General features: G+C 56.4%; 107 protein-coding genes, 2 tRNA genes and 4 pseudogenes (1 of these 113 running past the window's edge). 69 read left to right on the top strand and 44 right to left on the bottom strand.

Annotation, left to right across the window (positions count from 1 at the left end):
* The 3 genes in view from RA28_RS18405 to phnG are tightly spaced (at most 3 nt apart) and all read right to left on the bottom strand, a layout consistent with a single transcriptional unit that may run on beyond the window.
* Nucleotides 1-478: the 5' portion of a carbon-phosphorus lyase complex subunit PhnI gene (locus RA28_RS18405; RefSeq protein ID WP_039532035.1), read on the bottom strand. Its footprint begins 614 nt before the window's first position; the window shows 478 of its 1,092 coding nt (coding positions 1-478); it begins with the start codon at nt 476-478; its stop codon lies off the left edge, out of view.
* Between the two features lie 3 nt (nt 479-481).
* Entirely contained in the window at nt 482-1,057 is a 576-nt protein-coding gene (phnH, locus tag RA28_RS18400) for a phosphonate C-P lyase system protein PhnH (RefSeq protein ID WP_039532032.1), read from the bottom strand.
* Complete coding sequence (gene phnG / locus RA28_RS18395) at nt 1,054-1,515, bottom strand: phosphonate C-P lyase system protein PhnG (RefSeq protein WP_039532030.1); 462 nt, start codon at nt 1,513-1,515, stop codon at nt 1,054-1,056. Before phnG ends, phnH begins: the two co-directional genes overlap by 4 nt.
* 103 nt (nt 1,516-1,618) lie before the next feature.
* On the opposite strand from phnG, the gene phnF reads away from it, so the two are divergent.
* A complete protein-coding gene (gene phnF, locus RA28_RS18390; protein WP_039532028.1) occupies nt 1,619-2,329 on the top strand; it encodes a phosphonate metabolism transcriptional regulator PhnF in 711 nt (236 codons plus the stop codon).
* Between the two features lie 114 nt (nt 2,330-2,443).
* Here the strand turns inward: phnF and RA28_RS18385 are convergent, their stop codons facing one another.
* From RA28_RS18385 to phnC, 5 genes are all read right to left on the bottom strand, one after another.
* Complete coding sequence (locus tag RA28_RS18385) at nt 2,444-3,058, bottom strand: chloramphenicol acetyltransferase (RefSeq protein ID WP_039532026.1); 615 nt, start codon at nt 3,056-3,058, stop codon at nt 2,444-2,446.
* A gap of 28 nt (nt 3,059-3,086) precedes the next feature.
* Nucleotides 3,087-4,430 carry a phosphonate ABC transporter, permease protein PhnE gene (gene phnE, locus RA28_RS18380; protein ID WP_039532024.1) on the bottom strand — a complete coding sequence of 448 codons (1,344 nt, stop codon included), beginning with the start codon at nt 4,428-4,430 and terminating at the stop codon, nt 3,087-3,089.
* On the bottom strand, nt 4,427-5,308 hold the full coding sequence (phnE, locus tag RA28_RS18375) for a phosphonate ABC transporter, permease protein PhnE (protein WP_039532563.1): 882 nt from the start codon (nt 5,306-5,308) through the stop codon (nt 4,427-4,429). The genes phnE (RA28_RS18380) and phnE (RA28_RS18375) overlap by 4 nt, the downstream gene beginning before the upstream one ends.
* A 67-nt stretch (nt 5,309-5,375) precedes the next feature.
* Nucleotides 5,376-6,278 carry a phosphonate ABC transporter substrate-binding protein gene (gene phnD, locus RA28_RS18370; protein WP_039532022.1) on the bottom strand — a complete coding sequence of 301 codons (903 nt, stop codon included), beginning with the start codon at nt 6,276-6,278 and terminating at the stop codon, nt 5,376-5,378.
* A gap of 63 nt (nt 6,279-6,341) precedes the next feature.
* Nucleotides 6,342-7,163: a phosphonate ABC transporter ATP-binding protein gene (gene phnC, locus RA28_RS18365; RefSeq protein ID WP_039532021.1), complete on the bottom strand. Its 822-nt coding sequence runs from the start codon at nt 7,161-7,163 to the stop codon at nt 6,342-6,344.
* A gap of 168 nt (nt 7,164-7,331) precedes the next feature.
* Here phnC and rpe point away from each other — a divergent pair, with 168 nt between their 5' ends.
* Complete coding sequence (rpe, locus tag RA28_RS18360) at nt 7,332-8,015, top strand: ribulose-phosphate 3-epimerase (protein ID WP_039532019.1); 684 nt, start codon at nt 7,332-7,334, stop codon at nt 8,013-8,015.
* A gap of 442 nt (nt 8,016-8,457) precedes the next feature.
* Here rpe and RA28_RS23165 read toward each other — a convergent pair.
* Together RA28_RS23165 and RA28_RS23160 are read right to left on the bottom strand one after the other, a co-directional pair.
* Nucleotides 8,458-9,171, bottom strand: a pseudogene (locus RA28_RS23165) (zinc ABC transporter substrate-binding protein); the annotation flags it as partial.
* 393 nt (nt 9,172-9,564) lie between these two features.
* Nucleotides 9,565-9,996, bottom strand: a pseudogene (locus RA28_RS23160) (metal ABC transporter solute-binding protein, Zn/Mn family); the annotation flags it as partial.
* 56 nt (nt 9,997-10,052) lie between these two features.
* Between RA28_RS23160 and RA28_RS18345 the strand changes: the two are divergent.
* The 3 genes from RA28_RS18345 to RA28_RS18335 are packed head-to-tail and all read left to right on the top strand — an operon-like array spanning nt 10,053 to nt 12,103.
* Complete coding sequence (locus tag RA28_RS18345) at nt 10,053-10,565, top strand: Fur family transcriptional regulator (protein WP_039532017.1); 513 nt, start codon at nt 10,053-10,055, stop codon at nt 10,563-10,565.
* 3 nt (nt 10,566-10,568) lie between these two features.
* Complete coding sequence (locus RA28_RS18340; protein WP_039532016.1) at nt 10,569-11,303, top strand: metal ABC transporter ATP-binding protein; 735 nt, start codon at nt 10,569-10,571, stop codon at nt 11,301-11,303.
* Nucleotides 11,303-12,103: an iron chelate uptake ABC transporter family permease subunit gene (locus RA28_RS18335; RefSeq protein ID WP_039532014.1), complete on the top strand. Its 801-nt coding sequence runs from the start codon at nt 11,303-11,305 to the stop codon at nt 12,101-12,103. Before RA28_RS18340 ends, RA28_RS18335 begins: the two co-directional genes overlap by 1 nt.
* Before the next feature lie 105 nt (nt 12,104-12,208).
* On the opposite strand, the gene RA28_RS18330 is transcribed toward RA28_RS18335, so the two are convergent.
* A complete protein-coding gene (locus tag RA28_RS18330; protein ID WP_039532012.1) occupies nt 12,209-12,721 on the bottom strand; it encodes a hypothetical protein in 513 nt (170 codons plus the stop codon).
* A gap of 584 nt (nt 12,722-13,305) precedes the next feature.
* Here RA28_RS18330 and RA28_RS18320 point away from each other — a divergent pair.
* The 4 genes from RA28_RS18320 to RA28_RS18305 all read left to right on the top strand — a co-directional run bounded on the left by RA28_RS18320 (nt 13,306) and on the right by RA28_RS18305 (nt 16,214).
* Nucleotides 13,306-13,587, top strand: coding sequence for a hypothetical protein (locus tag RA28_RS18320; RefSeq protein ID WP_152612107.1), 282 nt, complete (start codon nt 13,306-13,308; stop codon nt 13,585-13,587).
* A 17-nt stretch (nt 13,588-13,604) separates the two neighbouring features.
* Complete coding sequence (locus tag RA28_RS18315; RefSeq protein WP_039532007.1) at nt 13,605-14,309, top strand: class I SAM-dependent methyltransferase; 705 nt, start codon at nt 13,605-13,607, stop codon at nt 14,307-14,309.
* Between the two features lie 121 nt (nt 14,310-14,430).
* Complete coding sequence (locus RA28_RS18310) at nt 14,431-15,432, top strand: asparaginase (protein WP_241481165.1); 1,002 nt, start codon at nt 14,431-14,433, stop codon at nt 15,430-15,432.
* A 362-nt stretch (nt 15,433-15,794) separates the two neighbouring features.
* The gene (locus RA28_RS18305) at nt 15,795-16,214 is read left to right on the top strand and encodes an Arm DNA-binding domain-containing protein (protein ID WP_193747428.1); all 420 of its coding nucleotides are present in this window, start codon (nt 15,795-15,797) and stop codon (nt 16,212-16,214) included.
* A gap of 126 nt (nt 16,215-16,340) precedes the next feature.
* On the opposite strand, the pseudogene RA28_RS23155 reads toward RA28_RS18305, so the two are convergent.
* Nucleotides 16,341-16,490: pseudogene (locus RA28_RS23155) on the bottom strand (HNH endonuclease); the annotation flags it as partial.
* Between the two features lie 219 nt (nt 16,491-16,709).
* Nucleotides 16,710-16,786: transfer RNA gene (locus tag RA28_RS18300), tRNA-Met, on the bottom strand.
* A 268-nt stretch (nt 16,787-17,054) separates the two neighbouring features.
* On the opposite strand from RA28_RS18300, the gene RA28_RS18295 reads away from it, so the two are divergent.
* From RA28_RS18295 to RA28_RS18260, 8 genes are all read left to right on the top strand, one after another.
* The gene (locus RA28_RS18295) at nt 17,055-17,678 is read left to right on the top strand and encodes a LysE family transporter (protein ID WP_039532004.1); all 624 of its coding nucleotides are present in this window, start codon (nt 17,055-17,057) and stop codon (nt 17,676-17,678) included.
* A 335-nt stretch (nt 17,679-18,013) separates the two neighbouring features.
* A complete protein-coding gene (locus RA28_RS18290) occupies nt 18,014-18,643 on the top strand; it encodes an isochorismatase family protein (protein ID WP_039532003.1) in 630 nt (209 codons plus the stop codon).
* Between the two features lie 101 nt (nt 18,644-18,744).
* Nucleotides 18,745-19,548, top strand: coding sequence for a PfkB family carbohydrate kinase (locus RA28_RS18285; protein ID WP_193747427.1), 804 nt, complete (start codon nt 18,745-18,747; stop codon nt 19,546-19,548).
* Nucleotides 19,549-19,551: 3 nt separating this feature from the next.
* The gene (locus RA28_RS18280; RefSeq protein ID WP_039532001.1) at nt 19,552-20,619 is read left to right on the top strand and encodes a methylglyoxal synthase; all 1,068 of its coding nucleotides are present in this window, start codon (nt 19,552-19,554) and stop codon (nt 20,617-20,619) included.
* Between the two features lie 203 nt (nt 20,620-20,822).
* The gene (locus RA28_RS18275) at nt 20,823-21,161 is read left to right on the top strand and encodes an ArsR/SmtB family transcription factor (RefSeq protein ID WP_039531999.1); all 339 of its coding nucleotides are present in this window, start codon (nt 20,823-20,825) and stop codon (nt 21,159-21,161) included.
* Entirely contained in the window at nt 21,154-21,645 is a 492-nt protein-coding gene (locus RA28_RS18270) for an SRPBCC family protein (RefSeq protein WP_039531997.1), read from the top strand. The genes RA28_RS18275 and RA28_RS18270 overlap by 8 nt, the downstream gene beginning before the upstream one ends.
* Nucleotides 21,646-21,657: 12 nt before the next feature.
* Entirely contained in the window at nt 21,658-22,239 is a 582-nt protein-coding gene (locus RA28_RS18265) for a dihydrofolate reductase family protein (protein ID WP_039531996.1), read from the top strand.
* Nucleotides 22,240-22,795: 556 nt separating this feature from the next.
* On the top strand, nt 22,796-23,560 hold the full coding sequence (locus RA28_RS18260; RefSeq protein ID WP_052261516.1) for a caspase family protein: 765 nt from the start codon (nt 22,796-22,798) through the stop codon (nt 23,558-23,560).
* 170 nt (nt 23,561-23,730) lie between these two features.
* Here the strand turns inward: RA28_RS18260 and RA28_RS22295 are convergent, their stop codons facing one another.
* Nucleotides 23,731-24,498: a helix-turn-helix transcriptional regulator gene (locus tag RA28_RS22295; RefSeq protein ID WP_052261515.1), complete on the bottom strand. Its 768-nt coding sequence runs from the start codon at nt 24,496-24,498 to the stop codon at nt 23,731-23,733.
* A gap of 434 nt (nt 24,499-24,932) precedes the next feature.
* On the bottom strand, nt 24,933-25,337 hold the full coding sequence (locus RA28_RS18250) for a hypothetical protein (protein ID WP_039531994.1): 405 nt from the start codon (nt 25,335-25,337) through the stop codon (nt 24,933-24,935).
* A gap of 244 nt (nt 25,338-25,581) precedes the next feature.
* On the opposite strand from RA28_RS18250, the gene RA28_RS18245 reads away from it, so the two are divergent.
* On the top strand, nt 25,582-25,995 hold the full coding sequence (locus RA28_RS18245; protein WP_206539640.1) for a hypothetical protein: 414 nt from the start codon (nt 25,582-25,584) through the stop codon (nt 25,993-25,995).
* 421 nt (nt 25,996-26,416) lie between these two features.
* Here the strand turns inward: RA28_RS18245 and RA28_RS18235 are convergent, their stop codons facing one another.
* Complete coding sequence (locus RA28_RS18235) at nt 26,417-26,806, bottom strand: DUF983 domain-containing protein (RefSeq protein ID WP_039531988.1); 390 nt, start codon at nt 26,804-26,806, stop codon at nt 26,417-26,419.
* A gap of 120 nt (nt 26,807-26,926) precedes the next feature.
* Here RA28_RS18235 and RA28_RS18230 point away from each other — a divergent pair, with 120 nt between their 5' ends.
* Nucleotides 26,927-28,336, top strand: coding sequence for an aminotransferase-like domain-containing protein (locus RA28_RS18230; protein WP_241481163.1), 1,410 nt, complete (start codon nt 26,927-26,929; stop codon nt 28,334-28,336).
* A 178-nt stretch (nt 28,337-28,514) separates the two neighbouring features.
* Here RA28_RS18230 and RA28_RS18225 read toward each other — a convergent pair whose 3' ends face one another.
* Nucleotides 28,515-29,411 carry a LysR family transcriptional regulator gene (locus RA28_RS18225; RefSeq protein ID WP_039531986.1) on the bottom strand — a complete coding sequence of 299 codons (897 nt, stop codon included), beginning with the start codon at nt 29,409-29,411 and terminating at the stop codon, nt 28,515-28,517.
* 160 nt (nt 29,412-29,571) lie between these two features.
* Between RA28_RS18225 and RA28_RS18220 the strand changes: the two genes are divergently transcribed.
* From RA28_RS18220 to RA28_RS18200, 5 genes are all read left to right on the top strand, one after another.
* Complete coding sequence (locus tag RA28_RS18220) at nt 29,572-30,465, top strand: MBL fold metallo-hydrolase (protein WP_039531985.1); 894 nt, start codon at nt 29,572-29,574, stop codon at nt 30,463-30,465.
* 24 nt (nt 30,466-30,489) lie between these two features.
* The gene (locus RA28_RS18215) at nt 30,490-31,059 is read left to right on the top strand and encodes a carboxymuconolactone decarboxylase family protein (protein WP_039531982.1); all 570 of its coding nucleotides are present in this window, start codon (nt 30,490-30,492) and stop codon (nt 31,057-31,059) included.
* Between the two features lie 262 nt (nt 31,060-31,321).
* Nucleotides 31,322-31,984 carry a peroxiredoxin-like family protein gene (locus RA28_RS18210; RefSeq protein ID WP_039531980.1) on the top strand — a complete coding sequence of 221 codons (663 nt, stop codon included), beginning with the start codon at nt 31,322-31,324 and terminating at the stop codon, nt 31,982-31,984.
* A gap of 114 nt (nt 31,985-32,098) precedes the next feature.
* Nucleotides 32,099-32,977 carry a peroxiredoxin family protein gene (locus RA28_RS22290; protein WP_052261514.1) on the top strand — a complete coding sequence of 293 codons (879 nt, stop codon included), beginning with the start codon at nt 32,099-32,101 and terminating at the stop codon, nt 32,975-32,977.
* Nucleotides 32,978-33,153: 176 nt separating this feature from the next.
* Nucleotides 33,154-33,768 (top strand): LysE family translocator, encoded by a 615-nt coding sequence (locus tag RA28_RS18200; RefSeq protein WP_039531978.1) that lies wholly within the window; start codon nt 33,154-33,156, stop codon nt 33,766-33,768.
* 259 nt (nt 33,769-34,027) lie between these two features.
* Here the strand turns inward: RA28_RS18200 and RA28_RS18195 are convergent, their stop codons facing one another.
* A complete protein-coding gene (locus tag RA28_RS18195; protein ID WP_039531977.1) occupies nt 34,028-36,310 on the bottom strand; it encodes an adenosylcobalamin-dependent ribonucleoside-diphosphate reductase in 2,283 nt (760 codons plus the stop codon).
* A gap of 129 nt (nt 36,311-36,439) precedes the next feature.
* Here RA28_RS18195 and RA28_RS18190 point away from each other — a divergent pair, with 129 nt between their 5' ends.
* Nucleotides 36,440-36,871: a DUF1489 family protein gene (locus tag RA28_RS18190; protein WP_039531975.1), complete on the top strand. Its 432-nt coding sequence runs from the start codon at nt 36,440-36,442 to the stop codon at nt 36,869-36,871.
* On the opposite strand, the gene hisG is transcribed toward RA28_RS18190, so the two are convergent.
* Genes hisG through hisS form a run of 3 tightly spaced genes read right to left on the bottom strand, consistent with a single transcriptional unit; the run spans nt 36,868 to nt 40,133 of the window.
* Nucleotides 36,868-37,557 carry an ATP phosphoribosyltransferase gene (hisG, locus tag RA28_RS18185; RefSeq protein ID WP_039531973.1) on the bottom strand — a complete coding sequence of 230 codons (690 nt, stop codon included), beginning with the start codon at nt 37,555-37,557 and terminating at the stop codon, nt 36,868-36,870. The two genes, RA28_RS18190 and hisG, sit on opposite strands and share 4 nt — an antisense overlap.
* Entirely contained in the window at nt 37,554-38,642 is a 1,089-nt protein-coding gene (locus RA28_RS18180) for an ATP phosphoribosyltransferase regulatory subunit (RefSeq protein WP_039531971.1), read from the bottom strand. The genes hisG and RA28_RS18180 overlap by 4 nt, the downstream gene beginning before the upstream one ends.
* Nucleotides 38,643-38,645: 3 nt before the next feature.
* Entirely contained in the window at nt 38,646-40,133 is a 1,488-nt protein-coding gene (gene hisS, locus RA28_RS18175) for a histidine--tRNA ligase (RefSeq protein WP_039531970.1), read from the bottom strand.
* A 125-nt stretch (nt 40,134-40,258) separates the two neighbouring features.
* On the opposite strand from hisS, the gene RA28_RS18170 reads away from it, so the two are divergent.
* Entirely contained in the window at nt 40,259-40,453 is a 195-nt protein-coding gene (locus RA28_RS18170; RefSeq protein ID WP_039531968.1) for a SlyX family protein, read from the top strand.
* A 4-nt stretch (nt 40,454-40,457) separates the two neighbouring features.
* Here the strand turns inward: RA28_RS18170 and RA28_RS18165 are convergent, their stop codons facing one another.
* The 3 genes from RA28_RS18165 to dnaE all read right to left on the bottom strand — a co-directional run bounded on the left by RA28_RS18165 (nt 40,458) and on the right by dnaE (nt 44,629).
* Nucleotides 40,458-40,820 carry a YmgD family protein gene (locus tag RA28_RS18165; protein ID WP_241481162.1) on the bottom strand — a complete coding sequence of 121 codons (363 nt, stop codon included), beginning with the start codon at nt 40,818-40,820 and terminating at the stop codon, nt 40,458-40,460.
* An 11-nt stretch (nt 40,821-40,831) separates the two neighbouring features.
* Nucleotides 40,832-41,041 (bottom strand): YMGG-like glycine zipper-containing protein, encoded by a 210-nt coding sequence (locus tag RA28_RS18160; protein ID WP_039532546.1) that lies wholly within the window; start codon nt 41,039-41,041, stop codon nt 40,832-40,834.
* A gap of 87 nt (nt 41,042-41,128) precedes the next feature.
* Complete coding sequence (gene dnaE, locus RA28_RS18155; protein ID WP_039531965.1) at nt 41,129-44,629, bottom strand: DNA polymerase III subunit alpha; 3,501 nt, start codon at nt 44,627-44,629, stop codon at nt 41,129-41,131.
* Nucleotides 44,630-44,973: 344 nt separating this feature from the next.
* Between dnaE and xdhA the strand changes: the two genes are divergently transcribed.
* The 8 genes from xdhA (at nt 44,974) to RA28_RS18110 (ending at nt 55,886) form a co-directional block, all read left to right on the top strand.
* Entirely contained in the window at nt 44,974-46,371 is a 1,398-nt protein-coding gene (gene xdhA, locus RA28_RS18150; RefSeq protein ID WP_039531963.1) for a xanthine dehydrogenase small subunit, read from the top strand.
* Nucleotides 46,368-48,770, top strand: a complete 2,403-nt coding sequence (gene xdhB, locus RA28_RS18145; RefSeq protein ID WP_039531961.1) for a xanthine dehydrogenase molybdopterin binding subunit — start codon at nt 46,368-46,370, stop codon at nt 48,768-48,770. Before xdhA ends, xdhB begins: the two co-directional genes overlap by 4 nt.
* Complete coding sequence (xdhC, locus tag RA28_RS18140) at nt 48,770-49,705, top strand: xanthine dehydrogenase accessory protein XdhC (protein ID WP_039531960.1); 936 nt, start codon at nt 48,770-48,772, stop codon at nt 49,703-49,705. The genes xdhB and xdhC overlap by 1 nt, the downstream gene beginning before the upstream one ends.
* Nucleotides 49,702-51,219 (top strand): ABC transporter ATP-binding protein, encoded by a 1,518-nt coding sequence (locus RA28_RS18135; RefSeq protein ID WP_039531958.1) that lies wholly within the window; start codon nt 49,702-49,704, stop codon nt 51,217-51,219. Before xdhC ends, RA28_RS18135 begins: the two co-directional genes overlap by 4 nt.
* 63 nt (nt 51,220-51,282) lie before the next feature.
* The gene (locus RA28_RS18130; protein WP_039531956.1) at nt 51,283-52,365 is read left to right on the top strand and encodes an ABC transporter permease; all 1,083 of its coding nucleotides are present in this window, start codon (nt 51,283-51,285) and stop codon (nt 52,363-52,365) included.
* A 3-nt stretch (nt 52,366-52,368) separates the two neighbouring features.
* Nucleotides 52,369-53,289 carry an ABC transporter permease gene (locus RA28_RS18125; RefSeq protein WP_039531954.1) on the top strand — a complete coding sequence of 307 codons (921 nt, stop codon included), beginning with the start codon at nt 52,369-52,371 and terminating at the stop codon, nt 53,287-53,289.
* A 31-nt stretch (nt 53,290-53,320) separates the two neighbouring features.
* Nucleotides 53,321-54,394 carry a BMP family ABC transporter substrate-binding protein gene (locus RA28_RS18120; protein ID WP_039531952.1) on the top strand — a complete coding sequence of 358 codons (1,074 nt, stop codon included), beginning with the start codon at nt 53,321-53,323 and terminating at the stop codon, nt 54,392-54,394.
* Between the two features lie 187 nt (nt 54,395-54,581).
* Nucleotides 54,582-55,886, top strand: a complete 1,305-nt coding sequence (locus RA28_RS18110) for an MFS transporter (RefSeq protein WP_052261513.1) — start codon at nt 54,582-54,584, stop codon at nt 55,884-55,886.
* Nucleotides 55,887-55,919: 33 nt separating this feature from the next.
* Here the strand turns inward: RA28_RS18110 and RA28_RS18105 are convergent, their stop codons facing one another.
* Both RA28_RS18105 and RA28_RS18100 read right to left on the bottom strand, forming a co-directional pair.
* Nucleotides 55,920-57,152, bottom strand: coding sequence for an HlyD family secretion protein (locus RA28_RS18105; RefSeq protein ID WP_039531949.1), 1,233 nt, complete (start codon nt 57,150-57,152; stop codon nt 55,920-55,922).
* Nucleotides 57,153-57,155: 3 nt separating this feature from the next.
* Nucleotides 57,156-57,578, bottom strand: coding sequence for a hypothetical protein (locus RA28_RS18100; RefSeq protein ID WP_152612104.1), 423 nt, complete (start codon nt 57,576-57,578; stop codon nt 57,156-57,158).
* A 160-nt stretch (nt 57,579-57,738) separates the two neighbouring features.
* Here RA28_RS18100 and RA28_RS18095 point away from each other — a divergent pair, with 160 nt between their 5' ends.
* Both RA28_RS18095 and RA28_RS18090 read left to right on the top strand, forming a co-directional pair.
* The gene (locus tag RA28_RS18095; RefSeq protein ID WP_039531947.1) at nt 57,739-58,812 is read left to right on the top strand and encodes an NAD(P)/FAD-dependent oxidoreductase; all 1,074 of its coding nucleotides are present in this window, start codon (nt 57,739-57,741) and stop codon (nt 58,810-58,812) included.
* Entirely contained in the window at nt 58,809-59,459 is a 651-nt protein-coding gene (locus RA28_RS18090; protein ID WP_039531946.1) for a DUF938 domain-containing protein, read from the top strand. Before RA28_RS18095 ends, RA28_RS18090 begins: the two co-directional genes overlap by 4 nt.
* A 23-nt stretch (nt 59,460-59,482) precedes the next feature.
* On the opposite strand, the gene RA28_RS18085 is transcribed toward RA28_RS18090, so the two are convergent.
* The 3 genes from RA28_RS18085 to RA28_RS18075 form a co-directional block, all read right to left on the bottom strand.
* A complete protein-coding gene (locus tag RA28_RS18085; protein WP_039531944.1) occupies nt 59,483-61,990 on the bottom strand; it encodes a GcvT family protein in 2,508 nt (835 codons plus the stop codon).
* 177 nt (nt 61,991-62,167) lie between these two features.
* Nucleotides 62,168-63,565 carry an FAD-binding oxidoreductase gene (locus tag RA28_RS18080; RefSeq protein ID WP_039531942.1) on the bottom strand — a complete coding sequence of 466 codons (1,398 nt, stop codon included), beginning with the start codon at nt 63,563-63,565 and terminating at the stop codon, nt 62,168-62,170.
* 30 nt (nt 63,566-63,595) lie between these two features.
* Nucleotides 63,596-64,582 carry a 2-hydroxyacid dehydrogenase gene (locus RA28_RS18075; RefSeq protein ID WP_039531941.1) on the bottom strand — a complete coding sequence of 329 codons (987 nt, stop codon included), beginning with the start codon at nt 64,580-64,582 and terminating at the stop codon, nt 63,596-63,598.
* Nucleotides 64,583-64,660: 78 nt separating this feature from the next.
* Between RA28_RS18075 and RA28_RS18070 the strand changes: the two genes are divergently transcribed.
* A complete protein-coding gene (locus tag RA28_RS18070) occupies nt 64,661-65,242 on the top strand; it encodes an SH3 domain-containing protein (protein ID WP_052261528.1) in 582 nt (193 codons plus the stop codon).
* 16 nt (nt 65,243-65,258) lie between these two features.
* Here RA28_RS18070 and RA28_RS18065 read toward each other — a convergent pair whose 3' ends face one another.
* The gene (locus RA28_RS18065; RefSeq protein WP_082029856.1) at nt 65,259-65,756 is read right to left on the bottom strand and encodes a ferritin; all 498 of its coding nucleotides are present in this window, start codon (nt 65,754-65,756) and stop codon (nt 65,259-65,261) included.
* 364 nt (nt 65,757-66,120) lie between these two features.
* Here RA28_RS18065 and RA28_RS18060 point away from each other — a divergent pair.
* Nucleotides 66,121-66,195: transfer RNA gene (locus RA28_RS18060), tRNA-Gln, on the top strand.
* A 172-nt stretch (nt 66,196-66,367) separates the two neighbouring features.
* Here RA28_RS18060 and RA28_RS18055 read toward each other — a convergent pair.
* The 4 genes from RA28_RS18055 to RA28_RS18040 form a co-directional block, all read right to left on the bottom strand.
* Nucleotides 66,368-68,008 carry a recombinase family protein gene (locus RA28_RS18055; protein ID WP_039531938.1) on the bottom strand — a complete coding sequence of 547 codons (1,641 nt, stop codon included), beginning with the start codon at nt 68,006-68,008 and terminating at the stop codon, nt 66,368-66,370.
* Nucleotides 68,005-68,415, bottom strand: a complete 411-nt coding sequence (locus RA28_RS18050) for a DUF2924 domain-containing protein (protein WP_039531936.1) — start codon at nt 68,413-68,415, stop codon at nt 68,005-68,007. The genes RA28_RS18055 and RA28_RS18050 overlap by 4 nt, the downstream gene beginning before the upstream one ends.
* Nucleotides 68,405-68,671: a DUF3489 domain-containing protein gene (locus RA28_RS18045; protein WP_039531934.1), complete on the bottom strand. Its 267-nt coding sequence runs from the start codon at nt 68,669-68,671 to the stop codon at nt 68,405-68,407. Before RA28_RS18045 ends, RA28_RS18050 begins: the two co-directional genes overlap by 11 nt.
* Before the next feature lie 246 nt (nt 68,672-68,917).
* Nucleotides 68,918-70,258 carry an adenylate/guanylate cyclase domain-containing protein gene (locus tag RA28_RS18040; RefSeq protein WP_039531933.1) on the bottom strand — a complete coding sequence of 447 codons (1,341 nt, stop codon included), beginning with the start codon at nt 70,256-70,258 and terminating at the stop codon, nt 68,918-68,920.
* Between the two features lie 201 nt (nt 70,259-70,459).
* Here RA28_RS18040 and RA28_RS18035 point away from each other — a divergent pair.
* From RA28_RS18035 to RA28_RS18005, 6 genes and pseudogenes are all read left to right on the top strand, one after another.
* Nucleotides 70,460-71,116 (top strand): annotated as a pseudogene (locus tag RA28_RS18035) (DUF924 family protein).
* Nucleotides 71,117-71,406: 290 nt separating this feature from the next.
* Nucleotides 71,407-72,060: a pyridoxamine 5'-phosphate oxidase family protein gene (locus RA28_RS18030; RefSeq protein ID WP_039531931.1), complete on the top strand. Its 654-nt coding sequence runs from the start codon at nt 71,407-71,409 to the stop codon at nt 72,058-72,060.
* Nucleotides 72,061-73,125: 1,065 nt separating this feature from the next.
* Nucleotides 73,126-74,151 carry an ABC transporter substrate-binding protein gene (locus RA28_RS18020; RefSeq protein WP_039532540.1) on the top strand — a complete coding sequence of 342 codons (1,026 nt, stop codon included), beginning with the start codon at nt 73,126-73,128 and terminating at the stop codon, nt 74,149-74,151.
* Complete coding sequence (locus RA28_RS18015; RefSeq protein WP_039531928.1) at nt 74,152-76,368, top strand: ABC transporter permease; 2,217 nt, start codon at nt 74,152-74,154, stop codon at nt 76,366-76,368. It abuts the gene before it with no gap.
* A complete protein-coding gene (locus tag RA28_RS18010; protein WP_039531926.1) occupies nt 76,365-77,438 on the top strand; it encodes an ABC transporter ATP-binding protein in 1,074 nt (357 codons plus the stop codon). Before RA28_RS18015 ends, RA28_RS18010 begins: the two co-directional genes overlap by 4 nt.
* A gap of 2 nt (nt 77,439-77,440) precedes the next feature.
* Nucleotides 77,441-78,007: a histidine phosphatase family protein gene (locus RA28_RS18005; RefSeq protein WP_039531924.1), complete on the top strand. Its 567-nt coding sequence runs from the start codon at nt 77,441-77,443 to the stop codon at nt 78,005-78,007.
* Between the two features lie 6 nt (nt 78,008-78,013).
* Here the strand turns inward: RA28_RS18005 and RA28_RS18000 are convergent, their stop codons facing one another.
* From RA28_RS18000 to RA28_RS17975, 6 genes are all read right to left on the bottom strand, one after another.
* A complete protein-coding gene (locus RA28_RS18000; protein ID WP_241481161.1) occupies nt 78,014-78,805 on the bottom strand; it encodes an inositol monophosphatase family protein in 792 nt (263 codons plus the stop codon).
* 649 nt (nt 78,806-79,454) lie between these two features.
* Nucleotides 79,455-83,069, bottom strand: a complete 3,615-nt coding sequence (locus RA28_RS17995; RefSeq protein WP_039531920.1) for an autotransporter domain-containing protein — start codon at nt 83,067-83,069, stop codon at nt 79,455-79,457.
* 518 nt (nt 83,070-83,587) lie between these two features.
* On the bottom strand, nt 83,588-84,721 hold the full coding sequence (nagA, locus tag RA28_RS17990) for an N-acetylglucosamine-6-phosphate deacetylase (protein ID WP_039531919.1): 1,134 nt from the start codon (nt 84,719-84,721) through the stop codon (nt 83,588-83,590).
* Entirely contained in the window at nt 84,718-85,746 is a 1,029-nt protein-coding gene (locus RA28_RS17985) for an SIS domain-containing protein (protein ID WP_039531917.1), read from the bottom strand. Before RA28_RS17985 ends, nagA begins: the two co-directional genes overlap by 4 nt.
* 12 nt (nt 85,747-85,758) lie before the next feature.
* The gene (locus RA28_RS17980; RefSeq protein ID WP_039531916.1) at nt 85,759-86,514 is read right to left on the bottom strand and encodes a GntR family transcriptional regulator; all 756 of its coding nucleotides are present in this window, start codon (nt 86,512-86,514) and stop codon (nt 85,759-85,761) included.
* Nucleotides 86,501-87,388: a BadF/BadG/BcrA/BcrD ATPase family protein gene (locus RA28_RS17975; protein WP_039531914.1), complete on the bottom strand. Its 888-nt coding sequence runs from the start codon at nt 87,386-87,388 to the stop codon at nt 86,501-86,503. The genes RA28_RS17980 and RA28_RS17975 overlap by 14 nt, the downstream gene beginning before the upstream one ends.
* A 160-nt stretch (nt 87,389-87,548) precedes the next feature.
* Here RA28_RS17975 and RA28_RS17970 point away from each other — a divergent pair, with 160 nt between their 5' ends.
* The 9 genes from RA28_RS17970 to RA28_RS17930 all read left to right on the top strand — a co-directional run bounded on the left by RA28_RS17970 (nt 87,549) and on the right by RA28_RS17930 (nt 96,620).
* The gene (locus RA28_RS17970; protein ID WP_039531913.1) at nt 87,549-88,472 is read left to right on the top strand and encodes an N-acetylmuramic acid 6-phosphate etherase; all 924 of its coding nucleotides are present in this window, start codon (nt 87,549-87,551) and stop codon (nt 88,470-88,472) included.
* Complete coding sequence (locus RA28_RS17965; RefSeq protein ID WP_039531911.1) at nt 88,469-89,722, top strand: ABC transporter substrate-binding protein; 1,254 nt, start codon at nt 88,469-88,471, stop codon at nt 89,720-89,722. The genes RA28_RS17970 and RA28_RS17965 overlap by 4 nt, the downstream gene beginning before the upstream one ends.
* A gap of 67 nt (nt 89,723-89,789) precedes the next feature.
* A complete protein-coding gene (locus tag RA28_RS17960) occupies nt 89,790-90,704 on the top strand; it encodes a carbohydrate ABC transporter permease (protein ID WP_039531909.1) in 915 nt (304 codons plus the stop codon).
* Between the two features lie 10 nt (nt 90,705-90,714).
* Nucleotides 90,715-91,554, top strand: a complete 840-nt coding sequence (locus tag RA28_RS17955; RefSeq protein WP_010439354.1) for a carbohydrate ABC transporter permease — start codon at nt 90,715-90,717, stop codon at nt 91,552-91,554.
* Nucleotides 91,551-92,585, top strand: coding sequence for a Gfo/Idh/MocA family protein (locus RA28_RS17950; RefSeq protein ID WP_039531907.1), 1,035 nt, complete (start codon nt 91,551-91,553; stop codon nt 92,583-92,585). The genes RA28_RS17955 and RA28_RS17950 overlap by 4 nt, the downstream gene beginning before the upstream one ends.
* Nucleotides 92,582-93,574, top strand: coding sequence for an ABC transporter ATP-binding protein (locus RA28_RS17945; RefSeq protein ID WP_039531906.1), 993 nt, complete (start codon nt 92,582-92,584; stop codon nt 93,572-93,574). The genes RA28_RS17950 and RA28_RS17945 overlap by 4 nt, the downstream gene beginning before the upstream one ends.
* 744 nt (nt 93,575-94,318) lie before the next feature.
* Nucleotides 94,319-95,125: an amidohydrolase family protein gene (locus RA28_RS17940; RefSeq protein WP_039531904.1), complete on the top strand. Its 807-nt coding sequence runs from the start codon at nt 94,319-94,321 to the stop codon at nt 95,123-95,125.
* Nucleotides 95,122-95,499: a hypothetical protein gene (locus RA28_RS17935; RefSeq protein WP_039531902.1), complete on the top strand. Its 378-nt coding sequence runs from the start codon at nt 95,122-95,124 to the stop codon at nt 95,497-95,499. The genes RA28_RS17940 and RA28_RS17935 overlap by 4 nt, the downstream gene beginning before the upstream one ends.
* 8 nt (nt 95,500-95,507) lie before the next feature.
* Nucleotides 95,508-96,620: a cytochrome-c peroxidase gene (locus RA28_RS17930; protein ID WP_193747425.1), complete on the top strand. Its 1,113-nt coding sequence runs from the start codon at nt 95,508-95,510 to the stop codon at nt 96,618-96,620.
* A gap of 152 nt (nt 96,621-96,772) precedes the next feature.
* Here the strand turns inward: RA28_RS17930 and RA28_RS17925 are convergent, their stop codons facing one another.
* Complete coding sequence (locus RA28_RS17925) at nt 96,773-97,843, bottom strand: agmatine deiminase family protein (protein ID WP_039531900.1); 1,071 nt, start codon at nt 97,841-97,843, stop codon at nt 96,773-96,775.
* Nucleotides 97,844-98,156: 313 nt separating this feature from the next.
* Between RA28_RS17925 and RA28_RS17920 the strand changes: the two genes are divergently transcribed.
* On the top strand, nt 98,157-98,390 hold the full coding sequence (locus tag RA28_RS17920) for a hypothetical protein (protein ID WP_052261512.1): 234 nt from the start codon (nt 98,157-98,159) through the stop codon (nt 98,388-98,390).
* Nucleotides 98,391-98,753: 363 nt separating this feature from the next.
* On the top strand, nt 98,754-99,512 hold the full coding sequence (locus tag RA28_RS17915; RefSeq protein ID WP_241481160.1) for an HpcH/HpaI aldolase family protein: 759 nt from the start codon (nt 98,754-98,756) through the stop codon (nt 99,510-99,512).
* A 355-nt stretch (nt 99,513-99,867) separates the two neighbouring features.
* On the opposite strand, the gene RA28_RS17910 is transcribed toward RA28_RS17915, so the two are convergent.
* Nucleotides 99,868-100,779 (bottom strand): LysR family transcriptional regulator, encoded by a 912-nt coding sequence (locus tag RA28_RS17910; RefSeq protein ID WP_039531897.1) that lies wholly within the window; start codon nt 100,777-100,779, stop codon nt 99,868-99,870.
* A 113-nt stretch (nt 100,780-100,892) separates the two neighbouring features.
* Between RA28_RS17910 and RA28_RS17905 the strand changes: the two genes are divergently transcribed.
* Both RA28_RS17905 and RA28_RS17900 read left to right on the top strand, forming a co-directional pair.
* Nucleotides 100,893-101,828 (top strand): VOC family protein, encoded by a 936-nt coding sequence (locus RA28_RS17905; protein ID WP_039531895.1) that lies wholly within the window; start codon nt 100,893-100,895, stop codon nt 101,826-101,828.
* A gap of 14 nt (nt 101,829-101,842) precedes the next feature.
* Nucleotides 101,843-102,463: an alpha/beta hydrolase gene (locus tag RA28_RS17900; RefSeq protein WP_039532535.1), complete on the top strand. Its 621-nt coding sequence runs from the start codon at nt 101,843-101,845 to the stop codon at nt 102,461-102,463.
* Here RA28_RS17900 and RA28_RS17895 read toward each other — a convergent pair.
* Entirely contained in the window at nt 102,431-103,366 is a 936-nt protein-coding gene (locus RA28_RS17895; protein WP_206539639.1) for a LysR family transcriptional regulator, read from the bottom strand. The two genes, RA28_RS17900 and RA28_RS17895, sit on opposite strands and share 33 nt — an antisense overlap.
* A 146-nt stretch (nt 103,367-103,512) precedes the next feature.
* On the opposite strand from RA28_RS17895, the gene RA28_RS17890 reads away from it, so the two are divergent.
* From RA28_RS17890 to RA28_RS17835, 12 genes are all read left to right on the top strand, one after another.
* Entirely contained in the window at nt 103,513-104,274 is a 762-nt protein-coding gene (locus RA28_RS17890; protein WP_052261511.1) for a pirin family protein, read from the top strand.
* Complete coding sequence (locus RA28_RS17885; RefSeq protein WP_039531891.1) at nt 104,271-104,525, top strand: DUF1427 family protein; 255 nt, start codon at nt 104,271-104,273, stop codon at nt 104,523-104,525. Before RA28_RS17890 ends, RA28_RS17885 begins: the two co-directional genes overlap by 4 nt.
* Before the next feature lie 31 nt (nt 104,526-104,556).
* Nucleotides 104,557-105,207, top strand: a complete 651-nt coding sequence (locus RA28_RS17880) for a hydrolase (protein ID WP_039531889.1) — start codon at nt 104,557-104,559, stop codon at nt 105,205-105,207.
* A gap of 132 nt (nt 105,208-105,339) precedes the next feature.
* Complete coding sequence (locus RA28_RS17875) at nt 105,340-107,073, top strand: amidohydrolase (protein ID WP_052261510.1); 1,734 nt, start codon at nt 105,340-105,342, stop codon at nt 107,071-107,073.
* Between the two features lie 27 nt (nt 107,074-107,100).
* Nucleotides 107,101-107,406 (top strand): GNAT family N-acetyltransferase, encoded by a 306-nt coding sequence (locus RA28_RS17870; protein WP_039531887.1) that lies wholly within the window; start codon nt 107,101-107,103, stop codon nt 107,404-107,406.
* Nucleotides 107,390-109,000 carry an MFS transporter gene (locus tag RA28_RS17865; protein ID WP_039531886.1) on the top strand — a complete coding sequence of 537 codons (1,611 nt, stop codon included), beginning with the start codon at nt 107,390-107,392 and terminating at the stop codon, nt 108,998-109,000. The genes RA28_RS17870 and RA28_RS17865 overlap by 17 nt, the downstream gene beginning before the upstream one ends.
* Nucleotides 108,997-109,899 carry an efflux RND transporter periplasmic adaptor subunit gene (locus RA28_RS17860; RefSeq protein WP_082029855.1) on the top strand — a complete coding sequence of 301 codons (903 nt, stop codon included), beginning with the start codon at nt 108,997-108,999 and terminating at the stop codon, nt 109,897-109,899. Before RA28_RS17865 ends, RA28_RS17860 begins: the two co-directional genes overlap by 4 nt.
* Before the next feature lie 58 nt (nt 109,900-109,957).
* Nucleotides 109,958-110,410, top strand: coding sequence for a (2Fe-2S)-binding protein (locus tag RA28_RS17855; protein ID WP_039531882.1), 453 nt, complete (start codon nt 109,958-109,960; stop codon nt 110,408-110,410).
* Between the two features lies 1 nt (nt 110,411).
* Nucleotides 110,412-112,592 (top strand): xanthine dehydrogenase family protein molybdopterin-binding subunit, encoded by a 2,181-nt coding sequence (locus RA28_RS17850; RefSeq protein WP_039531880.1) that lies wholly within the window; start codon nt 110,412-110,414, stop codon nt 112,590-112,592.
* A gap of 81 nt (nt 112,593-112,673) precedes the next feature.
* On the top strand, nt 112,674-113,651 hold the full coding sequence (locus RA28_RS17845; protein ID WP_039531878.1) for a pirin family protein: 978 nt from the start codon (nt 112,674-112,676) through the stop codon (nt 113,649-113,651).
* Nucleotides 113,652-113,929: 278 nt separating this feature from the next.
* On the top strand, nt 113,930-114,235 hold the full coding sequence (locus RA28_RS17840; protein ID WP_039531876.1) for an ArsR/SmtB family transcription factor: 306 nt from the start codon (nt 113,930-113,932) through the stop codon (nt 114,233-114,235).
* Between the two features lie 57 nt (nt 114,236-114,292).
* Nucleotides 114,293-114,727, top strand: a complete 435-nt coding sequence (locus RA28_RS17835) for a hypothetical protein (protein WP_039531874.1) — start codon at nt 114,293-114,295, stop codon at nt 114,725-114,727.
* Nucleotides 114,728-114,907: 180 nt separating this feature from the next.
* On the opposite strand, the gene RA28_RS17830 is transcribed toward RA28_RS17835, so the two are convergent.
* Nucleotides 114,908-115,150 carry a hypothetical protein gene (locus tag RA28_RS17830; protein WP_052261527.1) on the bottom strand — a complete coding sequence of 81 codons (243 nt, stop codon included), beginning with the start codon at nt 115,148-115,150 and terminating at the stop codon, nt 114,908-114,910.
* Nucleotides 115,151-115,343 lie beyond the last annotated feature (193 nt).

Below are 115,343 nucleotides of genomic sequence, written 5' to 3'. Positions count from 1 at the left end.
TCAGGAATTCGGTGATATGCGGTGTCGGTTCACGGCGCGCGGCCCCTTCGGGTGCTGCGGGAACCTCGCCATCGGCGGCCAGTTTAAAGTCCAGCAAGCGGTGCGTGTAGTCGAAGGTCGGCCCCAAAACCTGCCCCCCCGGGGCATCCTTGAACGTGGCCGAAATCCGCCTGTCACAAGCCATCTCTGCCGTCTCGACCGGGTTGGTGTAGCCGAAGCGCGGCAAGGTTGTGCGGTAAGCGCGGATCAGAAAGATCGCCTCGATCAGATCTCCACGCGCCTGCTTGATTGCCAGCGCTGCGAGATCGGGATCGAACAACGACCCCTCGGCCATGACCCTGTTGACCGCAAGGCTCAGCTGTTCCCGGATCTGAGCGATGCTCAGTTCGGCCACGTCGGGCGATCCGCGGCGTTCCTCTGCAAGCCAGGCGTGGGCGTTTTCGATGGCCTTTTCGCCACCCTTTACTGCAACGTACATCGCTTAAGTTCCTGCCGTGATTTGTGTGCTTCGCGGCAGGGCCGCGACTTGTTCGCCGCACGTAAAAAAGAAATCACAGCCCAGCGGGTACAAAAGAGCGTTGCCCTGCAACGCGGCGATGTCCGGCAGCGAAAGGTGACTGGTGTCCTGGATACCCGGCCCGCGCAGCGCAGCGCCGTTCCCATGCAACACGTCACATTCCACGATAAGCGTTGCCGATCGGTCGGGATATTCAGGCGTGCCGATGCGATAGGCGCCAAGCGGCATAAGATCGTCCCATGCACCCACGGCAAAATCCGCCTGCTCTGCGGTGACGAAAGGTGCGCCGGTATGGAATGACAACCATCGTTGCACTTCGGCGTTGTTAGCGCGTCCTGCCAGGTACACCCCGGTATCCGGATCGCAGAGCGTCAGCAGTAAAGTCCCTGCCGCAACGGACAATGGCTCCGGTGGCCGCGCTCCGCGCAGAGTACGAATTTGGCCTGGTTTTGCCATCACCGTCATCGCGGCGCGAAAGGCATGGGCGGCGTCAATCGGCGCGTTTCCGAACCCGCCCGAGTATTGGACTTGTGTACTCATTTGTCTTCTCCACGTACCATTGTGAAGAATTCAACCTTGGTGGCTGCAGCCTTCGCTGCGCGAGAAAGTTTCGCGTCTTTCATCAACCGCTCCAGCGGTTCAATGACTTGGGAGCGCACGTGATCCGCACCCGACGTCTGCATCAGCGCATCGACCAGCGCCGCGACCTCGGCACCAGATTTGGAACGCCCCTGAACATAACCGTGCCCGATCGTGCCGTCCTGCAATGCCAACGTGCAGCGCGTGACCGTCATTTCGCCCAGGTTGAACGGAGCCCCTGTTCCACCGGCACGGCCACGAACCATCACGCCGCCGATCTCGGGCGCGCGCACCCAATCGAACGCGGGGGCAAGTCCTGCCTTGTCCCATACATCCGCGAGCGCCTCTTTCGGGGCCCGGGCAAGCAACCCCATCCATGCGCGCCGCGCTTTGGTTGAAAATTCTGTCTGTTCCACCATCAAAGCCTCTTGGCTAGGTTGTCTGCAAATACTATACAACTAGACAAATAATACCGACGCGCTGTTCGTGACGCAATCCGTAGCTGTGTGAAATTTTGGTAACATGAGCAAAACTCCGATTTGGAAAAGTATCGCCCTCGGCTTGACCTCGGACATCGCGGAGGGTCGGTATGGAACCGGTGATCGCCTGCCCACCGAAGCGCAGCTTGCCGCCAAGCATGGCGTCAACCGACACACTGTCCGGCGCGCTCTTGCTGACATGGCAGAGCTCGGTCTTGTTCACTCTCGTCGTGGTGCCGGGGTCTTTGTCGCTGCGCGACCGACAGACTATCCAATTGGCAAAAGAGTACGGTATCATAAGAGTATTTCCGCAAGCGGTAAGATTCCGGGGAAAACGATCCTCGCCCTGACGACACGCGCGGCAGACGATACTGAAGCCGAAGCTCTGGACCTTTGTGTCGGCGCGGACGTTCATGTGTATGACGGGCTGTCTTTGGCCGATGGGCAACCTATTGCCATGTTTCAAAGCGTGTTCCCGGCGAACCGTCTGCCCGGCATTCTGGATGCCCTGACCGAAACCGGGTCCGTGACCCGAGCGTTGCAGCATTGCGGTGTGGAGGATTATACGCGAATTTCGACCCGTTTGACGGCGCGTGCCGCGACTGCAACGCAGGCTTTGCATCTGAAGCTGACAGAAGGCGCGCCTGTTTTGCATTCGCTCGGCATCAATGCCGATCCTCAGGGAAGACCCGTCGAGTACGGGAAGACCGTTTTTGCCGGTGAACGTGTGACCCTGACGATCAGCGATGCGTAGCGGCGCAACGGCATTCCCAACCGGCACGAACCTCGATCTTAAGCTTTCATTGAATTGGGTGCATCGTTGCAAACGTGTGCCCATTAGTGTTGGACTTTCCAACACAACCCCACGCTATTCGTATTTTTCCAAAAACGCTTCGGCAGGCATGGATCGGAAATCGGGCAAGGCTGCACGCAGGCGGGCATGATCCCAATCCCACCAAGCCAGCGCAATCATGCGATCTGCGAGGGTTTCGGAAAATCTGCGTCGAAGCGGTTTGGCCGTGACACCTGCGACCACTGTGTACGGGGGCACGTCTTTGGTGACAATTGCACCGGCGGCGACAACCGCTCCATGTCCAATTGTAACCTCGGGCTTGATGATCGCAGCATGACCGATCCAGGTGTCATGCCCGATTTCAGCCAAACGGCTCGCACGGTGCGCAAACCAATCCGCGTCATCCTTGGCGTCGTCCCAATAGCTGGCAGAGCGATAGTGGAAATGATGCAACGATGCCTTGTCCATCGGGTGATCGGTTGCGCCGATTCTGGTGAAACTTGCAATGTTGGCGAATTTTCCAATTCGCGCGTTGGCAATATCGCAGGTTCGGTCGCAATAGGAATAGTCGCCAAACACCGAATTGGCGACGCGCGTTCCGGCACCAATCTCTACATAAGTCCCAAAGGTACTGTTCGAAATCTCGCAGTTGGGGTGAAAAAACGGCTTTTCTGCGCTTAGTCGGGGCATGGCTGTCCTTGGTCCTTTGGGTCGCGCTTCACGCCGATTTCGGCTCGCGCTTTTTTTCGGGCTCACCCTGGATCAAGCGCCGACGCAACCAGCCCGAAAACCAATCCATCAGCATCACCATCAGGATGATCAAGACGATGTAGTAAGCAACCTCTTCCCAATCCTTCTGGGTGATAATCGCCTGCGTCAAAAGCAAGCCGATGCCGCCTCCGGTGATCGCACCAATCACCGTTGCACTGCGTGTGTTTGATTCAAGGAAATAGAGCAGCTGACTCAGCAACACAGGTGTGACCTGCGGGATCACGCCAAAGCGGTAACGCTGCGGTGCATTGGCCCCGGTGGACTGCACGCCTTCGATCTGTTTCCGATCAACGTTCTCCAAAGCCTCCGAGAAGATTTTTCCGAACGTTCCTGTGTCGGTCACAAGGATGGCCAGTGCGCCGGTCAGTGGACCCGGCCCAAAGGCGCGGGCCAGTATGACGGTCCAGATCAGCGCGTCGACGCCGCGGACAAAGTCAAAGACCCTGCGGGTCAGGAACCGCACCGACTTCAGCGGAGTGAAATTTCGTGTCGCCAAAAAGGCCAGCGGCAGCGCGACCATGCCAGCACCAAACGTGCCAAGAAACGCCATCAGGATCGTCTCGAAGATGGCCCATGCCACGTCCTCATGGCGCCACATCTTGTTGGTCCAGAAGTCGTTCAAGATTGCGCCTGCTTCGCCGGATGCTGCAAGGCCCACAAGCTGCGGAAGGGACTTGCCATGATAGGGGCTGTCGAGCGTGAACCAGAACAGTTCCCAGCCCATGAAATACCGAAAGACCTCGGACCGGTTTCGCGTGACGGTCAGGCGGCCGGCGTCCGTCGTGATCGCAAGACGGTTTTTCGATAGGTTGATCCAATCCGGAACCTCACCTTCGGGCAATTCGGCCTGCACACCTGCCGAGCGCGTAGGCGTCGCCCGCACCGTCCCATAATCCGGAATGTCGTATTCAACCGTTTCGGGGCCAAAGCGCACGACGTGCCCCCCCTCAAGGTCAATCACCGTCGTTTCGCCCAAAGCCACCCATTCCGGTGCTTCACCTTCGGGGTAAGCGCCTTTGCGCTCGCCCTCAATCGCGACCGAAACCTTGCCGTTTCTGTTGTCCCGTTCGACATGCGTTTTATAGCTGTAACTGTCCGCAACCAGAGTTTTTCCGTTTTCCCAGTTCGCCCGCCCAGCCAAACCCGGTACGTCGAATGCAAAGAAAACATAGATCAGATAAACGATCACAACCGCAGGAAGGCCAAAATTCATTAGACGCTTCCGACTGAACAGGCGATCCGCCTCAGACTTCAGTTCGTCGACTGTCAGGTTTGTTGCGAAGGTGCTCATGCCTGCGCTCCTTTTTCGGACCCATGGGTCAGACGTTCTCGCAGCAGACCCGAAATCTGATCGACAACAACAATGGTGACGAAGAGTAAAAGGAAAATGGCCGCCGCTTCATCATAGCGCCCCTGCCCCCAGGACATGGAATTCCTCAGCTCATATCCAAGGCCACCCGCGCCTACGAAGCCCAGAATGGCCGAGGCTCGGATATTGATCTCGAACCGCAGCAGCGCATAGCTGACATAGTTTGGCCCAACCTGCGGGATTACGCCCAGATACATCCGCTGCGACCAGTTCGCCCCGACCGAGTGCAGCCCCTCGACAGGTTTTAACGAAGCGTTTTCGTTCACTTCGGAAAACAGCTTGCCCAGCGCTCCGGCGGTGTGGATGGCGATGGCGATCATTGCCGGAACCGGGCCGCCGCCCAGAACAAAGATCAAAACCAGGGCAATGACGATTTCAGGGATAGCGCGACAGATATCTGCAATCCGTCGGAACAAGGGGATGAGCGACGGCCAGAGGGCCATACCCCGAGTCGACATCAGGGCCAGAAAGGTACCTGCAATTGTGCCGATCAGTGTCGACGCGGCGGCAATATTGATTGTTTCTATCAGCGCCGGAAAGAACGTCACAAGGTTCTCGGGCATTGACCCGATCTTTTCCGACGCTTCCGATAGCACCTCGGTGGGGTAGTCAAAGATGCGGTGCCAGCCGTCAACAAAGCTGCCCGCGTTGCGGCTGTCCGCCGTTCGAAAACCGGCAACCATCAAGGCCACAAAAACGATCAGGAGGATACCACCATAGACCCGCTTGCGCTGTGTCATCGCAGTGTATTCGTCCCGGATCCGATCAGCGCTGCGGGACCCTGCCGTTAGGTCTGTCATAAATTGCTCCTGGGTGGAAAAACGGGGTCCGGCAAGCAACCGGACCCCGATCATTGGGTTCGCAGGCTTAGTTGGATTTCAGCTTGCGGGCTTCGATGATCGAAAGATAGGCGTCATGCGTGATCGGCTCGAACGCTTTGGCCTCGCCATGGGCCACACCGTAAAAGCACTCACGGTCCTTCTCGTGCAGACCAGACCACAGGGCGGTCATTTTGTCTTTGACGTCCGCTGGCAGATCAGCGCGAAGCACAACCGGACCTTCCGGGATCGGCGCAGATTTCCAGATCATGACCAGATCGTTCATGTCGATCAGGCCCGCATCAACCGCTTTGCGCAAAGCACCGGATTTGAAACCGTCTTCCCAGTCACCCAGACCGTCTGCCCAGGTTACGCCGCCGTCCACGTCGCCATTGTTGACAGCAACGATTGTCTGTTCGTGACCCCCGGTGAATTTCACCTCGCCAAAATAGTCACCCGAGTCCATGGTGGCACCGATGGCTTCGGGAATTTCGATCGAAGGGATCAGATAACCCGAGGTCGAATTCGGGTCGCCGAACCCAAAGGTTTTCCCCTTCATATCCTCAAGCGTGGCGATGCCGCTGTCTTTGCGGGCAAAACCGATGGAATGGTACCCATAGCCACCGTCCAGGTTCACCTTTACGAGAACCGGCTCAACTGCCTCGGGGTTGCTGAGATAAGTTTTTGCATAACCCGACGCGCCCAGCCACGCGATGTCTATGGTTCCACCCAGCAGGCCTTGGATCACGCCGTCATAGTCGGCAGGCGCGAACAACTTGGTTTCAACGCCAAGAACCTCTTCGGTGTATTCGCGCAAGCACTCGTTTTTGCTCATGCGGTCCTGCGCGTTTTCACCGCCCAGAATGCCAATTCGGAATTCGCTGATTTCCTGTGCCATAACAGGGGCGGCCATGGCAGTGGTCGCAACAAGGGCAGCAATCAGTTTTTTCATCTGTCTCTCTCCAGTTTAAGTGCCGGCCTTTCATCGGCCGGTCGATGAAAGGGGTAATCAGGCTCAGATGGTCGCTTCGGCTTCCATCACGGCCTTCCGGGCGGCGTCGAGCGTATCGATTTCAGTCGACGTCGCCTCTTCCGAGAAGCTGGCATCGGCGCCATAGATTTCGCGGGCGACACCCGTGGTCAGCTGTTCGGGCAGCCCGTCGAACACGATGCGCCCATCGCGCATGCCGACAACTCGGTCGCAATAGCGTCGGGCAGTGTCCAGCGTGTGTAGGTTGGCGATGACGGTGCGCCCATCCTCTTCATGGATGCGGCGCAGCGCCTGCATGACCACCTGAGCGTTCATCGGGTCCAGCGAGGCGATTGGTTCATCCGCTAAAATGATCCGCGGATCCTGCATCAAAGCGCGCGCAATGGCGACCCGCTGCTGTTGGCCCCCGGAAAGCGCTTCGGCACGCTTTGGTGCATGTTCGGCAATGCCGAGCCGATCCAGAATGTCGATGGCGCTGTGAATCTGCTCCATCGGGAACAGGTTGAACATGGTGGCCAGGGTCGAGTGGCGGTTCAATGTGCCGTGAAGAACGTTCGATACCACATCCATGCGAGGCACCAGATTGAACTGCTGAAAGATCATGGCACAGTCAGCTTGCCATGCGCGTTTGTCGCGGCCTTTCAGCTTGGTCACGTCGCGGCCTTCAAAAATGATCTGACCGTCGCTTGCGTCAGTGAGGCGATTGATCATGCGCAACAGGGTCGACTTGCCCGCGCCCGAGCGACCTATGATCCCGATCATGCAAGGTTTGTCCACGTCCAGCGTCGCTGTATCCACAGCGGTGTTTTCGCCAAAACGTTTGGTTAGTTTTTCAATGCGCAGCACGTGCAACCCCCACCAGACTTTGGCGGTCAGCTACAATCGACGATCAACGAACATGTGTCGGTTTGGTGAAAGTTTTGTAAACGCCCCAATCAGAAGCTCAGACCCTACCCTTCGGTGCGGATCGCGGATATATGCCCTTTGAACTCTACCTACTTTACGAGACTGATCATGCCCTTCGACCGCTCCATCAAGATTGCACCGTCAATCCTGTCTGCCGATTTCGCCAATTTCGGCCAGGAAATACAAGCGATCGAAGCGCAAGGCGCGGACTGGGTTCATGTTGACGTGATGGACGGGCACTTTGTGCCGAACCTCACCTTTGGCCCGCCTGCGGTCAAAGCGTTTCGTCCGCATGTTAAGACGGTCATGGATGTTCATTTGATGATCGCGCCCGTCGATCCCTACATACAGGCTTACGCGGATGCCGGGGCAGACATACTTACAGCCCATGTCGAGGCTGGGCCTCATACCCATAGAACCCTGCAAGCGATCCGGGCCGCGGGCATGAAGGCTGGCGTTGCGTTGAATCCCGGGACACCCGCCGAGTCGGTCGAGCATCTTTTGGACCTCGCCGATCTGGTTTGTGTCATGACCGTGAACCCCGGATTTGGCGGCCAGAAGTTCATCGACATGACGGACAAAGTGCGCCGACTGCGCCAAATGATCGGGGATCGCCCCGTGCACATCGAAATCGACGGCGGCGTGGACCCGCAGACCGCGCCATTGGTTGCCGCCGCCGGGGCTGACGTTTTGGTTGCGGGCTCTGCTGTGTTCAAAGGCGGTTCTGTTACCAACCCAGACATCTACGGCGAAAACATCCGCGCGGTACGTGCAGCGGCAGAAGCGGCGTAAGTCCGGGCAAAGGAACCCTAATTGATGTCTGGTTCCAAAGTATGCGGCCGCGGCTAACGAGACCGGCGGTCGTCTACGGCGCTTTGGGTCCTGAATGACAGGGAAATTTAGTATCGACTCGAAACTCGAAACCGCCGATAACGAAGATGTGAGAATTTAGCATAGCCCGACCATGGGCGCTTGCCGAATGCAGCCGGAGCCTTCGGGATCGCGGCGCACTAGACCGGGGTGTTTCAGGAGGAGGCCACCCCGGTCACCTTAAGAAAACATTCCAGCCCGATGCGCCGTGCAGCTGCAAAAGCCCAGTCCCGGGCTTGACTGACCCACGCCTTGTCGTTTCCATTGGCGGTACTAAGGTGTTCAAAGCGCGGTTTCTTGGTGATCAATGGACGGCGCACCGCCTGACCCCAAAGAAGTCAGGCGGCGAACAGTTACATCTGTCTCAGAGGCAGTCTTTCAAGGTTGCCGCGATGTTCCGAATGATCTGAGGATACAGGTTGGCACCTGGCTCAAGCTCGGCACCCAGCGGGTCGATCACGCCGGTATTCGCCTCGGTCCCATCCAAGACAGTCTTGACAATACCGGGGTTGAATTGCGGTTCAGTCAGAACGCAATCGACCCCCTCGCCACGAATGCGGTCTTGAATATCAGCTATCCGAGCCGGGCTGGGGTCTGAGGCATCACCAATCGAAATAGCACCCGATGCTGGGAATTCAAAGGCGTCCTCAAAGTACTGGTAGGCGTCGTGGAATACGATGAAGCTGCCGCCCCGGACGGGTTCCAGCGTCTCGGCGATTTCAGCCGAAAGCGCGGCCATTTCTTCACGCGCGGCAGAGGCATTGGCAAAATAGGCCCCCGCATTGTCAGGGTCGACCGATGACAGCTGTGCGGCAATCACGTTCAGCCAGATTTCAGCGTTTGCCGGTGACAACCAGGCATGGGGGTCGTGTTCGCCATGCGCGTGTCCTTCATGATCGTCATGCCCCGCGTGGTCGTCATGATCGTCATGCCCCGCGTGGTCGTCATGACCTGCATGGTCGTCATCATGGGCGTGGTCATCGTGCCCGTGATCGTCATGCGCATGGTCATCGTCTTTGGCATGATCGTGGTCATCATGCCCTGCATGTTCTTCACTTCCGTGATCGTGATCATGGTGATCGACATCGGGCTCTTGGGCGACAGGCTCGACATCCGCGCCATCGGCATCTTTGAAGAAGTGCTCATCCGCTTCGAATTCAAATGGCATGTGTTCGGTGAAGAACGCGTACTTTCCGTCTTCGGCAATGCTGACCGTGAACAGGGTTCTGTCTTGTTCCGGGCTGAAGTTTAACGCGTAGGCCACGTTGTTCGCACCTAGAACCTCACCATCGGCTTTCGCTTCAGAAGCCTCACTTTCCAACAGCTCTTCGGCGGTCTCTTCAACCGCTTCGATATCATCGGCCGAAAGAACGACCATTTTCATCGCGGGATCAGCATAATCGCCATCTACCTTTGCAAACGACCAAACGTAGTCGCCCGCTTTCAGGTCAAACAGCCCCGCCCATTCGAAGGCATGTTCGCCATGCCCATGGCCGTGGTCGTCATGTCCATGATCATCGTGATCCCCGTGGTCATGCGCCTCGAACAGGGCATTTTCACGGAAATCGAGCAGCACCGTGCCGTCCGACTCTAGCAATGTGGTGACCGTTGCGCCGTCAGAGAGCGTTTCGACGGCTCCCTCCAGCCAGGGCGTCAGGTCTTCACCGATCCAGAACAACACATCCGCCTCTTGCAGCGCCGACGCTTCGGAGGGGCGCAGGTTGTATTCATGCGGTGAAGCACCGGCCGGAATGATCAGATCCGGCGTGCCGACACCTTCCATGACACGGGCCACAAGCGAGTGCACGGGGGCGATGTCAACGGCGACATTCGGCGCGTCCGCCATGGCGGTTCCGCCCAGCAATGCAGCAGTGATCGATAGTGGGACAAGCTTTCTGGACATCAGACCCTCTGTGTGATTTTATAACAGTGCGAGCGACATACATGATATGAAATAACATGACAAGCGACACTCATCCTGCGGCCACCAGCGAGCCTGCTCCTGTGGGGTTCCGGAATCATGACCACAAAAACTGCGTTGAAACGGGGCTGGCGACAGCCGAAGCGCGGTGTAAGCAGCAGAGTTTGCGCCTGACGCCGGTTCGGCGCAAGGTGCTTGAGATCTTGCTTCAAGAACACCGTGCGCTTGGGGCTTATGCGATCCTGGACCGATTGCGGGCGGAAGGTTTCGGTTCGCAACCACCTGTGGCGTACCGCGCACTCGATTTCCTGGTCGAAAACGGGTTTGTACACAAAATTGAGCGTTTGAACGCGTTTGTCGCCTGCGCTCATCCGGGTGCCAGCCATTCCCCCGCGTTCATGATATGCCGCGTCTGCGACGCAGTCGCCGAAGCGCAATCCACGCCAGCCAAGGGTGCGCTTGGGGCCGCCGCGCGCGCCGTGGGGTTTGAGATTGAGCGAACTGTGGTCGAAGCCGAAGGTGTTTGCCCCGATTGCACCGCAAAGGCGTAAAGCATGGCGCTCGTAACCGTTGAAGACCTCGGCGTGCGATACGGTGCCAATACTGTCCTGCGCCATATCGATATGACTGTCGAACCGGGTGAGATCCTGACGATTGTCGGTCCCAACGGATCCGGCAAAACCAGTCTGCTGCGCGCCATCATAGGTGCGGTTCAACCCGCAAGCGGTCGGGTTACCTTAAAGCCGGGATTGCGGATCGGGTATGTTCCGCAAAAACTGCACATCGATCCGACACTGCCTATCTCTGTCGAACGTTTCTTGCGATTGACCCACCGCGCAACCCGGCAGAGCTGTGCGGAGGCGCTGGAGGCAGCCGGAGTGCCGGATCTGTCAAAGCGCCAGATGTCACAATTATCCGGTGGTCAGTTTCAGCGCGTTCTTTTGGCGCGGGCCTTGATCAACAAGCCCGAAATTCTGCTTCTGGACGAGGCGACGCAGGGCTTGGACCAGCCCGGCTCGGCGGCGTTTTATCGCCAAATCGAAACCGTAAGAACCGAAACCCATTGCGCGATCCTAATGATTAGCCACGAACTGCATGTTGTCATGAGCGCCTCGGACCGCGTGATCTGTTTGAACGGTCATGTCTGTTGCCAGGGCTCGCCCGCCGTTGTGGCATCGGCCCCGGAGTATCGGGCCCTGTTCGGAACCGGAACCGGAGGGGCTCTTGCACTTTACCGACATGATCATGATCACCACCATCACGACCACTCTCAAAAAGCCGCGGAATAATGTTTGACGATTTCATGACCCGGGCGACCCTTGCTGGTGTGGGTGTCGCGTTTGCCGCAGCACCCCTTGGGTGTTTCGTCGTTTGGCGGCGCATGGCCTATTTCGGGGATGCGACCGCCCACGCGGCGATCCTTGGAATTGCCCTGTCCCTTACGTTTCAGGTTTCAATCTTTGCCGGCGCGTTGGCTGTGGCCCTGATCATGGCCCTGACGGTGACGTTTTTGTCCGGGCGCGGATACGCAATGGACACGCTGTTGGGCGTTCTGGCACATTCCGCCCTCGCGTTTGGGCTTGTGGCCGTTTCGTTCCTGTCGGGTGTCCGCATTGATCTGATGGCTTATCTGTTTGGCGACATCCTGGCGGTTTCACGGTCTGATCTGTTGGTGATCTGGGGCGGGGCGGCGCTTGTCGTTGCGCTGATCACCTGGCGATGGTCCGAGTTGTTGACGGCCACGCTGAACGAAGATCTGGCCTATGCCAGCGGTTTCAACCCCAAGCGCGAGCAACTGATCCTGACGCTGGCGCTGTCCGTCACTGTCGCTGTCGCGATAAAAGTCGTTGGAGTACTATTGATTGCGGCCATGTTGATTATCCCCGCGGCCGCGGCGCGCAGCCTTGCGCGATCCCCGGAATCCATGGCGGTTATCGCTGCCCTGATCGGGGCCGTGTCCTCATTGGCCGGATTAAGGGCGGCTTATGTATTCGACACACCTGCAGGACCTTCAATTGTCTGCGTCGCAGCGATCATATTTGCCGCTTTCAGCCTGACCGGAATGCAGTCACGCAGAAAATTGCACTGACCTGCGTGATCGGGATCAACCCGGTTGGTTTGCATTGGTGACTGCGCGCGCGGTTCGCGAAAACCGCTTGGCTGACCCCTGCGAAACATGGGGGCAAACCAACCGCTAACAGGTGATGCTCAACGTGATCGGGCGGTTTTCAAGGTGGTTGACGCCCTTTTCGGGCACCACAATCGAAACCACGCCGCTTGCTTCCGAGAAGTCGCCCGTTCCCCCGATCACCGCCCAATCGATCACCTCTTGCGCATTGCCCGAACTCATCGTGTCGGTCGCGTCATTAAGTGTCGTGGTCGTTGCGACAAAGATGTTCCCGTTGGGCAGGGTGAAAGACCCGTCTACTCTGACGTAGTGACCCATATCGGATGTTCCGCCCATCACTGTCGTCACCACGTCAAACGACCCCACATAAAGGCCGGTTAAATCCTCCAGATACCAGTGCAGAATTCGCCGATCACCAACTTCGGCCTGCAAAGGATTTGCGCCGACGAACTTGATAGAGGTGTTGCTGTGCAACAGATCCGTTGTGCCGCAACCGATTAAGGCTTCTTCCGCGTACCCAGTCGATGCCAGTGCAAGCGCAGCACTGAAAGTGAGTGCAAACCGTCGACCTCTGTGCATTGCATTCCCCTTGCCTATACGAACCGATGAAGCCCGAGAGCCCAGCGAACGTGCATTTGATCCTGAGACTGAATGAAAAATGGATACCGACGAAGCGTTAAGCGCATCCCAGTTTCCCATTAATTTCTGTTAACCATGAATCGAGCGGTGGCCACTGAATCTGAGTGCCAAACGGGTTGGAAGCGGGTTTTCCCGAGCGTCTACGCGCACGGCGGATGCATCCCAGACATCGAAGGCAAGAGATGGCGACAAAAAAACCAAGTGGTCGCACCCGCCAAAAAAAAGAGCGCGCTTGTTATAAGCGCGCTCCAGGAACAGGGAGGACAGTGAAAAATCCGCGCTCGCAACACAACATGAGCGCCAACTCTTTAACTGAACCCAATATGATCGATTCGGCAGTCGCGGTCTGTAACGTGGGACACACAACCAAATCAAAAATTGGCATGCGCCTGAATCCGCGCATTTATATTGCTTTTTCTGAATTTAATGGAGCCAGTGACTTCGGGTGCTAGGCTGATCCTTAAAGTTGTATCCTTCAACGATTCGCACAGGAGATCCTGATGTCCATGCCCACAAAAAAGCTCTTGGCTGCGGCCAAGAAAATGGCAAAAAGCGTCGCTAGCGCGGCGAAGGCAGCTGGAAAAATCGAACAGGACAACAAGCAAATGGCCATGGCGCTCAAAGAGGGCGAAAAAGCTGCAAAAACTGCCGAAACCAAGCCCGATTCCGGCATTGCGGCGGCGCAAAAGGCGCTCAAAAAGCTGGATGTGCAAATCAAATCGGCAGAGCTGTCTTTGAAAATAATGAAGAAAGAGCGCAAGGTCATGGCAGAGTCGCTCAAAGAAATGCAAAAACACGCAAAATAGCATCAGGGTGAAAATCTGTGGCCGAAACCGAAGACCCGCGCTTTGTTGACTATGTCAGTGAAGCGAAATACCTGCTGACCTACGAGACCGAAGCCCTTTCACAAATCTCCAAGGCACTATTGACGTCAGAGCTTAGTATTCAGGCGCTGTCTCGTGTTTTCGTTGCATTGGAAACAGCAGCGTTGGAACATCCTGAAGTCGCGGAAGCGATCGAGGACGCCGAACTCGACCCAACCTCTTTCTCTTACATCGGTTACGACCTGAGAGATTTCCTGCAAGTTATGGTCGAGTTGGACAGCATGCTGGCAGCGGACCCGGACTATGCCCACGGACAATTCCGATACCGACCGGTTCGGTTGATGGAAGTTGGATGCGGCCCCGGTCGAAACCTGTTCATCCTGCAAAACGGCGGGCTTTTACTTTGGTCGACGATCGAGGGAATTGACGTGGTCCAGCCGTATATCGATGTGGCCCGTTCATCCTTCAATTTAGGGGACAGTGTCTGGCAGGACGATGCGCGCACGTTGGATTACAGCCCCTATGATGTTGTTTTCAGCCATCGGCCCTTTTCGGATGCCCGGGCCCAGGCGGACTATGAAAAGCGGCTTGTAAGCCAGATGAAGACGGGCGCGTATCTGGTCGCACCTTTGAACGAAACGCACGCGCAGGATTCCCGGCTGGTTTCTCTGGGCGATACCGAGGTCATTTGGAAACGGCTTTGATGCAACGCGTCTCGAACGGCCCGCTTGCCGCGCATTTGTGCCGAGGTTTTCCGAGAGACCTCTCAAGGAACCCACCTCACGAAATACGATGAACACGGCCTTGGTTTCAGCGCAAAGATATGTGCTAGATGCGATCGCGGGCGACAGTTCAATTGGTTGGGGCAACATGGCGATTTTGCTGATCCATACCGGTGGCACCATTGGTATGGTGAAAACACAGGCGGGGTTCACGCCGCACGACGGAGTTGTCGAAGACTTTGTTCAGCGGCTTTCGACGGCTTCGATTTACCCTTCTCGGATTGATGTTCATGCCCTGACACCGCTGATCGACAGTGCGAACGCATCGCCCGCCGATTGGGACAGGATCGCGGCCACAATCGAGAAGAGCCACGACCGGTATCAGGCCTTCATCGTGACGCATGGAACCGACACGCTGGCCTATACCGCCGGTGCATTGTGTTTTGCGCTCGAGGGGCTGAAAAAGCCCATCATATTGACCGGGTCCATGTTGCCATTGACCGTGGAGGGTACTGACGGCGCGCAAAACCTGGGCGATGCCCTTACCGCAGCCGAAACGGCACCACCCGGCGTCTGGGTGCAGTTCGCAGGCAAGCTGCTGCATGGCGCGCGCGTCCGCAAGTCCCACTCTCGCGCACTGGATGCCTTTGCGGCAGACCCGTGCGATATCCCCCCATGTCAACGCGGCCCAGAGTTGATACGGCGGGCAGTCGGCGCACATAAAGTCGCCGTTCTGGCAATGGCGCCGGGGGTGCCGGACGGACTTTTGGAACACGCGGCCGAAACCCTCGATGGCATGGTGCTACGATGCTACGGATCGGGAACGGCACCTGCCACTGCCGGTTTGAAACGTGCATTACGGGTTTGTTCCAATCGCCGCGTCCCGGTTGTCGCCGTCAGCCAATGCCCCGAAGGTGGCATGGCACTTGGCACATACGCAGCGGGCGCGATTCTGCGCGATAACGGAGTGGTCGACGGACGCGATATGACGGTCGAGGCCGCGTATTCAAAGCTCAACTATGTTCTTTCCTACAGCGAAGGCCACGATGCACGGGTTGGCCGACTGGCGAAATCGCTATGTGGCGAATTCACACCTGAAGAATGATCGGAGTATTGTTTTTTTCATCAAAGAGACATTGCACCAATCATATCCCCGTCGGAGACTCACGTGGGTATTGACGCGCTGTCTAAAGACGAACCAAACCCGGCGTCAGGAACTGTGAAATGTTGCCGGCGGATCGGACCCGCAAAAAACTCGTATTTCTTAGCCAGTTTTCTGATGTCGGGAAGACTTGGTAGCGGAGGAGCCTATCAAATTTCTCATGTGTTTGACCTGAAGCATACGTAACAGCGTTTTGTTACTGGGTTTTTCTGATCCATGGTTGCCGGAGCCCCAAGGAAACTTGGGTGCTGCATCATCTCCAATTGTGGGGGTGAATGTGGGGCCGGTGATGATGGTATATGCACATGAGTAAATTAACAGACCCGAAGATCAAAGCAGCCAAACCGGGCGCGAAGAAGATCAAGATGGCCGATGGGAACGGCCTGACACTGATCGTCCATCCGAAGGGAAGCAAGACGTGGGTTCTGCGCTATCGCGCACACGGTAAGGCCAAGGAAATGACGCTGGGCACGTACCCTGCGACAACCTTGAGAGACGCGCGTGAGCGCGCTCTGGAGCAGAGGAGCATCCTTGAAGACGGCAAGGACCCAGTCCGCGAGGAAGCCCGCGAAAAGGTGCGTGAGCAGTTGGTGGCCAATGATCTATTCGAGACCATTGCAAAGGCTTTCATCAGCAAGCGCACCAAGTGGAGCGACGGCCATCGCGACCGGTTCGTTCAAGCCAAACACACCTGCCTTGCCATCTTTTCGGACTTTCGACTTTGATGATTGATCGTCAAATTGACTTTGGTACTCGGTGCCGCGCTCGAGTTGTTCTTTCAAATGGGTGAGGTCTGGCCCAAGCCCTGATGCAGCTTTGCGAAGTTCTGGAGCGAGGCGAGCCTTAGCTTCGAATGTGGAGCCAAATTGACTGTTGCACTCACTACAGAGGAAGCGGGAGGTGAGGATACCTCCGAGGCTGTCTGGTATCACATGCTCAAGGCTCAGTTCCTCTGAACCTAGGCAGGCGACACACCGTGGATGCTTCCACTCAAGTCTCATTTCTGGTTTCTCAAAATTGGGTATTCGTGGTTCCAATTTGCCGCGTAGTTCCGGTTTCCTCAATGAAATAGCAATCTCGAAGGCAAGTCAGATCACCGACAGTGGCAATGGCGAACCTTGAATACCATTCATACGCGGAATATGTGGGGGTCTATATGGGGTTCTGGCCCCGGTCACCTTTGAAAGGCCCTTTGTTTTAAGGCATTTCATGCGGGATTTTGGTAGCGGAGGAGGGACTTGAACCCCCGACACGCGGATTATGATTCCGCTGCTCTAACCAACTGAGCTACTCCGCCACGAGTGAGAGGCGATGTAAGCGAGGGGGCGTGAGGGGTCAAGAGGAAAAGCACAATTTTGGAGGTCGGCTTTTAGCCGAGACTTGCGCGGCACTCCGGCACCAAGTTAATGGGGCCGTCTTTCCGATGACGATAGGGGTGAACGGACGCTGCGGATCGTGAAATTGGTATTGCCTTGTTCCCATTTCTCTTCGAAACACACGGCTTGTATCGCGCACACAATACCTGTTTAGCTCGTATCGCGCTTGCATCACCTTTGGAGAAATAAATGACGTTCGACCTATGGCTTGTCTATTTGGCCGCTGCGGTCGGATTGTCTCTGACCCCAGGTCCCAATGGGTTGTTGTCCCTGACACATGGCGCCTTTTATGGCTTTCGCCCGACTGTCTCCACCGTGTTGGGTGGCGCGCTCGGGTTCTTCCTGTTGATCGCAGTTTCGTTGGCCGGGTTTGGCACGCTCCTCGCCGCATCGGAACGCGCTTTCCTTATCGCAAAATGGATAGGTGCGGCCTATCTCATCTATCTTGGCATCCGCGTCTGGCGCTCTGCACCGCCTGATTTCGGTTCTGCGACCAGCTTGACGAAGGCGAATGATCTTGGGTCATACAAGATGTTCCAGCAGGGATTTCTGGTGGCCGTTTCCAACCCGAAAGGACTGCTATTTTTTGCCGCGTTCCTACCGCAGTTCATGGTCGCCGGGTCGCCCTTCATGCTGCAACTTGCTGTATTTGGCGGGACATTCGTCCTTGTCGAGATCGTTTACGAACTTTTGCTCGCAGGGTTCGCGCAACGCATTTCTCCTTGGCTTGCCAGAACCGGACAATGGTTCAACAGGATCACCGGTGGCGCATTTGTGGGAATCGGGGCGGCGCTCGCTTCGGCCTCGAAGTAGTACGAGGATCGTTAGAACGGGCTGCGGCTGGGTGTACTTCCCCAACCGCGCAATAGTCGGGGTATTGATCATAGGGCAGATCCCAGGCGCATTTTTTGGAGGCGCATTGGCGATGATCGGCGTGTAGCGATCGCTACAATCAACACGTCCTATGGGCCGTCACAATGGCAAGCAAACTTGTGCAATGTTATGGTCAGCCAAGTTACAGTTGGCGGCGATCAATTGACCTGCAAATACGCCGGAACCTCGCTTTGCACAGGTGAAAGTGGCAAACGAAGATCTCTGGTTTCGTAATTTCAGAATGCCGCCGGCGTAAAGACTGATGGAGGAGCAACGTGACCCAAGAAAACTCTGAGCTCGAAGTCTATGAACGCCAAGGATATGGCCGCAAAAGCGGATTTGGCGAAAGACCCGCACTTGTCGTGGTCGATTTTGTGAATGGGTTTGCCGATCCGGATCAGTTTGGTGGAGGGAACATTCAGGAAGCCATCAATAAATCGGTAAACCTTATCCGTACGGCTAGAACAGCGGAAATCCCTATCGCCTACACGCGCGTCGTATATGCAGATGACCAATCTGATACTGGTGTATTCTGCCTAAAGGCGCCAAACTTGGCAAAACTGACTGAAACGGCACATAGCAGCCAGATAGTCGATCAACTTGCGCCGCATCCGGGCGACTATATCGTAAGAAAACTTCAGCCATCAGCCTTTTTTGGAACCAACTTGTCAGCTTGGCTGATCGGGCAAAGCGTTGACACCGTCATCGTTGCAGGATGCACGACGTCGGGTTGCGTAAGGGCGACCGTAGTCGATTCAATGAGCTACAACTTTAAGACAATCGTCGCTTCTGATTGCGTCGGTGACCGGGCTTTGGCGCCTCACAAGGCAAATTTGTTCGATATGGAACAGAAGAATGCAGACCTGATGACAGAGCGCGAAATATCGGAACGCCTGTTAGGTTGAGCCACCCATGCCTGGGGATGCTGCTTGATGCGGTTTCTACTGGTCAAAGCCGCCAAACCTGCACGGTGTCAACCGACACCGGACCTTATGGAGAGTGTACGTTGTCACGCGTCCTGATCCTGTCGAGCTACGTTGCAATTGGACACGTTGGACTGTCCGCAGGCCAACCCGTGTGCCAAAAGCTGGGTGTAAATGTCACGGCTGTTCCTACCGTGGTTCTTTCAAACCACCCCGGTTGGCCTGATGTTGCACAAGCGCCGATAGAGGCCGAACAGATATTCAGAATGACAGAAGCGCTTTACGCCAACGACTGGTTGGCTGATCACTCGGCAGTTCTGGTAGGTTATATGCCGAGCGCCGCGCACGTTGACGCGGCCGTCGACCTCGTCAGCCGCGCCAAAGCGGAAGCAAACGACATACGAGTCGTCGTTGATCCCATTCTGGGCGACCACCCCGATGGCCTTTACGTTCCTGAGGATGTTGCGACAGCCGTGCGCGACAAGCTATTACCACTTGCTAATGTGACCACCCCTAACCTTTTTGAACTCGAATGGCTTTCAGGGCGGAAATGCCAGAGTCTTGATGACGCAGTACAGGCCGCAAAAACCCTGGGCGTCGACAAAGTGCACGTTACATCAGCGCCATATGGGCCGAATGAAACTGGCATACTGTCTCTGGATGGGCCAAAGGTATCACATTACCAAACGCGCCAATTTCCGGATGTTCCGCATGGTACAGGTGACGCATTCGCCGCAATGATTGCTGCAGGTTTGACAGTTGGTCAGGCGCTGGGCCATGTCTTGGCTTTGGCGCGCTCTTCGCAAGGGCGGCCCCATCTGGAAATTGTGCGAGCGACCGAGGATTGGGTATCCGCGCCGGAAGTCGCAGCATCAAAACGGGAATAAATCATGGCTTTCAACTTCATACTGATGCTGACCGAAAATGACCTTACCATTCCAGATGCGTCGGCTCGGCTGGAAGACGCACTGGAAGCCGGAGCACGCCACATTGGTTTCAAAGATGTGGGTTTGCCATTCGAGGATCTGCACGGTTTGGCGAAATCCATTCGGAATGCTGGTGGTCGCTCATACCTCGAAGTCGTCAGTCTGGATAAAGAAAGCGAAATTGCGTCGGCCCGCGCGGCGGTTGATTTGGATGTTGATTGCCTGTTAGGCGGCACGCGGGCCGCAGAGGTTACGGAAATCACCCGCGATCACCCGCTTCGTTACTTTCCATTTCCGGGTCAGATAACCGGGCATCCCAGCGTACTAGAGGGCTCGGTTGACGACATCGTTGCGTCAGCTCGAAGACTGGCCGATCTGGAGTATGTTCACGGGTTGGATTTGCTGGCCTACCGTTTTTCCGGCGACGTCCCCACGCTTATGCGGCAGGTGGCGCAAGCAGTGACCAAGCCGATAGTCGTCGCCGGCAGCATCGACAGCGAAGATCGCATACGCACGGTCGCGGAATCCGGCGCGCAGGCCTTTACAGTCGGCACCGCTGCATTCTCGGGCGCATTTAAATCAGGCGCGAGCTTCATTGACCAAATCAGATCCCTTTTGGCAATTACCGCCGATGCTCAGGCACTTTCCAGCGCCCCACGAAGACTGGCGTTGGTTGCGCATAATGACCGCAAATCCCATCTGCGCGCCTGGGTTCTAAGGCATCGGAAGGCCCTGGCCGGGCACAGTTTGATTTGCACCGGCGGGACCGGCGCCCTTGTGAAGGACACTTGCCCGGAATTGAACGTCCGGCGCTTGCAACGCGGTTCCAAGGGTGGCGACCAACAACTTGGGGCTCTTGTCGCAACGGGCGAGCTGGATGCGGTGATCTTTTTGGCTGACCCAACAGCGCCCCACGGTAGTGACGTTGACCTGCAAGCTCTTACAAGACTTGCCATAATGCACGACATTCCTATGGCGCTGAGTGGATCCGCCGCCGATTTGATTGTAGCGGCGTTCCTTCCACCTGACTGAACGTGTCAAATGTGCACTTGAGGCGTAAGGCTCGATCTGTGAGTCGGTGGCCCTCATCTGCCTGAACTCGTGCCGTCATGCCCGTTTCCCCGCCACTTGCCGCGCACTCTGACGGTTTGGCAAATCAGGCGAACGGGTAAGCTGCTTTTCCTGTTTTAATTTTACCAGTTGATTAATTAACCAACTAGTTTAATAATGATGTCATGATTGGCGATGAACAACTTGATGCTACCTTCTCCGCATTGGCCCATCCAACGAGGCGCGCGATCCTGGTGCGTTTGGCGCAAGGCTCTGCCACGGTGAATGAACTGGCAGAACCGTTCGATGCGACATTGCCCGCAATCTCAAAACACATCCGGGTGCTTGAAGCCGCCGGATTGGTCACACGTGGCAAGGAAGCCCAGTTCCGACCCTGTGCCTTGGACACAAAACCTTTGGAGGCCGTTGCAAGCTGGACCGACCAATACCGCTTTATCTGGGAGGCACGTTTCGACGCCATGGACAGACTTCTGAATGGAATGAAGGGAACGCCCAATGAATGAGGAATACAAATGGGTGAAGATCGAGCGCGAGTTTGATGCCCCGATTGAGACTATATGGGACATGTGGACTGACCCGGCTTTGTTTCGGGCATGGTACGGACCCCGCGGTATGTCCGTTCCACTGGCAGAAATGGATGTTGTTGTTGGTGGCACGCGCAAGGTCTGTATGGAAATGACCTCGGCCGAGCGCCCCATGAAAATGTGGTTCACTGGCGTTTACAAGGAAGTCACCCGGCCAAATCGCCTCGTTTATACCGAGAGTATTTGTGACGAGGATGGAACCCTTATCCCGCCACAGGCGATGGGTATGCCGGATGACTTTCCTGACATCACCGAGATCATTGTTGAACTCTCGGAAGTGAACGGGAAGACTCTGATGACCATGGTCCATATCGGCGTCGAAGATGGCACAGCCGGCGCCGGTGGCTGGAACCAGGCCTTTGACAAGCTTGGCGAGCATCTTGCTTCCCTGCACGGCGATTGACTGGCGGATCACATGCGACAGCTTGCCGTTCTGACATTCGTGACGCTCGACGGAGTGATGCAATCCCCAAGTATGCCGGAAGAAGACCCATCCGGTGGATTTCAACACGGTGGCTGGGCCGCGCCGTATTGGGACAGCGTCATGGAGCAGGTCCAGCGCCATGCCATGTCCGATCCCTATGATATGGTCTTTGGCCGCAAGACCTATGACCTCTTTGCAGGCCACTGGCCGAACGCACCAAGCTCCGCTCTTGCAGACCGCATCAATGCGGCACGAAAATTCGTTGCGACCTCGCAGCCTGACAGCTTGTACTGGCGAAACGCGCTGCCGATCAACGGTAACGTAACAGACGAAATATCGACGTTAAAGGCGCAGGATGGGCCTCTGTTGCAGGTGCACGGCAGCTCCCGCCTGATACAAGCTCTTCTTGCTCATGGTCTTATCGACGAGTTCCGCCTGTGGGTTTTTCCTGAGGTTGTAGGCGGCGGCAAACGTCTTTTTGAGAACGGCAGCCCGCCATGCCAACTGCATCTCACCAGGCTTGAGCACTGCAAAAATGGTGCAACCATGCAATTCTATCGGCCTGTAAAGTGACATTCCCAACGCAGTAGAACCTCCTTGATCGTCCAATCTTTGTCAGCGACCATTGCGTTGGATAGTCTCGATCCAAAGCGAACACGCAAGCGGCTAGTCTTGCAGATGCGGCGGCGTGCAAAAAAGAGAGCAAATCTTATCTGATCAGTGCCGTCGAACCCGCCCAAAACAGACCCATCGGATGAAACAAATTTAAAATGCCCTAACCCGGAACAGGAAATGGCGCACAGGGCCAGTTTGACTGAACGCGCTGCGACGTTTTCGGGCTGCAACTACCGCCGAAAGTGGCAGGCGAAACTCAGCCGTGCGCTTGGGGACGCGATCTAACCGCTCGCCAAAGCCTAATGTTTCCGATGGGCGCCCAGCAGACGAAAGAGGACCCTTTAAACGTGGCTTTGGAACTCTAGCTTTTTGGGCGCAACCGCCGTTTGAAAGCAGAGTATGGATTTCCGGTCTTGATTTACCGCTCTACTTGATTGAATGGACCAGCAACAGAAGGCGGCTGCGAAAATGCAGTCGATCCACAACCTTGGATCAATAAACCCTGGAGGTTAAATTGACTCGTTTTTTTGCAGCATTTTACATCGTCACCGCCCTGTTTGCCGGACCGGCAGCCGCGCATGAACGATTTGCCCTGGTGATAGGGAATGCGGGATATACCAATGTGCCAGCGCTCGACAATCCTGTGAATGATGCGCTCTTGATGAGCGACGAACTGCAAAAGGTTGGCTTTTCAGTCACGACGCTGACGGACGCGAGCCGCGCCGAGATGATGCAGGAAGTTGAGGCCTTTGCCAGTAAGGTGCGTGCGGCGGGCTCGGAAGCGCTGTCCGTGTTTTACTTCGCGGGACATGGCGTACGTAGTGATGATTTTAACTACCTTTTGCCGCTGAGTGTGGACATTCAGTCCGAAGCTGACATTGCGGGCGAAGCCGTCCCGGCTGAATGGGTTCTGGATCGCATTCACACGCCACAGGCCGTCAGCGTCATGATATTGGATGCTTGCCGCGACAATCCATTTGGCAGCCAATCAGACGTCATCGTGGATGTCGGCGACGGGCTTGCGCGCATGACCGCGCGAACGAACAACCTGATCGCCTATGCCACAGGACCCGGTGAAGTCGCACTGGACGGGACCGGAACCAACAGCCCTTACACGGCGGCGATTGCGCGTGCGATCGGCACCTCGGGGCTGTCTTTGGATCAATTGTTTGATCAGGTGCGCTCGGATGTGATCGACGAAACGGATGGCGCCCAGTCCCCTTGGGCGCGGTCGTCGTTGAACATTCGGATTGGCATGAAAGACCCAAACGCGAATTGACCGGGGGGGTCACGCCGTAAATGACACCAGCGACAAGGTAAGCTGGAAACGGATTTTCACCACAACGGTCAACGGCTTCTCAGAAATGCTGCTAATTCGGTCATCCGGGCCGTCCGCCGCAGAATCCGTTCTGTACCGGTCGTAAGGTACTTCGCTTGCGAAAGCGCCGCTTACGGCGCTATAACGCCATAAATCAACGCCCTTGAAACGGCATGCGCCCGGTTCCGGGCGTTCAACCTCTTCGCCGCATTCTTAACGTGGAGCTCCACCGTCTTGTCCGACAGTGAAAGCTTAAAGGCGATCTCTTTGTTTGTAAGTCCAGCAGCCACCCAGAGCAGACACTCCTTTTCTCGTGTAGAAAGGGGGAAGAATTGGCGCATCATGTCGCCCTCCTGCACGCGAGAGTGAAAAAGCATGGCAGCGCTTTCAACAAATGGCGTTGCGCGCGCGACAATTTCGTCCCCCTGCTGTTCACTGCAGGCCTCGAAACAAACTCCGGTCCCGCCCAGTTTCCAATTTGAAGCATCTCGAACAGGAATGGTAATTCCATAGTCCATTCCAAAATCTTTCATTGAGTTTTGAAAGAAATCGGATTTTTTCGTCTGGAACTTTTTAGCGCGTGGGTCACGCCATGAAATTGGCCGCTGATCCTCAGTTAACGCGTATTGCGCAAAGGGATCATGGTCAATGTATCCTTCATCAAGATAAAGTCTGTTGAACTCCTCGCTATGGGATGACATTGCGACAACTTCGGATGCAATTGAACGACCCACCGTCTTTGGGAAAAACCCGTAGACCGCACTTTTTGCCCCAAGCTGAGCCAGCGCATCAGAATAGTGTGACCAAGCCAAATCGACCGTCGCCGCATTCGTCAGCTTCTCCGAAAAGTCCAGAAGACGGTTTGACCGCTCTCTGTCGATAAAAGTCAATCGATTCATAAATTACTGGTTTGTTAACAAATAGTTCGCACATCATTTTCGCCGACATGATTTCGACTTGTCAATGCAGTCGCGAAGCTGGCCACCGCCAAAGACATGGACGAAGCGACGACCGGCTTCGACCAAAGCGCGCCAGATCGCGCAATCCGATTCAGAAAATGAGAGATCAAAAGCAGCGCACAAGTCTCTTTCACGAAAGTTCATGGTTGTTTTTCTTCTTAAACCCCAGAAACGCCAATCCGCGGACCGTGTCTTACGTTTTTCTTGATTTGCGGATTCGGGCCGTTTTATCGGCTTCACTTAGCTCAGACAAAGTTATGGAAAAAGTGATGGCCGGGACCGCGAGGAACAGAACGCGAGATGGGATTTCCTCACTAATTCCTGCAACTGGACAGTGTTTTTGCAGGTGCGCACGGGCAAGTGAACCCGAAAGGTCAGCGGGTCATATCCGACAGAACGCTCTTTGATTTCATCTGGCTGAAGATGAGAAATAGCGGAACGATGATCCCGATGGCGGCCACGTATTGCAAAAAGGTGAACCAAATCCCGAAGCCGGTGGTAGATCGCCGCACGTTTATAAAACCAGCGCCTACAAAAAGAACGAGAGTTGTGATCTTCAGAGTCAGCGCATTTGAGGGGCTATAGGAATTTGGGTACGCCGGATCATTCATCAAAGCGCTGAAAAGAAAGGTTCCCAAACTCAATACAACCAAGAGGAATGTCCAGTTGAGCACCAAGCCGAATCCATAGACTTCCCGTGCTTTTTTGGACTGGTTCATAAGAACAAAAATCGACCCTAAAATGAAACCGATGAATAGTACAATGCCGAGGGCTTCCATAAAACGTATACTCCTAACCAACGCTACTCGCATGGACGCGACCAAGTTCACGAAATTCTGACTCTTGCCAGATTGACATCCGGGACTTCGCGATGAAGTTGATCAAAAAGACGGAGCAAATAAATATAGGAGTTTCCCTATATTGCAGGAACTCACTTCGCGCTCGAACATAGCCGGGAACAGCCAAATTTGAAGCGAGCCAAGATTATCAAATGCTTGTTTGGCGAAGACGCATTTGCTTAGCTTGAACTGGTCATTTCTTTACGAGGATATTGTTATGCTGAATTCAAAAAGAGCGTTTTTGGGCGGGTTGGCTTTCATTGCGGCAACTGGCTCCGGGGCGTCCGCTCAAGACATTAGTCAGGGGGCGTATCAAGGCGTCACAGAATACAACACCAGTGTCGCGGTGACGATCGAAGCCAAGCGCGCGTCTATCACAGCATCAGCCAATGGTTGTTTGGGATTCGTTGAAGGGCGGCTTGCGCGCAATTCTACCGATCAACTCTTTTTGGTTGATGATCTCTACAATGAATCACAATGCGCGATAGCAATCATTCCGGAAAGCTCTACAAGCTTTCGGACAATTGAAGGACCGGAATGCAGTTACCATCACGGCGCGGGTTGCGATTTCAACGCCCTTGTTCACCTTCAGCAGTGACTAAGTTCATGATTCACATTTGGGCTGCCGGTCCATCGTTTTGGACATGCAGTTCAAATCGTTTGCGGTGGATGCGGACGTTGGTTCAAAAACCGGCATCAACCATCTTGGGTTCGCTCCGATCGCTGTACGATTGATTGACATCATCCGCTGGCTTGCCCTTCCCAGATACGTTTGGCGACATTTCCAATGCGCAATCCCCAAGGGATGTGTGGCGGCGTTGTCCTGGCAATTGGCTGCCGCGCTCCCGCGGAATTCTGCACATGCCAGACAAGTTTTGCGCCGGAATCTAACTCGGTCGCTCGGGTGATTTAGACTTTCCAGTAACAACGACGGGAACCCCACGAAAAACTGGAATGACCGATCTCAATTGGTCCGCCTTTCACATCTGGCAGGGTAGTTTTAGTGACGTGCAGTTTGACTAAAACCCATGCATCCGGTTGGCCCATTGATAGCCGACAATCAACCCTTTCATCACGGGCAGAAGCGTCAAAGCGCCAATGATCGCGATGACCGACATGCTGAGTGCCAAGACCCAGGGTTCTGGCCTCCAAGTCACCCAGGCGATGTGCAACGCGAACCCCATAAGGTGGCCGACGATCAAGATCGTAAGATAAGCCGGACCATCATCAGCCCGCTGATGGCTCAGATCCAAACCGCAATTCGGACATTCATCGTTTACCTTGATATAGCTGTGCAGCAGCCTGCCCTCCCCACACTTGGGGCATTTCAGACGCATCCCATTCATGATCGCGGGTTTGATGGGGCGTTCTTCGCTGTCGTCGTGGGCGTCAATTGCAAGTTCGGACATCTGTGATCTCCTTCGGTTGCGCCTCAGATAGTTCATCTTCAGACATAATGCAATCAATATACCATCAATATGGTCTCAGGTGCGACAATATGTTGAAATTCGCCTGTAACAAGGATAAAGGTGACAGACACAATCTTCTATATTGAATGGAATGATGCCTTGAAGTCATGGACGCCGAATCTGCGCGACGACGGGAAACCACTCTATGTCCAGATCGCGGAAGCGATCAGACATGATGTAGAGACAGGTGTGCTTGATGCAGGTGACAGGCTTCCGCCTCAACGCAGCGTCGCCAAACTTGTTGGCTTGGATTTCACAACCGTGTCACGCGGATACTCTGAAGCCGCAAAGCGAGGGTACATCGATACCTTTGTTGGGCGAGGGTCGTTTATCCGAAAGCATGAAGAAATATCAGAAAAAGCAGACCCGCGCCGCGCGCTGGAAGAAGATCCGAACATGAACATGCCCCCGGAGCCAGATGATCCGGCTCTGGTGGCCCGTATGGAACAAGGCCTCACACATGTTGCTGCGAACCTTGTTCCTTTGCTTCGCTACCAATCCATTATTGGCAGCCGGCAGGACCGGGAAACCGCGGCGCGCTGGATGAACATCAACGGTATCGACGTTACAGCGGACCAATTGGCAATCACACCTGGCGCACATGCCAGTTTGCTGTCGATCCTGACATTGCTCACTAAGCCCGGAGACACCGTGATCTGTGAGCGTGTGACCTATCCCGGTATTCGTGCCATAGGCGCTCAACTTGGCATCCGGCTAATTGGCGTGAGATCAGACGACAGCGGTATTCTTCCTGATGATCTGGATGCCGCTATCCAAGAGCACGCACCTTCCGCTCTTTATCTGAACCCGACGCTGCAAAATCCCCTGACGCTTACAATGCCGATGGAAAGACGTCAGCAGATCGCGTCCGTTTTGGACAAGTATGGTTTGCCTTTGATTGAAGACGACGCTTGTCGTTTTGTGTCGTCGGATGCTCCACCGCCTATCTCACAGAGTATCTCAGAATTGGGGTGGTACATCGCGGGCCTTTCGAAATGTCTGGGCGCTGGTTTGAGGCTGGCACTCACGGTGGTTCCGTCTGGGCTGTCGAAAACCCACTTCACGCGGGCTTTGCAGGCATCGAATGTCATGGCGTCACCGATCACAACAGCTCTGATGGCACGATGGATCGAAGATGGTACAGCTGCGGCGGTGCAAAAGTTCGTCCGCAAAGAGGCGAACCGCAGACAGAATCTTACGGCCAAGATCATGCAGGACCAAGACTTCGTCGGCAGCACCGAAGCCTTCAATATCTGGCTCAAACTGCCCGAAGGATCCAGCCGAACTGACGTGATGAGCCACATGGCCAATCGCCACATCGGGATCATGCCCAGCAATGCCTTTACGGTAACAGGCACACCTGACGAAGCCGTCAGGGTATGCCTTGGGGGGCCGATCTCATTTAATCAATTGGGTGAGGATTTGGAGACGCTCAACTATGCGATCACCCATCAAAATTGGGTTCCCTAGGCTGCCTCTCGGAGCCGAAGTTAATACTTCGTTTATGATGCGGCATCCGGTCGTGTGGGCATGGCGTCGTCCTGTGCGATGTCTCGTATCTATATCATGTGACAGCTTTGGCCGGCATCAGCCGGTAAGCTCTTAAACGCCAGCTTTTCGCAGGACGTCCGAATTGGAAAATCACTTTTCAGAAGCCCGTTCTCCGAATCAATGCTTCTCGCATGTGCTTTGTGAACGCGCGGGCTGACGGCTTTGTATGACGGCCACCGGCCAGTAAGGCGTTCACTTCGACTTCTCCGATTGTCCAATCAGGTAGCAATTGCACCAGAGTCCCCTCCTCCAACTCGTTCCTGCAACTCCAGTACGACGTGCTGACAACCCCTAAGCCGGCGACTGCTGCGGTGGTTGTGCTTTCGTTGACGGAGATCATCAGTTGGCTCTCGACTCGAATGGATTGAATTTTCCCGTCCTTCTCAAAGCTCCAGCCGGTCTTTCCGATACTCGATGGGCCGAGGATGACGTTGTGGTTGACCAAATCGGCAGGCTGCTTCGGAGTGCCGGCTTTCGTCAGATAAGAAGGGGATGCAACCACAACTCTAGGTGTCGAGCCCAGCTTACGCGCAACCATGGTCGAGTCACCCAACGGTCCAAATCGGATGGCGACGTCGATCGCTTCATCAATCAAGTCCTGCATCGAATCCGTCAGGACCAGATCAACTTTGAGTTTGGGATGTTGTGCCAAAAAGGGCGGCAAGGCCGGGATAATCTCGCGCTGTGCAAAACTTGCCGGTGCGCCGACCCGCAGACGACCGCGCAGTTCCCCAGTGCCCCGCACAAAGTGGTTGGCTTCTTCGATATCGGACAGAATCGGTTCGATGCGTGTCAGATACTCCTCGCCCGCTTCCGTCAGTCGAACGGCATGGGTGGAGCGCACAAAAAGCTGAACCCCGAGTTCTTTCTCGAGGTTGGAAATGATGCGGGAGACCGACGGCTGAGACTTGCCAGTTTCTTTACCCGCAGCGGTAAAGCTACCGGTGCGGGCAACCCGCGCGAACAAGCGGAGGGTGGAGAAGCTATCGGACATTTGATTTTCAAATAACAGTTAGACTTTTTTGCAGGCTACCGTCCAGTTTCCTTATGAGCAACATTTGAGCGCAACAACGTGCTCACCCGGAAGATCAAATCCGGAAACTGTGATCGCAAATGCTTTCTGAGAAGGAATAAGCAAGATGATAACCTCACGCATGAGCAGACGGCAGTTTCTCGGCACGTCACTTGCCGGAACGACGCTTGCATTGGCATCGCGCGCGGTTGCTGCAACCCGCATCAATGTGGGTGAAAAACAGATCTATGCCCTGTCCGACGGCTACTTCGATATGCCGGCGAACATGTTTCTGGGAACGCCTGAAAGCCTGAAAGCGCAGATCGGTGATCCCGCGCGGATCGCCGCCAACACCTACGCATATCGGGTCGGGAACCGTACCATCTTGTTCGACGCAGGCGCTGGCACCAGCGACTTCATCACCAAAGCCTTCCCGACAGTGGGCGAGCTTCCCGACGAGCTCGGTTCAGTTGGTATCTCTGCCAAAGACGTAACTGACATCGTGATCACACACATGCACCCGGATCACGTTGGTGGCCTTGCTATCGCTGATCGGATGGCGTTTCCGAACGCTCAGATCCACATCGCGGCTGATGAATGGAACTTCTGGAATGCGAGCGGTTTTGCAACCGGCGCACCGGAACCGATGCGGCCTATGGTAGAGAATGTTCAATCGCTTTCGAATGTCATCGAAAGCAATGTTTCCCTCCATAGTGGATCGGCCAACTTGGGTGACGGCGTGAGTGTCCTGCCCGCGCCAGGTCACACCCCTGGCCATACTGCTATCGTTCTTGATGGTGGTCACGAACAGTTCGTTATTGTTGGTGACCTCACGGTCCACGAAGACGTTCATTTCGCCAATCCGAACTTCGGGTGGGCCTTGGACGTGGATGGTGAGCAGGCTGTGGCGACGCGGATCTCCATGCTCGACATGATCGCCACCGAGGGTCTGACCATGGGCGCGGCACATGTCACCAAGCCCGGCCTGGGCCGTGTCGAACGCAAAGGCTCCGGGTTTCGCTTCCTTCCTCTCTAATCACATTCTCTGAAGGAACATCACATGACGACCTATTCCCAGCATACCGTCGACACTGCACCTGAAGGGTCCAAGCCCATCCTCTCAGCGATCAAACGCAAAATGGGCTTTGTTCCGAACCTGATGGCGACAATGGCGGAATCCCCTGTTCTGGTCGAAAGCTACATGACCATGATGGGTATTTTCGAGAAGACTGATCTGACGCCAACCGAACGCGAGATCATTCTGATGACCAACAATCGCCTGAACGGCTGCACCTATTGCATGGCGGCGCACACAGCCATGTCGAAGATGTCGGGAGTAGATAACAATGTCATCGAGGCGCTGCGCGCAGGCACGCCAATATCGGACCCAAAACTCGAAGCGCTGCGTAACTTCGCTGAGATCATGAACGAGACACGTGGATGGGCCAGCGATGCGCAGGTCAATGCACTGATCAAAGCCGGCTACTCAAAGCAGACCGTTCTGAACGTCATCGCCGGAACCGCCCTCAAGGTTTTGTCGAATTACACGACCCACATTGTGAACCCACCGCTCGACAAAGCTTTTGAGCCGATGGCGTGGACTCCGAAAACCGACGTGGTGGCGGAGTAGTTCAGAGTAAAACCTGCGTTCCGTAGTTTCCGACAGCCTGTAAACAGGCGAGCACGCAAACGCCGCGCTTTTGGCGCGGCGTTTTTTGTGCCGACTGAGTTCTCCGAACAAGCAAGGCACAATCCCGTTCATTCATTTTATGGATAACCGTTACACGAAATGGGCGGCTACCACCTCTTTCTCAACTGACCAATTATTGAAACAGGCGGCGGGAAAACCCCTCAGCCAGCCAGAGAACGTAACTTACGAAGTGGAACACAACATGACTCTCCAAGCCCAACTCGACGACTTCAAAGCACAGTTCAAAACAATGGCCCCTGAAGGCGCCTTTGAAGCTTTTGCCCGTTCGACCCGAGAGTTGATTGACAGCGGCCAATCTGAACGCGCCCTGAAAGCTGGTGACGCGGTGCCCGACTTCGTTCTCACGGATTCAGACCGCAACAATGTCGCGTTGAAAGATCTGCTGGCCAATGGGCCGGTCGTTCTGACCTTTTATCGCGGCGTTTGGTGCCCTTACTGCAACATCGAACTGAAAGCCCTTGAGGCCGTTGCCGAGGACATCCGCTCGCGTGGCGCAACCCTGGTCGCGATCTCGATGCAAGGCGCGGCGGACAGCCGGAAATCCCAGAAAGACAATGATCTGAGCTTCCCGATCCTCACGGATAAAAACGGCGAATTGGCTGAAAAGCTGGGTATTCGCTGGACGCTGCAAGACTACGTCATTCCGGTTCATGACGGTTTTGGAGTCCATCTGCCGCGTATCCACGGAGACGGTCAGTGGAACCTTCCGATGCCCGCACGGTACGTCGTCGATACGGATGGCAAAATCGCCTACGCGGAAGTGAATCCTGACTATACCCGCCGCCCTGAACCTGCGGACCTGTTCCCTGTTCTCGACAGCCTGGCAGCAACGGCCACGGCCTGACTTGAGAGTGCGCCTCGCATTGGGGCGCACGCCGTTCAACTCACTCCCCCCTCGAAAAACTGGCCGAAATGCCGCTGCTTGCAACTCGATTAAAACCTCGAAAGGACCAAGAAAATGAAGGGCAAACTCATCCTCCCGTATATCATGTCGAACCTGCTTTCGGGCGTTGGCTCGGCTGTCATGTTCTACCTATCAGACTTCGATCCGATCTGGATCGGCACGTTCTTTGCCACGTTCACCATGCCATTCTTTCTGATGGTTCTGGCCGGTGCACTGGGCATTTCCCGGACATCCAAGAACCTGCCTGTCATTCAAATTATCAACCTGGCCGCAGTGGTTTGGGTGATCTACCAAATCAGCGCGCGCGGCGGTTTAAACGACACCAGCGAATACGTGGCCGTGGGTCTGGCGCTCTATGGCGCAGTCACAATGCAATGGTACATCCACATCTTCTCGAACTATGGCCGCAAGCCAAGCGCCGCCATTGTTAAGGGCAAAGCGCTGCCAGAGTTACCTCTGCAGCGTTTGGACGAAACCAACACGACCTCCGCGTCCTTTGTCGGCGAAAAAACCCTGCTGGTGTTCTTTCGTGCAAACTGGTGCCCCTTTTGCATGAACCAGCTCAAAGAAGTGAAAGCGAAGGCAGACCAACTGGCCAAGCTAGGCGTGCAAGTAAAGTTCATCTCAAATCAGGGCATCGAAAACTCAAAGAAGCTCGCCAAAAACCTGGACCTGCCAGCGCACTATGAAATCCTCCAGGACAATGAGTTGGCCGCAGCCAAGGCACTGGGTATCGAAGATATGGGTGGCGCTCCATCTGGTATGCCGGGCTACCCTGCCGATACAGTCAAGGCGACTGTCATTGCGCTGGACGAAGACGGAACGGTGATCTTCGGAGACGAGACGGACAATTACCGCATCCGCCCCCATCCCGATACGTTCCTGCATGTCTTCGAACCCCGGGGCAGCGTCCGAGCGTTCTCGGCGGCATGAGAACTTCGACAGCCCGACACCAAGCACCGCGTATCTTTGCGCGGTGCTGTTCCATTCGCGCTCATAGTCACCTTTCTTTGCGATTAATCAAAACCCCACCCGCAGTTCTTGCCGCATGGGAAAAAGCTGGCCTTTGGCCAATGACCGCTTAGGCTGTTTTCCGGAAGGAAGTATTGATGGAACCAAACCTTATTCTGGCGCTAATAGGTGCGACCGCCCTCTTGGTCGCCATTCCCGGGCCGAACGTAGCATTGATTGTTGCAAACACGCTGGCGTACGGCTTCCGCTTCGGCGTGATGACTGTGCTCGGCACCACGATCGGCGTGGCATTGCAACTTGTGGTCATCGTTCTTGGTCTGGCGGCGTTGCTCCAATTTGCGGCTGCCGCGTTTCTTTGGCTGAAATGGATCGGAGTGGCCTATCTTGTCTATCTTGGCGTAAACGCGTGGCGCCGGGGCATCGTTGAGTTCGAAAACCGAGATGCCAAACTCGAACCGCTAAAAACACTCTTTTGGCAAGGACTACTTATCGCCACGATCAATCCAAAGACCTTGATATTCAACGCGGCTTTCCTGCCGCAGTTTGTGGCCGCCGGATCTGGCCTTTCTGCACTGCTTATTACCGCTGTGATTTACTTGGCAGTAGTCATGCTCGGTGATCTCGTATGGGCTGTTTTTGCGCAGACGGCGCGACCTTTATTGACGACCCTCGGACGATTGCGTCACAGGCTGACAGGCCTTCTTTTCTTGGCGTCGGGTATCGGTCTCGCCTTGGCGCGTGTTGACCGATAAACGAAAGCTCTGGACCAGAATTCAGTCGTTAAGTTGTCCACAGTGTTCTGAGTTATTTTTCTTGCAATCAGATAGATGGGCCGCTGCCAGCTTGAACCGGACAGTCAAAATTGGCTGCGCAGACTTCTATCTGCGGGACTACTCTGTTTTTCGTCCATGCACCAAAGTGTTCGCAGAAGCTTGGCGCCAAGAAATGGTAAGTCGGCGTCAACAAGTGTCACCTTTTGTGTCGTTCCGCAGACGGCCCTCTAAACCAATATCACCCGCATTTGGAATGACCGCAACTGCGGCAGGTCATGCAGCCTTCGACCATCACCATGTCGAACTGCCCGCAGGACGGGCACGCCTTGCCGCGTGGGGCGTCCATGTTCACCACCTGCGCCTGCGGGTCGGATTTCAGGCCCATGCCTTCGCCTTCAAGAAAACCGATATTGACCATGTGCTGCTCGATCACGCCGCCGATCGCGGCCAGAATGGACGGAATATACTTGCCCTTGACCCACGCGCCCCCGCGCGGGTCGAATACCGCCTTTAGCTCTTCGACCACAAAGGACACATCTCCGCCGCGCCGGAACACGGCCGAGATCATGCGGGTCAATGCCAGCGTCCAGGCATAATGCTCCATGTTCTTCGAGTTGATGAACACCTCGAACGGACGACGGCGCCCACCAATGAAGATATCGTTGATGGTCAGATAGATCGCGTGTTCGCTATCGGGCCATTTCAACTTGTAGGTTGAACCCTCCAGCGCTTGCGGGCGGTCAAGTGGCTCGGACATATAAACGACCTCGCCCCCGTCGACTTCGTGCGGCGCATCGGCGCTTTCGCCCGGTGCCTTGTCATCGCTTTCGGACACGGTCAGGACCGAACCGGTCACATCGTTGGGCCGATAGGTCGTACACCCTTTGCAGCCCTGATCCCAGGCCTGCATGTAGACATCCTTGAACGCGTCAAAGCTGATATCCTCGGGGCAGTTGATCGTCTTGGAAATCGAACTGTCGATCCATTTCTGCGCCGCCGCCTGCATCCTTACGTGATCGGACGGAGACAAGGTTTGCGCGTTAACGAAATAGTCAGGCAAGTCTTTGTCACCGAACTTGTCGCGCCACATCTGCACCGCGTAGTCTACGACCTCTTCCTCAGTCCGCGATCCATCCTTTTGCAGCACCTTGCGGGTATAGGCATAGGCAAATACCGGCTCGATCCCCGAAGACACGTTCCCGGCATAAAGCGAAATCGTACCCGTCGGCGCGATTGAGGTCAGCAAGGCATTGCGGATACCGTGTTCGCGGATCGCTTCACGCACGTCATCATCCATCTGTTGCATGGTACCGCTGGTCAGATAATTCTCGGCATCGAACAGGGGGAACGCCCCTTTCTCCTTCGCCAAGTCGACCGACGCCAGATACGCGGCGCGGGCGATGGCGTGCAACCAGCGCTCGGTTTGGCGCGCCGCCTCGTCGGAACCATAGCGCAGGCCCAACATCAGCAACGCATCGGCCAGTCCGGTGACACCCAGCCCAATCCTGCGCTTGTCCTGCGCTTCGGCTTCCTGCTCTGCCAGCGGGAACTTTGACGCGTCAACCACGTTGTCCATCATGCGCACGGCAGTCGCGACCAGCTCCTTGAGAGCCGTTTCGTCAAGATGCGCCGCCTCTTCGAACGGCTCCGCCACCAGACGGGCCAGATTGATCGAGCCAAGCAGGCACGCGCCATAAGGCGGCAGAGGCTGTTCGCCACAGGGATTGGTGGCTGCGATGGTTTCCACGTAGCTCAGGTTATTGGCCTGATTGATCCGATCGATGAAGATCACGCCCGGCTCGGCATAATCGTAGGTCGCCTGCATAATCTTGTTCCACAGATCGCGTGCCTGGACGGTGTGATAGACCTTGCCGTCAAACACCAGGTCCCACGGTCCATCTGCCTTGACGGCTTCCATAAACGGGTCAGTGACCAACACGGACATATTGAACATGCGCAAACGGGCCGGATCGGACTTCGCAGTGATGAACTGCTCGATGTCGGGGTGATCGCAGCGCATCGTTGCCATCATCGCCCCGCGGCGCGACCCGGCGGACATGATCGTCCGGCACATCGCGTCCCACACGTCCATGAAGCTCAGCGGGCCGGACGCGTCCGCAGCGACCCCTTTCACATCGGCACCGCGCGGGCGAATGGTGGAAAAGTCGTACCCGATGCCGCCACCCTGCTGCATGGTCAGCGCGGCCTCTTTCAGCATGTCAAAAATACCACCCATGCTGTCCGGGATCGTGCCCATCACGAAGCAGTTGAACAGCGTCACCTGCCGCGCGGTGCCTGCCCCGGCGGTGATACGCCCGGCGGGAAGATATTTGAAATCTTCCAACGCTTCGAAGAACTTATCTTCCCAATGCGCGGGGTCATTCTCGACCCGCGCAAGGTCACGCGCGATACGCCGCCAGCTGTCCTCGACCGTTTGGTCGATGGGCGTTCCATCCGCTTGCTTGAAGCGGTACTTCATGTCCCAGATCTGCTCGGCGATGGGGGCGGCAAAGCGGCTCATTGGTGATTCCCTGACTGAAACGAGATAGGCAGCCTACCCCAGATCACACCTAAACCACAACACCTTGATGACAAGCCTCAGAAGGCTACAATATAGGGACGAACTTCGGGACGACTCTGTGGGCAAGCTGTGGATAAGTACGTAAACCTCATCAAACTTTCGGTCGGGTCGGAAAGCGTCGATACGCTGATCGAGTGGCAAAACAGCCGACGCCCGCTGTATGAGGACGGCTGCCCGCGCCACGTCACCCGGATGTGGCCCAAGCGTGAAGCTGAGATCCTGAATGGCGGGTCGATTTATTGGGTGATCAAGGGCGTCGTTCAATGCCGTCAGCGCATCCTGCGGCTGGACGAAGTGCGTGGCGAGGACGGTATCCGCCGGTGCGCCATCGTGCTGGAGCCTCAGATACACCGCACCCAAAGCGCGCTGAAACGCCCGTTCCAGGGCTGGCGCTATCTGCAGCCCGAGGACACACCCGCCGACCTGCCCAAAGGCCGCAAACAGGACGATGCGCTGCCCGACGATCTCAACAGGGCGCTGGCGGAAATCGGTGTGCTTTAGCCCAGCCGATCCAGTAGCTCATTCAGAACCGCCTTTTCCGCCGGATCGCATTTCGCCACCCGACTGCGCCACAGCGTCGCCTGCGATTGCAGGATCAGCCCGTCTGACAAAATCTTCAAGTGGTTCGCACGCAAGGTTTCACCGGTCGAGGTGATATCGGCAATCGCCTCGGCGCTTTCATTCACCACGGTGCCTTCTGTCGCGCCCTGGCTGTCGACGAGGGTATAATCGGCAACGCCCGCATCGGTCAGGAACTCTCGCACAAGCCGGTGATACTTTGTGGCGATGCGCATACGGTGTCCATGGGTCTTGCGAAACACCGCGGCAGCGGCATCCAAATCGTCCAGCGTATCCACATCTACCCAGCAGGCTGGTGTCGCAATGATCAAATCTGCCTTGCCAAAACCCAGCGGTGCGATCGCCTCGACCTGCTGTTCCCAGCGCGGCAGTTTTTCCTGCACCAGATCGATACCGGTCACGCCCAGATGAATACGTCCCGCCGCCAGTTCGCGCGGCATCTCCCCGGCAGAAAGCAGGATCAGAGAGACCCCGTCGACATCTTCGACCTTACCCGCATATTCCCGGTCCGAGCCGCTGCGCGACAGGGTGATGCCGCGTTTTTCAAACCACGCGAAGGTCTTGTCCATCAACCGGCCCTTCGAGGGCACGCCCAGCTTCAGGCTCATTGCGTCGCCTCCTCGATTTCGAGCATCAGGTCCGGGCGGATCACACCACCAACGGCAGGTATCTCGGCCCCGTCGCCCAACTGCCGGGTCAGCGCGTCATAACGACCGCCTGTTGCGACGGGTGGCAGATCGGGCCGGCCCTCGGCATAAAAGCCAAAGACAAAACCGTCGTAATATTCCATCGACGTCCGGCCATACGCAGCTTCGAAATCCAGCGTAGCCACGTCCACGCCGCGCGCCTGAAGCGCTGCAATCCGTGCCTCAAGCCGATCCAGCGCGGGCGCGATCTGCGGAAGATCAACGGCCACGTCGCGCAACTGCTCCAACGCGAAAGGCATGGTTTCGCGCACGTTCAGCAGTGTTTCCAGCCCGACCAATTCCGTATCTGAAATTGGCGGAGCGGCCCGGTCTTCGCGCAGCGCGTCGATCCGTTCGGCTATCTCGGCCAAGCGGCGCTTGCCGATCATCGGCGCGTCTATCGCCAGCGGATCGGTTGCGTCCAACAGCGCGTCACGGCCCTCCGGCGCTGGTTTGCGCCCCGCAAACCGATCCAGCAAAACGCGGAACCGACGCGGACGCCACAGGTGCCGCATGAGCGCAGCCTTACGGCGGTCGGTTGTCTTTAACCCCGCAACAGCGGCTGTCAGAATTCCGATATCGCCCGTCGCCGCCCGCAACGGCAGGCCACGCAATTGCAGCGCAATCAGCGAAAACACCTCGGCATCCGCCCCGGCGGGATTGTCGCGATCAAAGACCTCATAGCCGACCTGAATGTAGGCATTGGGCCGATCCGGGTCCTGTTCTTGACGGCGGAAGACTTCACCGGAATATGTGTACCGCGCGGGCTCTGCCCCTTCGTGCATGTGCATCTGGACAACGGGCAGCGTGAAATCGGGGCGCAGCATCTGCTCACCACGCAAGGCGTCCGAGGTCACGTAAGCCCGCGCCCGGATGTCCTCACCATAAAGGTCTAGCAGCGTTTCTGCCGGTTGCAGCAAAGGCGTGTCGACCACCTGAGCGCCAGCGGCCTCAAACCGGACACGCATCATCGCTGCCCGCGTCTGTATCTGGGAACGGTTCGGCATGGCTCAGTCCTGAGTGTCCAGAATTTCGCGCACCTTGGCGACCAGATCACCGCGCGGCACTTCGAACTGGCTGGGGCGTTCCTTCCATTCCTCAAGCGTGGCGCTTTCGGCAATCTTTGCGCCTAGGATCAGGTCCTTGATCTGCACGATCCCTTTGGCCTTTTCATCGCCGCCCTCGATCACCGCAATCGGAGAGTTGCGTTTATCCGCGTATTTCAACTGGTTGCCGAAGTTCTTGGGGTTGCCCAGATAAACCTCGGCCCGGATGCCAGCGTTGCGCAGTTCGGCCACCATCGCCTGATAATCAGCCATCCGATCACGATCCATCACGGTTACCACCACGGGGCCTTTTGCCTTCGCACCGATCCGGCCCTTTTCACGCAGCGCGGCCAGTAAGCGGTCAACGCCGATGGAGATACCTGTCGCAGGCACTTCCTGCCCTGTGAAGCGCTTGACCAGATCGTCATAGCGGCCCCCGCCAGCGACAGAACCAAATTGGCGCTTGCGGCCTTTTTCGTCGAGGATGTCGAAGGTCAGCTCGGCCTCGTACACAGGGCCTGTATAGTAGCCGAGACCGCGCACGACCGAGGGGTCAATCTCGATCCGATCCGAACCATAGCCACCTGCCTCTAGCAGAGCACCGATTTGTTCAAGTTCGGCAATGCCATCTGCACCGATCTTGCTGTCACCCACGGCGGCGCGCAAATTGGCAAGCGTCCCTGCTGTGTCAGCGGCTTTTGAGGTCAGAAAGGCAATGACCGGCTCGGCCTGATCCTCGCTTAGACCAACACCGTCGATAAACGCGCCCGAGGCATCCAGACGACCCTTTGTCAGCAACTCTCGCACGCCAGCCTCGCCGACCTTGTCAAACTTGTCGATGGTGCGCAGAACGTTGTCGCGGGCGGTTTGGTCTTCGCCAAGCCCCATCGTTTCAAGCACACCGTTCAGAACCTTGCGGTTGTTGACCCGCACCAGATAGTCACCGCGTGGAATCCCAACGGCTTCCAGCGTATCCGACAACATCGCACAAATCTCGGCATCCGCCGCCATCGAGGCCGTGCCGACAGTATCCGCATCACATTGATAAAACTGGCGATACCGCCCCGGCCCCGGTTTCTCGTTCCGCCAGACCGGACCCATCGCATAGCGGCGATAAGGCGTGGGTAGATCATTACGGTGCTGCGCATAGACGCGGGCCAACGGCGCGGTCAGGTCATAGCGCAGGGCCATCCAATCTCCGTTGCCGCCTTCATCAAACTCCTGCCACGCAAAAACGCCCTCATTCGGGCGATCCACATCGGGCAGGAACTTGCCCAGCGCCTCAACGGTTTCGACCGCGCTGCTCTCCAATGCGTCGAACCCGTACCGATGATAAACGTCCGCAATCGCGCGCAACATCTCGGTGCGCTGCGAGACTTCCTGGCCAAAATAGTCACGGAATCCCTTTGGCGTTACGGCCTTGGGACGGGGCTGTTTCTTGGGCTTGGCCATCTGAGGCGTCCTTCGCGGGTCATCTTCCGCGCGCGGTCTATCCCATGGCCTGCCCTGGGGCAAGGCGCGCTTTCGCTGGCCATGCCATCACCGGGCCGCTATGACCAGCCTGACAGGAGTTTCCCATGCAACATCTGGAAGAACAGATCGCCCATCTGACCCGCACGGTCGAAGAGCTGAACACGGTCGTCACGCGCCAGCAAAGCGAGATCGACCGCCTGACCCGCAGGGTCGAGATGCTGCTGCAGCGCGAGGCGGAGCGGGCCCAAGAAGGATCTGGCGGGGTTGTCCTCGGCGACGAACGCCCGCCGCACTACTAGGCGGTCACAAACCCAATGATTTTTTAACAGCGTTATCGACCACCCCGCCCAGAAGAGCATCCTTGTCCGCGGCACAGCCTTCGGACAGCGCGGCGATGAAGGCTTCGCGCAGCTGGGCCTTTTCCTCGTCAGTCGTGGCGTGATCTTCGATATTGATCTGGCGATTGTAGATCGACAGGGCCGTCATCTTTTCCACAACCGTCACAACAAAGGCTTCGTCCCCGTTTGCCTCTTCAGCAATCGAAGCGCATGTATAGTGCATCACGGGCAAGGCGTCCTGCACCATTTGCTCGGCAGCCTCATCCGCAAAAGCAAAAGCCGGAACCACTAGGAGTGCGGCGCGGAAGGTCGATTTGAAAGCGTTCATTTGCATCACACTCACTTCCAGTTATGTCCGATAATGGCCCCGGCCACCCCGCCGATTGCTGCGCCTTTACCGTCGCCGACCAACGCCCCGACACCAGCACCAATCAGTGCGCCTTCGATCGTTTTCTTCTTTTTGCTGTCTGCATAGCCGGCCGTGGCAACGGCAATGGACGCGACAACCGCCAGTGAAAATGTCTTTAATCCAACGCACGAAATCGTCATGAAAGTGGCCTCCGATGACCCGATATGAAGCTTTTCCAATTTCAGCCTAGCCGCGCATCGTCAGTCTGGCAACAAACCCTTTGAGCGTCAGATTTCCTCGACCGACATCACGCCATCCAGGGACTTGATCGCGCCCTTAATCTGCGGGTTTATCGGGAATTCTTGCCCCAATTCCATCTCGACATCACCCGGCAAAGCGGGATCCAGCAGGCATAAATGTATGGGGCCTTTCGCGGCTCCTTTTGCCGCGTCCGAGGCATCCTCAAGTACTTTGGCCACCGTCGGCAGGACGTGGGACTCATCCACGAAAATACGCAGACCCGTTGCGCCCGCCTCGGTCACGACCGCATCCGCCGGCCCAACGGACCGCCCAAGCAGCTTGAGCTGATCAGCCTCCATCGTTGCTTCGGCCGTCAGAACCACTTGCGCACCCGTTTCCAGGAAATCGCGGCACTTCTCCAACGTGTCCGAGAATAACGTGACCTCATATGCGCCAGTCGGGTCCGAGAGTTGGGCAAATGCAAAGCGATTGCCGCGCGCCGATTTTCGTTCTTGCCGCCCCGCAACGACACCCGCCACCTTCGCAATCAAAGGACCGGAGCGGGCTTTTTCCGTCACCTCATCCAGTGTCAGAACCTGTTTGCGTTTGAGCGCCGGCATATAGTCGTCCAACGGATGCCCGGACAGGTAGAACCCAATGGCTTTGAACTCTTCGCTGAGCCGCTCGGCGGGCAGCCAGTCCGGCGTCGGAGACAGGCGCGGTTCGGGAAGATCGTCGCCGGCTTCACCAAACAACGACACCTGGTTCGAGTTTTTCTGATCGTGAATCGCTGCCGAATACTGCACAAGCGGGTCCAGGCTTTCGAACACGCGGCGCCGGTTTTTGTCGAGTTGATCAAACGCCCCGGCCCGCGCCAGCATTTCCAGTGGACGCTTCCCGACTTTCTTGAGGTCGACGCGGCGGGCAAAATCGAACAGGTTGACGAACGGTTTGTCCTTCCGCCCTTCAACAACAAGGTTCATCGCCTCAACGCCCACGTTTTTCAATGCGCCCAGTGCATAGACCAACTCGCCGTTCGCCACATCGAATGTCGCTTGCGATCTGTTCACGCATGGCGGGACGTAAGGCAGGTCTAGCCCCTTGCGAACCTCTTCAAAGTACACCGCCAGCTTATCGGTCAGATGGATATCGCAGTTCATCACACCAGCCATGAACTCGACTGGATGGTTCGCCTTCAGCCACCCGGTCTGATAGCTGACCACCGCATAGGCGGCGGCGTGGGATTTGTTGAAGCCATAGTTGGCGAACTTGTCCAGCAGGTTCCAGACTTCGGTCGCCTTGGTCTCATCAACGTTATTCTCGGCAGCACCTTTGAGGAATTTGGGCCGCTCCGCGTCCATCGCCTCTTGAATTTTCTTACCCATCGCGCGGCGCAGCAGGTCCGCGCCCCCAAGGCTGTAGCCCGCCATTTCCTGCGCGATCTGCATCACCTGTTCCTGATAGACGATGATGCCCTGCGTCTCGTCCAGAATATGATCGATGGACGGGTGCAGCGTGTCGCGTTCGCTCAGTTTGTTCTTGACCTCGCAAAACTTGGGGATGTTCTCCATCGGACCGGGACGGTAAAGGGCGACCAGAGCAATGATGTCTTCGATACAGTCAGGTTTCATGCGTTTGAGCGCATCCATCATGCCCGAGGATTCCACTTGGAACACCGCCACCGTTTTGGCTGCTGAGTAGAGCTTGTAGGTCGCCTCATCATCCAACGGGATGGCGTTGATCTCGTTCACCGCGCCCTCGGCTGGTTCATAGAGTTCAGTGCCATCCGGCGCGATGTGCAAATCCCTCCCAGATTTGAAGATCAAATCCATCGCGTTCTGGATCACCGTCAGGGTTTTCAACCCCAGAAAGTCGAATTTCACCAGCCCGGCCTGCTCGACCCATTTCATGTTGAACTGGGTCGCAGGCATGTCCGAGCGCGGATCCTGATAGATCGGCACCAGCGCATCGAGCGGGCGGTCGCCGATCACAACCCCGGCGGCGTGGGTCGAGGCATTGCGCAGCAGGCCTTCAACCTGCTGGCCATAGGTAAGCAGGCGATCCACCACCTCTTCGCTGCGCGCCTCTTCGCGCAGGCGTGGCTCGTCTTTCAGCGCCTTTTCGATAGAGACCGGTTTGACCCCCTCAACCGGGATCATCTTGGACAAGCGGTCCACCTGACCATAAGGCATCTGCAACACCCGCCCGATATCGCGCACGGCGGCCTTGGACAGCAACGCACCAAAGGTGATGATCTGCCCCACTTTGTCGCGACCGTATTTCTGCTGCACATAGCGGATCACCTCTTCCCGACGATCCATACAGAAGTCGATATCGAAGTCGGGCATCGAGACCCGCTCGGGGTTCAGGAACCGTTCGAACAGCAGCGAATACCGCAGCGGATCAAGGTCCGTGATTGTCAACGCATAGGCCACCAGCGAGCCCGCGCCCGAACCCCGCCCCGGCCCCACCGGAATATCCTGATCCTTTGCCCATTGGATAAAGTCCGCAACGATCAGGAAATACCCGGGGAACCCCATGCCTTCGATAATGCCCAGCTCGAAATCCAGTCGTTCCTGATACTCCTCGGGCGTTACCGCATGGGGGATCACGGCCAGACGTTTCTGCAGGCCCTCGTTGGCAATGCGACGCAGTTCAGCGACCTCGTCATCCGCAAATTTCGGCAGGATCGGATCACGGCGATAGGCCATGAAGGCGCAGCGTTTGGCAATCTCAACGGTGTTTTCAACGGCCTCGGGCAGATCGGCGAACAGCGTCACCATCTCTTGTTGCGACTTGAAATAATGCTGCGCCGTCAGCCTGCGGCGGTTCTCTTGCTGATCGACATAAGCCCCTTCGGCGATACAGATCAGCGCATCATGCGCCTCATACATATCCGAAGTCGGGAAATAGACGTCGTTGGTGGCGACCAGCGGCAGGTTCTTGGCATAGGCCATCTCGACATGACCACGCTCGGTCAGGCGTTCGGCCTCGGACTGACCGTCCTCGCCGGGGTGCCGTTGCAACTCGATGTAAAAACGATCCGGGAACATATTGGCCAACCGATCAACCAACGCCTCGGCGGCCGGACGCTGACCGGATTGCAACAACCGACCCACCGGCCCATCCGGTCCGCCAGACAGGCAGATCAGACCATCCGAACGGTCGGCCAGTTCCTCCAGAGTGACCTGCGGCAGTTGCCCGCCCTTGTCGACATACAGGCAGGAACTGATCTTCATCAGGTTCTCATAGCCGGTTTCGGACTGCGCCAGCAGCACCAATGGCGCGGGCGCTTTTGGCTTTTCACCGGGCTGCGCTTGCAGGTAGGTCAGATCGACCTGACAGCCCATGATCGGCTGCACCCCGGCATCGCTTGCCGAGACCGAAAACTCCAGAGCCGAGAACATGCTGTTGGTGTCGGTGACCGCAACGGCGGGCATCTCCATCTTCTCGCACAGGGCAGGAAGCTTTTTCAGCCGCACGGCCCCTTCCAGCAGTGAATATTCGGTGTGAACGCGAAGGTGAATGAATCGGGGGGAACTGCTCATACCCGCCAAGCTATCGCAGCCGGACGCGCGGCAAAAGCAGGAACCGAAGCTTCGGGCTGCCTAAAAGATAAGCTTTGATTATTCGGCTTTTTCAGAAGGTGCTTCGGGGATCATAAATCCCTCGGCAGAAAAAACTCTGCGTTTTCAGTATAATGCGAATTGACCGCATGTGGCGAGCATTCGCTGTCACCGCCCCATCGCATGACAAATAGGCAGTTTTTCTTGCCAGACAAGCCACGCTGTTTCTAACATCTGACGGCAAGCTACTCGCCCGCCACTCTTTCTACGTCGCATCGAAGGAGGGCACCGCAGGGCGCAACCGGGTAAGGCGACGGGTTTCTCGAATGAACATCACGTTTCTTCTGAACGGAGAGACAGTGGAGCTGGCGGACGTTGATCCGACTGCCACCCTGCTGGACTGGCTGCGCGAGGATCGCGGCCTGACCGGCACCAAAGAAGGCTGCAACGAAGGCGATTGCGGCGCCTGCACCGTCATGATCACAGATGCCGATGGCCACAAGGCGCTGAATTCCTGCATTCTGTTCCTGCCCCAGCTGCACGGCAAAGCCGTCCGCACCGTCGAAGGTGCAAGCGGCCCCAATCAGGAACCCCACCCGGTACAACAGACCATGGTCGACCTGCACGGCTCGCAATGCGGCTTTTGCACTCCCGGCTTTGTCATGTCGATGGTCGCAAGTCACGCCAATGGCGCAACCGACCATGACACCCAGCTTGCTGGCAACCTGTGCCGCTGCACCGGCTATGCCCCGATCATCCGCGCCGCCGAGGCCGCTGAACCACACCCGGTGCCGACATGGATCACCGACGACCAATCCTTCTCTTGTTCCGAAATACCTCGGGGGGAGGCCGCAGGCCGGGGGGCAGAGCCCCCTTTCCTACCTACCTCAGCCGATGAATTGGCGGCCCTTTACACCGCGCACCCCGATGCCACGCTGATCGCCGGCGCCACCGATGTCGGCCTGTGGGTCACCAAACAGTTGCGCGAATTGGACCCTGTGATTTTCCTGAACCGCTGTGACGACCTGAAAGAGATCACGATCACCGACGACGAAGTGCGCTTTGGTGCGATGGTCGACATGAACCGCATGGGCGAGGCACTTGCAGACCTGCATCCGTCATATGCCGAGATGATCCGCCGCTATGCCAGCGTTCAGGTCCGCCACGCGGCCACGGTTGGCGGGAACATCGCCAATGGCTCTCCCATCGGGGACAACCCGCCCGCCCTCATCGCACTAAATGCAACGCTGCACCTGCGCAAAGGTGACGAACGCCGACACCTGCCGCTTGAGGAATTCTTCATCGACTACGGCAAACAAGACCGTGCCCCCGGTGAATTCGTCGAAGCCGTCAGCTTCCCGCGTCAACCGGATCGGCTGAAGGTCTACAAGCTGAGCAAACGGTTCGATCAGGATATCTCCGCCGTGTGCGGTTGTTTCAACATCAGCGTTTCAGACGGCGTCGTTACCCAAGCCCGGATAGCCTTTGGCGGCCTTGCAGGCATTCCGAAAAGGGCAACCCATGTCGAGGCTGCGTTGAATGGCAAACCTTGGTCGCGCGAGACCATCAAGGGCGCACTTCCAGCCTTTGCCGACGATTATTCACCACTCACGGACATGCGTGCCTCAGCCACCTATCGGCTGGAGACCGCGAAGGCGATGCTGGAACGCTATTTCCTTGAGGATCAGGGTGAAGTGACGAACGTGCTTGAGGTATCGGCATGAGCGTGACCAAGCCCCTGCCCCACGACGCGGCCCCGCTGCATGTTTCCGGCGCGGCGCGGTATGTCGATGACATTCCAACCCCGAAAGACACACTGCATCTGGCTTTCGGTCTTAGCCCGATCGCAAAGGGAAAGATCACCGCGATGGACCTGTCTGCGGTGGAATCAGCCGAAGGTGTCGTGATGGTGATGACCGCCGACGACCTGCCCTTTGCCAATGACGTCTCACCATCGATTCATGATGAGCCGCTGCTGTCGGACGGATCGATTCACTATATCGGCCAACCGGTGTTTCTGGTGGTTGCCACGAGCCATCTGGCCGCCCGCAAAGCCGCGCGTCTGGGCAAGATCGACTATGCCGAAGAGAACCCGATCCTGACGGTCGAAGAGGCTCTGGCCGCCGACAGTCGGTTCGAGGACGGCCCGCGCATCTATGCAAAAGGCGATGCTGATGCCGCCATCGCCCACGCAGACCATGTAATCGAAGGCAGTTTCGAGCTTGGCGGGCAGGAGCATTTCTATCTCGAAGGTCAAGCCGCGCTCGCCGTGCCGAACGAAGGTGCGGACATGCTGGTCCACAGCTCGACTCAGCACCCGACCGAGATTCAGCACAAGGTGGCGGATGCTTTGGGCGTCCCCATGCACGCAGTCCGGGTCGAAACCCGCCGGATGGGCGGCGGCTTCGGCGGCAAGGAGAGCCAGGGCAACGCCTTGGCCGTGTCCTGTGCAATCGCAGCCCGCGCCACCGGGAAGGCCTGCAAGATGCGCTATGACCGCGACGATGACATGATCATCACCGGCAAGCGCCATGCCTTTCGCATCTCGTACAAGGCCGGTTTCAACACGAACGGGCATATTCAGGGCGTGTCCTTCCACCACTACGCGATCTGCGGCTGGGCGCAGGACCTGTCCCTGCCGGTGGCCGACCGCGCCATGCTGCATTCGGACAATGCCTATCTGCTGCCGAATGCCCGGATCGAAAGCCACCGGCTCAAGACCAACACCCAATCCGCCACCGCCTATCGCGGGTTCGGTGGCCCGCAAGGTATGGTCGGGATCGAACGGGTCATGGACCATGCCGCGCAAGAGTTAGGCTTGGACCCGGTCGAATTGCGCCGCCGGAACTACTATGAACCGGCGCATAAGGTGGATGAAAAGGAGCCATCCCAGAAACCCTTGGGGCATCCCGATCCGCATGAAGACCTGACCAGCCGTGGTGCGGTTGAAATGGGCAACGCCCCGGTACGCCCTCTGCCCGCAGGGGGCAATACAACCCCCTACGGCATGGAGGTCAGTGATTTCGAACTGCACGGCATGACCGATGCCTTGCTCAAATCCAGCGACTATACTGCGCGCAAATCTGCCATAGAAAAATGGAACGCCGAGAACAGTGTGATCAAAAAGGGTATCGCCTTCTCGCCCGTTAAATTCGGCATTTCCTTCACGCTGACCCACCTGAACCAGGCGGGCGCTTTGGTGCACGTTTATCAAGACGGCTCGGTCCATCTGAACCACGGCGGAACCGAGATGGGTCAGGGCCTGTTCCAGAAGGTCGCACAAGTCGCCGCGTCGCGGTTCGGCATCCCGCTTGAAATGGTGAAAATCACCGCAACGGACACCGCCAAGGTGCCCAACACCTCAGCGACAGCCGCATCTTCGGGCAGTGACCTGAACGGCATGGCCGTGAAAGCCGCTTGCGATACGATCCGCGACCGGATGGCCGATTATCTGGCCGAGCGGCATCAGGCTGATCCAGCAACGGTCACGTTTTCGGATGGGCATGTCTCGGTCGGTGCGGAACGGTATTCCTTCGCCGAGGCCGCCGCGCTGGCCTATCAGGGCCGGATCAGCTTGTCTGCGACCGGCTTCTACAAAACCCCAAAGATCGAGTGGGACCGGATCAAGGGCCGGGGTCGTCCGTTTTTCTATTTCGCCTATGGCGCGGCGATCACCGAGGTCGCGGTCGATACGCTGACCGGTGAAAACCGCATCCTGCGCACGGATATCCTGCATGATGCAGGTGCATCCCTGAACCCGGCGTTGGATATCGGACAGGTTGAGGGTGGGTACGTACAAGGCGCGGGCTGGCTGACGACCGAGGAACTGGTCTGGGACGACGCGGGCAATCTGCGCACACACGCGCCCTCGACCTACAAAATCCCTGCCTGCTCGGACCGGCCGGACATCTTCAACGTCGCGCTTTGGGACGGTGAGAACCGCGAGGACACGATCTATCGCTCGAAAGCGGTCGGCGAGCCGCCCTTCATGTTGGGTATTTCGGCTTGGCTGGCCTTGTCGAACGCGGTGGCCTCTTGCGGCGACAGCTATCCGGCCCTGAACGCGCCCGCCACTGCAGAAGAGGTCTGGCGCGGTGTCCAGCGGATGAAAGGAGGCATCTGATGGGGTTTGATCTAGAGGCTTTGAGGGAGGCGGTCGAAACCCACGGCAAAGTGGTCCGGGTGGTCATCGCAGCGATCAAGGGATCGTCCCCGCGCGAAGTTGGGGCCGCGATGCTGGTCTGGCAAGACGGTCAAAGCGGAACGATCGGTGGTGGGACGCTTGAGTATCAGGCGGCAGAGGCTGCGCGGTTGCAGACTGCATCATCCCGCCTCACGCAACACGCGCTTGGGCCCGAATTGGGCCAGTGCTGCGGCGGCGCCGTTTCATTGCTGAGCGAAGTCTATGACATCGACGCCGTAGAGGCGTTGGACGACGCCATCATTGCCCGCCCGGTTGCGGGCCAAGACATGCCCCTGATGGTCAAGCGCCTTTTGGCGGATGCGCGTGGACAGGGCATTGCGCCCGAGCCTCGGTTGGTCGAGGGCTGGATGATCGAACCTGTCCACAGGCCAACCCGCAATCTCTGGATCTGGGGTGCGGGTCATGTCGGTCGGGCTTTGGTTGATGTTCTGTCCCCGCTGCCTGATCTTTCGATCACATGGGTCGATACCGGACAGGATCGTTTTCCCAAGGCCGTACCGAACGGCGTGACAGTTGTGCCGGTCGTCAAACCCGCAGACCTGGTGCGGCATGCGCCGCACAATGCCGAGCATCTTGTGCTTACTTATTCACATTCTCTGGACCTGGAACTGTGCAACCGGCTGCTTTTGCATGATTTCCGCTTTGCGGGCCTCATCGGCTCGGCTACGAAATGGGCGCGATTCCGGTCGCGGCTGGCCGCGCTCGGGCATGCGCCCGAACGGATCGGTCGGATCACTTGCCCGATCGGCGATCCCGGCTTGGGCAAGCATCCGCAGATGATCGCCGTTGGCGTCGCCGCGCAGCTGTTGCGCCCGGCCCGGAAGACTGAGTTGAAGAAGGACCTGAGCGCGTGACCACTCCACTATTGAGCCTGCAAGGGCTGACCAAGGCCTATCCCGGCGTCGTGGCCAATGATCAGGTGTCCTTTGACATCGGCGAAGGCGAGGTTCACGCCCTGCTGGGCGAGAACGGCGCGGGGAAATCCACGCTGGTCAAAATGATTTATGGGCTGGTGAAACCCGACAGCGGCACCATGCTGCTGCGCGGCCAGGTCTTTGCGCCGCCGGAACCCCGCGCGGCACGCGCTGACGGGATCGCGATGGTGTTCCAGCATTTCTCGCTGTTCGACGCGTTGAACGTGGCCGAGAACATCGCGCTTGGGATGGAAAATCCGCCGCCTATGGGCGATCTGGCCTCTCGCATTCGGGAAGTGTCCGAAACCTATGGTCTGCCGCTCGACCCATACCGAACCGTCGGCGATCTGTCGGCGGGCGAGCGTCAACGAGTCGAAATCATCCGCTGCCTATTACAAGATCCCAAGCTGCTGATCATGGACGAGCCAACCTCGGTTCTGACTCCTCAGGAAGTTGAAATCCTGTTTGAGACTCTGAACAAGCTGCGGTCCGAGGGCACATCGATCCTGTATATCTCGCACAAGCTGGAAGAGATCCGAACGCTCTGCGACCACGCCACGATCCTGCGGTTGGGCAAGAATGTGGGCGCGTGCATTCCGGCTGAAACCTCGGCGCGGGATATGGCCGAAATGATGGTTGGATCAACGCTGCAAACGCCCGAGCGGTCGGGGCGCGAATTTGGCGATGTGGCGCTGGATGTCAGCGGCTTGTCGGTGCCCTCGCCTTCAGAATTCGGCACCGCGTTGAAAAACGTTCACATGACCGTCCGCAAGGGAGAGGTTCTGGGCATCGGCGGTGTCGCGGGAAACGGACAGGATGAGCTGCTGGGTGTCCTGTCCGGTGAAATCCCGACCGCTGCGGATGCAATCAAGTTCAACGGCCAGCCGATTGGCAAGCTGGGGCCAACCGCACGCAGAAAGCTGGGCGTGCTGACCGCGCCGGAGGAACGGCTGGGTCATGCCGCAGCGCCTGATATGAGCCTCACGGAAAACGCGCTATTGACGGGTTCGGTGCGCGAAGGGCTGGAAAGCAATGGCTTCATGAAATGGTCCGAGACTAAAAACTTTGCGGAACGGATCATCGGCGCCTTTGACGTCCGCACTCCAGGACCAGACAATGCAGCCCGGTCGCTTTCCGGCGGTAACCTGCAGAAATTCGTCATTGGCCGCGAAGTTCTGCAAAGCCCGGACGTTCTGGTTGTGAACCAGCCGACCTGGGGCGTGGATGCGGCGGCGGCGGCGGCCATTCGGCAGGCGATTTTGGATCTCGCGGCCAAGGGTACGGCAGTGGTCTGCATCTCGCAAGACCTCGACGAGTTGATGGAGATTTCGGACAGTTTTGCCGCGCTCAACGAAGGGCGGCTCAGCGCGCCGCGCGAAACCACAGGTCTGACGGTTGACGAGATTGGCCTGATGATGGGCGGCGCGCATGGCATGGAGGTGGCGCATGTGTGAACCGTGGCGTCGCCTTCGGCGAGAGTATTTACAAAAAGATGAAGACCGGCGGGGGATGAGCGGATGATTGTGTTAGAGAAGCGGCCCCAGCCGTCCAAGGCGTGGTCTTATGCAACCCCTTTGGTCGCTGTGCTGGCGACGATGGTTTTTGGCGGCGTCCTGTTTGCCATTCTCGGGAAGAACCCGGTCGAGGCCATTGGCACCATTTTCTGGGAGCCTTTGTTTGGCGAGTTCTCGTTTTACTATCGCCCGCAATTGCTGGTGAAAGGCGCCCCTTTGGTGCTGATCGCGATTGGTCTGTCTTTGGGTTTTCGCGCGGGCATCTGGAATATCGGGGCCGAGGGTCAGTATATCATGGGCGCCATTTTCGGCGCGGGCGCGGGTCTGGCCTTTTACCCCCTGGATGCGTGGTACATCTTTCCGATCATGGTGATTGCCGGTGCGTTTGGCGGGTGGCTGTGGGCGATGATCCCGGCCATTCTGAAGGTGCGCTTTGGCACCAACGAGATTCTTGTCTCGCTCATGCTGGTTTATGTGGCCGAGCAGATGTTGGCCTCGGTGTCGCTGGGTCTGCTGAAAAACCCCGAAGGATTTGGGTTTCCGGGTTCGCGCAACCTGCAGTCTTATGAGAGTGCGCACAACGCCGAACTGATCGCAGGATCGGGGATGCACTGGGGTGTGGTGGCTGCGCTGATTGCGGTGATCTTTGCCTATGTGCTGCTCAACCGCCATATGCTGGGCTTTCACATCCGCCTGACGGGTGAAGCCCCGCGCGCCGCGAAGTTCGCCGGTGTGAATCCGGCGCGGCTGATCCTGTTCTGTCTTGGCTTGTCCGGTGCGCTTGCAGGTCTGGCAGGGATGTTCGAAGTGTCTGGTCCCTCGGGCGTGGTCAGCATCGACTTTAACGTAGGCTATGGCTTTACCGCGATCATCGTGGCCTTTCTGGGTCGGTTGCATCCGGTTGGCATTTTGCTGGCAGGGTTCCTGATGGCACTGACCTATATCGGTGGCGAGATCGCGCAGTCTCAGCTGGGCCTGCCCGCCGCGGCCATTCAGGTGTTCCAGGGGATGCTGCTGTTCTTTCTTCTGGCCTTCGATCTTCTGACAAACTACCGCATCCGTGCGGCCCGTAGCGAGGTGGCGTGACCCATGGACCTTGGTGAGATTAATCCCGTACTTCTGGTCGCCTCGCTGATGGTGGCCGCGACCCCCCTGCTGCTGGCCGCGATCGGAGAGCTGGTTGTCGAAAAGGCCGGCGTTCTGAACCTTGGGGTCGAGGGCATGATGATCGTCGGCGCGATCAGCGGCTTTGCGATCTCGGTTGAAACCGGCTCGCCCTGGCTGGGCTTTATTGCGGCGGCTGTGGGTGGTGCTGTCCTGTCTTTGCTATTCGTGCTACTTACGCAGGTGGCCCTGGCCAATCAGGTGGCCAGCGGGTTGGCCCTGACCCTGTTCGGGCTTGGGTTCAGTGCCCTCATGGGGCAGAGCTATGTGGGTGTCAAACCACCAGATATGGGTGAGATTCACATCCCGGTCATCAGCGACATTCCAGTGATAGGCCCGATCCTGTTTCAGCATGACCCGATCCTTTACGTGGGCATCGCTTTGACGACCGCGGTCTGGGCGACGTTGAAATATTCGCGTGTTGGTCTGATCCTGCGCGCGGTCGGCGAAAACCACGATGCGGCACATGCGCTGGGATATAAGGTAATCAAGATCCGCATCATGGCGATCCTTTTTGGCGGGGCCTGCGCGGGCTTGGGCGGTGCCTATATCAGCCTGATCCGCGTCCCCCAATGGACCGAGGGCATGACCGCCGGGGTCGGCTGGATCGCCCTCGCCCTGGTGGTGTTTGCCAGCTGGAAGCCGTGGCGTGCCTTGCTGGGTGCCTATTTGTTTGGCGGCATCACCGTGTTGCAGCTGAATTTGCAGGCAGCGGGCGTTGCCATTCCGGTCGAGTATCTGGCAATGTCGCCCTATATCATCACGATCCTTGTGCTTGTGATCCTTTCGGCCGACAAGAGCAGCGCACCTGCCTCGCTGGGCCGAACCTTCCATGCCTCGCACTAGGGGCCAACTTTATCAACTTGGGGAGTAACATATGAAATTCACATCACTTTTGGCGAGCGCGGCTATCGCGCTGGGCCTTGCGACCGGCGCTGTTGCGCAGGACAAAACCAAGGTCGGGTTTGTTTACGTCGGTCCCGTCGGCGATGGCGGCTGGACCTATGAGCACAACAAGGGCCGTTTGGCGGTTGAAGAGCATTTTGGCGACAAGGTTGAAACCGTGTTCGTTGAATCGGTTCCCGAAGGGCCCGATGCGGAACGTGTGATGACGCAGATGGCTCTGGAAGGGGCTGACCTGATCTTCACCACCTCGTTCGGCTACATGGATCCAACCATCAACGTGGCCCAGAAATTCCCGGACGTGAAGTTCGAGCATGCAACGGGTTATAAAACGGCTGATAACGTCGCGGTCTATTCGGCACGTTTCTACGAAGGGCGCGCCGTTCAGGGGCACATCGCAGGCAATATGACCAAGTCGAACATCATCGGCTATATCGGCTCTTACCCGATCCCCGAAGTGATCCGCGGCATCAACTCGGCCTATGTCCACGCCAAGAAGGTCAATCCGGATGTCGAGTTCAAGATCGTCTGGGCCTACACTTGGTTCGACCCGGCGAAAGAGGCTGACGCGGCCACCGTTCTGATAGAACAGGGTGCGGACGTGATCCTGCAGCACACCGACTCGACCGCGCCGCAAGCGGCCGCGCAAGAGGCGGGCAACGTCGTCACCTTTGGTCAGGCGTCGGACATGAGCGAATACGCTCCGTTCCCGCGCGTTTCGTCGATTATCGATGATTGGGCACCCTATTATATTGCACGGACCCAGGCTGTCATGGATGGCTCATGGGAAAGCGCAAATACGTGGGATGGTATCCGCGAAGGAATGGTTGCCATCGGCGAAATCTCGGATGCGGTTCCGGCCGATGTCAAGGAAGAGGCTCTGGCGCTGAAGGCGGCAATGGCCGCGGGTGAATACCACCCGTTCACTGGCCCGTTGAAAAAGCAGGACGGCAGCGATTGGCTGGCCGAAGGCGAAGTGGCCGATGATGGCACTCTGGCTGGCATGAACTTCTATGTCGAAGGGCTGGAAGGCGAAATCCCGCAGTAATCAGGGCTGGAAACACCGTTCGGGGCTGGCCAATTGGTCAGCCCTTTTTTGTTGCAAGGACGCAGTCGCGGCCTTGACGAACGGGTTGACACCGGACCTGATGGAACAGCCGATCCGTCGACTTTGGAAAAATGACCAATGCAGACCGTGAAAAAAAGACCACAGCCGCTGGTGGATTCTCGGCGCGATGGGGGCCATTCTTGGTGTCATATCACTGGATGAAACCGTAGTCAGCGTCGCCTTACCCACAATCCGCAAAGAGCTTCACCTCTCGCGATTGGATGCGCATTGGGTGGTCAACATCTACCTGTTGGTACTGGCCTGCTTTGCGGCTGCGGCAGGTCGGTTGGGCGATATACTTGGCATTCGGGCCTTGCTCAGCACGGGGTTGCTGATCTTTGGGTTATCGTCGGCGTTGGGCGGTTTTGCCCAAAACGGGTTCGCACTGTTGACCGCGCGTGCGATCCAAGGGTTCGGGGCCGCGCTGATCTTTCCGCTATCGCTGGTCATTCTGGTCCAATCCTTTGACGAAAAGGAACGCGGGCTGGCGTTGGGGTTGTACGGCGGGATCGGGACCGTTTTCTTGTCCCTGGGCCCGCTGGTTGGTGGGCTGCTGACAGAATACCTGTCTTGGCGCTGGATTTTCTGGTTGAACCCGCCAATCGTGCTGGTCGTCGGCGCTGTGGCTTGGATGTTCTGGCGCGATACGCCACGGCAGATGGAACATGGGTTTGATTGGAAAGGTCTGGTGCTCTTGGTACTCGGCTTGGCCGCCTTGGTCTTTGGGATCATGGAAGGCCCCGATCGGGGTTGGGGTCAGCCCGAAGTTCTTGCGGGTTTGGTGTTCGGTGTTTTCTGCCTTGGTGCTTTCGCCGGGATCGAGCGAAGAATCCCTGCCCCTTTGATTGCAGTGTCACTCTTTGCCAACGCGAATCTGGCTGCCTCGAACATGATCCTGTTTACAGCCCAGTTTGGCAAAATCGTTCTGTTTGTTTTCGGCGCGGCCTATTTTCAGTCATCGCTTGGGTATTCTCCGCTGATTGCCGGAGCGGCCCTGTTGCCCATTGCACTTCCGCAGATTTTCATCGCACCCATCGCCGGGAGGGTTGCGGACAAGTTCGGAACACGTGTCCCGTCATTGACAGGAACCGCCTTTGGGATCATCGCCGTTTGCTTGGTGGCCTTGGGGATGTACGTGAATTTCGCCGCGCTGATCTACGCAGGTTTTGTCCTGTGGGGTGTGTGCGTACCGTTTTTGTTTGTCCCGCCCCGGCGCGCAATCATGGTTTCGGTTCCGCGGAACCTGCATGGGCAGGCCAGCGGAATCTCGATGACATTTCAGTTGTTGGGCGGCACGGTCGGAATGGCGTTGGGCAGCTCAGTCTTCGCCATCACGGCTTCATACCCTTTGGTCTTCAGCTTCGTTGCAGGCTTTGCAGCCTGCGTGTTGCTGTATTCGTTCCGCTCGCTAAGCAGTGGCAACCAAGCCTGACGCGCCCAACCGAGACCGCCTAGGTCAAGCTGATCAGTGACCGGAAAGAACCAGAGTGTTTACCGGCATCAGGATCAATCGCAAACGCAGCCCTGCGGCATGTACGACGCCAATTGTATCGACCACGTGCAGGAATGCAGCTTCCCAAAAACCAAGATCATCGTGTTCCAAGCGCTCGTGATTGTCGGTGTAGACATTTGCAAGGCAATTGCTGCCCGGCGGAATGTCATCCGCCATGCCTTTGTACAAGGGTTCCAGATAGACGAGGATCGACCCCGGGTTCGTGTTGGCCTGCACATCCCGCAATTCGTCCGACGGGCGGATTTGGCCCGACGGGATGACATCCTGAATCTCGACGACAACAACGGGAATGACCGTGAACGGCTTGGTCATGCAGCCCAGCTCGCCGATCATCCCGGGCTTGATGACCTGCGCGGACAGTTGGTTGAACGCCGCCTGAAAACGATCATGCCCCGAGTTGGAAGGCACAAGAATGCCCGCGGGCCGCAGCAGTGGGCTGACATAATCGCCCACCTGCAATCCGAACTGTTCAACCCGCCCGGAGACGCCGGCATTGATCACGGTCTTTTCCAGCTCGGTCAGGGCCGCATCCAACTGGGCGTTGGCACTGGTGAGCTGCGCAGGTATTAACTCTTCGATCTGCTGAACGACGGCGGCGCGTTGGGACTCGGCGGCGGTGACCTGCGCCTCGCGCTCGGCAACGAGATTCTCCAACCTGTCGATTTCGGCCAGGCGCACCGCGCTGGACCCTTCGTCGCGCAACGTGGTGTTGCGTTCAAGATCTTCCAGCGCCTGATCCAAAGCGGCCCTTGCTCCTGCAATCCCGGCCTCGGCTTCTGCCAAATCGGTCTGGGCTACCTTGAGCGACGCCTGAACCTGTGCGATCTGCGCGTTTGCGGCCTGAACCTGTGCGGTCTGGGTGAAGTCCTCGATCCGGAAAATCGGCTGACCCGCAACCACGTGTTCGTTGTTGCGAACATAGACTTCGGATACGCGCCCACCCAGTTGCGGCAGGATCGTCACCGTTCGGAAATAAGAGGCAGCGGTGCTGCTGGAGGGGTGGAAGTAAAACAGTGTGGTGATCACCGTAAGCGCAAGGATCGCGCAGGTCGTCAGACCCCAACGCAACTCGTACCACATGGTAAAAAGCGTGATTTCGTGCCCGATCCGTTTGCCTTGGACAAAGCGTCGAAACAGGTAGTCGGGCAGCACCGTGATCAGTGCGCAAAGCAGGGTCTCGATCATGTTTTACTGCTCCTGCGGTTCTTTTACGTCTGCAGCAGGTGCATCCGGCACAGCCGTTTCCGAGACAGGCTCTGGCACCGGGGATCGCCCAAGGGATCGGATTGCGTCCGCGATGTTCTTGAGCGGGGCCGCAAAGTCCGGAAACTGAAATCCGGCCACCAGAATGGCCGCGACCCAAAAGATCCCGTTATGGGTAAACAGCGCAAGCAACGCCAATATCCCCACCAGCTGAAACTGCGGATGGTTGTTTTCATGGGCCATTTTTTCGGGAACCGAGTGCAGCGTAAGATATCCGACCCCGACCAACAAAACGACAACAACGAAGAAGACGACCATGGCGGAAAACAGGTAATCGCTTCCGTCTGCGGCGACGACGTACCGGGGAATGTGTCCGGTGGCCATTGGATGAAGGTCTGCTGCGGTCACCTTGCCCTCCTGTTGCTTTTGTACTTCTTTGACCGGGTTGAAGGTCAAATTCAAGGCTGCTTATAGTCTGCCGACCTTCACATGAGAGAGTTCAAGAGTTTAGGGGCCAACATGCAGTTCAAAGATATTTGGCGTGCCCATCGCATAGGGATCATGGGCTTTGATTGACTTCCTCGTCATCGGCGGCGGTATCGCTGGCATCAGCGCCGCTGCCCGTCTATCCAAACATGGCTCGGTTACGGTGTTGGAGGCTGAAGACGCGTTGGGTTACCACGCCTCGGGACGTTCGGCTGCAATGTTCGAAGAAAATTACGGCCCCCCTTCGGTTGTGGCGCTGAACAAAGCGGGTGCCCGGTATTTGTTTTCCGAAAACGGTGGCTATCTCTCGCGGCGCGGTCTTATGCTGCTTGCGAGCCGAGACCAAGCAGACCAATTTGATGATGACGTCAAAGACCTGAATATGCAGGGCATCACTGTGGTGGAGGCCCGCGCCTGCGTTCCGATTATTGATCGCGGCTCCGTCGCTTTCGCAGCTGTCGGTGAAGCTGCGTTCGACATCGACACGGACCGGTTGCTTCAGGATTTTGCAAGAGTGATCCGTGCAGGCGGAGGTTCAGTTTTGACCGGTCGCAAAGTGACTGGCATCCGCAAGAACGAGCATTGGACAGTCGAAGCAGATGGTACGTTTGAAGCTCGGATAATCGTGAATGCCGCCGGGGCCTGGGTCGACGAGGTCGCCGCATTGGCGGGAATTGCCGGGATCGGCATCACCCCATGCCGCCGGTCGATGGCGCGGTTGCCAGCGCCCGGTGGTCACGATGTGACAACGTGGCCCATGTTGTTGGGCGCCGGCGACAGTTGGTACGCCAAGCCCGATGCCGGAAAGCTTTTGGTCTCACCGTCCGAGGCGGACCCTGTTACGCCGCATGACGCCTATTCGGATGACATGGTCCTTGCAGAAGGATTGGCGCGATACGAAGCGATGGTAACCGAACCTGTCATCCGTGTGGAAACCAGTTGGGCAGGCTTGCGCAGCTTCGTTTCCGATGGAACGCTTGTACTGGGGCCTGATCCGGCGGATGCCAGTTTTGTCTGGTCAGCCGGTCAGGGCGGGTACGGGTTTCAAACAGCGCCCGCCGCATCGCAACTGGTCGCGGACTTGGTTGTCGGGGCACAGCCCGATCTGGACCCGAAAGACATCGCAGCACTCAGACCGGATAGGCTACGCCGATGACGACACGCAAACTTCCATCGAACGCGAGCGTGGCGACCAAAGGACTGGGCAAAAGGTTGGTCGCACCCGCCGCAAGCAGAAATGCGGATGCATTGTGCGATCTTTTGGCGCGCTTTGCGCCAACGAAAGGACGCGCCTTGGAACTGGCCAGCGGAACCGGGCAGCACGTTGCCGCGTTTGCCCAGCGCCTGCCCGACTTGAAATGGCAGCCCAGCGAAATCGATTCGGAACGCCGGGCCAGCATAGACGCCTACGCGCAGGGCCTTGCAAATGTCTCAAACGCTGTCAATTTGAATGCCACTGTTGAGGGGTGGCACGCAGCCATTGGTGGTCAGGACCTGGTCGTTTTGATCAATCTGCTGCATCTGATCAGTTGGGGTGAAGTTCAAACGCTGGTTCGCGAAGCAGCCCAGGCGTTGCATCCCAACGGGTGCTTGATCCTCTATGGTCCTTTCATGCGCGATGGTCAGTTAACGAGCGAGGGCGATCAACGGTTTCATGACGCCCTGATCCAGCAAGATGCCGAGATCGGGTACAAGAACGACGCCGACATGTTGGACTTGCTGCACAATTCCGGGCTGGATGTCGTCGAAGCCGTGGAAATGCCCGCCAACAACTTGGCTTTTGTCGCAAAAAAGCCCGCCTAAGCGGGCTTTTCTGGGGCTTCGTGTTACCCGTCCTTGCGGATGGTTTCATTCTTGGGATCGTAAGGGCTGTCGCATGTCACGACCGCATCCCACAGCTTGTCCTGCATCTTGACCTTCAGCTTGGTGCCCTCAATGGCCAGTTCGGGCTTCACATAGCCCATGCCAATGGATTTTTCGAAGGCCACCGAGTAGCCGCCAGAGGTCAGTCGACCAACGCGTTCGCCTTCCGGCGTATACAGAGCCTCACGGCCCCAAGGGTCCGCATCGTCCGGTCCGTCGATCAGCAAGGTGCAGCACTTCACGCGCACACCGGTTTCTTCCAGCTTGGCCTTGCCGTGAAACTCCTTGGACAGATCGACAAAACGCGGCAGGTCGGCTTCCAGTGGGGTCGCGTCGCGGCCCAGTTCGGTGCCGAAGGCGCGATAGGACTTCTCCTGACGCAGCCAGTTCTGGGCGCGGGCACCGACCAGTTTCATACCATGCTTCTCACCCGCTTTTTCAAGCAGATCGAATAGGTAGTTCTGCATCTCGATCGGATGGTGCAGTTCCCAGCCCAGCTCGCCAGTATAGGCCACGCGGATCGCGTTGACCGGGCACATGCCCAGTTCGATCTGACGGGCTGACAGCCATGGGAAGCGTTTGTTGGACAGAGCGGTTTCCGGATCGGCGTCCTTGATGACCTCTTGCAGAACGTCGCGCGACTTGGGTCCGGCGATGGCGAAGACGCCCCACTGAGTGGTCACGTCCTGGATCTCGATGTAACCGAACTCCTCCATCTTGTCCTCGGCCGCTTTGCGCAGGTAATCGGCGTCGTATTCGGTCCAGGCACCAGCAGAGACGATGTAGTAGTTGTTCTCGCCATTGCGAACAATGGTGTATTCGGTGCGGGTGGTGCCGTGCGAGGTCAGCGCATAGGTCAGGTTGATACGACCGACCTTGGGCAGCTTGTTGCAGGTGAACCAATCCAGGAACTGGGTCGCACCGGGGCCTTTGACAACATGTTTGGTGAAGGCCGATGCGTCGATCAGGCCAACGCCTTCGCGGATTGCCTTGGCTTCTTCGACGGCATATTGCCACCAGCCGCCGCGGCGGAACGAACGGCTCTCTTTGTCGAAGTTGTCGGGTGCGTCCAGCGGGCCGAAATAGTTCGGACGCTCCCAGCCGTTGACCCAGCCGAACTGTGCGCCACGTGCTTTCTGACGGTCGTACGCCGGAACGGTACGCAGCGGACGGCAGGCTTCACGCTCTTCATCCGGGTGGTGCAGGATGTAGACGTGCTCATAGCACTCTTCGTTCTTGCGCGCTGCGAATTCTGTGGTCATCCAGTTGCTGCTGTAACGCTTGGGGTCCAGCGAGGCCATGTCGATCTCGGCTTCGCCATCGACCATCATCTGCGCAAGATAATAGCCGGTGCCGCCCGCAGCGGTGATGCCAAAGCTGAAACCCTCGGCCAGCCACATATTGCGCAGACCCGGAGCGGGGCCAACCAGCGGGTTGCCATCGGGCGTGTAGCAGATCGGGCCGTTGAAATCGTCTTTCAAACCGGAGTCGGCACAAGACGGTACGCGCTCGGCCATTGCCATGTACTGCTCGGCGATCCGGTCCAGATCGAGCGGGAACAGGTCGGCGCGGAAGCTGTCGGGCACACCGTATTCGAAACGTGCAGGCGCGCCGTGTTCGTAGATACCCAGAATCCAGCCACCGCGTTCTTCACGCGCATAGGATTCGTTGTCGGCGTCCCGCACCACGGGGTGCTCGGCATTGCCGGCTTCACGCCATTTGACCAGTTCCGGGTCTTTGTCCATGACGATGAAGGTATGCTCGACCGGGATGGCGGGCATCTTGATGCCCAGCATCTTGGCGGTGCGCTGCGCGTGGTTGCCCGAGGCGGTCACGACATGCTCGGCAGTGATCACCACCTGCTCATCGGACGGTACAAGGTTACCCCCCTGCTCGACCATCTTGGTGCAGGTGACCTCCCAATGTGTGCCGTTCCAGTGGAAGGCATCAGCCTGCATCTTGCGCACGATATCAACACCGCGCTGACGCGCGCCCTTGGCCATCGCCTGGGTCACATCGGCGGGGTTAATGTATCCATCCTCGGTGTGGTAAATCGCACCTTTCAGATCGCCGGTTTCGATCAGCGGCCAGCGTTCCTTGATCTGATCAGGCGTCAGCCACTCATATTTCACATCGCAGGTCTCAGCCGTGGACGCATACAGCATGTACTCATCCATCCGATCCTGCGTTTGTGCCATGCGCAGGTTGCCCACCACGGCGAAGCCCGCATTCAGCCCAGTTTCTTCCTCAAGCGTCTTGTAGAAATCGACCGAGTATTTGTGGATGTGGGTCGTCGCATAAGACATATTGAACAGCGGCAGCAGACCCGCCGCGTGCCAGGTGGAACCCGAGGTCAGCTCGTCCCGCTCGATCAGCATCACATCGTCCCAGCCCGCCTTGGCCAGATGATAGGCAATCGAGGTTCCGATGGCGCCGCCGCCAACGACCAGTGCTTTGACTTGGGTCTTCATAATCCCGTTCTCCGGATTGAATCTGTTTGGCAAGGTTTATGCCCAACCGCAGGCCATAGCGCCAAGTCCATCCGACGCAATTGCGCACAAAACCGACGCTGGCGAAAGACAATCGGGCTTTCCCCGACGGTTCGCGGCATTGGTCGCGTTGCCTTGAAAGGGCTAAGCAATTCCGCGTTAGATTATCTTACCCGGGTTCATGATGTTGTCCGGGTCCAAAGCTGACTTGATGGCAGCCATATAAGACACGGCTGACCCAAGTTCTTTGGTCAGGTAGGGGCGTTTGCCCTGTCCGATTCCGTGTTCCCCTGTGCACGTGCCATCCATAGAAATCGCCATGTCGTTCAGCCAGCCAACGAATTCACCGGCTTTGGTCATCTCGTCCGCATTTTCCATGTCGATCAACAGCAGAGTGTGAAAGTTGCCATCGCCAACGTGACCCACAATCGGGGCCAGCAACCCAAGCTCTGACGCCTTGTTCTGAGTTGCGGTTACGCATTCGGCGAGGCGCGATATCGGCACACAAACGTCGGTCGAAATCCCCCGAGCGGCAGGACGCAACTGCAGGCAGGCCCAATACATATCGTGCCGCGCCTGCCACAACTTGTTTCTGTCTTCCGTTGTGGACGTTGCGGTGAAATCCGTACCACCGAATTCCTGCGCGATCTGACCAAATGTCTCGGCCTGCTCAGCCGCGCCATTGTCCGATCCGTGAAATTCCAGCAACAAAAGCGGCGTTTCCGGCAAAGACAGCCCGGAATAAGCGTTTGCCGCACGAACAGACATTTCATCCAGCAGTTCGATACGTGCGACGGGAACGCCATATTGGATCGTCATCATGACGGCCTGACAGGCAGCGTCCACCGTCGGGAAAGAGCATCTGGCCGAGCTGATCGCCTCGGGGATGCCGTGCAATCGCAGCGTCAATTCGGTGATAATCCCCAACGTGCCCTCGGCCCCGATCAGCAAGCGTGTCAGGTCATACCCGGCCGAAGATTTCTTGGCCCTGTGCCCGGTCCGGATGATTTTCCCATCGGGCATGACCGCCTCAAGGCTGAGAACGTTGTCTTTCATTGTGCCGTATCGCACTGCGTTGGTGCCGGACGCGCGAGTTGCTGCCATGCCGCCCAATGACGCATTGGCACCCGGATCAATCGGAAAGAAGAGCCCCTGATCCCGCAGATGGGTGTTCAGATCCTCACGCGTGACGCCCGGCTGGACAACGCAATCCAGATCGCTGGCATGCACGGCAAGAACCTTATTCATCTGGCTCAGATCGACAGAAATACCACCTGCGGGCGCGTTTACATGTCCCTCCAGCGATGTCCCGGTCCCAAAGGCAATAACCGGGACCTTGTGCGCCGCACAGGCTTTTATAATCTCGGCAACATCTTCGGTTGATCGTGGGAAAACGACCGCGTCCGGGCTTTGGTTTTCGATCCAGGTGGTCGTATGGCCGTGCTGTTCGCGGATTGCAGACCCAGTCTGAAGCCGATCCCCGAAACGCTGCTTGAGAATTCCAATTACTGTTTCTATGCCAACCGTGTTGCGCGGCAATGCCATCGCCTGCACCATTCCTATTCTCCCCGTGAGCTCAGTTAGTGTTCACAGCATCGCAGGCACGACCTGATCCGGTGGGCGGTGGCCGTCCTCGAATGTCTTGATGTTGATGATGACTTTCTCGCCCATCTCGATCCGGCCTTCCAGCGTGGCCGAACCCATATGCGGCAGCAGAACCACGTTCGGCAATTGCCGCAACCGTGGATTCACATCCGTGCCATGCTCGTACACGTCAAGTCCGGCACCTGCGATCTCGTCCGCGCGGATCATGCGGGTCAGCGCGTTCTCGTCGATAACCTCACCGCGCGAGGTATTCACGATCACCGCCGAAGGTTTCATCAGCTTCAACCGCCGCGCATTCATAAGGTGAAATGTGGAAGGTGTCGATGGGCAATGGATCGTCAACACATCCATCCGCGCAACCATCTGGTCGAGACTGTCCCAATACGTGGCTTCCAGGTCGTCTTCGATCTCGGCGCGCAATCTGCGGCGGTTATGATAGTGGACCTGCATTCCGAACGCCTTGGCGCGGCGTGCAACAGCCTGCCCAATGCGGCCCATTCCAAGAATCCCCAGGCGGCGCCCCCCGATCCGTCCACCAAGCAAAGCAGTTGGTGCCCAGCCGCTCCAATCGCCTTTTTGCATCAGGTTCACACCTTCTGGAAAGCGGCGCGTGACGGCAAGGATCAACGCCATGGTCATGTCCGCGGTATCGTCAGTCAAAACACCCGGCGTATTCGAGACAAGAATGCCCCGTTGCCTTGCAGTTGAGACGTCAATGTTGTCGACCCCTGCCCCATAATTGGCAATCAGGCGCAGCTTTTCCCCGGCCTGCCCCAAAACACCGGCATCAATCGCGTCCGTGATCGTTGGAACAAGCACATCCGCTTGCTTGACGGCGGCGGTCAGTTCCTCGCGCGTCATCGGTTCATCTGTCTCGCGCAGCTTCACATCGAATAGCTCGCTCAACCGGGTTTCAACCGCCTCGGGCAACCGTCGCGTAACGACAACACTCAGACGTTCTCTTGGCACCTCAGTCCTCCTACCGCTTTGCAATCAGATGCGCGCCATGGCATCGTGGCGCAGGAACAGACGGGGCACAAGAACCCCATGAGTGTTGAAGCAACCTTTTTTCGAAGCACGACAAACAGGCATACGAGCAGGCAGGCAGTGAGTGCTATTTTTTTGGTGAAACGCCTTTGTTTGGCGGCTACGTTCGCATTTGGTGTCGCGCTGGGAACAACCGTGGCCAGCGCCCAGGATGCGCGTGGCCAAGTAACAAACCTGCCGTTGCCACGATACGTTTCAATGAAAGCCGCCGAAGGCAATGTTCGGCGCGGCCCGTCCCTGACACATCGAATCGATTGGGTGTTCAAGCGGCGCGGCATGCCCCTGCAAATCACCGCGGAATATGGAAACTGGCGTAAGGTTCAGGACCGGGACGGTGCCGGCGGATGGGTGCACTACGCCCTGCTTTCCGGTGTTCGAACCGTTTTGATCGAAACCGATCTGCTGCCGGTTTATGCCACGCCCGACCCAAATTCACAGATCAACGCACATTTCGAAACCGGCGTCGTGGCCCGGTTGGGGGCGTGCACACCCGACTGGTGCCGCGTATCCGCCGGCGGATACCGTGGGTGGACGCTCAAATCCAACCTCTGGGGCGTTGATGCGTCGGAGATTCGAGAATAGAGCCCGCAGCGCCGGTCTACGCTTCGCCGCGTTGCGCCAATTCCTTGTCCAGCAGCAAAAGGTTCCAACGGTCGTCGCTGGCCGCTCGTGCCTTATCCAGGATCGTCGAAAACAAATCCTCTTCCTCGATCTGCTCGGCCAAAAACCAGTTCAACATGTTCTGCGTACTGTATTCCTTGACCTCATGCGCAAGTTCGAACAGGGCATTGATTTGTCCCGTCACGGTTTTTTCCTGCGCCAGCGACTGCTCCAAAACATCCACGGGTGACGCGTAGTCTGTCTGCGGCTTATTGATACCTTCCAACTCGATCCGCCCGCCGCGTTTGGCAATGAAGTCGAAAATCCGCATGGCGTGCGTGCCTTCTTCGGCGGAATGCCCCCGGAACCAGCTGGCAAACCCCGGCAAGTCCTGCCCTTCAAAATAGGCCGCCATTGCGAGGTACGTGTAAGATGCGTGCAACTCGTTATTGATCTGCTTGTTCAGCGCTTCTGCGACTTTCTGATGAAGGTTCATGTGCCAATCCCTTGAGTATCGCATTCGGGTTCAATACAGGTACACGCTCAGTCAATTAAGTCAACCCGAAGCGTTAATTTTCTCATTCTTTCAATACTTTAACAGAATGCCGCGCAACTGGAAAATCCGCGAAATCTCATCTTTTACAGTGACGGTGCAATCCCACTTAAGCCAATCTCGAAAGAGTTAATGTTCTGAGTAAAATCGGCCACTGATCAAAGCCAATGAAGGGGCCAATCCGAGTGAATGGACCACAGAAGCCGGGCCTATTGTTACCTCGCGAACATTTTGCCTTGTCGGATGGTTTTTTGCTGAAAAAGCTCTTGAACCCAGAATGCAACAGTCGTAGACAGCCGCTCACCGTTGGGGTGTAGCCAAGTGGTAAGGCAGCGGTTTTTGGTACCGTGTATCGTAGGTTCGAATCCTACCACCCCAGCCAACCACTCCCCCTTCTCCAAACCATAAAAGGTGAACTTCGAATAGCCGAGCATTATCCGTGGGTTAGCGGCGCGGCGCAATCGCGCAGACCGTGGACCGTGCCGGTACACGGCCGCAAATCTCCGAAAGTCTGCGCTCGGCATTTTCGCGGTAGCAGGTGTCGGTTTGGTGGATCAGAGAGTCGCGAGAAGCGCGCGCTGGTCCTGCCAGTCTGATGGCAGGGTTCGCGACTTGCACCAGTCGGACGTAAAGCCGAGGGGCTGTTTGCCCGTCAGAACGTCGTGAATGATATCTGGTGCGAGGAAGGCAAGATCAATCATGTGCTGAACGCGTCGTTTGGAGATGCCGTCGTTTCTAGCGATATCGCCAAAGGTCTCACCCGCCTTGATCCGCTCCATCCAGTGATGTGCGAGCGCTATGTTCCGTATCAAAGCCTCGTCTTTCCCAACTGGAGTTTCGGCCAGAATAATCTTCGTCTCAACGCCACGCTTCCGTAGCTGGAAAGGCGCTTCGAGCTGGAGCGCAATTGCGTCCATTGCAGTGATGTCGATATCCAGAGCAACCGCGACGGCTTTGGAATCGAGCTTGAGCATGACTTTACCCGGCGCAATCTCGATGCATTCGACGAGCGAGAGGATGTCTTTGACATTCGGCCCTGAGGTCAGGTCCGTAAGTTTGTGGAGAACCCGGGCGATCTCACCGGCGCCGGACTGTGGGCAGAGACGCCCTGCAAATGTCGGGCTGGCAAGATGGCCGCGCGCAAGATTGCCGACCTGGGCCTCGAGATGATCCGCCGGCAGGCGCCAGCCATCAAGGTTCTCCTCCCCGCTGCGCGCGATCAACCGGTGCGAGACATAGTAGCGCAAACGGGTACCCTTTTTTGTTCGTGAATGCGAGGGCGTCAGACGGTCTCCGGTTTCATCGAAGATCTTCCCGCAGAGCAGCGACACGCGGCGCGGCGCCTTTCTCAAGCGTATTCGGGAAGCCATCCCTTGCAACCTGAGCTGAACCGCGTCCCATCGGTCGGGGGCAATGATCGCGTCATGCTGACCCTCATGCACTTGATCTTTGTGCCGGATCCGCCCCGCATAGACCGGGTTCGTCAGGATGTGATGGATATGCCCGCGGTCGAAGGCGCCGCCGCCACGGATCTCACCAGAAGACAGTGTTCTGCGCCGGGTGCGCAACCCTAGCACATCGCCCTTCTCTTTCACCACCCGGATGAAACCGTACTGCTCGTAAAGCGCGTAGAGCGTTCGGATCGTCTCGGCTTCGCGTTCGTTGACCTTCAGCGTCCTGCCATCCGGATCATACCCCATCGGCACCTGCCCGCCCATCCAAAGCCCGCGGCGTTTCGAGGCTGCTATCTTGTCCCGAATTCGTTCCGCCGTCACCTCGCGTTCGAACTGGGCGAAACTGAGCAGCATGTTCAGCGTCAGACGTCCCATGCTGGTCGCCGTGTTGAACGACTGCGTGACCGAGACGAAAGAGGCGCCGGCGGCATCCAGGATATCGACAATCTTGGCGAAGTCGGCCAGCGACCGGGTCAGGCGGTCAATCTTGTATACGACGATCTGGTCGATCTTCCCATCCCGGATATCCGCCAGTAGCTGCTGCAAGGCCGGGCGTTCCAGCGATCCTCCGGACAGCCCGCCGTCGTAGTAATGGTCTCGCACCAAAAGCCAGCCTTCATGTTTCTGACTGGCGATGTAAGCAGCACAGGCCTCCCGCTGGGCATGCAGCGAGTTGAACTCCTGTTCCAGACCATCTTCCGAGCTTTTGCGGGTGTAGATGGCGCAGCGAACCTTCTTCATCTGCCGCCCCCTGCCCTGCGGGTCAGGCCGAAGAACCGGGGACCAGACCAGGTGGTGCCAGTGATGTGCTTTGCGATGGCCGAGAGCGACGGCCAGTCTTTACCATCCATATGATATCCGCGCTCGGTCACCTCTACCTGATAAGTTCGGCCATTCCATTCTCGGACGAGGTGCGCGCCGGATCGAAGGTCGCCGCTGCTGACAGGTGCAATCCCTTTGCCTTCTGCGATCTGTCGCAGCTTGCGCCGTGTCGCCGCCGGTAGACCGCCCGAAGAGCGGCACTGCTCTTCATAAGCCACCGCCTTGCGCATGAACGCCACGGACAGGTATGGCGGCGGAGAAGACCCGAAAGCCTCTTCCCAGGCACCAATTGCCAGCGGTCGATCCGGATCCGGCTTACCGGGCATCGGTCATTTCGGCGCCTGCAATCTCGCCTGTTTGGGCGGACGTAGCCGAGATCCGGTAGCGTTTGGGCTTGCCCTCATATGGCTTCTCGCCCAGAACCTCGTAGCCCGCCTTGCGCAGACCTGTCAGCGCCGCCCGCGTCGTGTGCGCCTGCCAGCCGAGCTTGTCGCTGATCATAGCCACATCCGCCCCGGCTTTCCGGGTCAACATCTGAATGAGCTCTTCTTTCTTGGTTTTTGGCTTAGATGATTTTGCCATTTGCTCTTCTCCTTTTGGTTCACGCAGGCTGAAAGGAACCCTGCTACCGAGGAGAGCCCGGGGACCCGGGCGCAAAAGGCGCGGCGTAGTATTGGGTGCGTTGCGACATGGACAGTACCGCTCCGTTTGGCTCACAAGTCCAGTGGGAGAATGACCGCTTACCGCAGGAAAGCCGTCATCTGAGAAAAACAGTCAGATGACCGCTGCGAGCCCTAATCAGACGTTGAATTGAGAGAAATAGGAAAACTAGTTTTCGACCTTGAACAAAGGCCATTTGTCGGGGACACCCTTTAGTTGCCTTTCTCCGATTGGTTCAAACTGCAAGCCCGAACCCACGACCAGGCTTCTAACCACACCAGAAACCCATGTTTCACCTCCCGGTACGAACTCAAGAATTCGTGCGGCAATGGTAACTGCCAAACCAGAAACATCGTTATCCCGTCTTAGGCACTCACCAGTATGGATACCGGCACGTACGACCAGACCAAGGTCCGATGCCTTTGTTTTAATGTCGTTGGCACACGCAATCGCGCGGCTAGGGCCCGTGAAAGTTGCGAGTACCCCGTCACCCATGGTTTTGATCAGAGCGCCGTCGTACCGAGCAATCGCCCGAGCCGCTGCCGCTTCGTGCTCCTCAATAGTGTTTTTCCAGTTTTCGTCGCCAATGCGCGATGCTATAGCAGTTGACCCTTCGATATCGGTCATAAGAATTGTAGACAGGACACGGGTTTCCCTTGTCTCAGAGGTGGCATTACAGACGAAATCAGTGATTTGTCGAACAATACCGCTGGTATCCCCGATCCATGGAAGGTGATCTGAGTTGTCAACGAATTCAAAGCTAGCATTTCTAATATTCTCGGCGAGGTATTTACCGTCTTCTACAGAAACTGCGATATCCTTTTCAGGATGAAGGATCAGCGCAGGAGCTTCGATTGCTGGGAGGACCGACCTGTAGTCGATTTCGTAGTTCAGACGCGTGATGGCAATGGCTGAACTCGGGCTCGCCGACTGTGTAAGTAGCTTGTTGAAAAACGCCTGTTCTTCTGGTTCGTCCTTAACGGAAGGGGCCGCCCACTCTAACTCGTGACCGAGATCGCCCCAACTGGCTTCGAGTTGTTTGAGGTCATTCTCGAATTCCGCACGGCGTCGGCCTCGTGGCCAATCAGGTTTCCATGCGTCGCAGGGGCGGCTACCAATCATAACTATCGAGCTGACCATTTCCGGATAACAAGCTGCGAAGACGGCAGTCATGGCTCCCCCTTCGCTTATTCCGAAAATTGCAGCCTTGGTGCTGCCAACAGCAGACATGACTGCTCGAATGTCTTCCGCGCGTTCTTCCAGCGTCGGCGCTCCAACGTTGCGATCCGACATACCGGTACCGCGTTTATCAAAGATGATGACTCGGCATTTCTCGGCTAATCCCTCGAGAAACTTTCGGTATCCAGGGTGTTCCCAAACGATCTCGATATTATGGAGCCAACCAGAGATGTAGATAAGATCAATGGGTCCGTCTCCAATTACTTGGTAGGCAATCGCAACATCGCCAGCGCGTGTAAACTTAGTAATTGGCTTAGCAAAAGGGACCATGGAGCATTCCGCAGGTGACACAAACCTAGTATTGCTCAGTGCCGACGAATTCCAAAGTTTTTCATGATTTAGAACACGCGGAAAAGAGTTAGTTGCAGAAGGCAAGCGTTCGCAGGGAGTTCCGCTGCACCAAGAAACTGGGTTTGTTTTTCAAAATCAGAATTTCGGACATAATCGGATTGTAGTTTACAGGATGGCAAGATGGACGATCTAGACTCTCGCGCGACCCAAGTTCTCGACCTATGGTTTCCCGATACGGAGCACTGGAACAGCCCCCAAACACACATGCAGTTCTGGGACGAACGCATGCAGGGTGGCATGGACGAAATAATCTGCAGCGAGTTTGCCGAATTGACCGAGGCCGGGGCTCGCGGCGAGTTGGATGGATGGTCCGAGACTGCCAGAGGAAGGATGGCACTGATCCTGCTATTAGATCAATTTCCCCGTTCACTCTGGCGGGATACACCCGCCGCTTTTGGTCAGGACATCTTGGCATGCCGATTATGTTTGGAGGGTATAACCAACGGGCACTATGCCGCGCTGTCGACGCCATGGGAGCAGATGTTCTATGTCATCGCAATTGGCCATTGTGAAGGGCCTGACCACCATGATCGGATCGACTTGTGAATCCGTTTGGTCGATGAAATGGCATCGCTGTGGCCGAAGGCCTTGGCGCCTTTGGCCGACGGTGCGAATGGGCAGAAAAGAACTGTTCGCAAAGTAATCGAGAGGTTCGGGCGTCATCCGCACCGGAACAAGGTACTCGGTCGAACGTCTACCGTCGCGGAGGAAGTCTACATCGCCGCCGGTGATTTTCCTCACCAGCGCAAAGCTTCGGACGTGATATCGGACACCTGAAGGGACAATCGAAAGTGGTGCAGATCTAATGGCGGCTGTATTCGCGGAAAGGCATCCCAAGCAGATAGCAACGAAGGACTGCGGTTAGCGAATGCTTTATGACCTATTCTTTTGGGACCTCCGTCATTATTTCATGCCGCAACATACCAACGTGTTAGAATTCAGTGAACGTACGCAGCGATCCCAAATTGACCGATCCTGCAAGTTGCCCCCGTGTCCGTTCGCATCGTAGGCTTTGCACCGAAACAAATCGTCCCGTCATGCTGATCTGAGCAGTATTTGGAGGTAAGATGCCCAAGAACAGCAAACTCAATACTGCGTTCCTAGTCCGAAATGAAACTGACCTGAGGTCACAGTTCTCTGAAACGCATGAAATCGCTATCAAAAAATGCCTGAAACATATCGATGAGCACGCGCGGAAGTTTATTGAAAGATCTCCATTTGTTTGTATCGGTACCCAATCACCGGATGGTTCTGCGGACGTAAGTCCTAGAGGTGATCCGTGCGGGTTCGTAAAGATATTGGATGACACGACCCTCTTGATCCCCGACAGACCGGGCAACAACCGTTTGGATACACTGTCAAATATTCTGACCAATTCCAAAGTCGGCCTACTATTCTTAGTGCCCGGATTCGATGACACTATGAGGGTAAATGGTCACGCGGAACTCACGCGTGATCCTGATTTGCTTTCCATGATGGCCGTAAATGAACGAGTTCCCAAAATTGCCATCGCGGTGCATGTCGATGAAGTCTTCATTCATTGTGCGAAAGCTCTTCGCCGATCAAAACTTTGGGATGTCGATCAGCATCAGAACCGTGACGACGTACCGTCTCTAATGAAGATCATACTGGATCAAACATCTGGCGCACCGACCGATCCCGAGGAACAACTTAGGTTGGACGAAAATCTGGAGCGAGAGTATCGCCAGACAATGTACTGACCAAAGTAAGTGGTGTACCTGCTGCCACAAGCGGTTACTTGTTGGACAAAACAGAAGGTCCACCCAATCACAATGCTGTCACTCGCTTTCGGACTCACAAACAAAGCCCGACGTTATACTGACGTGACTTGTATCGAGCAGAGCCCAATAACCGCTTTCGACTAAGATACCGTCTGGAAGCATCACGAAAGTCATCACACTGGCGCCGCGCTCGCCGAAGCTCTCTGACCTGTGGCACGCAGATACGCCGTTTCGTTGGTCATTGCACTTGAGCAGCCAAGTGCGTTCGATTTCGTGGTCGTCCCAGGTAAAGACACCCTGATCACCGGTAACGCGATAAGTGTGATTAGGCCTTTCGGGGTGAGTGCAGGAAATCTCCAAAGATACCGCCGCCGTACTAACGAGCATCAGAGTGATTGCTGGAATTATGATCAGCCGCAAGTTTAACATGCGTGCATAGTGCATCGCTGTCCTTCCACGTTGCAAGATCCCTAGAACCGAAGGGACGTTGGTTGAATTGGCATTGGCCTGCGCTTTAAATGTCTGCTTAGTCCGCACAGCGGTCGCTCGCGATATTCAGGTGAACGTCAGCATCGAGCCCATTATTGACGTTCGCAGGGTAAGTTGCCTCGGTCATACAGGGCGATGAGAACGCACTCACTGCGTGAACCCACACATCACAAGTGGGGCCAAAATCAGAAGCTAGTTTTCAACATTCGCCACAGAATCTGTATCGCCGCTAGACAATCTGATTGCCAGAACACCTTCGCCAATCGGCGCACGAGTCAAGCTCTGCGCATTCGAAGGCTATGGATGAGCTTGCGATCTTCCTTTGAATAACGCTAGTAGAGGCACTCCGTTTAGATCGCACTGATTTTGTCACTCTGTAAAAATCCTTGCGAAACAAGTGTTAGAGTGGTCAGACTTACATAGTCACAAAGAGGAAAAGCCGTACCGAGACTGGTGAAATCAAAAAATGCCACAATTAAGCGTGGCCGCCCTCGCAGGTGACATGACGGTTCCCAGCTCAAAGCTGGTAGCCGGGTAACTATGGGAGGAAAGACATTGAAAAAACTAACAAATACACTTGCTGGCTCACTGATCGCATTCGCCGCTTCCTTGGGTGCTGCGCAAGCCGACAAGCTGACATTCTACTGTTCGGCGCAGGAAGACTGGTGCCAGCTGATGGCGCGCAGCTTCGAGGACGCCACCGGCATTGATGTGAACATGACTCGCAAATCCTCTGGCGAGACCTTTGCGCAAATCCGTGCGGAAAGCTCAAACCCAAAAGGAGATGTCTGGTGGGGCGGCACGGGTGACCCGCACCTTCAAGCGGCCGAAGAAGGATTAACTATGGAATATGTCTCGCCCATGCGTGACCAGTTGCATGACTGGGCGATTTCACAGGCCGAAAGTGCTGGCAACAAGACCATCGGTATCTATTCGGGTGCGTTGGGCTATGGCTACAACTCTGACCTTCTGGCGGCCAACAACCTGCCGGAACCCGCCTGCTGGAAGGACTTGCTCAAGCCGGAATATAAAGGGCACGTTCAGATGGCGAACCCGAATTCGTCCGGAACTGCCTACACAACGCTGGCGTCGATGGTGCAGATCTTTGGCGAGGACGAGGGCTTTGAGTTCATGAAAGGCCTGCACGCCAACATAAATCAGTACACCAAATCCGGATCGGCACCCATCAAGGCCGCGGGTCGTGGCGAGAACACGATCGGCATTGTCTTCATGCATGACGCGGTTAAGCAGGCGGTGTCGGGCTTCCCTGTAAAGGTTGTCGCCCCGTGCGAAGGCACTGGTTACGAGATCGGTTCGATGTCGATTATTGAAGGCGCTCGCAACGAAGAAGAAGCCAAAAAGTTTTACGACTGGGCGTTAAGTGCCGAAGCGCAGAACCTCGCACTTGAAGTCAATGCCTTTCAGGTCCCGTCCAACAAGGGTGCACAAACATCTGAAAGCGCCCCGGATATGAGCCAGATCAAACTGATCGACTACGACTTCAAGAAGTACGGCTCCTCTGACGAGCGCAAGCGTCTGCTGCAAAAGTGGGACGAAGACGTTTCGGTGCTGCCGCAGTAAGTGACTGACACTGCGAAAACCAGGACCCACCCGGTATTGATCTTCTGGATCATTGTCGGGTGGGTCGGCTACGTCCTGCTGCCATGGTACATGGTTGAGGATGGCCTTTGGTCATTTGAATGGCTCTTTAACGGCTATCCGTTTGACGAAGATTTTGCGCCCGCTCTATTTCTGATCGGGCAGGGTGAAAAGCTCTGGCTTGCACCCTTGCTGATCCCGCTGGCATTGCCAATACTGTTGCTGGGGAAACCTAAATCTGATCCGATCTATGCTAAGATCCTGATACTTGCGGGTGCACTGGGCTTTGGCTGGCTGATTGCGCAAGGCTTCGGGATCGGCATTCGCGGCTTCAACTTCGACTGGCTCAAGGCCCTGTTTGGCGAGCCAAAAATCCGACAGTTCGGAATGGGGTATGGCGCGATGCTCTGTGCGTCGGCCTTCCTGTTCCTGCTCACGCAGGGCATCGCGGCGCGCGGTGCAGTCAACGGTGACGTGTTTGTCGTAAGCGCCATCGGCGGCGTCATTACAATCGTCACCGCCTTCGTGTTCTTTCCAATTGCCAACATGCTGTTTTCGGCCTTTGTGACCGAAGACGGCGCCTATTCGGTATCTGCTTTTGCCTCGAAATTCTTTGATGACCGTCTCTGGGGATTGGGTTGTTTTTGGGGTGCGAAATGCGGCGCCGCGTGGAACTCCCTCTTTTTGGCCATTGTCGTCGGCCTGATCACCACGGTTCTGGGACTTTGTTTTGCACTTGTGGTCACCAGGTCAGGGTTGCGGTTCAAGCGTGGGATACGCGCGCTGACTGTTTTGCCAATCATCACGCCTCCCTTCGTAATCGGGCTGGCCTTGATCCTACTCTTCGGTTTATCCGGGTCGGTCACAGTCTTTTTCGCTGATCTTTTTGGCGTGCAACCGTCGCGGTGGCTCTATGGAATGCCTGGTGTCCTGATCGCCCAGACGCTGGCCTTCACTCCCATCGCATTTCTGGTGCTGATTGGTGTTGTCGAAGGCGTGTCGCCGTCGATGGAGGAAGCCGCCCAAACGCTGCGGGCCAATAGGTGGCAAACCTTCCGAACGGTGTCGCTACCCCTGATGAGACCCGGTCTGGCGAATGCCTTTCTGCTCGGCTTCATCGAAAGCATGGCCGACTTCGGCAACCCCCTTGTTCTAGGTGGTAATTTTGACGTTCTGTCGACCGAGATATTCTTTGCCATCGTCGGCGCGCAATATGATCAGGGTCGGGCCGCCGTGCTGGCTATGGTACTGCTCTTCTTCACGCTGTCTGCCTTTTACGCGCAACGCGCCTGGCTCGGTAAGAAAAGCTATACCACCGTTTCCGGCAAAGGGGACGCCGGCGTACATCCGCTTATGCCCAATGGGCTGGCAATACCCGTGCTGGCCATCGCGACCATCTGGGCACTGTTTACAGCGGTTGTGTACGGCATGATCATTTACGGCAGCGTCGTTGAGCTTTGGGGCGTCAACAACACGCTCACCTTCAAACACTATGTCACCGCCTTCTCAGTGCGCTTTGAAGAGGAAGGCATTCGCTGGACGGGTGCTGCATGGGACAGTTTCTGGACCACCATCAGTATTGCGGCCATAGCGGCTCCGCTGACGGCAGCTGTTGGACTGGTGACCGCCTACTTGCTCACGCGCCAAAATTTCGCCGGAAAGAACGCCTTCGAATTCGGAACGATGCTGTCCTTCGCAATTCCCGGTACCGTCATCGGGGTCAGCTACATCCTGGCTTTCAACGTTCCCCCGATCGAAATCACAGGCACCGGTGTGATCCTCGTGGTCAGCTTCATTTTCCGCAACATGCCCGTCGGCGTGCGTGCGGGCATTGCATCCATGTCGCAATTGGACAAGTCGCTTGATGAATCCTCGCTGACGCTGGGAGCAAACTCGTGGCAGACGTTCCGACGCGTGATCCTGCCCCTGCTCAAACCCGCCATCCTAGCGGCACTTGTCTACAGTTTTGTCCGCGCGATGACCGCGATCTCGGCAGTCATTTTTCTGGTATCGGCCGAATACGACATGGCGACCAGCTACATCATCGGGCGCGTCGAGAACAATGATTATGGCCTCGCCATCGCCTATTCCACCACGCTGATCTTCGTGATGTTGGCATCTGTCGGGCTTTTGCAATTCCTCGTGGGCCGCGTACAGATCGGACGGCGCACCCAGATCGGAGCGGAAAGAACGATATGACGGATACCAACATTGTTAGTAAAGCCGCGCCGGTTCGGTTCGAAGGAGTGTCAAAGGTATTTGGCAAAGATGTCGTGGCCGTCGACAACATCGACCTCCATGTGGAAGCAGGTAAACTGGTGACACTGCTGGGGCCATCGGGCTGCGGCAAAACAACGACGCTGCGCATGATTGCCGGTCTGGAGATGGCCAGCTCGGGCCGGATCGTGATTGGCGATCGTGACGTAACCAAGCTGCCCGCGACCGATCGCGATGTGTCTATGGTGTTTCAGTCTTACGCCCTGTTCCCACATATGAGTGTGCTGGAAAACGTGATGTACGGTTTGACATTCTCAGGCTTTGATAAGAGCGAGGCCAGATCGCGCGCGCTCAACGGGTTGGAACTGGTGGGTCTCAAAGGCTTCGACAACCGTTTGCCTAGCGAGCTGTCAGGAGGCCAGCAACAACGTGTCGCAGTCGCCCGCGCGCTGGTGCTGGAACCGCAGGTGCTCCTCTTTGACGAACCCCTGTCGAACCTTGATGCCAAACTACGCCGACAGGTGCGCGAAGACATTCGCTCCATTCAGCGGGACCTCAGACTGACGGTTGTCTATGTAACCCACGATCAGGAAGAAGCGCTTGCCGTGTCTGACGAGATCGTCGTCATGCGCAACGCCGCCGTCGCCCAAATCGGCACGCCACGGCAACTCTATGACGCACCAATCGACCGCTTCGTGGCTGACTTCATCGGTGAAGCGAACCTGATCGAGTGCAAAATCGTCGAAGTCGATGGCGATCAGGCAACAATCGACATCGAAGGACACCGCCACAGCTTGCCCTCTCGCGATTTGCCCGTGGGTCCGGCAACGCTGGCGGTGCGTCCGTCCCGCGTCCTGATCGGATACGAAACCGGCATCCCGGCAAAAGTCTCCAAGGCCACCTATGTCGGCGTGCGCATGGAATACACGCTGACCGGCGCATTCGGACAGGTGTTTGCCGTGCAGGACGACGTGGATGACCCGTTGCAACCGGGCGCTGACGTCAAAATGGCCTTTGCAGACCGGGGACCGGTTTTGCTGCCGAAGGTCTGACATTGCCGAAACTCGTTATCATTTCGCACCCGGAAGTGGTCGTGAACCCAGAGATTGCAATCACCAACTGGGAACTGAGTGAGGTGGGTCGCACCCGGGCCGAAGCATTTGCCAATGCGCCGATCATGGCCTCGGTCAGCGCCATCTGGTCCAGTACGGAACGCAAGGCAGAACAGACAGCTGCGATCCTGGCCAAACCGCACGGCCTTGAGGTGAAAGTAAACCTGGCGCTGGGCGAAAATGACCGCAGTGCTACCGGTTTCCTGCCACCGCACCAGTTCGAAGCCGCCGCCGATGCATTCTTCGCTGCACCCGACGTGAGCTTTCGCGGCTGGGAAACCGCGACAGATGCTCAGGCCCGGATTGTTGGGGCAGTCACGTCAATCATGGACGCGCACGATGGTGGTGATCTTGCCATCGTAACCCATGGAGCGGTTGGGACGCTGCTCTGGTGTCATCTCTCCGGAGTGCGGATTGATCGCCAGCGCGACCAGCCAGGGCAGGGGCATTTCTGGAGCGCTGATTTGGACACGCTGTGCTGTAACCAAGGCTGGCTGGCTATCGCCTGACGCAAATTAGACGTTCCATGCCTTCTCGCAAATTGCTTTGAGATCATCAAAGATCTTTGGCGTACCGGCAATGACGCGGCCACCATCGCGGATCATTTCATTGGCGTCCTGTTCTTCGACGACACCACCGGCCTCTGCGATCAACAGCTGACCGGCAAGACAGTCCCACGCGTTCATATGCTCTTCGACGTACCCCAACAGCCGGCCTGCCGCGACATAGGCAAGCGACAGCGCTCCGCTTGCATTGCGATGATACATGGCCCCGCGTTCGATGATGGCTGAAATGATTGGGATCACCTTTGAAGCTTCGATGCGGTTCGAATATCCGACCGAGACGGTCCCGCTTGCCATATCGACGTCTGATGCGACCTGCATTGGCTGCCCGTTGAGCGTTGCTCCCGCCCCCCGGATGGCGACATAGGTCTCAGCCACGTTCGGCTCGTGAATGACACCGATTTGTGTTTGTCCCTCTGAAACAACCGCCAGGACGATCGTCCACGCCGGAATGCCGTTTACGAAGTTCGTGGTGCCGTCAATTGGGTCGATCACCCAGTCAAACCCGCTGGACCCTGATTTCGCAGCGTGCTCCTCACCGAAGATTCCGTCATCGGGATAGGCCTCAATTATTTTTTCGCGAACATACGTCTCGACATTCCGGTCGGCTTCGCTGACCCAATCCTGAGCACCCTTTGCATCCACCACCAGAGTGTCTCTGTTGGCAAAATATCTTATAGCCAACGCGCCTGCTTCTTCAGCCACTTTAGTGGCGAACATACTTCGATCAGAGATGCTATGCACTCGACCCTCCTACCGTTAAACTCTGTTTCTGAGTTTGAAGAATAGGCAGTGCCGGGAGTCAGTACCACCAAGCAACATTAAAACCCGTTTTGTCGATTTCTTCAGATAAATATTGCGACAACCAAATGAAGCCCCAAACTAATGGTGGACAGCGGACCTATGCAAATGATGTCTCTTACGTGAAGGCCCGCTTTGAGTGCGTTGTAGTCCAAAGCCGAATAATTTCCGACGGTACAGCTTGAGCCCATAAAACTCTTGATCGACCATAAATGTAGCGACTGCTTTGTCCGCGTAGCGGACGTTCGCTGCAACTTACTTGAATGTCTACTTTGCGGACAAAGTGTGCTTTCGCTGCGCATGATCTAGCGGCGGCTTTCGGCACCTCGTGATCGCAGTAAAAAACATCAAGGCGGCAGAAACGGACTCTCGCAATGGTCGCAAATCTATCTGACTTAGGCGAAAGCCGGCGTTTGAAGTCGATGCTCGCGGCTAGTTTCTTAAATTCACAAAACCCCTCTGATTTCATGGACGGACGTGGCTTGGATATGCGTGGCGGAACTAAACAGAACTCCTCATGGTCTGGAAGGTAGTCCGATTGAAAAGGATGTTTGGCACCAGAAACCGGCCAAGCATGCAGCCATCCAAAGGTTCAAAACCTTATGGAAGCCGTAAGCTCTCCGACAACGCTGGATCCACCACCAAATGTTGATTGGTACTCACCGCTGAAGCCTATCGATCGGTTTCCATCCGCAGATGTATGTTCAAGCGTAAAGCCAAGAAACCCCGCAGTTGCATCTTCTGTAGAAGCCACGAAAGAAAAGGGCGTCGCTGCCACGATTGCGTCCACATCGTCGGATCCAGCATCGAAAGTTGCATCTACTCCAACGGCAAAGTTCAGGTAGGTGCTCGATCCATTTGCGGCCTCGTAAAGGCGCGGCAAGTTCAATTGCGCCCGCGTGTTGAAGAGCGAAACGTTCCGATCTTCGACGGTTAGGGGATACGCCGTGCCTGTTTCGGTATATTCATCAAGTTTCAGAAAAACATAGCTTACGCGCGCACTGAAGAAGGCAGGTATTGGCAAGGCGTCGATGGGTGCCGAGATTGAGAGCGACGGAGCAATGAAAGTCCCGTCAAAGTCGCCCTTCGCTTCGCCGCCATCAACGTTTCGGGTCACGTCGTTGTCGGTTACGCCAGCGAGAAGCGTCGCGTTGATGCTATATCGTCCGTAGTCTCTTTCGAGGTAAACGCCACCAAAATATGAAGTGATATCGGTATCGCCTGCGTCTTGATCGAGCGAGATCTGGCTGTCGTTATATCCGACAAGAACACCAAAATCGCTACTATCGATGAGTTCATTCGTTTCGGCACCAACTACGAAACCGTACATGCGATGGCTGAACCCAAGGTTTGAACCGTCTTCTTCAACATCGCGATCTCCGCCAAAGGCCGAAGCCCATACATATGGACCGTTATCCTGTTCGACATACCCGAAGGGACCCAGGTTTCTGCTGACCTGACCGTCCGATGACCCGGACGCATAGGGGCTGGCGGTTTCAATCGTGTTGAATACTGCGTCGGTCAGATCGCTGATGAAGGTACCTTGGGCCGCAAATCCTGTTGTATCGACCGAAACCGCCGTGAGGCCATTGTTGGCCAAAACGCCGGCCCCTCCGAAATTGACGATTTCGGGGGCGGACGCGAGGTCATTGTCGTCACCCGAAGCATCGGCAAAATTAACAACCGCGTTCATTCCGCGCGCAAAGTTCAACGTGTCGAAGTCATTCGGGTTTGTTCCGCCCATTCCATCATTACCATTACCGAAATCGACCGAACCATTCAGGACCGAGCCGGGTTCGAGCGTTAACGTGTCATTGCCGTCCCCTCCAAATACGATGGAAAAGCCTTCGCGTCCGGTGATGCGGGCCGAGTTCGTGATGGTTGCGGCGGCATTGTTATCACGATCTTCGATCTCGATACCGTATTCGAACGCATCAATTTTTCCGGTGTTCACAATGGTGATCGAACCGGCTCCGTCTACATCCACTTCGATCCCGTTATTGTCCAGCGAACGCAACGCCCCGCCGTTGGTGACCCTGGCATCACCGTCGCCGTTTAACTCGATGTCAATAGCGTCGGAATCGGCGGTAAGACGGGCAGTGTTCTCAATACTGACGTTGCCGCTTCCCTCGACATCTACTTCGACCGCATCGTCTTCGCGAGAGGTTATCTGACCAGAATTGCTAATAAAAACATCGCCATCTCCAAAGATTTCGGCGTCAATTCCCTCGTCATTTCTGGCGGTTATGGATGCAGAGTTTGTGATGCTTATGTTGCCGTTCTCGGTCACATGGGCGAAGATTCCGTCAACTTCGGCATCGATGGTGCCGGTTGCTGAAATGGTGACATCACCGTTTCCGTCTATTTCAGCGTTAATGCCATCAATGTTCTCAGCCGTGATATCACCCGACGCCTCAACCACGATGTTTCCATCGCCTGCAAAAAAGCTGCGGATGCCGTGTTCGCTAGCTTCAATATCACCGTTCATCGTGATCGAGATGTCGCCGTCACCATCAACTTCGGCTTCGATGCCGTCATCCGAATCGGCGCGGATATCACCTGTGACTTGAATGGTTATGTCACCGGAATCCTCGGCATCAGCGTCAATACCGATCGCACCCCCTGTGATATTGCCCACTACGGTGACGTCAATCACGCCACCGGGGCTGCCGGTTTCCACATCAATTGCATCGCTGTCGCGCGATTGGACGTCGCCGGTCACATTGACGGTCACATTCCCGTCCTCGGCGTCAGCAAAGATCGCATGTTCTTCGTCAGCAGAAATGTTGCCGTTGGAATTGATCGTTACGGTGCCTGTTGCATTGGCTGCGCCGTAGATCCCGTATTCTCTGCCAGTAATATCCCCGATGCTGTCGATGACGACATCTCCCGCGCCATTCACCATTGCGTTGATACCGTCGCCCGCTGCTGCACCGCTGACATCGCCGCGGTTTGTAATGGTAATGTCGCCATCATTAGTCACAAGCGCGCGGATGCCGTCCCTTGCGGACGAAATATTGCCCGACGAAGTGACGCTGATATCTCCGTCTCCGCCCCTTTGGCGGGCAAAGATGCCATCAGCGTTGTTGCCACCGGTCGTGATGTTTCCGGTCGAGCGGATCGTGATATCGCCGTCACCGTCATCTTGCCGGGCAAAGATACCACGGGCGTTGTTGCCAGAAGTCGAAAGGTTGCCCTCGGTTTCAACGGTGACATCCCCATCTCCGCCATTTTGACGCGCCAAGATGGCGTTCGCGTTGTTTCCTTCTGTCGTGATATTTCCAGTCGATTGGATCGCGATGTCGCCATCGTCATCGCTTTGCTGTCCAAGTATACCACCAGAGTTGTTCCCGGCCGTCGAGATATTGCCATTCGAGACCACCGAGACATCCCCTTCGCCGCCACTCTGAAGCGCGGTGATGCCTGTTGATCGATTTCCGGCCGTGCTGATGTCGCCTGCTGAGTTAACCGATACCGTGCCGCCTCCACCGTCCTGATTGGCGTAAATTCCGTCTGAACGGTTGCCCGATGTGCTGATACGACCATCTGAAACCACTGACACATCGCCATCACCACCTTGTTGAGTGGCGCCGATACCGACGCTTCTGCTGCGTCCAGACGTTGTGATGTTGCCTGTAGAGTTGACCGACACAGCACCATCACCCTCAAGATCGGATCGAATGCCAAAGGATCGGCGTCCGTTTGTTGCAAGGTCGCCCGTTGATGTGATCGAAACATCCCCGTCGCCGTCTGCGTCCACGACAATCCCATCCGCGCCGTTCCCGGTAGTGACAATGCCGCTTGTACCAGTCGTCCGGATGTTAAGGGTTGCGTTGCCTGTTGGTGTGCTGAAAGCCACGCCGTCTGTTCCACCGCCTGGTGCAATTCCCGCAGCTGTCACGTTATTGATATTGAGCGTTTCGAGTGTTGGCCCGTTCGCCTGTACACCCGTTGAAACATCTCCCGTACAAGTGGCGAGGTCACCCGCAACAATACAGGGACCATTTGACGGAGGAACAACCGTTTGCGCCACCGAAGGAGTTGCCACTCCAATCGAAGCGCCCAAACCTATCGCACCGGCCGCAATCGGAGCAGCGAAAGCACGCAATGCAGCAGGTTTTCTCTGATGGAATTTGCTGGTCTGTGCTTTGGAAAGTGCCGCCGCACGACGGTGCGCTTTACGGTTTAAACCGCTTACTCGAAACATCTTGTTCACCCCTTAAGGGTGGTCTGGAAACCACCGCAACTTTTTTGCGCGGAAACACCCGCGTGTCTGTTAGCAGCAAAAAAATGATGACTTTTTGATGTTCCGATTAACGATATACTAACTAATTTCTGACTGGTCTTTTGTATGATGCAATTTGATCACATGTGTGCTCTGAAAGAACCGATGAGCGGCAGCTTTGGGCCGACCCTTGTCATGTTCACGGGCAACAATGCTTGGATCCCACCAGTTAACCTATAGCGCGGCATTTGCCATTTTGGGCTCAGTGCCGTCGTTTTCTGCGGTTCGCACGTACGGCGGCTTCGGAGTCGGTGATCGTGATTGTACGTTTGACCAGCAGTTGAACTGACCACGCAACCAGAGATCGATTCATATAACTCTTGTTCAACGATGTTCGCGGTTCGTTATGGTCCGAGAAGGCAGCGTAGCGTTTTTCGCTCGGTCTACTCTCGGAAACCCTAACTGACAGCCTGTCGGTTGTCGGCTCCTCAGAGGGTTGATCAGAATTGAACCGGTTGTGCGGCTGACAAATCCCGCATGATCAGGATCATGTGTGCCAGATCAAGCGCTAGCCTTTCACCCCGCTTCGCAATGACCTGATGCGGTACGCTGGTGGCTGCGGCCAGTGACTGTGGCAAGGGGATATCGACCTGTTCCGTCAGAACCTTCACTGCCTGGGTCAGGCATAGATCGGCCCCAGCCAAGGTGCCATCTTGCAAGGTCAGCTTACCATCTTCCCGCCGGATCGGGCGGCCTTCCAATTGGAATTCTGTCAAATCAGTCCCGGCGACGGCCATTGCATCGCTGACAAGAAAAACCTGCCCGGGTCCCCGCTTGGTAGCCCACGCGGTGCGCATGGCTTCGGGATGAACATGCACCCCGTCCGCAATCAGCCCCGCCGACATCAACCCATGAGATAATGCGGCACCGACCAGTCCCGGCTCTCGGTTGCCAAGCTGGCTCATGGCGTTGAACAGATGTGTGGCGCAGCGCGCACCTGCATCGGCATAGGCCATGCAGGTCTCAAAGGATGCATCGGTGTGGCCAAGCGAGACGATGATTCCGGCCTGCGTCAGCGCCATCACTTGCTCTTGCGTCGTAGATTCGGGTGCAAGCGTGACCATCAAGGCGGGCAAATGCTCTGCCGCGGCAATCATCGCGTCCAGATCGGCTTGCTCCATCGGGCGGATCAGCGCTGCATCATGTGCCCCTTTGCGGCGCTCTGACAGATGTGGGCCTTCAAGATGCAGGCCGGCGATGCCCGGAATGCCTGCCTGAATGGCTTCGATAGATGCTCCAATCGCGGCCCGTGTCTTTTCGGCCGTGTCCGTGATCAGGGTGGGCAGGATGCGGGTCGCCCCTAACCCGCGATGCGCCTTTGCGATCCGGGTCAGTGTATCAACGGACGGGTCGTCGTTGAACATCACACCATCACCACCATTGACCTGTAGATCCACATATCCAGGACTGAGGATGCGCCCTGCGAGGTCCTCGATCCGGGCGTCCGAGGGTATCTGATCCTCGGGGACCAATGCCTCCATCACCCCGTTTTGAAACCGGGCGGCATAGCCATCGTGCAGATCACTGCCATCAAAAATCGGGCCGCCTGCGAAGGTGATCGAAGGACCGGTCATACCGTTTCCGTCACTTTCTTCAGGTGCCGGGGCATGTCCGGATCAACCCCACGCCGAGTGGCGACGCTTTCAACCATTCCGTAAAAGGACGCGATTACGGGGATCGGGTCGGTCATCCAGTGTGATGTCCTGACATGCGGCAGGACCGTCGCTTGTTTTACTCGGCTGGTGGTGGCAAAGACATCTGCCCCTTTGGCCGACAGTTCATCTGCGATCTCGGCTAGGTAGGACTCGGTCGCGTCGCCGGATGACAAGGCCAACACCGGAAAACCATGATCGACGATAGAGACAGGGCCATGCAGCACCTCGGCCGCCGAATAGCTTTCGGCGTGAATCTGGCAGGTCTCCTTGAACTTCAATGCGGCTTCGTTGGAAATGGCCAGCGACAGACCACGCCCCAAAGTGAACAGCGAACTGCCATCAACCGCATCCGCCACCGCGCTCCAATCACAGGCGATGGCTTCCGAGAGGCTGTCTGGCAAGTCATGAATTGCACGCAACAGCAAGTCGTCGCGTTTCACCTGTGCGATCAGCCACAGACCCGTGACCAGGGAGGTGACGAAAGTTTTTGTTGCGGCCACACTCAGCTCGGGGCCCGCATGGATTGGCAGCGTAGCATTAGACGCATCGGCCAGAGCCGAGGCGGTGTTGTTGGTGATCGCAACAGAATAGGCCCCGGCCGAAGTTACAGATTGCGTGAGCTGCACGATGTCCGGGCTTTGCCCAGATTGTGAGACCGAGATACAGACTGCATCCTCGCAGCGCATGTCGACGCCATAGATCGATTTGACCGACGGCCCGACCGAGGCCATTGGCAAGCCCAGCAGTAACTCAGACGCGTATTTAAGGAAGCTACAGGCATGATCCGAAGAGCCCCGCGCAACCGAGATCAGGAACCTTGGATCGCGGGCCCGGATTTCATCAGCCGTTTGCAAAACCCGGCTTGCGCCTTCGGTCAGCAGGCGATCGACTGCGTCGGGTATCTCATTAATCTCCCGCTGCATTTGAGTGGTATTGTCAGACATGGTCCCAGGCTTTCAATTAGATAGTCGCAGTTCGGCCACGAAGTCGTAAGCGTCACCGCGATAGATTGAGCGGGTCAGTTCAGCGACCCGCCCGCTTTCCAGATAAGAGGTGCGTTGAATCCGAAGACCGGCAGTGCCCTCGGCGACGTCCAGAAGCTCGGCCTCTGGCGCCTCGAGGTTGATGGCCGAAATTTTCTGGATCGCGCGCATCGGTCGAAACCCGGTTTGTTCGAGAACAGCGTAAAGCGATCCGCTCACTTCGGTCGGGTTCGGCAGAATATCCAGTGGCAGCGCCGCGCGTTCAAGTGCCATCGGTCGCCCCCCAGCCGCGCGCAAACGGTGGATGCGGGCAACCTGTTCATTGGTGGACAGGCCAAGGGCCATCATCTCTTCGGGCGAGGGTAGGAAAATGCCGCGTTCAAGCCAGGTTGAAGTGGTCTTGAGGCCGCGCCTTTCCATATCTTCGGTGAAAGAGGTCAGATGAGACAGCGATTGTTCGACCCGGGCAACGGGTTCACGCACGAAAGACCCCGATCCCTGTCGCTGTTCAACCGCGCCTTTACGCACCAGTTCCTGAATGGCCTTGCGCACGGTCACGCGCGACAAGTCGGTCAGTTCGGCTATCTCTCGTTCAGGCGGCAGCGAGCTGTTGGGGGGCAGGATTCCGTCCTCGATCCCCTTTTCCAGTCGTTGACGCAGCTGTACATAGCGCGGACCAGCGTTTTGCCCCAGCCATCCTTCGGGTCGCAGGAAATCAGCTACATTCATGTTCGATTTCCTTCTGATAGGCACGTACCAAAGCCAAAGCGCCAGATAATGGATCGCCCAAAGGCTCGACCAACGCAGCTTGCATGGTTTGAGGCAGATACGCCGCATAGTAGGGTCCGATGCCTCCGGTCAGGCAAATCGGCAGACCAGGTGCCCACCCCATCTTATGCAACATACCTGCCAGATAATCCGCGCCGTCCTGCAAAAGCTTGATCGCGAGCGCATCCTTTTTGCGGGCCAACTCTGTAACCTGCGGTGCGATTGCGCCAAATTCGGTTGGGGACATCTGCGCAGCTGCTCGAACCAGTCCGGGTGCGCCACCATGCTCAGACAGCAGATCCTGCGCCAAATGAGAAGGCGGGCTTAAGCCATCAACGTGATCCAAAGCCTTCGACAGCGCTCGTTTCCCAATCCACTGTGCTGAAGCATGATCGCCCAGAACGGGCCCCCATCCTCCGGCCAGTCCGATCACGCCAGCCCGTTGTTTGGCGATGAAAGACCCAGTCCCGCAATGTGCGACAAACCCATCATCTGGGCCGAGCGCCCCGCGCAAAGCAGCCGCGCGATCATCCTCAATGCGAATGTTATGGAACGGCAAAGCTGCTGCCAGTTTTTCCGCAATCGCATCACCTGTGATCCCGGCCAACCCCATATAGGCGGGGGCTTGTGTGAGTTCCTCAAAGGAATGACCTGATTGAGATATCAGTGCCTCTAACCCGCGCTGTAATGCGCGACAGGCGGCGTCGAAATCAGTGGATACGTTTGCCGCGCCCACCTCGACCCTATGACGCGTAACACCGTCACAAAGCGCAAGTCGACAGCGTGTCCCGCCCCCGTCTACAGCCAGAATCAGTGGTTTTGAAGATCGAGTCATATAGAGGCCTATATAATACCTATTGTCAGAATTAAAGTCCCAATTATGACCAAATACGCAATATTTGCCTATGTAAGCCCTGAAGGCGGGGTCGAAAAATAAATGGTAGACTAATGGTATCTAAAAGGTATGATCGTGGGAGCTTTTGGGGGAGAATCACGTGAACAAGCCGGTAACGGAACAACTGCATCAGGACGCGCAGGGGCTTGATACCCGGCCGCTGATCGAGGTTGCGGAACTTCTGGCGGACTCACAAGCATCAGCAGCACAGGCACCTTTGAAGGCTTTAGCCGCGATATGCGCCGGTGCGCGGGCAATGGCCAACTCGATCCGTTCGGGTGGAAAGCTGCGCTATCTGGCGGCAGGGTCATCCGGCCTGATGGCTGCTTCGGACGCGTTGGAGCTTGGCGGCACCTTCTCAATCCCGACGGAACAGATTGCTATCCACATGGCGGGCGGTTTGCCAACCACGGCTGAAATGCCGGGCGACGTGGAAGACGCGGCGGATACGCTGGAGTATGAGCTGGCTGACCTGCACGCGAATGATACTCTAATCGCGGTTTCGGCCAGCGGAACGACACCTTATACGATTGCCGCTGCCAAGATGGCACAGGCCAAAGACGTGCCTGTCATCGGGATTGCCAATAACGCGGGATCATTATTGCTTCAACTGGCGGATCATGCCGTGTTGCTGCCTACGCCGCCCGAATTGATTTCCGGCTCAACTCGAATGGGAGCGGGAACTGCGCAGAAGATTGCATTGAACATGCTGTCAACACTTATGGCTGTCGAGCTGGGGCATATCCAGGACGGCATGATGATCAATTTACGTGCGGACAATGACAAGCTGCGCGCGCGTGCCAACGGGATTGTCTGCCAGTTGACTGACGTAACTCCCGAAACCGCCGATGCAGCACTCAGGTCCACGAACGGCGCACTGAAAAGCGCGGCGCTTATTGCTGCTGGTGCCAAATCACTAGAGGCAGCTGAGGAATTGTTGACCGAGACAGCGGGCCATTTGCGCACCGCCATGAACCGATTGAAGCAAGACAACGAAACTAACAACCTGGGAGAAACCAAATGAAACGTAATGTACTAAGCCTTGCCCTGATGAGCACTGCACTTATCGCCAGTGGCGCTTATGCGCAAGATGCGACGCTGACCATCGAGAGCTGGCGCAACGATGACCTTGCCCTGTGGCAGGAAAAGATCATCCCCGCATTTGAAGCGGCCAATCCCGGTATCAAGGTCGTGTTTTCCCCGTCAGCCCCTGCGGAATACAACGCCGTCTTGAACTCTAAACTCGAAGCCGGCTCTGCCGGTGATCTGATTACCTGCCGCCCGTTTGACGCGTCACTGGCGCTATATGAGGCAGGCCATCTAACCGATCTGTCTGATCTGGAAGCAATGAGTAACTTCTCGGACGTCGCAAAATCCGCCTGGCAGACCGATGATGCCTCGGTCAGCTTCTGCGTACCAATGGCCTCGGTGATCCATGGCTTCATCTACAACAAGGACGCGTTCAACGAGCTGGGTATCGAAGTGCCCACGACCGAGGCCGAGTTCTTTGCCGCACTCGACATGATCAAGGAAGACGGCACTTACATCCCGATGGCAATGGGCACAAACGACCAGTGGGAAGCTGCAACAATGGGCTACAACAACATCGGCCCGAACTACTGGAAAGGTGAGGAAGGTCGCCTGGCACTCATAAATGGTGAACAGAAACTGACCGATCCTCAGTGGGTCGCCCCCTATGCGACGCTGGCAAAATGGGCCGGTTATCTGGGTGACGGATACGAGGCACAGACCTATCCCGACAGCCAGAACCTGTTCACGTTGGGCCGAGCGGCTGTTTATCCAGCGGGCAGCTGGGAAATCTCGGGCTTTAACACGCAGGCCGATTTCGAAATGGGTGCTTTTAAGCCACCCGTCCAGAACGCAGGCGACACTTGCTATATTTCCGATCACACCGATATTGGCATCGGCATGAACGCCGCCAGCGAAAACCAGGAGGCTGCGCGCACCTTCCTGGCCTGGGTCGCGAGCCCTGAGTTTGCGGGCATCTTCGGCAACGCTCTGCCCGGTTTCTTCCCGCTGTCCAGCACTCCGGTCGAATTGGACGACCCGCTGGCTAAGGAAATCGTTGGATGGCGTGAAGAGTGCGAAAGCACGATCCGCTCGACCTATCAGATCCTGTCACGCGGTACACCTAATCTGGAAAACGAAACCTGGGGCGCTTCTGTTGCAGCCATCAAGGGTGCCGAGGCACCTGAAGCACTTGGTCAAAAGCTGCAGGACGGCCTGGCCAGCTGGTATGCACCGCATCAGTAAAGTTTAAGCCACTCAGATCGGACGCGGCCCCGCGTCGCGTCCGGACTTAATTCCCCCGGAGAGTCTCATGCAAACCCGCCGCATACGCTGGCACATCGCTGTTTTCCTCGCCCCAGCGGTGCTGGTCTACACGGCGGTGATGATCTTCCCCTTGTTCAACACACTGCGCCTTGCGCTGTTCACTGAGGTCGATCAGACGCGCGTTTACGTGGGCCTGCAGAATTTCCGCACGCTGTTCTTCGACCCGATCTGGTCCGAACAGTTTTGGAACGCCTTGGGCAACAACTTCTGGTTCTTCCTTATACACATGCTGGTGCAGAACCCCATCGGCGTCGCCTTGGCAGCGCTTCTGTCACATCCGAGGTTGCGGTTTGCCGCGCTCTATCGGTCAGCGATTTTCATCCCGACAATCCTGAGCTTTGTAATCGTAGGCTTTGCCTGGAAGCTGATCCTGTCGCCACTGTGGGGCATCGCACCCTCGATGCTGGACGCGATTGGCCTGAAATCGTTGTTCGCGCCGTGGCTTGGCAAGGAGGAATACGCCCTGACCACACTTGCACTGGTCTCGGTCTGGCAATTCGTCGGTATTCCGATGATGCTCATATATGCCGCCCTGCTGTCGATTCCCGAGGAAATCCTTGAGGCTGGCGAGATTGACGGCATCACCGGAGCGTCGGCGTTCTGGAAGATCAAACTGCCCTTGATCCTGCCTTCGATCGGCATCATCTCGATCCTCACTTTTGTCGGTAACTTCAACGCGTTCGACCTGATCTACGTCTCGCAAGGCGCGCTTGCGGGGCCGGATTTCTCAACCGATATCCTTGGTACTTTCATGTATCGCACCTTCTTTGGCTTCCAATTGCAACTCGGTGACCCGCATATGGGATCGGCGATTGCCGGGGCGATGTTCGCCATCATCCTTGTTGGGGTCTGCATCTACCTGTTCGGCATCCAGACCCGGATGCGCCGGTATCAGCTGTGAGGGTATGACGATGAACAAAGCACGCCAAAACCCGCTGAACACAGCCGCCATGCATGGGGCGCTGATCCTCTACACACTGATCGCCCTGTTCCCGGTCTTTGTGATCATCATCAACAGTTTTAAAACCCGTCGCTCTATCTTTCGCGAGCCTCTTGCTCTGCCCGATGCCGAAAGCTTCTCGCTGATCGGTTACCAGACGGTTATGAAACAAGGGGATTTCTTCCTCTATTTCCAGAACTCGCTGATAGTTACTGTGGTATCACTGGCCTTTGTCCTGCTGTTCGGCGCCATGGCCGCCTTTGCGCTAAGCGAGTACAAGTTCAAAGGCAACACCCTGATGGGCCTATACCTAGCGCTGGGGATCATGATCCCGATCCGCATCGGTACGGTCGCGATCCTTGAGATGATGGTTGCCACCGGCTTGGTCAACACGCTTTGGGCGCTCATTTTGGTCTACACCGCGCAAGGCTTGCCTTTGGCTGTGTTCATCTTGTCCGAATTCATGCGTCAGGTTTCTGATGATCTAAAGAACGCAGGCCGCGTCGATGGGTTGTCGGAATACACGATCTTCTTCCGGTTGGTCCTGCCTCTCGTCCGCCCTGCCATGGCCACGGTCGCCGTGTTCAACATGATCCCCATCTGGAACGACCTCTGGTTCCCCTTGATCCTCGCCCCTGCTGAGGAAACCAAAACCCTGACGCTGGGTAGCCAAGTCTTCATCGGCCAGTTCGTCACCGACTGGAACGCGGTTCTGTCCGCGCTTTCCATGGCGATCCTGCCGGTGCTGGTTCTGTATGTCATCTTCTCGCGCCAATTGATCCGCGGCATCACTTCAGGAGCTGTCAAATGAACCGAGTTCTGATCGCTGGCCTTGGCAATATGGGCCTGAGCCACGCCCTGGCCCATCACCACCATCCAGACGCGCAAATCGTTGGGCTGGTGAACCGCTCTGGCCGCGTGGATCATCCCGATCTTGCTGGGTATCCCGCCTATTCTGATTTCGCGAGCGCTCTGTCAGAAACCAGCCCTGATCTGGTGATTATCGCCACATATTCCGACAGCCACGCCGATTATGCCTGCGCCGCGATGGAAGCAGGCGCGCATGTGTTCGTTGAAAAACCCCTAGCAACCACCGTAGCCGACGCCAAACGTGTTGTTGCGAAGGCTATCGAAACAAACCGCAAGCTGGTGATCGGCTACATCCTGAGGCACCACCCCTCCTGGATGCGCCTGATCTCCGAGGCGCGCGATCTCGGCGGACCGTATGTCTTCCGTCTAAACCTCAATCAACAAAGCAGCGGGGCCGAGTGGGAAACGCATAAAGCCCTGATACAGACGACCTCGCCCATCGTCGATTGCGGTGTGCATTATGTCGACGTGATGTGCCAGATCACTGACTCCGACCCAGTGCGCGTCCACGGTATGGGCCTGCGGCTGAGCGACGAGATCGCCGAAGACATGTACAATTATGGTCAGTTTCAGGTGGTCTTCGAGGATGGCTCGGTCGGCTGGTACGAGGCCGGCTGGGGTCCGATGATGTCCGAGACCGCATTCTTCGTGAAAGACATCGTCTCGCCCAAGGGCTCGGTCTCGATCACCGATGGCAACAAAGGCGCATCGGCTGATATCGACGGCCACACCAAGGTCGGTGGCCTTCTGGTCCACCGCCCCGATGGCGACCAGACAATCGACATGCCCGATGAGCCCGGCCATCAGGAACTCTGCGATGCCGAGCAAGCTTACATGCTGCGCGCCATTGCTGAAGATATCGACCTAACCCGCCACATGAACGACGCCGTGCAATCGCTGGCCATTTGTCTGGCCGCCGATGAGAGCATCCGCACCGGCCAACCCATTTCGCTGAAAGAGGCACGCACATGACCGCCCTGACGCTTACAAACGTGAACAAGTCCTTTGGAACCGTCGAGGTCCTCAAGGATATCAACATCGACGTTGAAGACGGCGAATTCGTCGTTTTTGTCGGCCCCTCGGGCTGTGGCAAGTCGACCCTTCTACGCGTGATCGCGGGGCTAGAGGACGTAACCTCGGGCGAGGTGCGCATTGGAGGAGAGCTCATGAACCTCACCCCGCCGTCGAAACGCGGCATCGCGATGGTGTTCCAGAGCTATGCGCTTTACCCTCATCTGAATGTCCGAAAAAACATGTCGCTGGCGCTGAAACAGGAAGGTCAGAGCAAGCAGGTTATTGAAGAACGGGTCGCCAAGGCCAGCAAGATGCTGAACCTTGAGCCCTATATCGACCGCTACCCGTCTGAACTGTCCGGTGGCCAGCGCCAACGCGTGGCCATCGGTCGCGCAATTGTGCGCGAACCTAAGCTGTTTCTGTTTGACGAACCTTTGTCCAATCTCGACGCCGCCCTGCGCATGAACACCCGTTTGGAAATCGCCAACCTGCACCAGCAGCTTGATGCCTCGATGATCTACGTCACCCATGACCAGACTGAAGCGATGACGCTGGCTGACAAAATCGTTGTGCTGCGCGACGGGCGCGTCGAACAGGTCGGCAGCCCGATGGAGCTTTACAACAACCCTGCCAACCAATTCGTCGCAGGTTTCCTAGGCGCGCCGTCGATGAATTTCTTCCCCTCCAGCCTGATCGGCGAGCGGGCAGACATCACTACGGGCATTCGCCCCGAAGATCTGTTTTTGGCAGATGAGGGCCCGATCACCGCAAATGTCACTCACGTCGAACATCTAGGTGGAGATACCAACGTAATCGCGATGATGCAGGATCATCAGATCACCGCGCGTCTATTCGGCCAGTACCAAGTCGATGCGGGTGAAACTGTTCGGTTTGGTTATACGCCCAATCGCACTTATCGTTTTGATCAGCATGGGACCCGCCTCTGATATACGCATTTTCGCCCCCTTAATTAATGGAGCGATATTAACAGGGTCTTTAAGTTCAAAAGGTTATGGACGTGTGTCTAAAAACTGAATTCACTATCATCGATAACCAAAACACGTTGTAGTCTACTCGAACCAATAGTTACCAGTTTACCGCAGAGCCTTGGGTCAGTCCGTGCGGTGAAATGCCCAACAGATTCCGTTGCAGTCTTTTGGCAGCGAAGACCATTTCGAGCGATTGTAATGACGCTCACAGCGAGTTGACGAAACGGACAGAATCCGGGCGTGAACTGGCCGCATAACCCGAGCATGCGGCGCGATACTTGCACTCAGCAAGTAATTGCACAACAGAACCCTCAACCCTTCTCAAACAGCTCTGTGATGACATGTATGTCGGTGCTCAATGGGTAGTCCGCATCTCGCTCATTGCTTGACGAAATCTCGCTGCGCTTGGTCCGAATGGCCGCTCACTATGCCGCATTGCCGTACTCAAGTTGATGCACGCGTAGCACAAATCTGTGCTGTTTGCGCTTGCAGCGAGAAAACCGAATTCACAGGATGGGCTGTGTGCGGTCATTCGTTAAAATTCATTTAACGCCTACTTTGCGTGCAAAGCAGACGTTCAACGTGGCCAATATCAACTAACGAAATGATTGGCTTTACTCTGGCCGATCGACGTAAACTCTGGGAGTTCTGCCACAATACTCCACAGTCGGAACTGCAGTAGTTCAAATCAGGAAGCTTGCGGTGCTAAAATATCTCCCTCTCTTTACCTTAATCATGTTGAGCGGTACGGCGACCGCAGATGACCGGCCAATCTTTGATGCTCATATTCACTACAGTCACGACGCTGTGGAGCTTGTCCCACCTGAACAAGTCGCTAAGATTCTGCGGGATGCTGGCGTGCGAAAGGCGCTTGTTTCCAGCTCTGATGACAATGGTACTCAACTGCTCTTGGACGCAGCGCCAGATATCGTTGTCCCGGCACTTCGTCCTTATCGTCGCCGCGGAGAGATCAACACTTGGATGCACGACGAAACTGTCGTCGACTATCTGGAATCAAATCTGGCGAAGAACGAATACGAAGCCATCGGCGAATTTCACGCCTATGGCAATGATATCAAAACGCCGGTCATCCAGCATATGATCGCTTTGGCAAAAGAACGGAATTTAATTCTGCATCACCACGGCGATCGCGAGGCGGTTGACCTGATCTTCGAAACATGGCCCGAAGCCCGCGTTTTGTGGGCCCATTCCGGCTTTACCGACCCTGACAGTGTGGTCGACGCCCTGGACACCCATCCTAGACTCTGGGCCGATCTAGCGTTTCGTTCAGATATGATTTCTCGGGGCCGCATCGACCCTGGGTGGAAGGCTGCGTTTGAAGCACATCCCGATCGTTTTATGGTTGGCACGGATACATTCGCCCCAGAGCGTTGGTACTATGTTGGCCCTCATGCCGATTATTCGCGTGAATGGTTAAACCAACTTCCTGATCAGATTGCAGACAACATTGCGTATGCAAACGCGGAACGTATGTTGGCATCAGAATGACTCGCTGGGCTTTTTGGTTTCTGATTTCATCAGGGCCGGTTGTTGCGTGTGAAGCGGTGGGGCAGCGCGCGGCCTCAGATGTCGAAGACGCACCTGAGGTCTATGTCTCTTCAGAAGTAGTACCACTGGCCCAACCGTTTTCCATTCTAATCGAAGTCTGCAATGAAACTCCTGTGAGTGAAATACTTGTCGATGCAATCATGCCCGCTCACCAACACGGGTTAAACTACACTCCCAAGGTAACGGCGTTAGACGAAGGAAAATTCCGTATCGATGACCTGTTGTTTCACATGCCGGGTTTGTGGGAACTGCAAGTGGACGTCGACTTCAATGGGAAATTGGTTTCCTATACGAGTGAGATTGCGCTGAGATGAGGCTTTGGGTGTCAGTCGCGTTGGTGGTCTTGGCAAGTGCCGCGAATGCAGAAGTTTTGTTGTCTGAAGACGAAATTGAGCAAACGCTGTCCTTCGGACCGTGGCCACCATCTTTGCAGCCGGATCCAAGTAACAGGGTTTCAAACGATGCCAGTGCGATTGCGCTCGGCGCGGCTTTGTTCAACGATCCGTTGTTGTCTGTCGATGGTGCATTTGCCTGCGCAAGTTGCCATGATCCAGAACAGGCATTCACTACGACAGAAGCGCGCGCGCTCGGCCGGGTTTTGCTTGATCGGAACACGCCATCTCTGAGAAACCTTGCGGGTCTTCGATGGTACGGCTGGGGCGGCAAGAGTGACAACCTCTGGGCCGCCAGTTTACACCCTATCATCGCAGACGAAGAGATGGCGCACAGTAAAGAGAGTCTGAAAGCGGCAATTTCTGATAGCCCGTATATTAATGATTTCGAAAAGACTTTTGGTGAAATCCAGAAGCAAGACCCAGAATTGGTTTTGGTCAACACAGCCAAAGCTTTATCGGCCTTCCTGGAAACTATAATCACAGAAGCAACACAATTTGACGGTTTTCGAGACGCGCTGGAACGCGGCGATTTTGTCGAAGCGGCGAACTACCCTGAAGCTGCTCAGCGAGGTCTTCAGTTGTTCTTGGGACGCGGCAATTGTGTGTTTTGCCACAACGGTCCAAGATTCTCCAACAATGAGTTCCACGACGCCGGCGTACCATATTTTCTGAACGAAGCCGAAGTAGACGAAGGGCGGTTCGGCGGATTGAACATATTACTATCAAGCGAATTTACACTGGACGGGGATTGGAGCGACGATCCAGATAAGCAAGGGGCTTGGGCAGTTCGCGGTGTGCGAAGGAGCCATTCTGACTTTGGAATGTTTCGAACACCCAGCCTTCGGGGCGTGGCCGAAACCGCGCCTTATATGCACAACGGCAACTTTATCGACTTGGAAGCGGTAATCCGACATTACAGCGAAATTGACATTGAGCGGTTGCACGCTGATGGCGAAGACATACTCGCGAAATTGAGTTTATCCGAGCAGGAGATTGCAGACTTGATTTCGTTCTTGGTGACGCTGTCTAGCAAACCTTAGACCTGTACCCGAGAGAAATTTAGGGTATTGAATTTCTCCGAAGAGTTGGAGTTAACGATGGAAGTCCGCTTTGTGCTCAGAACGGACCTTAGAGCGGGTGCAGCAAGGCGCGGCTGCGGCCTCGATGATGCTGACTTTGCGCGAAAACCAGATCATACTGCAGGCATCTGCTGGGTTGCGCAATGGATACCGCCACCCATCCCACCCAATGGGTCAACATTCAAAGCTACGATCTCCCGCCTCGGATAGCGTCGCGCAAGAGCTTCTCGCGCGATCTCGTCGGTTTCTCGGTCTCCAAATTCGGCGGCAATCACCGCCCCATTACAGACATAGTAGTTTGCATAGGAGGTTACGAATTCGATGCTTTTTACGCGGCGGATCACCGGTTCAGGAATGACCTCAACGTCCAAATCGTTTGCAACCAGCACATCAAGTGTCTCAACGGCAGCGAAATGGAACGGGTCTTCCATATCGGGGTCATCCGGTAGATTTATCAGTACACTTCCCGGACCAGTAAACCGCGCAAGACTGTCAATGTGATAATCGGTGATGTCTTCGCCCCAGACACCAGGCGACCAGATCATCCGGTCCGCGCCGTAGGCGGTCAGCAACCGGCGTTCGATCTCGTCGCGGCTTAGGCCGGGATTTCGGTTGTCGTTCACCCAGCTGCTTTCATGTGCAATCAACAGACCATGCCCGTCCTGCTCCACGCCCCCCGCTTCTCCGCATAATCCGGTTGGCAAGAGCTGCAGCCCCAGACGTTCGGCAACATGCTCAGCAATCAGGCTATCGCGTGCATTCACTTGTTTTTCCCCCCAGCCATTGAACTGGACATGGCTGATGGCAAGACCGCCAGCGCCGTCTACCACAAAGATCGGTCCTGCGTCGCGGCACCAGAGATCTTCCGTGGGGATGTCCCACAACTCTACTTTTTCCGACAGCTTTGTCTGTGCCCCTGCGTGATCCTCAGCCGCACAGAGCATCGTCACCGGCTCGAACTCGCTGATTGAATTCGCGATATCGGCAATCGTCTGCTGAGCCATATCGAGGAAGACAGGGTCAGGATGAACCCCGCGGTTTACGGGCCACTGCATGAAAGTAAGCTGGTGAGGATCTTCTTCCGGCGGTACGTAGAACCCAGCATTGGCCGTTGCCCTTTTCATCCCCAGCAAACCCATCGTTCCCAGTGCCCAGCTGCCGACCATCATACTACGCCGCTTCATAAACCCTCACAATCGTTTGAGAAATGGCGATCCTGTCTGTTTTTTGCGGGATAGTAGACATCAGCGCAAGGTCTAGCATCGCGAATACAGGGCTCACAGTTGGATTCCGCTGCTCGATGAATGAACGGCGGCTGACCGGCCAAGCTCCCGTTGGCCAAGCAATCATCGAATTAAAAAGATGCGTACGATTCCAGACCTTCACTGCGCGTGCTTGATGTGCCCCGGGATGGCTATAAGTCATACCTGAACATTGCATTGCTACAGGGTTTCTGTACGCTTGCCTAAGCTGAAAACTAGGGGTGAAAATAGCAAAATGGCTAAAGAAGTTGACGGCAAAATCAAACTAAAGCTCTTGGCCGGTCGGGCCCAGCCCAACAACGCTTTGGGAGCCTTGCTCGGCACCCATGGCATTGACGCCTCCGAGTTTTGCTTAGCGTTTAACAATCAAACTGTCCGAGAAGGTCTTGGTACACTGCTGATGACTAGTATTACTAAGTTTCAGGATCATTCCTACTCGTTTAGTTTTGAGCCGATGGACCAGACCTGAGCCTCGTTTTTTGTGTCTAGCGCGGATGGTGAATTCTAATCCGGTCGAACAGCGTCGATACGCATGAGGCGAACTTGCGCAGAACTGTTCACTATTGGCCACGCCGCAACCAGTGCTGCTATGGGTCATATTTGTAATCACCTAAAAAGCTAATCGATTCTCAACGGTTGCAGTCGAGCATCAAGCGTAAAGTTCGGCGATCGTCAGCTTGCCAACGACCAAGTTGCGGACAAGGCGTTCATCTGAGCGCTTTTGTCGGATGTCCGCTTTGGAGCGGATAGAAGACTGGGAAAAATCTGGCGGATACCGTGCAAGATCTGCTCATACCAGTAAACTGAAAGGGAACCCTCAATGGACTTGCCAATGAACCATTTCAAAGAAGCTATCCTGCAAGGCAACCAGCAACTGGGTCTGTGGAGTTCGATCCGCGACCCCGCTATGACCGAAATGCTGGCAGGGTGCGGCTATGATTGGATCGTACTCGATTGCGAGCATTCTCCGCGCGATGTTCAAGAGGTTCTGCACGGGTTGCATGCCATGTCAGCCTATCCGGTGGAACCGGTTGTACGGGTGAAAAGCCTCGACGTCGCTGAGATTAAGAAAATGCTGGATATCGGCGCGCAGACAATTCTTGTGCCATATGTGCAGAACGGAGAAGAGGCTCGGCTTGCAGCGGCGGCAGTCACCTATCCGCCCGCCGGTTTGCGCGGGGTTGCAGGGGGTACACGCGCAAACAGATTTGCCGCGATCCCCGATTACTTCACTAAAGCACGCGAAGAGATATGCCTGATTGTTCAGATTGAAACGCGAGACGCCATGAACAATCTCGAAGAGATTGCCACCATAGACGGCATTGATGCCATCTTCGTCGGCCCAGCGGATCTGGCAGCCAGCCTCGGGCACCCCGGAGACTTGAAACACCCCGATGTCAAGGAGGCGATCGTCGACACCATTCACCGCGTGCGTTCCCATGGCAAACCCGCCGGATTTCTCTCCTCGGATCCGGAACTGTTGGATCTCGTTTTCGACGCAGGCAGCGTGTTCACCGCAATCGACATCGATATGACCACACTTCGCCGCGCTGTGATAGCTCGTCTGTCCGAATATGAGGGTATGAAGTAACGTGGGCGCATTGAGTTTTCGGATCTGATACAAACAAATACTGCACGTTCGCTCATGCGGTCATTCTCTCTGGCTGTTTCGAAGAAAGCTCGTCAGTCTAATTGAAATAGAAAGACGGCTCCGGGCGCGTTGCGGACTTTGAGCAAAATCCCGTGAGTGTCTGCTGTGCGCGCGCAGCAGACTTTGAGCGTTTTTTGCCAAATGACCGGTTGGCGGACACTGCTGCCATTCACCTCCTTATGTTGAATGTCTGTTCAACGCGAAGACAGTTTGTACTGTCAAAGTCTGTTTGAACCGGCTGGAGTTAGTGGCTTTCGGCAAACAGATTTCGTTCAAATTTGCAGCCCACGCTGCTTCAAACTTTTGTTTCCAGGTTCGGATGGATCTGCACGAATTTTTCAAAGTACTCTGCAAACGTTCCGACGATCGGTGGGAGTTGTTCGTATGGGGGATAGTACAGCGTAAGCCACAACGACGTGATAGACCAGTTTGGCAATACCTGCTCGACTTGCCCGCTAACCAATCCCGTACCAGTAATGAAATCCGGTAGAACACAAATGCCGTCTCCCGCGACCGCAAGAGCGTAGAGGAAGTCTCCATTGTTGGAGATTATCTTTCCGCCAGCTTGAACTGAAACACTGCTACCTGCATGAGAGAAATCCCAAGCTTCAGGGCGGCCTTGCGCGCTATATGACATAAGAAGGTCTGGGTTCAGATCGCGCGGATGATCAGGCCGGGGTATGCGTTCAAACAGAGACGGCGCAGCAATCATATGCCGCGGAACTTCGCAGAGTTTGCGCCAAATTGTCGATTTGTCGGTGGGCGGGCCCGATACACGTACAGCGAGGTCGCAGTTTTCCTCGATCACGTCGAGCAGGGTGTCGGTGAAGTTGATCTCGACTGAAATATTCGGATAGGCAAGACGAAACCCGGAGATCACTTGCGGTAGCAACGTGACGCCCAGTGATACCGGCGCGGTCAGTCGCAGATGGCCTTTGTCAGGTTGATTGGCCCGTTGAAGACTTCGTGTGACCTCCTCAAACCCCTCCAATAGCGGTCTGTACTGCGCAAGCACAGTTGCTCCGGCGCTGGTTAGTGAAACTTGTCGTGTCGTGCGAACCAAAAGCTGTGTGCCGAGGTCTCTCTCAAGCTGCGCTATGATGCGTGTTGCTGATGCTGGTGCGATGCCCAGTTCGCGCGCGGCCAAGGAAAAGCTTTTCAGGTCTGAAACGGCGCGCAGGACGCGGATGGGCTTAAGCTCGATCATCTCAGTTTAATAATTCCGTTTTTGTCAATAATAAAGCGCTAAAGATGTCTATTCACTTTCATAATCGATACTCCATCTTTGATGCAAGTTGAACACGCGCCCGGGAGCGGAACATGATCAAAGATATCAAAGGGCTGCACCACGTCACTTCGATGGCTGCAGATGCCAGCACCAACAACGCTTTCTTCACCAACACCCTTGGCATGCGCCGAGTGAAAAAGACGGTCAATTTCGATGCGCCTAAGGTGTATCACCTCTATTACGGGGATGAGGTTGGAACACCGGGTTCGGTCATGACCTATTTTCCTTTTGGTCAGATGCCAAAAGGACACAGAGGCGCCGGCGAGGTAGGTGTGACAGAGTTTGCCATCCCCGCAGGTGGTGTCGAATTCTGGAAACAACGTCTTGCATCTGAGGGCGTGACTGGGCTGGCCGATGGCTCGGTCTTCGGAGAAAAGCGTTTGTCCTTTGACGGTCCCGATGGCGATAGCTTTGCCTTAGTCGAATCTGATGCGCGAGGCCGAACAGCCTGGACTCAGGGCGGTATTCCCGATGAGGCCGCGATTCTTGGGTTCCGAGGCGCTCGGTTCGCTCTGAAGGATGTTGATGCAACGGGTGAACTGCTGACCTTCATGGGATACCAGGAGGCTGAAACCGAAGGTGACGTCACTCGCTATGTGATCGAAGGCGGCAACGCCGCGGACACGATTGATCTGCAGCAGTTACCGCCCGGTACCCCGACCGCTGGTCAGGGCGCTGGGTCTGTTCACCATATTGCTTTTGCCGTCGAGGACCGCGCCGCGCAACTGCGTGTTCGGCGGGCTTTGCTGGATACAGGCTATCAGGTCACGCCGGTTATCGATCGTGACTATTTCTGGGCGATCTATTTCCGCACGCCAGGTGGGGTGCTGTTTGAGATCGCTACGAACGAGCCGGGTTTTGACCGAGATGAAGATACGGCCCATCTGGGTGAGGCGCTTAAGTTGCCTACCCGCTACGAGCCACATCGTAGCAAAATCGAAAGTCTCCTGCCGCCACTTGCATCATGATTTCAGAGGTTGAAATGTCCAAAGATCTCTATCAGGCGCTTGTGCATGCGCCGCAACCCGCCCGTCCGCTGGTCTTTGCCTTTCATGGCACCGGAGGGGACGAGCACCAACTTGTTGAATTGGCCGGCACTCTCGTCGCTGGCGCCGGGATCGTATCACCGCGCGGCGATGTCTTTGAAATGGGGGCCGCTCGATTCTTCCGCCGCACTGCCGAGGGCATATATGACATGGAGGACCTTGCCCGTGCGACGGACAAGATGATTGCGTTCATCGAAGCCCATCGCGCATCGCATTCCGGTCATCCGGTTTATGGCTTCGGCTACTCGAACGGGGCAAACATCCTGGCGGCAGTCTTTCTCAAACGCCCGGACCTGTTCGAGCGGGTCGGCCTTCTGCATCCGATGGTCACATGGGAACCGGACGCACATCCTAAGCTGGTGGGGCGGAAAGTTCTGGTGACCGCAGGACGACGCGACCCAATCACGCCATGGCCAATGACGGAACGCCTTATCAGTTGGCTTTCTGATCATGGTGCTGAGGTCACATCGGACGTCCATGAAGGCGGACACGAGCTGCGAAACTCTGAACTGACGGCCTTAGCCTCACACTTCAACGGAGATGTCGGCCCCGGGTGAAGGTTCACGCATCGCATTCAACGTAGATAAGACGGCGGCTTCCTTGCGCGCCCAGGACATGAACTCATGAATATGCTCTTCACGTTCCCGGCCCGGGTGGCAACATATAAAATAGCTGAACCCGGTTTCTACCACCGGACCGAATGGGCAAACAAGTCGTCCGTCCGAAAGTGCCGAATACACCAGCAGCGATCCGCAGAGCGCGACACCCGCGCCTGCGATCGCCGCGTCCACAATCTGGCCGCCCGGAGGTCTTTCAAACCGCATGGCTTTCGATGGATCGACCGCATTCGGAAGTCCGGCGTGTTGGCTCCAAAGAACCCAACTGGGAACCGACCCGTTCAGCATCGGCGTTGTATCGTACAGAACCTGCGCTGCCTTGATGTCGGTGGGGGATTTAATGTCGAACGTGTCCAGCACACCTGGGCTGGCGACCACCAGCATCAACTCGCGGTGAAGCAACTCCGTATAACGGTCGTCAGGCGGTTCGCTGGTGTATCGAACTTCGATATCGGCGGTTGCGTGGGTTTTGTGGTCCAAAGGGTTTTCGGACTCAATGTGGACCTGAACGTCTGGGTGGTTCTTGGTGAACTTGTGCAGCCTGGGCAAAAGCCACTTGCTGATCAAGGCATTGCCAGAACGGATGCGCAGCTTGGGCGTCTTCTTGGGTCGGACCTCATCGACCACCTGACGGATCTGCAAGAACGCTTCGCTAATCATTGGCTGCAAGCGCTGCCCTTCGGGTGTTAGATGGATCGCGCGAGTCTTTCGCACAAACAAAGCCACCCCAAGGTCGGCCTCCAGCGCCTTGATCTGTTGGCTAACCGCACCTGGTGTCACCGAAAGCTCATAGGCCGCTTCCTTGATCGAGCCGCGCCGCGCCGCGGCCTCAAAGGCACGCAAACTTAGCAAGGAAGGCAATCGGGACAACGGCATGGCAATACAGAAAAACAGTTTAGCCTAACTAATGCATACCCGCAGAACTTCTGCTTTGTCGAGTTCAAACCACGCCCCACATCGAAGAACAACAGAACTTGGAACTGAGTGAAATGATCAAGATCCACGAAAAAGCATCGCGCGGACGCACGCAAAACGGATGGCTGGATAGCTATCACACGTTTTCGTTCGGCCAGTTCCAAGACCCGAAGCGCATGGGGTTCGCCAATCTGCGCGTAATCAACGAAGACAGCCTGATCCCGGGTGGTGGTTTTGCTGCACATGATCATGCGGATATGGATATCATTACAATGGTTCTGGATGGGCAGCTGCGCCACGATGATGATCAGGGCAATGCCGCCAGTATACGTGCAGGCGAAGTGCAGGGAATGTCTGCAGGCACTGGCGTGCGTCATTCCGAATACAACGGGTCCACGTCGGAGCCCGCAAAATTCCTGCAGATCTGGCTGATCCCGGATCAGGTAAGTGGTGAGCCTTCATACACACAAACCTCGGTTCCGAACGAAGGGAATGTCCTGCTCGCTGGACCCGCCACATTGCACCCCTTGATCCCGTTGAGATCAAGGGCGCGATTGACGCTTCGTCGGTTCAGCGAAGGACAAGAACTTGCGCTTTCTGCAAATGGCGAAAGTGACCACTTCGTTCATCTGCTGGATGGCCTTGCCTATGCCGAGCACGAACGTCTGAGCGCGGGTGATGGTCTACAGGTTCCGCGATCCGAACAGGTCACTCTGCAATGGCACACTGACGGGGCCGCGCTGGTTTTCGATATGCCAAGCCCCGCGGCAAGGAAAGAACCTAAAACCCTCAAAACCAGATCAATCGAACCAGAATTGCAAGGAAACCCGACGTGACTTGGCAACCATATCTTATATCGCTCGCAGCGGGCCTCGGGATTGGGGTCATCTATGGCCTGATCACAGTCCGCAGTCCCGCCCCGCCAATCATCGCGCTTTTGGGCCTCTTGGGCATGCTCGCCGGAGAAGCTGCAGTGCAATGGATCCGGGGTCATTCCGACGCTGTGTCACAGGCCCTGCATCTGAAATCCTTCGCCGTCACGCAGGCGGAAGAGACGAGCCAACCAACCAAACCCGAAACCCTTTAACCCCATCCAAACTCAACAACGGAGAAGTCAAATGTCGAAACACGAAATGATCACACCTGAGAACGCGGCCCTTGTGTTGATCGACTTTCAGCCCGCGATGTTCCAGGGCGTCGAAAGCCATGATCGCCTGTCGGTGATGCACAACGTGCAGATCCTTGCCAAAAGCGCGAAACTGTTTGGTTTGCCGACCGTGATCTCAACCGTCGCGAAAGACAGCTTCTCGGGTCCGTTCATGCCTGAAGTGACCGATCTGTATCCGGATCAGGAAGTCATTGACCGGACTTCGATCAACTCTTGGGTTGATGAAAACTTCCGCAAGGCAGTTGCTGCAACCGGTCGCAAAAAGATCGTGCTGGCTGGTCTGTGGACCGAGGCCTGTGTCATGTTCCCAACGCTCGACCTGCTGCGCGAAGGCTATGAAGTCTATATCCCGGCTGATGCATGCGGGGACGTCACGCCTGAAGCCCACGAGCGTGCAATGGACCGTCTGGTTCAAGCGGGTGCGGTTCCGATGAACGCGCTACAGTTCGTCTTCGAGCTTCAGCAGGACTGGGCACGCGGCGAAACCTACGATGGCGTTATGGATATCCTTAAAACCCATACGCCATATGGTATCCAAGTGCGCTTCTCGAAGTGGGCTTTGGGTGAGCACGCCTCGGAAGCCGGTATCGCCGCAGAATAATCTCCCGCGCCACGCTCGCTCGGTCCCTTAATCCCTCCCCATGAAGCCGAGCGGGCGATTTTCCAAATCTTTCTCAATCTGTGCCCTTCCGGTGGGCACCGACAACTCTCGCTTTGCCAAAGGATGTGCGCCATGGCCGCCCCAGACAAGATACTCTTCAACGGCAAGATCACGACAATGGATCCTGACACGCCAGAAGCGACAGCTGTGGCCATTTCAGGGGATCAGATCACCGCTGTTGGAACTGACAAGGACATGTTTGGGCTTGCGGGCCACGAAACCGAAACCATTGATCTGGGCGGCCAGCGTGTGATCCCCGGTCTGATCGACAGCCATACGCACATCATCCGACAAGGCAACAACTTCGCTATGGAGCTGCGCTGGGACCACGTTCCGTCTCTTGCCGACGGTCTGCGTATGCTGAAGGCTCAGGCAGAGCGTACTCCTGCTGGCCAATGGATCCGCGTGGTTGGTGGTTGGTCCGTTGATCAATTCGCTGAAAAACGCTTGCCGACGATTGATGAGATCAATGCGGTCGCGCCGGATGTGCCTGTCTACGTGTTGCACCTCTATGATCGGGCCTGGTTGAACAAAGCCGCCCTACGCGCAATCGGCATCGACAAACATTTCTACGAACCCTTTGTCTCAGGGCGTCTAGAGCGGGACGATCAGGGCAACCCGACAGGTCTTGCAATGGCGCGCCCGAATGCGCAACCGCTTTACGCCCTTCTGGACATGGCCCCCAAGCTGGATCTCGAACAGCAGGTCACCTCGACCAAGCACTATTTCAAGGCGCTGAATGGTCTTGGATTGACCTCGGCTTTGGATTGCGCGGGTGGGTTCCTGAACTATCCCGACGACTACGGGGTCATCACCGAGTTGAACAAACGCGGCGAGCAAACCGTACGTATAGGCTATCAGCTATTTGCTCAGCGCCCGATGTTCGAACTGGACGACTTCAAACGCTGGAATGACATCGTCAAGCCAGACGAAGGAAACGACTACCTGAAATGCGTGGGCGCGGGCGAGATGCTGGTCGCATCGGCCTATGATTTCGAAGATTTCAGCTACCCGCGCCCCGATCTGCCCAAGAGGATGGAAGGAGACCTCTGGCCGGTACTCGAATTTCTATTCGAAAACCGCTGGCCGATCCGGTTCCATTGTACCTATGAGGAAAGCGCCCACCGGTTGCTGAGCCTTATTGAGGAGGTTGGCCGTGACAAAGGGCTGGAAGAGCTGAATTGGATTTTCGATCACGGCGAGACGATCTCAGAATCCACCATGGAATGGGTCGCGCGCCTGGGCGGTGGTATCAGCTATCAAAACCGCATCGCTTTTCAGACCACAGCCTATCGTGATCGCTATGGAGAAAACGCCCTGCGAGAGGTCATGCCGGTCAAGAAGATGATGGCGTCGGGTGTGCCTCTGGCTGCTGGCACGGATGCGACGCGGGTGTCGTCCTATAACCCGTGGTTGGCCATTCACTGGGCCGTTTCTGGCAAAGGTCGTGGCGGAGACATCATCTGGAGTGCGGCGAACCGTTTGGATCGGCACGACGCGCTGCGTCATTGGACCGCTGCCGGGGCTTGGTTCAGCCGGGAAGCGGGTAAGAAAGGTCAGATCAAGGCGGGGCAATGGGCGGATATCGCTGTGCTCGACCGGGATTATTTCTCGATTGCCGAGGATGAGATCACCGAGATCGAGGCCGACCTGACACTTACGGGCGGCAAGATCGTACATGCCAAGGCCCGTTTTGCGGCGCATGCACCTGCCCCACTGCCAGAGCTTCCCGATTGGTCACCCGTTCCAATTTTCGGTGCGCCCGGTGCTACGACGCAAAGCCAAGGCAGCCTTGCCGCTGAATAGCGATAAGACCTCAGGAGATTTCCCGTTTTGGACGATCAAAAGCTAAAAATCACTTACAGCGAAAGCGATACAAAAGCACGGTATGGTGCTTCGGTGTCCGGGATCGTGAGCGAGGCAGAACTGACGCTGTCAAAAGTCACGCCCAGCCTCGTTATCGCCGACCACACGTTTGTCCCGGAAGAGTTGCGTGGTCGCGGCTTGGCTCGGACCTTGGCCGCGCAACTTGTGGCGGACGCGCGCGACAGGGGTCTCCGCATTGTGCCTCTTTGCCCGTTTGTGCGGTCCTACGCCGAAAGAAATCGCGAGGAGTTGGCAGATGTCATCCAGTGGTAGCATCGCGAAACCTGCACCTGCAGCATCAAACTCGGCTTGGGCCCCGTTCAAACATCGGGCGTTTGCGCTTCTTTGGGTCGCGACCCTGATCTCCAACGTCGGCACGTGGATGCATGATGTGGGCGCTGGGTGGTTGATGACGACGCTTAACTCATCTCCGGCAGTCGTCTCACTTGTGCAGGCGGCAACAACCCTGCCAGTGTTCATCTTCGCACTATACGCTGGCACGCTGGCGGACCGATTGGACAAACGCAAGCTGTTGATCACAGTGAACGTTGTGCTTCTGGCACTGGTGTCGGTACTAACCGTGCTGGTTCAGCTTGAGCTGGTAACACCTACGCTGCTGATCCTGTTCACATTGGCCATCGGAACTGGGACGGCTTTCATGGCTCCTGCTTGGCAAGCGATCGTGCCAACTCTGGTGCCGCGTGATGCGTTGCAGCCAGCCATTGCGTTGAATTCAATGGGCATCAACATCAGCCGCGCGATCGGTCCTGCCTTGGCGGGCGTTTTGATTGCATCGGTCAGCTTGGCGGCGCCATTTGCAGTCAACGCGGTCAGCTATCTCGTGATCATTGGCGCTCTGTTGTTTTGGAAACACGAAAGTGCTGTATCGAAGACATCTCAGCCCGTTTTCAACGCAATGATGACCGGCATGCGGCACGTCGCACATAACGGCCCGCTCAAGGCAACTTTGATCCGATCCTTTGCCTTCTTCATCTTTGCCTCTGCCTATTGGGCTCTGCTGCCGTTGGTCGTCCGAACGATCGAAGGTGGCGGGGCGACGCTGTATGGATTGTTGCTGACGTTGATCGGTGCTGGGGCTGTTGTGGGCGCTTTGACCCTCCCGCAGTTCCGCGCGAAGCTTGATGCAAGCACCACAGCAGCAGGCGGAACCATCGGCACTGCCGTTGCCATGGCAATTCTCGCAACGGCGACAACCCCTCCTCTGGCCTATATCGCCGCACTGTTGGGTGGGTTTAGCTGGATTGCTGTTCTCACCACGTTCAATGTTTCGGCCCAGACCGCGCTGCCCAATTGGGTCAGGGCCCGAGGGTTGGCCGTAAATCTGATGGTCTTCTTCGGGTCAATGGCGTTTGGATCAGCGATCTGGGGTCAGGTGGCAACGGCAACATCTGTTTCGATCACCTTGCTGATCGCAGCTGGAGGCCTGATCGTCGGCTTGCTTCTAACACGCAAGTTCCAGCTTGGTCAGGGCGAAGATCTGGACCTGACGCCTTCAATGCATTGGCCTGCGCCGCAGGTTGCCTTGGAAGAGGACGACTTGGCGTCCCGCGGTCCTGTCATGGTCGAAGTTGAGTATCGCATTCGACCCGAGGACGAAGCTGCGTTCCTGTCCGCTATTAAGGAATGGTCGGGCGAGCGCTGGCGCGACGGAGCCTATGATTGGCGCGTTTTCCAAAGTGCAGAAGAGCCTGAGCTATGGGTCGAAGCGTTCATGGTTTCTTCCTGGCAGGAACATCTGGCCCAACATGAGCGCGTGTCACAACAGGATCAAGATCTTCAACGGACCGTCTCAGCCTTCGATACCCGTGAAAGCGGGCCGGTCGTTCGCCATCTGATCGCACCATGATGAGAGTGTTTGAGATGCTATCGATTTTGGTCATCACTCGACCCGTGCTTTCGGCCACACTCATTGTGGCGCTGTTCTGGGCCCACGCACCTGATCAGGCATCCGCAGGAGGTGCGGAGTTTGAAGGCCGTATCGAAGCAGTCGACCGATCGGACGTCTATAGCCGTGCTGAAGGCATTGTCGAAGAAGTTCTGGTTGAGCAAGGCGACTATGTCGAAGCGGGCACGCCATTGCTGCAGCTTCGAAACGATCTGGAGAAACTGGCGGTCGATGCCGCGAGTGCAGAGTTGGCCAAAGCCGAGGCTCTGTTGCTTCAAGCCCAAGACAAGCTGGATCGCGCAGCCCAACTCTCAACGCGTGGAGCCGCAACAGAGGTTGCCTTGTTGGACGCTGAAACCAATCTGGCTTTGGCTAAGGCCGCAAGGGCCTTGGCGGAAACCGAGTTGGAGATCGCACAAACGAACTATAACGACACGCTCATACGTGCGCCGATCTCAGGACATGTTGAAGACCCGCGTGTTGGACCGGGTTCGCTGGTTGAGTTCAATTCGGGCGACCCGCCCCTGTTTCAACTCGTAAATCTGAACAGCCTGCGCGTTGCTTTCGAGCTTCCCTATGCCCATTGGGTTTCTGGGTTGAACACGAGCAAAACGCACTCAGAGGAGCTATCAAATTCCGGCCGGTTTCGTGTTGAGACGGAGATCGGTCAGGCTCTGCAGGATGCAATTGTGCTCACCGGATCGGCGGTTTGGTTCGATGAAAACAGCGGCACAATACGTGTCTGGGCACATCTGGAAAACTCCGAACTTACATTGCGACCGGGAATGAAAGTTCGTGTCACGCCAATGATCTACCCAGTTACCGGCGCTGACCAAGACCACTCCATGGTCAGGCCATGACGACGAATTCCACTTCACAAGAATCTGTCAACATCAGGCATCACAAGGACTGTTCCAAATGATCAAATTCGAATTGAACGGCCGACCCGTAGAGGTTGATAACCCCCCTGACGAAATGTTGCTGCTGGTCCTTCGAGATACGCTCAAACTCAAAGGTACGAAATACGGATGCGGTGCTGCCATGTGTGGGGCCTGTACAGTGCATGTGGATGGTGTGGCGAGCTTCGCGTGTCAGATGTCGGTTAGCGACGTGGAGGATGCACAAGTCACGACGATCGAAGGATTGTCCGAAGACGGCTCGCATCCTGTTCAGAGGGCCTGGATCGAAGAGCAGGTTGCACAATGCGGCTATTGCCAGTCGGGTCAGATCATGCGCGCGGCGGCACTTTTGGCGGACAATCCATCTCCGACACGACAGGAAATTGTCGATGAGATGAGCGCGAATCTCTGTCGCTGCGGAACCTATAACCGAATCTTTAAAGCCATCGAACGCGCAGCCAAGGAGGTTTGAAATGACCATAACCATGAACCGCCGTGGGTTTCTACAAGGCGCTGCAGGACTGACGTTTTTCATCGGTGCGGGCGGCATCTCATCCGTCCGGTCCGAAGCAGCGGTCGGCACACTGGATGTCAATCACTGGTTGACGATCCGGGCTGATGGCACCGTTCAGATCGTCCATCCGTCCACAGAGATGGGCCAAAGCAGCTATTCTACCTTGCCGCAGATTCTGGCCGAGGAACTGGACGCTGCTTGGAATGACGTTGAGATCAAACAGCTAAACGCTGATGATCGACGCTTTGGAAACAAGCTGTTTGGCGGTGTTTTGTATACGGCGGGTAGCACCGGAACACAGTTCTATTTTGATCCGATGCGCAAGGCCGGTGCTCAGGCGCGCGACGTGTTGCTGCAAATCGCAGCGCGCGAATGGGGTGTGGACAAAGCCAGCCTTAGGACCAAACCCAGTGTTGTTTTAGGACCCGATGGCCAACAGGCTGCCTATGGTGAACTGGCAGCGTTCGGTTCAAGGGATGTGACGGTACCAGACGCTGAGACCGTGCCACTGAAAGACCCATCCGCGTTTCGGATCATCGGGCAAGATTTGCCGCGTCGCGACGTTCCGGCGAAAAGCACAGGTCAGGCCGAATATGCGATCGATGTGGATGTGCCTAATATGGCCTATGCCGCCGTTCTACGTGCACCAGTCGAGGACGAAGTTCCGCTTTCCATCGACGACGCTTCCGCACGCGAGGTACCCGGCGTCATCGATGTCGTGGCAGTACCGGACGGTGTCGCCGTCGTCGCGGAAAGCCTTTGGTCTGCCTTGGGGGCACGGGGTTTGCTTGAGGTCGAATGGTCCACCACCTCACCTTTCCGAACCTCAAACAGCGAAGAGACGCTGGCCGAATACGCCGCCGCTGTCAGCGCCACTGAAGCATCGGGGGCAACCTGGGCCGAGAAAGGCGACGCCCCAGCAGCTATTGCCAATGCTGACAGTCAGTTTTCGCAGGTCTATCTGTCGGACTATGCCTACCACGCTCAGATTGAGCCGATGGCGGCTGTTGCTGACGTTGATGCGGACGGGCAAGGTGCTGAGGTTTGGGCAGGCACGCAAACGCAGTCGTGGACCGCGCGCACCGTGTCGGAGGTGTTGGGCATCCCTGTCGAAAGCGTTCGACTGAACATGATGACAATGGGCGGAGGATTTGGTCGACGCACAGCCCTGATGCAGAACTATGTGCGCGATGCAGTGCTGTGCTCGAAAGCTATTGGACGCCCTGTCAAAGTGATCTGGCCGCGTGAAGACGACGTGAAGCAGGGGACCTTTCGCCCCGCTGCGGCACAAAAGCTTGAGGCCGGTCTGACAGCGGAAGGAAAGCTCGATGGGTGGTATCACAAGGTCGCGACACCAACGGTCATTGGTTTTTTCAACCCGCTGCGTTGGGACGCGGTGAACCCCAACGACGTGATCTCGATGCGGGGTGCAGAGAGCAAATTCTATGGGATCAAGGATTTCCGCGCCGATCACCTGATCATGGACCGGCACGCCCGCCTTGCCCCCTATCGCGGTATTGGTGCGTCCTACACGGCCTTTTCGGCAGAGTGCTTTATGGACGAACTGGCAGAGCAAGCCGGCCGGGATCCTCTGGAGTTCCGGCTAGATCTTGTTTCAGAAAACCCACGCGGGCGGCACTTGCTTGAGAAGGTGGCCGAGATGTCGGATTGGCAAAATCGCAGAAATCGAAACTTAGGGCTTTCTTTCGCTGGCTACAGCTCCTCCATGGCCGCAGGTGTAGCGGAAGTTGAAGTTGACGCGGACAGTGGAGAGATCCAGATCACCAACTTCTGGGCCGCAATCGACGCGGGACTGATCGTCACGCCAGACAACGCGCTCAATCAGATCGAAGGTGGTATCGTGTTCGGTATCTCGATGGCTCTTTCTGAAAAGATCGATATCGAAAACGGCGAAGTGGTGCAAAGCAACTTCTGGGACTACGAGATCACGCGGGCGTCGCAAATGCCGGAAATCGAGATCTACGTCGCAGAGGTCGATGCACCGCCTGTTGGTGTTGGCGAGGTTGGCACTCCGATGGTGCCCGCGGCTATTGCCAACGCGTTCTATGCCGCGCAAGGCAAGCGCCTGCGCCACATGCCGTTTACTCCGGATCGCGTCGCCGCCGCGCTGGAAACGTAGGTGCCTAAGGATGCTGCCGGTCATTTCCTTTGACCGGCGGCGCATTTGGCAAGACCCAACTACAGACAAAGGACCCAATGCATGAGTTGGAACCCCACGCATAACCCTGAGTGCCCAAATAGCTCGGCTGACAGTATTGAGACTTTGATTATTCCGCGTGCCCGTGATCTTGGTGGGTTTGAAGTCAGGCGTGCTTTGCCTGCACCCGAACGCCAGATGGTCGGACCGTTCATCTTTTTCGACCAAATGGGCCCAGCTGAGTTCATTACGGAAGGCGGTATAGACGTTCGCCCACATCCGCATATCGGTCTTGGAACAGTAACCTATTTGTATGATGGCGAGTTTGAGCATCGCGACAGCCTTGGCACTCATCAGATGATCTATCCGGGTGAAGTGAACTGGATGGTTGCAGGCAAGGGCGTAACGCATTCCGAACGCACCAGCGCGGAAACGCGGGCCAAGCGCAATAGGTTGTTCGGGATTCAGACATGGATCGCGTTGCCAAAAGACAGCGAAGACATGGCACCGGACTTTGAACACCACAAGAACGCGGCGCTACCGGAGCTTCAAGATACGGGCGTTCAAGCAAAGCTCATACTCGGATCAGCCTATGGCAAATCCAGCCCCGTGACGATGCAGTCCGAGACGTTTTACGTCGATGTCATTCTTTCGCCGGGTGCACACTTTCCATTGCCGGACGATCAGGAAGACCGTGGAATCTACGTTACTGAAGGGTCGGTTGAGATTGCTGGTGACGTCTTCGAAGCCGGGCAAATGATGGTCTTTCGACCCGGTGACAAAATAAGCGTTCGGGCTGGCGAAAAGGGTGCACGTCTCATGGCGCTGGGTGGGGCAACCCTGAGCGAGGAGCGCTACATCTGGTGGAACTTCGTTTCATCGTCCCGAGACAGGATTGAAGACGCCAAAGAGTCTTGGAAGGCGGCGGATTGGGCCGATGGCCCCTTTAAATTGCCACCGGGTGACGACGCGGAGCATATCCCGATCACGCCAGAACTTGAGCAAACCTTGCCTAGTAGTAAAGCCGAGCCTTCGGCCTGACTTTTTGACCGGGTTTGTGGGTTTTCAAGGGTGCGCAAACCCGGTCTAGAGGCCCAGAATACTTCGTGCCTGGGCAGTTGTTGCAATCGGGCGATTGTATTTGATGGTCATCTGTGTGTTTCAGTTGTTTTGGGTCAGAATTAGATGACGTGATCGACCGATTTGATGAGGTTTTGGCAGCCGATTGAGTCAAATAGCCGAGCGGACGTGTTTCAGGAACACGCCGATATCTGGGCGGAAAAGCTCAGGCCACAAAACCCGCTTTCAGCAGCAAAGAAGTGAAGCCGCGTGCCCGAGGTAAGGCCGTTGAGGCCTCCGACTACCTGAAGGCATTCGCCCATGTTAGCCGCCTGCAAATCCTGTTCTTACTTGCTGATGGAGAGAAGTCCGTCGGGGAACTGATTGATAACTTGTCCTTGAACCAGGCGGCGGTTTCCCAACATTTGGCGCGTTTGCGGCTTGAGGGGATGATTGTGGGCAGGCGCGATGGCCATCACATGTACTACAAAATCTGTGACAAGCGCGTACGCCCACTCCTTAAACTGCTGGACAGGCTTTTCTTTAGTGACGAAAAAGCCAAGTAGAAGACTACCTCGGCGACTTGCTCGGCCCAAATTGGGTCGGGCTTTTTTGCACTAGATTTGACCAAGACTGACGAAACCCCTCAGAGGGTAAACGCGATTCCGACGTTCATGTTTCCCACTTTGGTTTCTGTGATGTCAGTCACTGAAGTTCCAAATTCACAAGCCTATAACAACGCCCGAAGTCATACTGTAGCGAGGAAGAAAGATATGTCTGCTCCTGACGTAAAGAAGGTCGAAGCCGCACAAAAGAAGATGCATGCCGAGATGCAGGCGTACAAGAAGTCGCAAGATGAGCTGGAAAAAGCCAACAAGGAAATGAGTAAGTTCGAAGCTGCAATAAAAAGTGGCGACATGTCTAAATTGGGCCCGGCGACGAAGGGCTTGGCCAAAATTGGGAACAAAATATTCAATCTGCAAAAGAAAGCCGCAACACAGAAAAAGAAAATGGATGACGCTCTTAACGCGCTAACCAAGACGTTGAAAGGCAAGTAAAACTGATAGAGGCTTAGTCGAGCCACTGGTCAAGTTTGGACAGGCTAACAAGCTGAATGGTTGACTAGCCGGGTGCCGACACGCGGATACAAGCGGGTCTGATGCTTGCTTTTTGAGATGAGTTGTCGACGCACAGGGTGGCGGCCCTGGGAGGGTTGGGCCGCCATTGGTCGTAGAGGTTTAGCCGTTGCTGGGCGGAAGGACGCCCGCGTCTTGAGCAACCTGAACCTCGTCCTGGTCCAGAGTACCATCGCCGTTCGTGTCCATGACCGTGAAGGTCTCGGAATCTACAGTTGGTGCTACGGCCTGCACCTCTTCAAGAGTAAGAACGCCATCTCCGTCAGCATCCATAGACTGCGCGGCGGCCAGCATAGGCAATCCAATCGTGATGGTTGCGAGGGCAGCTACATTTTTGGGGTTCATTGCATTGGCTCCTAAACGAGTTGTGAGTGTCAGTGTCCGGACGGTCACTACAAACACCCAAATGCGGAAAAGTTCACCCGCAATGAGTGTGTCGATGGGTTTTGCGCCAATCTCTGCGTGTTCTCTGGTGTCGTGTCCGCGAACACCCGCTCGGCAAAATTCCCCCACTTTGACTAAGCGATTTGTGTCTCGG

This window comes from Ruegeria sp. ANG-S4 (assembly GCF_000814005.1).
Classification (GTDB): Bacteria; Pseudomonadota; Alphaproteobacteria; order Rhodobacterales; family Rhodobacteraceae; genus Ruegeria.
Note: the sequence above shows the minus strand (reverse complement) of the source record. Positions and strands in the feature narration are given on the sequence as shown.

Bases quoted from the DNA above. Each gene is read 5' to 3' on its own strand.
- RA28_RS17900 (WP_039532535.1), top strand. From the start codon at position 101,843: ATGTCCAAAGATCTCTATCAGGCGCTTGTGCATGCGCCGCAACCCGCC.
- RA28_RS17845 (WP_039531878.1), top strand. From the start codon at position 112,674: ATGAGTTGGAACCCCACGCATAACCCTGAGTGCCCAAATAGCTCGGCT.
- RA28_RS18065 (WP_082029856.1), bottom strand. From the start codon at position 65,756: ATGAACCTTCATCAGAAAGTCGCAGAAGCGCTGAACAAGCAGATCAAT.
- hisS (WP_039531970.1), bottom strand. From the start codon at position 40,133: ATGGCCAAGCCCAAGAAACAGCCCCGTCCCAAGGCCGTAACGCCAAAG.
- RA28_RS17950 (WP_039531907.1), top strand. From the start codon at position 91,551: ATGAACCGAGTTCTGATCGCTGGCCTTGGCAATATGGGCCTGAGCCAC.
- RA28_RS18235 (WP_039531988.1), bottom strand. From the start codon at position 26,806: ATGTCCGAACTTGCAATTGACGCCCACGACGACAGCGAAGAACGCCCC.
- RA28_RS18160 (WP_039532546.1), bottom strand. From the start codon at position 41,041: ATGACGATTTCGTGCGTTGGATTAAAGACATTTTCACTGGCGGTTGTC.
- RA28_RS17880 (WP_039531889.1), top strand. From the start codon at position 104,557: ATGTCGAAACACGAAATGATCACACCTGAGAACGCGGCCCTTGTGTTG.
- RA28_RS17855 (WP_039531882.1), top strand. From the start codon at position 109,958: ATGATCAAATTCGAATTGAACGGCCGACCCGTAGAGGTTGATAACCCC.
- RA28_RS18275 (WP_039531999.1), top strand. From the start codon at position 20,823: ATGATTGGCGATGAACAACTTGATGCTACCTTCTCCGCATTGGCCCAT.
- RA28_RS17995 (WP_039531920.1), bottom strand. From the start codon at position 83,069: ATGTTTCGAGTAAGCGGTTTAAACCGTAAAGCGCACCGTCGTGCGGCG.
- RA28_RS17965 (WP_039531911.1), top strand. From the start codon at position 88,469: ATGAAACGTAATGTACTAAGCCTTGCCCTGATGAGCACTGCACTTATC.
- RA28_RS18130 (WP_039531956.1), top strand. From the start codon at position 51,283: ATGATTGTGTTAGAGAAGCGGCCCCAGCCGTCCAAGGCGTGGTCTTAT.
- RA28_RS22290 (WP_052261514.1), top strand. From the start codon at position 32,099: ATGAAGGGCAAACTCATCCTCCCGTATATCATGTCGAACCTGCTTTCG.
- RA28_RS18220 (WP_039531985.1), top strand. From the start codon at position 29,572: ATGAGCAGACGGCAGTTTCTCGGCACGTCACTTGCCGGAACGACGCTT.
- phnE (WP_039532024.1), bottom strand. From the start codon at position 4,430: ATGAGCACCTTCGCAACAAACCTGACAGTCGACGAACTGAAGTCTGAG.
- RA28_RS17910 (WP_039531897.1), bottom strand. From the start codon at position 100,779: ATGATCGAGCTTAAGCCCATCCGCGTCCTGCGCGCCGTTTCAGACCTG.
- RA28_RS18345 (WP_039532017.1), top strand. From the start codon at position 10,053: ATGACAAGCGACACTCATCCTGCGGCCACCAGCGAGCCTGCTCCTGTG.
- RA28_RS22295 (WP_052261515.1), bottom strand. From the start codon at position 24,498: ATGAATCGATTGACTTTTATCGACAGAGAGCGGTCAAACCGTCTTCTG.
- RA28_RS18170 (WP_039531968.1), top strand. From the start codon at position 40,259: ATGCAACATCTGGAAGAACAGATCGCCCATCTGACCCGCACGGTCGAA.
- RA28_RS17850 (WP_039531880.1), top strand. From the start codon at position 110,412: ATGACCATAACCATGAACCGCCGTGGGTTTCTACAAGGCGCTGCAGGA.
- RA28_RS17875 (WP_052261510.1), top strand. From the start codon at position 105,340: ATGGCCGCCCCAGACAAGATACTCTTCAACGGCAAGATCACGACAATG.
- RA28_RS18280 (WP_039532001.1), top strand. From the start codon at position 19,552: ATGGCTTTCAACTTCATACTGATGCTGACCGAAAATGACCTTACCATT.
- RA28_RS18270 (WP_039531997.1), top strand. From the start codon at position 21,154: ATGAATGAGGAATACAAATGGGTGAAGATCGAGCGCGAGTTTGATGCC.
- phnH (WP_039532032.1), bottom strand. From the start codon at position 1,057: ATGAGTACACAAGTCCAATACTCGGGCGGGTTCGGAAACGCGCCGATT.
- nagA (WP_039531919.1), bottom strand. From the start codon at position 84,721: ATGACCGGTCCTTCGATCACCTTCGCAGGCGGCCCGATTTTTGATGGC.
- RA28_RS17985 (WP_039531917.1), bottom strand. From the start codon at position 85,746: ATGTCTGACAATACCACTCAAATGCAGCGGGAGATTAATGAGATACCC.
- RA28_RS18045 (WP_039531934.1), bottom strand. From the start codon at position 68,671: ATGGCAAAATCATCTAAGCCAAAAACCAAGAAAGAAGAGCTCATTCAG.
- RA28_RS18195 (WP_039531977.1), bottom strand. From the start codon at position 36,310: ATGAGCCGCTTTGCCGCCCCCATCGCCGAGCAGATCTGGGACATGAAG.
- dnaE (WP_039531965.1), bottom strand. From the start codon at position 44,629: ATGAGCAGTTCCCCCCGATTCATTCACCTTCGCGTTCACACCGAATAT.
- RA28_RS17925 (WP_039531900.1), bottom strand. From the start codon at position 97,843: ATGAAGCGGCGTAGTATGATGGTCGGCAGCTGGGCACTGGGAACGATG.
- phnE (WP_039532563.1), bottom strand. From the start codon at position 5,308: ATGACAGACCTAACGGCAGGGTCCCGCAGCGCTGATCGGATCCGGGAC.
- RA28_RS18030 (WP_039531931.1), top strand. From the start codon at position 71,407: ATGCCCAAGAACAGCAAACTCAATACTGCGTTCCTAGTCCGAAATGAA.
- RA28_RS18330 (WP_039532012.1), bottom strand. From the start codon at position 12,721: ATGCACAGAGGTCGACGGTTTGCACTCACTTTCAGTGCTGCGCTTGCA.
- RA28_RS17945 (WP_039531906.1), top strand. From the start codon at position 92,582: ATGACCGCCCTGACGCTTACAAACGTGAACAAGTCCTTTGGAACCGTC.
- RA28_RS18105 (WP_039531949.1), bottom strand. From the start codon at position 57,152: ATGATCGAGACCCTGCTTTGCGCACTGATCACGGTGCTGCCCGACTAC.
- RA28_RS18080 (WP_039531942.1), bottom strand. From the start codon at position 63,565: ATGGTGCAGGCGATGGCATTGCCGCGCAACACGGTTGGCATAGAAACA.
- RA28_RS17865 (WP_039531886.1), top strand. From the start codon at position 107,390: ATGTCATCCAGTGGTAGCATCGCGAAACCTGCACCTGCAGCATCAAAC.
- RA28_RS18225 (WP_039531986.1), bottom strand. From the start codon at position 29,411: ATGTCCGATAGCTTCTCCACCCTCCGCTTGTTCGCGCGGGTTGCCCGC.
- RA28_RS17860 (WP_082029855.1), top strand. From the start codon at position 108,997: ATGATGAGAGTGTTTGAGATGCTATCGATTTTGGTCATCACTCGACCC.
- RA28_RS18040 (WP_039531933.1), bottom strand. From the start codon at position 70,258: ATGGTCCCTTTTGCTAAGCCAATTACTAAGTTTACACGCGCTGGCGAT.
- RA28_RS18085 (WP_039531944.1), bottom strand. From the start codon at position 61,990: ATGAAGACCCAAGTCAAAGCACTGGTCGTTGGCGGCGGCGCCATCGGA.
- RA28_RS18050 (WP_039531936.1), bottom strand. From the start codon at position 68,415: ATGCCCGGTAAGCCGGATCCGGATCGACCGCTGGCAATTGGTGCCTGG.
- RA28_RS18250 (WP_039531994.1), bottom strand. From the start codon at position 25,337: ATGGAAGCCCTCGGCATTGTACTATTCATCGGTTTCATTTTAGGGTCG.
- RA28_RS18110 (WP_052261513.1), top strand. From the start codon at position 54,582: ATGGGGGCCATTCTTGGTGTCATATCACTGGATGAAACCGTAGTCAGC.
- RA28_RS18125 (WP_039531954.1), top strand. From the start codon at position 52,369: ATGGACCTTGGTGAGATTAATCCCGTACTTCTGGTCGCCTCGCTGATG.
- RA28_RS17890 (WP_052261511.1), top strand. From the start codon at position 103,513: ATGATCAAGATCCACGAAAAAGCATCGCGCGGACGCACGCAAAACGGA.
- RA28_RS18070 (WP_052261528.1), top strand. From the start codon at position 64,661: ATGAGTGTTGAAGCAACCTTTTTTCGAAGCACGACAAACAGGCATACG.
- RA28_RS18180 (WP_039531971.1), bottom strand. From the start codon at position 38,642: ATGCCGAACCGTTCCCAGATACAGACGCGGGCAGCGATGATGCGTGTC.
- RA28_RS18340 (WP_039532016.1), top strand. From the start codon at position 10,569: ATGGCGCTCGTAACCGTTGAAGACCTCGGCGTGCGATACGGTGCCAAT.
- RA28_RS18120 (WP_039531952.1), top strand. From the start codon at position 53,321: ATGAAATTCACATCACTTTTGGCGAGCGCGGCTATCGCGCTGGGCCTT.
- hisG (WP_039531973.1), bottom strand. From the start codon at position 37,557: ATGAGCCTGAAGCTGGGCGTGCCCTCGAAGGGCCGGTTGATGGACAAG.
- RA28_RS18055 (WP_039531938.1), bottom strand. From the start codon at position 68,008: ATGAAGAAGGTTCGCTGCGCCATCTACACCCGCAAAAGCTCGGAAGAT.
- RA28_RS18215 (WP_039531982.1), top strand. From the start codon at position 30,490: ATGACGACCTATTCCCAGCATACCGTCGACACTGCACCTGAAGGGTCC.
- RA28_RS17955 (WP_010439354.1), top strand. From the start codon at position 90,715: ATGAACAAAGCACGCCAAAACCCGCTGAACACAGCCGCCATGCATGGG.
- RA28_RS18335 (WP_039532014.1), top strand. From the start codon at position 11,303: ATGTTTGACGATTTCATGACCCGGGCGACCCTTGCTGGTGTGGGTGTC.
- xdhA (WP_039531963.1), top strand. From the start codon at position 44,974: ATGAACATCACGTTTCTTCTGAACGGAGAGACAGTGGAGCTGGCGGAC.
- RA28_RS18210 (WP_039531980.1), top strand. From the start codon at position 31,322: ATGACTCTCCAAGCCCAACTCGACGACTTCAAAGCACAGTTCAAAACA.
- RA28_RS18010 (WP_039531926.1), top strand. From the start codon at position 76,365: ATGACGGATACCAACATTGTTAGTAAAGCCGCGCCGGTTCGGTTCGAA.
- RA28_RS17920 (WP_052261512.1), top strand. From the start codon at position 98,157: ATGGCTAAAGAAGTTGACGGCAAAATCAAACTAAAGCTCTTGGCCGGT.
- RA28_RS17905 (WP_039531895.1), top strand. From the start codon at position 100,893: ATGATCAAAGATATCAAAGGGCTGCACCACGTCACTTCGATGGCTGCA.
- phnF (WP_039532028.1), top strand. From the start codon at position 1,619: ATGAGCAAAACTCCGATTTGGAAAAGTATCGCCCTCGGCTTGACCTCG.
- RA28_RS17975 (WP_039531914.1), bottom strand. From the start codon at position 87,388: ATGACTCGATCTTCAAAACCACTGATTCTGGCTGTAGACGGGGGCGGG.
- xdhC (WP_039531960.1), top strand. From the start codon at position 48,770: ATGGGGTTTGATCTAGAGGCTTTGAGGGAGGCGGTCGAAACCCACGGC.
- xdhB (WP_039531961.1), top strand. From the start codon at position 46,368: ATGAGCGTGACCAAGCCCCTGCCCCACGACGCGGCCCCGCTGCATGTT.
- RA28_RS18305 (WP_193747428.1), top strand. From the start codon at position 15,795: ATGAGTAAATTAACAGACCCGAAGATCAAAGCAGCCAAACCGGGCGCG.
- RA28_RS17915 (WP_241481160.1), top strand. From the start codon at position 98,754: ATGAACCATTTCAAAGAAGCTATCCTGCAAGGCAACCAGCAACTGGGT.
- RA28_RS18165 (WP_241481162.1), bottom strand. From the start codon at position 40,820: ATGAACGCTTTCAAATCGACCTTCCGCGCCGCACTCCTAGTGGTTCCG.
- RA28_RS18385 (WP_039532026.1), bottom strand. From the start codon at position 3,058: ATGCCCCGACTAAGCGCAGAAAAGCCGTTTTTTCACCCCAACTGCGAG.
- RA28_RS18265 (WP_039531996.1), top strand. From the start codon at position 21,658: ATGCGACAGCTTGCCGTTCTGACATTCGTGACGCTCGACGGAGTGATG.
- phnD (WP_039532022.1), bottom strand. From the start codon at position 6,278: ATGAAAAAACTGATTGCTGCCCTTGTTGCGACCACTGCCATGGCCGCC.
- RA28_RS17960 (WP_039531909.1), top strand. From the start codon at position 89,790: ATGCAAACCCGCCGCATACGCTGGCACATCGCTGTTTTCCTCGCCCCA.
- RA28_RS17980 (WP_039531916.1), bottom strand. From the start codon at position 86,514: ATGAATGTAGCTGATTTCCTGCGACCCGAAGGATGGCTGGGGCAAAAC.
- RA28_RS17935 (WP_039531902.1), top strand. From the start codon at position 95,122: ATGACTCGCTGGGCTTTTTGGTTTCTGATTTCATCAGGGCCGGTTGTT.
- rpe (WP_039532019.1), top strand. From the start codon at position 7,332: ATGCCCTTCGACCGCTCCATCAAGATTGCACCGTCAATCCTGTCTGCC.
- RA28_RS18200 (WP_039531978.1), top strand. From the start codon at position 33,154: ATGGAACCAAACCTTATTCTGGCGCTAATAGGTGCGACCGCCCTCTTG.
- RA28_RS18090 (WP_039531946.1), top strand. From the start codon at position 58,809: ATGACGACACGCAAACTTCCATCGAACGCGAGCGTGGCGACCAAAGGA.
- RA28_RS17830 (WP_052261527.1), bottom strand. From the start codon at position 115,150: ATGAACCCCAAAAATGTAGCTGCCCTCGCAACCATCACGATTGGATTG.
- phnG (WP_039532030.1), bottom strand. From the start codon at position 1,515: ATGGTGGAACAGACAGAATTTTCAACCAAAGCGCGGCGCGCATGGATG.
- RA28_RS18295 (WP_039532004.1), top strand. From the start codon at position 17,055: ATGACGTTCGACCTATGGCTTGTCTATTTGGCCGCTGCGGTCGGATTG.